Source organism: Aminobacter ciceronei (assembly GCF_014138625.1).
Taxonomy (GTDB): domain Bacteria; phylum Pseudomonadota; class Alphaproteobacteria; order Rhizobiales; family Rhizobiaceae; genus Aminobacter; species Aminobacter ciceronei.
In genome coordinates this window covers 1-91987 of record NZ_JACJHY010000031.1, presented here as the reverse complement: position 1 = coordinate 91987, position 91987 = coordinate 1, and the positions used below count along the sequence as shown (strand labels likewise).

Annotated in this window: 90 protein-coding genes and 2 tRNA genes; 55 read left to right on the top strand and 37 right to left on the bottom strand. The window is 63.8% G+C overall.

Annotation, left to right across the window (positions count from 1 at the left end):
• Positions 1 to 173 (bottom strand): TSUP family transporter (locus tag HNQ95_RS26210; RefSeq protein WP_182575590.1); only part of this gene is annotated, 173 nt, incomplete at its 3' end.
• A 62-nt stretch (positions 174 to 235) separates the two neighbouring features.
• On the bottom strand, positions 236 to 421 hold the full coding sequence (locus tag HNQ95_RS26205) for a hypothetical protein (protein WP_067963113.1): 186 nt from the start codon (positions 419 to 421) through the stop codon (positions 236 to 238).
• A 290-nt stretch (positions 422 to 711) separates the two neighbouring features.
• On the opposite strand from HNQ95_RS26205, the gene recQ reads away from it, so the two are divergent.
• A complete protein-coding gene (gene recQ, locus HNQ95_RS26200; protein WP_182575592.1) occupies positions 712 to 2511 on the top strand; it encodes a DNA helicase RecQ in 1800 nt (599 codons plus the stop codon).
• 60 nt (positions 2512 to 2571) lie between these two features.
• Here recQ and HNQ95_RS26195 read toward each other — a convergent pair whose 3' ends face one another.
• The 4 genes from HNQ95_RS26195 to HNQ95_RS26180 form a co-directional block, all read right to left on the bottom strand.
• The gene (locus HNQ95_RS26195; RefSeq protein WP_182575621.1) at positions 2572 to 3060 is read right to left on the bottom strand and encodes an SRPBCC family protein; all 489 of its coding nucleotides are present in this window, start codon (positions 3058 to 3060) and stop codon (positions 2572 to 2574) included.
• A complete protein-coding gene (locus HNQ95_RS26190) occupies positions 3060 to 3389 on the bottom strand; it encodes an ArsR/SmtB family transcription factor (RefSeq protein WP_067963108.1) in 330 nt (109 codons plus the stop codon). The genes HNQ95_RS26195 and HNQ95_RS26190 overlap by 1 nt, the downstream gene beginning before the upstream one ends.
• A 239-nt stretch (positions 3390 to 3628) precedes the next feature.
• Positions 3629 to 4663: a porin gene (locus tag HNQ95_RS26185; protein ID WP_182575593.1), complete on the bottom strand. Its 1035-nt coding sequence runs from the start codon at positions 4661 to 4663 to the stop codon at positions 3629 to 3631.
• A gap of 282 nt (positions 4664 to 4945) precedes the next feature.
• Positions 4946 to 5782, bottom strand: coding sequence for a helix-turn-helix transcriptional regulator (locus HNQ95_RS26180; RefSeq protein ID WP_182575594.1), 837 nt, complete (start codon positions 5780 to 5782; stop codon positions 4946 to 4948).
• A gap of 156 nt (positions 5783 to 5938) precedes the next feature.
• On the opposite strand from HNQ95_RS26180, the gene HNQ95_RS26175 reads away from it, so the two are divergent.
• The 7 genes from HNQ95_RS26175 to HNQ95_RS26145 all read left to right on the top strand — a co-directional run bounded on the left by HNQ95_RS26175 (position 5939) and on the right by HNQ95_RS26145 (position 13938).
• Positions 5939 to 7153 (top strand): aminomethyl transferase family protein, encoded by a 1215-nt coding sequence (locus tag HNQ95_RS26175; RefSeq protein WP_182575595.1) that lies wholly within the window; start codon positions 5939 to 5941, stop codon positions 7151 to 7153.
• 75 nt (positions 7154 to 7228) lie between these two features.
• The gene (locus tag HNQ95_RS26170) at positions 7229 to 8242 is read left to right on the top strand and encodes a BMP family lipoprotein (protein ID WP_246340978.1); all 1014 of its coding nucleotides are present in this window, start codon (positions 7229 to 7231) and stop codon (positions 8240 to 8242) included.
• A gap of 81 nt (positions 8243 to 8323) precedes the next feature.
• Positions 8324 to 9850: an ABC transporter ATP-binding protein gene (locus HNQ95_RS26165; protein WP_067963094.1), complete on the top strand. Its 1527-nt coding sequence runs from the start codon at positions 8324 to 8326 to the stop codon at positions 9848 to 9850.
• Positions 9840 to 10904: an ABC transporter permease gene (locus HNQ95_RS26160; protein WP_067963092.1), complete on the top strand. Its 1065-nt coding sequence runs from the start codon at positions 9840 to 9842 to the stop codon at positions 10902 to 10904. Before HNQ95_RS26165 ends, HNQ95_RS26160 begins: the two co-directional genes overlap by 11 nt.
• Positions 10901 to 11833: an ABC transporter permease gene (locus tag HNQ95_RS26155; RefSeq protein WP_182575596.1), complete on the top strand. Its 933-nt coding sequence runs from the start codon at positions 10901 to 10903 to the stop codon at positions 11831 to 11833. Before HNQ95_RS26160 ends, HNQ95_RS26155 begins: the two co-directional genes overlap by 4 nt.
• Before the next feature lie 171 nt (positions 11834 to 12004).
• A complete protein-coding gene (locus HNQ95_RS26150) occupies positions 12005 to 12880 on the top strand; it encodes a methylenetetrahydrofolate reductase (protein ID WP_067963089.1) in 876 nt (291 codons plus the stop codon).
• A 35-nt stretch (positions 12881 to 12915) separates the two neighbouring features.
• The gene (locus tag HNQ95_RS26145) at positions 12916 to 13938 is read left to right on the top strand and encodes a GlxA family transcriptional regulator (protein ID WP_067963086.1); all 1023 of its coding nucleotides are present in this window, start codon (positions 12916 to 12918) and stop codon (positions 13936 to 13938) included.
• Between the two features lie 193 nt (positions 13939 to 14131).
• On the opposite strand, the gene HNQ95_RS26140 is transcribed toward HNQ95_RS26145, so the two are convergent.
• Positions 14132 to 15064 carry a helix-turn-helix domain-containing protein gene (locus tag HNQ95_RS26140; protein ID WP_067963084.1) on the bottom strand — a complete coding sequence of 311 codons (933 nt, stop codon included), beginning with the start codon at positions 15062 to 15064 and terminating at the stop codon, positions 14132 to 14134.
• A 211-nt stretch (positions 15065 to 15275) separates the two neighbouring features.
• Between HNQ95_RS26140 and HNQ95_RS26135 the strand changes: the two genes are divergently transcribed.
• From HNQ95_RS26135 to HNQ95_RS26105, 8 genes are all read left to right on the top strand, one after another.
• Positions 15276 to 16331 (top strand): aromatic ring-hydroxylating oxygenase subunit alpha, encoded by a 1056-nt coding sequence (locus HNQ95_RS26135; protein WP_067963080.1) that lies wholly within the window; start codon positions 15276 to 15278, stop codon positions 16329 to 16331.
• 147 nt (positions 16332 to 16478) lie between these two features.
• Positions 16479 to 17471 (top strand): PDR/VanB family oxidoreductase, encoded by a 993-nt coding sequence (locus tag HNQ95_RS26130; RefSeq protein ID WP_067963077.1) that lies wholly within the window; start codon positions 16479 to 16481, stop codon positions 17469 to 17471.
• 97 nt (positions 17472 to 17568) lie between these two features.
• A complete protein-coding gene (gene add, locus HNQ95_RS26125) occupies positions 17569 to 18615 on the top strand; it encodes an adenosine deaminase (protein ID WP_067966723.1) in 1047 nt (348 codons plus the stop codon).
• 92 nt (positions 18616 to 18707) lie between these two features.
• Positions 18708 to 19739, top strand: coding sequence for a BMP family lipoprotein (locus HNQ95_RS26120; protein WP_067963072.1), 1032 nt, complete (start codon positions 18708 to 18710; stop codon positions 19737 to 19739).
• Positions 19740 to 19814: 75 nt separating this feature from the next.
• Positions 19815 to 21350, top strand: a complete 1536-nt coding sequence (locus HNQ95_RS26115) for an ABC transporter ATP-binding protein (RefSeq protein ID WP_067963069.1) — start codon at positions 19815 to 19817, stop codon at positions 21348 to 21350.
• Complete coding sequence (locus HNQ95_RS26110) at positions 21347 to 22237, top strand: ABC transporter permease (RefSeq protein WP_246340979.1); 891 nt, start codon at positions 21347 to 21349, stop codon at positions 22235 to 22237. The genes HNQ95_RS26115 and HNQ95_RS26110 overlap by 4 nt, the downstream gene beginning before the upstream one ends.
• A 53-nt stretch (positions 22238 to 22290) precedes the next feature.
• Positions 22291 to 22416 (top strand): hypothetical protein, encoded by a 126-nt coding sequence (locus tag HNQ95_RS34010; protein ID WP_281381307.1) that lies wholly within the window; start codon positions 22291 to 22293, stop codon positions 22414 to 22416.
• Positions 22413 to 23345: an ABC transporter permease gene (locus tag HNQ95_RS26105; RefSeq protein WP_067963064.1), complete on the top strand. Its 933-nt coding sequence runs from the start codon at positions 22413 to 22415 to the stop codon at positions 23343 to 23345. The genes HNQ95_RS34010 and HNQ95_RS26105 overlap by 4 nt, the downstream gene beginning before the upstream one ends.
• A gap of 76 nt (positions 23346 to 23421) precedes the next feature.
• On the opposite strand, the gene HNQ95_RS26100 is transcribed toward HNQ95_RS26105, so the two are convergent.
• Positions 23422 to 24255 carry a helix-turn-helix domain-containing protein gene (locus HNQ95_RS26100; protein ID WP_067963062.1) on the bottom strand — a complete coding sequence of 278 codons (834 nt, stop codon included), beginning with the start codon at positions 24253 to 24255 and terminating at the stop codon, positions 23422 to 23424.
• 163 nt (positions 24256 to 24418) lie between these two features.
• On the opposite strand from HNQ95_RS26100, the gene HNQ95_RS26095 reads away from it, so the two are divergent.
• Together HNQ95_RS26095 and HNQ95_RS26090 are read left to right on the top strand one after the other, a co-directional pair.
• Positions 24419 to 25657 carry an aminomethyl transferase family protein gene (locus tag HNQ95_RS26095; protein ID WP_182575597.1) on the top strand — a complete coding sequence of 413 codons (1239 nt, stop codon included), beginning with the start codon at positions 24419 to 24421 and terminating at the stop codon, positions 25655 to 25657.
• A 34-nt stretch (positions 25658 to 25691) separates the two neighbouring features.
• Positions 25692 to 26738 carry a GlxA family transcriptional regulator gene (locus HNQ95_RS26090; protein ID WP_154385594.1) on the top strand — a complete coding sequence of 349 codons (1047 nt, stop codon included), beginning with the start codon at positions 25692 to 25694 and terminating at the stop codon, positions 26736 to 26738.
• Between the two features lie 151 nt (positions 26739 to 26889).
• Here HNQ95_RS26090 and HNQ95_RS26085 read toward each other — a convergent pair whose 3' ends face one another.
• From HNQ95_RS26085 to HNQ95_RS26075, 3 genes are all read right to left on the bottom strand, one after another.
• On the bottom strand, positions 26890 to 27507 hold the full coding sequence (locus HNQ95_RS26085; protein ID WP_182585837.1) for a hypothetical protein: 618 nt from the start codon (positions 27505 to 27507) through the stop codon (positions 26890 to 26892).
• A 421-nt stretch (positions 27508 to 27928) separates the two neighbouring features.
• A tRNA-Gln gene (locus tag HNQ95_RS26080) sits at positions 27929 to 28002 on the bottom strand.
• 109 nt (positions 28003 to 28111) lie between these two features.
• Positions 28112 to 29056, bottom strand: a complete 945-nt coding sequence (locus HNQ95_RS26075; RefSeq protein ID WP_067966720.1) for a lysylphosphatidylglycerol synthase transmembrane domain-containing protein — start codon at positions 29054 to 29056, stop codon at positions 28112 to 28114.
• A 293-nt stretch (positions 29057 to 29349) separates the two neighbouring features.
• Here HNQ95_RS26075 and HNQ95_RS26070 point away from each other — a divergent pair, with 293 nt between their 5' ends.
• Both HNQ95_RS26070 and HNQ95_RS26065 read left to right on the top strand, forming a co-directional pair.
• The gene (locus HNQ95_RS26070; RefSeq protein ID WP_067963050.1) at positions 29350 to 30708 is read left to right on the top strand and encodes a Ppx/GppA phosphatase family protein; all 1359 of its coding nucleotides are present in this window, start codon (positions 29350 to 29352) and stop codon (positions 30706 to 30708) included.
• Positions 30705 to 31427 (top strand): RlmE family RNA methyltransferase, encoded by a 723-nt coding sequence (locus HNQ95_RS26065; protein WP_067963048.1) that lies wholly within the window; start codon positions 30705 to 30707, stop codon positions 31425 to 31427. Before HNQ95_RS26070 ends, HNQ95_RS26065 begins: the two co-directional genes overlap by 4 nt.
• Here HNQ95_RS26065 and HNQ95_RS26060 read toward each other — a convergent pair.
• Complete coding sequence (locus tag HNQ95_RS26060) at positions 31422 to 32831, bottom strand: MFS transporter (protein WP_067963046.1); 1410 nt, start codon at positions 32829 to 32831, stop codon at positions 31422 to 31424. The two genes, HNQ95_RS26065 and HNQ95_RS26060, sit on opposite strands and share 6 nt — an antisense overlap.
• 403 nt (positions 32832 to 33234) lie before the next feature.
• Between HNQ95_RS26060 and guaB the strand changes: the two genes are divergently transcribed.
• The 3 genes from guaB (at position 33235) to HNQ95_RS26045 (ending at position 36064) form a co-directional block, all read left to right on the top strand.
• Positions 33235 to 34737 carry an IMP dehydrogenase gene (guaB, locus tag HNQ95_RS26055; protein WP_067963042.1) on the top strand — a complete coding sequence of 501 codons (1503 nt, stop codon included), beginning with the start codon at positions 33235 to 33237 and terminating at the stop codon, positions 34735 to 34737.
• A gap of 4 nt (positions 34738 to 34741) precedes the next feature.
• Complete coding sequence (locus HNQ95_RS26050) at positions 34742 to 35317, top strand: hypothetical protein (protein WP_067966717.1); 576 nt, start codon at positions 34742 to 34744, stop codon at positions 35315 to 35317.
• A gap of 327 nt (positions 35318 to 35644) precedes the next feature.
• The gene (locus tag HNQ95_RS26045) at positions 35645 to 36064 is read left to right on the top strand and encodes an MAPEG family protein (protein ID WP_182575598.1); all 420 of its coding nucleotides are present in this window, start codon (positions 35645 to 35647) and stop codon (positions 36062 to 36064) included.
• Between the two features lie 18 nt (positions 36065 to 36082).
• Here the strand turns inward: HNQ95_RS26045 and rnd are convergent, their stop codons facing one another.
• Complete coding sequence (gene rnd, locus HNQ95_RS26040) at positions 36083 to 37240, bottom strand: ribonuclease D (protein ID WP_182575599.1); 1158 nt, start codon at positions 37238 to 37240, stop codon at positions 36083 to 36085.
• Between the two features lie 84 nt (positions 37241 to 37324).
• On the bottom strand, positions 37325 to 38569 hold the full coding sequence (locus HNQ95_RS26035; RefSeq protein WP_067963033.1) for an MFS transporter: 1245 nt from the start codon (positions 38567 to 38569) through the stop codon (positions 37325 to 37327).
• A gap of 193 nt (positions 38570 to 38762) precedes the next feature.
• Here HNQ95_RS26035 and HNQ95_RS26030 point away from each other — a divergent pair, with 193 nt between their 5' ends.
• Positions 38763 to 39179 (top strand): GNAT family N-acetyltransferase, encoded by a 417-nt coding sequence (locus HNQ95_RS26030; RefSeq protein ID WP_182575600.1) that lies wholly within the window; start codon positions 38763 to 38765, stop codon positions 39177 to 39179.
• Between the two features lie 138 nt (positions 39180 to 39317).
• A complete protein-coding gene (gene aspS / locus HNQ95_RS26025; RefSeq protein WP_067963025.1) occupies positions 39318 to 41108 on the top strand; it encodes an aspartate--tRNA ligase in 1791 nt (596 codons plus the stop codon).
• A gap of 86 nt (positions 41109 to 41194) precedes the next feature.
• Here the strand turns inward: aspS and HNQ95_RS26020 are convergent, their stop codons facing one another.
• Entirely contained in the window at positions 41195 to 42388 is a 1194-nt protein-coding gene (locus HNQ95_RS26020) for an aq_1923 C-terminal domain (protein WP_182575622.1), read from the bottom strand.
• 262 nt (positions 42389 to 42650) lie between these two features.
• On the opposite strand from HNQ95_RS26020, the gene parC reads away from it, so the two are divergent.
• Positions 42651 to 44957, top strand: a complete 2307-nt coding sequence (gene parC, locus HNQ95_RS26015; RefSeq protein ID WP_182575601.1) for a DNA topoisomerase IV subunit A — start codon at positions 42651 to 42653, stop codon at positions 44955 to 44957.
• A gap of 276 nt (positions 44958 to 45233) precedes the next feature.
• Entirely contained in the window at positions 45234 to 46394 is a 1161-nt protein-coding gene (locus tag HNQ95_RS26010; RefSeq protein WP_154385618.1) for an AI-2E family transporter, read from the top strand.
• 44 nt (positions 46395 to 46438) lie between these two features.
• Here the strand turns inward: HNQ95_RS26010 and HNQ95_RS26005 are convergent, their stop codons facing one another.
• The 4 genes from HNQ95_RS26005 to hemB all read right to left on the bottom strand — a co-directional run bounded on the left by HNQ95_RS26005 (position 46439) and on the right by hemB (position 49902).
• Positions 46439 to 47335, bottom strand: coding sequence for a DMT family transporter (locus HNQ95_RS26005; RefSeq protein WP_083948608.1), 897 nt, complete (start codon positions 47333 to 47335; stop codon positions 46439 to 46441).
• A 52-nt stretch (positions 47336 to 47387) separates the two neighbouring features.
• The gene (locus HNQ95_RS26000; RefSeq protein WP_067963014.1) at positions 47388 to 48143 is read right to left on the bottom strand and encodes an arginyltransferase; all 756 of its coding nucleotides are present in this window, start codon (positions 48141 to 48143) and stop codon (positions 47388 to 47390) included.
• A 140-nt stretch (positions 48144 to 48283) separates the two neighbouring features.
• Positions 48284 to 48754 (bottom strand): RDD family protein, encoded by a 471-nt coding sequence (locus tag HNQ95_RS25995; RefSeq protein ID WP_154385584.1) that lies wholly within the window; start codon positions 48752 to 48754, stop codon positions 48284 to 48286.
• A 116-nt stretch (positions 48755 to 48870) separates the two neighbouring features.
• On the bottom strand, positions 48871 to 49902 hold the full coding sequence (gene hemB, locus HNQ95_RS25990) for a porphobilinogen synthase (RefSeq protein WP_154385583.1): 1032 nt from the start codon (positions 49900 to 49902) through the stop codon (positions 48871 to 48873).
• A 143-nt stretch (positions 49903 to 50045) separates the two neighbouring features.
• Here hemB and HNQ95_RS25985 point away from each other — a divergent pair, with 143 nt between their 5' ends.
• The 4 genes from HNQ95_RS25985 (at position 50046) to HNQ95_RS25970 (ending at position 53903) form a co-directional block, all read left to right on the top strand.
• Positions 50046 to 51083, top strand: coding sequence for an enoyl-CoA hydratase/isomerase family protein (locus tag HNQ95_RS25985; protein WP_067963005.1), 1038 nt, complete (start codon positions 50046 to 50048; stop codon positions 51081 to 51083).
• A gap of 26 nt (positions 51084 to 51109) precedes the next feature.
• On the top strand, positions 51110 to 51502 hold the full coding sequence (locus HNQ95_RS25980; RefSeq protein ID WP_154385617.1) for a DUF6163 family protein: 393 nt from the start codon (positions 51110 to 51112) through the stop codon (positions 51500 to 51502).
• A 318-nt stretch (positions 51503 to 51820) separates the two neighbouring features.
• Positions 51821 to 52336, top strand: coding sequence for a transcriptional regulator LdtR (gene ldtR, locus HNQ95_RS25975; protein WP_154385581.1), 516 nt, complete (start codon positions 51821 to 51823; stop codon positions 52334 to 52336).
• 313 nt (positions 52337 to 52649) lie between these two features.
• On the top strand, positions 52650 to 53903 hold the full coding sequence (locus HNQ95_RS25970) for a L,D-transpeptidase family protein (protein ID WP_067962998.1): 1254 nt from the start codon (positions 52650 to 52652) through the stop codon (positions 53901 to 53903).
• Here HNQ95_RS25970 and HNQ95_RS25965 read toward each other — a convergent pair.
• A complete protein-coding gene (locus HNQ95_RS25965; protein ID WP_210289172.1) occupies positions 53887 to 54477 on the bottom strand; it encodes a hypothetical protein in 591 nt (196 codons plus the stop codon). The two genes, HNQ95_RS25970 and HNQ95_RS25965, sit on opposite strands and share 17 nt — an antisense overlap.
• A 247-nt stretch (positions 54478 to 54724) precedes the next feature.
• On the opposite strand from HNQ95_RS25965, the gene glyA reads away from it, so the two are divergent.
• The 11 genes from glyA (at position 54725) to HNQ95_RS25910 (ending at position 64741) form a co-directional block, all read left to right on the top strand.
• Positions 54725 to 56026, top strand: coding sequence for a serine hydroxymethyltransferase (gene glyA / locus HNQ95_RS25960; protein ID WP_067962994.1), 1302 nt, complete (start codon positions 54725 to 54727; stop codon positions 56024 to 56026).
• A gap of 126 nt (positions 56027 to 56152) precedes the next feature.
• Positions 56153 to 56617: a transcriptional regulator NrdR gene (nrdR, locus tag HNQ95_RS25955; protein ID WP_067962991.1), complete on the top strand. Its 465-nt coding sequence runs from the start codon at positions 56153 to 56155 to the stop codon at positions 56615 to 56617.
• Positions 56618 to 56620: 3 nt separating this feature from the next.
• Positions 56621 to 57745 carry a bifunctional diaminohydroxyphosphoribosylaminopyrimidine deaminase/5-amino-6-(5-phosphoribosylamino)uracil reductase RibD gene (ribD, locus tag HNQ95_RS25950; RefSeq protein WP_067962988.1) on the top strand — a complete coding sequence of 375 codons (1125 nt, stop codon included), beginning with the start codon at positions 56621 to 56623 and terminating at the stop codon, positions 57743 to 57745.
• Positions 57745 to 58362, top strand: coding sequence for a riboflavin synthase (locus tag HNQ95_RS25945; RefSeq protein WP_182575623.1), 618 nt, complete (start codon positions 57745 to 57747; stop codon positions 58360 to 58362). The genes ribD and HNQ95_RS25945 overlap by 1 nt, the downstream gene beginning before the upstream one ends.
• Before the next feature lie 127 nt (positions 58363 to 58489).
• A complete protein-coding gene (gene ribH / locus HNQ95_RS25940; RefSeq protein WP_067962980.1) occupies positions 58490 to 58954 on the top strand; it encodes a 6,7-dimethyl-8-ribityllumazine synthase in 465 nt (154 codons plus the stop codon).
• On the top strand, positions 58951 to 59451 hold the full coding sequence (gene nusB, locus HNQ95_RS25935) for a transcription antitermination factor NusB (RefSeq protein WP_067962978.1): 501 nt from the start codon (positions 58951 to 58953) through the stop codon (positions 59449 to 59451). Before ribH ends, nusB begins: the two co-directional genes overlap by 4 nt.
• Positions 59448 to 60650 (top strand): MFS transporter, encoded by a 1203-nt coding sequence (locus HNQ95_RS25930; RefSeq protein WP_067962975.1) that lies wholly within the window; start codon positions 59448 to 59450, stop codon positions 60648 to 60650. The genes nusB and HNQ95_RS25930 overlap by 4 nt, the downstream gene beginning before the upstream one ends.
• 173 nt (positions 60651 to 60823) lie before the next feature.
• Positions 60824 to 61732 (top strand): glycine betaine ABC transporter substrate-binding protein OsmF, encoded by a 909-nt coding sequence (osmF, locus tag HNQ95_RS25925; RefSeq protein WP_154385577.1) that lies wholly within the window; start codon positions 60824 to 60826, stop codon positions 61730 to 61732.
• 116 nt (positions 61733 to 61848) lie between these two features.
• Entirely contained in the window at positions 61849 to 63063 is a 1215-nt protein-coding gene (locus HNQ95_RS25920) for an ABC transporter permease (RefSeq protein WP_182575604.1), read from the top strand.
• A complete protein-coding gene (locus tag HNQ95_RS25915; protein WP_154385575.1) occupies positions 63060 to 63998 on the top strand; it encodes an ABC transporter ATP-binding protein in 939 nt (312 codons plus the stop codon). The genes HNQ95_RS25920 and HNQ95_RS25915 overlap by 4 nt, the downstream gene beginning before the upstream one ends.
• Positions 63995 to 64741: an ABC transporter permease gene (locus HNQ95_RS25910; protein WP_154385574.1), complete on the top strand. Its 747-nt coding sequence runs from the start codon at positions 63995 to 63997 to the stop codon at positions 64739 to 64741. Before HNQ95_RS25915 ends, HNQ95_RS25910 begins: the two co-directional genes overlap by 4 nt.
• 5 nt (positions 64742 to 64746) lie before the next feature.
• Here the strand turns inward: HNQ95_RS25910 and HNQ95_RS25905 are convergent, their stop codons facing one another.
• The gene (locus HNQ95_RS25905; RefSeq protein ID WP_210283861.1) at positions 64747 to 65058 is read right to left on the bottom strand and encodes a hypothetical protein; all 312 of its coding nucleotides are present in this window, start codon (positions 65056 to 65058) and stop codon (positions 64747 to 64749) included.
• Between HNQ95_RS25905 and HNQ95_RS25900 the strand changes: the two genes are divergently transcribed.
• The gene (locus tag HNQ95_RS25900; protein WP_154385572.1) at positions 65057 to 65551 is read left to right on the top strand and encodes a DUF2165 family protein; all 495 of its coding nucleotides are present in this window, start codon (positions 65057 to 65059) and stop codon (positions 65549 to 65551) included. The genes HNQ95_RS25905 and HNQ95_RS25900 overlap by 2 nt on opposite strands.
• 278 nt (positions 65552 to 65829) lie before the next feature.
• The gene (locus HNQ95_RS25895; RefSeq protein WP_067962958.1) at positions 65830 to 67977 is read left to right on the top strand and encodes a sodium-translocating pyrophosphatase; all 2148 of its coding nucleotides are present in this window, start codon (positions 65830 to 65832) and stop codon (positions 67975 to 67977) included.
• 159 nt (positions 67978 to 68136) lie between these two features.
• Here HNQ95_RS25895 and HNQ95_RS25890 read toward each other — a convergent pair whose 3' ends face one another.
• Positions 68137 to 68667 (bottom strand): outer membrane protein assembly factor BamE, encoded by a 531-nt coding sequence (locus tag HNQ95_RS25890; protein ID WP_182575606.1) that lies wholly within the window; start codon positions 68665 to 68667, stop codon positions 68137 to 68139.
• Between the two features lie 113 nt (positions 68668 to 68780).
• Between HNQ95_RS25890 and HNQ95_RS25885 the strand changes: the two genes are divergently transcribed.
• The 7 genes from HNQ95_RS25885 (at position 68781) to HNQ95_RS25855 (ending at position 73343) form a co-directional block, all read left to right on the top strand.
• Positions 68781 to 69323 carry a ubiquinol-cytochrome C chaperone family protein gene (locus tag HNQ95_RS25885; protein WP_067962955.1) on the top strand — a complete coding sequence of 181 codons (543 nt, stop codon included), beginning with the start codon at positions 68781 to 68783 and terminating at the stop codon, positions 69321 to 69323.
• Between the two features lie 13 nt (positions 69324 to 69336).
• The gene (locus HNQ95_RS25880; protein WP_067962952.1) at positions 69337 to 69891 is read left to right on the top strand and encodes a YceD family protein; all 555 of its coding nucleotides are present in this window, start codon (positions 69337 to 69339) and stop codon (positions 69889 to 69891) included.
• 105 nt (positions 69892 to 69996) lie between these two features.
• Positions 69997 to 71064: a phosphate acyltransferase PlsX gene (gene plsX, locus HNQ95_RS25875; protein WP_182575607.1), complete on the top strand. Its 1068-nt coding sequence runs from the start codon at positions 69997 to 69999 to the stop codon at positions 71062 to 71064.
• 12 nt (positions 71065 to 71076) lie between these two features.
• On the top strand, positions 71077 to 72048 hold the full coding sequence (locus tag HNQ95_RS25870; RefSeq protein ID WP_182575608.1) for a beta-ketoacyl-ACP synthase III: 972 nt from the start codon (positions 71077 to 71079) through the stop codon (positions 72046 to 72048).
• 128 nt (positions 72049 to 72176) lie between these two features.
• A complete protein-coding gene (locus HNQ95_RS25865) occupies positions 72177 to 72500 on the top strand; it encodes an integration host factor subunit alpha (protein WP_067962942.1) in 324 nt (107 codons plus the stop codon).
• A 117-nt stretch (positions 72501 to 72617) separates the two neighbouring features.
• Positions 72618 to 73157 carry a MerR family transcriptional regulator gene (locus HNQ95_RS25860; RefSeq protein ID WP_067966704.1) on the top strand — a complete coding sequence of 180 codons (540 nt, stop codon included), beginning with the start codon at positions 72618 to 72620 and terminating at the stop codon, positions 73155 to 73157.
• A gap of 109 nt (positions 73158 to 73266) precedes the next feature.
• Positions 73267 to 73343 (top strand) — tRNA-Pro (locus tag HNQ95_RS25855).
• Between the two features lie 185 nt (positions 73344 to 73528).
• Here HNQ95_RS25855 and HNQ95_RS25850 read toward each other — a convergent pair.
• From HNQ95_RS25850 to HNQ95_RS25810, 9 genes are all read right to left on the bottom strand, one after another.
• Positions 73529 to 73960, bottom strand: a complete 432-nt coding sequence (locus tag HNQ95_RS25850; RefSeq protein ID WP_182575609.1) for an HD domain-containing protein — start codon at positions 73958 to 73960, stop codon at positions 73529 to 73531.
• 274 nt (positions 73961 to 74234) lie between these two features.
• On the bottom strand, positions 74235 to 74486 hold the full coding sequence (locus HNQ95_RS25845) for a hypothetical protein (RefSeq protein ID WP_182575610.1): 252 nt from the start codon (positions 74484 to 74486) through the stop codon (positions 74235 to 74237).
• A gap of 302 nt (positions 74487 to 74788) precedes the next feature.
• Positions 74789 to 75040, bottom strand: a complete 252-nt coding sequence (locus tag HNQ95_RS25840) for a DUF1344 domain-containing protein (protein ID WP_067962934.1) — start codon at positions 75038 to 75040, stop codon at positions 74789 to 74791.
• A gap of 317 nt (positions 75041 to 75357) precedes the next feature.
• A complete protein-coding gene (locus tag HNQ95_RS25835) occupies positions 75358 to 75594 on the bottom strand; it encodes a DUF1344 domain-containing protein (RefSeq protein WP_067962929.1) in 237 nt (78 codons plus the stop codon).
• Between the two features lie 475 nt (positions 75595 to 76069).
• Positions 76070 to 76306, bottom strand: coding sequence for a DUF1344 domain-containing protein (locus HNQ95_RS25830; protein WP_182575611.1), 237 nt, complete (start codon positions 76304 to 76306; stop codon positions 76070 to 76072).
• Between the two features lie 233 nt (positions 76307 to 76539).
• Positions 76540 to 77778, bottom strand: a complete 1239-nt coding sequence (locus HNQ95_RS25825; protein ID WP_067962923.1) for an O-antigen ligase family protein — start codon at positions 77776 to 77778, stop codon at positions 76540 to 76542.
• Positions 77775 to 79310, bottom strand: a complete 1536-nt coding sequence (locus tag HNQ95_RS25820) for an undecaprenyl-phosphate glucose phosphotransferase (RefSeq protein ID WP_067962920.1) — start codon at positions 79308 to 79310, stop codon at positions 77775 to 77777. Before HNQ95_RS25820 ends, HNQ95_RS25825 begins: the two co-directional genes overlap by 4 nt.
• Positions 79311 to 79407: 97 nt before the next feature.
• Entirely contained in the window at positions 79408 to 80559 is a 1152-nt protein-coding gene (locus HNQ95_RS25815; protein WP_182575612.1) for a glycosyltransferase family 4 protein, read from the bottom strand.
• Between the two features lie 6 nt (positions 80560 to 80565).
• Positions 80566 to 81132, bottom strand: a complete 567-nt coding sequence (locus HNQ95_RS25810) for a polysaccharide biosynthesis/export family protein (RefSeq protein WP_067962914.1) — start codon at positions 81130 to 81132, stop codon at positions 80566 to 80568.
• A 202-nt stretch (positions 81133 to 81334) separates the two neighbouring features.
• Between HNQ95_RS25810 and HNQ95_RS25805 the strand changes: the two genes are divergently transcribed.
• The gene (locus tag HNQ95_RS25805) at positions 81335 to 83551 is read left to right on the top strand and encodes a GumC family protein (RefSeq protein ID WP_182575613.1); all 2217 of its coding nucleotides are present in this window, start codon (positions 81335 to 81337) and stop codon (positions 83549 to 83551) included.
• 1 nt (position 83552) lies between these two features.
• Here HNQ95_RS25805 and HNQ95_RS25800 read toward each other — a convergent pair whose 3' ends face one another.
• Entirely contained in the window at positions 83553 to 84764 is a 1212-nt protein-coding gene (locus HNQ95_RS25800) for a GNAT family N-acetyltransferase (RefSeq protein WP_182575614.1), read from the bottom strand.
• A 90-nt stretch (positions 84765 to 84854) separates the two neighbouring features.
• Here HNQ95_RS25800 and HNQ95_RS25795 point away from each other — a divergent pair, with 90 nt between their 5' ends.
• Positions 84855 to 85904, top strand: coding sequence for a polysaccharide deacetylase family protein (locus HNQ95_RS25795; RefSeq protein ID WP_067962904.1), 1050 nt, complete (start codon positions 84855 to 84857; stop codon positions 85902 to 85904).
• 2 nt (positions 85905 to 85906) lie between these two features.
• On the opposite strand, the gene HNQ95_RS25790 is transcribed toward HNQ95_RS25795, so the two are convergent.
• Complete coding sequence (locus HNQ95_RS25790; protein WP_067962901.1) at positions 85907 to 86125, bottom strand: DUF2842 domain-containing protein; 219 nt, start codon at positions 86123 to 86125, stop codon at positions 85907 to 85909.
• A gap of 171 nt (positions 86126 to 86296) precedes the next feature.
• Between HNQ95_RS25790 and HNQ95_RS25785 the strand changes: the two genes are divergently transcribed.
• Entirely contained in the window at positions 86297 to 87391 is a 1095-nt protein-coding gene (locus HNQ95_RS25785) for a COX15/CtaA family protein (protein WP_182575615.1), read from the top strand.
• On the opposite strand, the gene HNQ95_RS25780 is transcribed toward HNQ95_RS25785, so the two are convergent.
• From HNQ95_RS25780 to speB, 3 genes are all read right to left on the bottom strand, one after another.
• On the bottom strand, positions 87381 to 88247 hold the full coding sequence (locus HNQ95_RS25780) for an aminoglycoside phosphotransferase family protein (RefSeq protein WP_182575616.1): 867 nt from the start codon (positions 88245 to 88247) through the stop codon (positions 87381 to 87383). The two genes, HNQ95_RS25785 and HNQ95_RS25780, sit on opposite strands and share 11 nt — an antisense overlap.
• 2 nt (positions 88248 to 88249) lie before the next feature.
• Complete coding sequence (argC, locus tag HNQ95_RS25775) at positions 88250 to 89188, bottom strand: N-acetyl-gamma-glutamyl-phosphate reductase (RefSeq protein ID WP_182575617.1); 939 nt, start codon at positions 89186 to 89188, stop codon at positions 88250 to 88252.
• Positions 89189 to 89273: 85 nt separating this feature from the next.
• Positions 89274 to 90230, bottom strand: a complete 957-nt coding sequence (gene speB, locus HNQ95_RS25770; RefSeq protein ID WP_182575618.1) for an agmatinase — start codon at positions 90228 to 90230, stop codon at positions 89274 to 89276.
• Positions 90231 to 90434: 204 nt separating this feature from the next.
• On the opposite strand from speB, the gene HNQ95_RS25765 reads away from it, so the two are divergent.
• Positions 90435 to 91508: a glycerophosphodiester phosphodiesterase family protein gene (locus HNQ95_RS25765; RefSeq protein WP_182575619.1), complete on the top strand. Its 1074-nt coding sequence runs from the start codon at positions 90435 to 90437 to the stop codon at positions 91506 to 91508.
• A 15-nt stretch (positions 91509 to 91523) separates the two neighbouring features.
• On the opposite strand, the gene HNQ95_RS33460 is transcribed toward HNQ95_RS25765, so the two are convergent.
• Positions 91524 to 91987 (bottom strand): hypothetical protein (locus tag HNQ95_RS33460; protein ID WP_210289171.1); only part of this gene is annotated, 464 nt, incomplete at its 5' end.

Genomic DNA, 91987 nt, shown 5'->3' with positions numbered 1-91987 from the left:
GCGCCGGTGGCGACAGCGATGGCAGGCGGGATGTTGTAGAAGATCAGAAGCGGCGTGATCAGGAAACCGCCGCCGACCCCGAACATACCAGACAGAAAGCCGACCGCCGCACCCATCGCCAGGAGCACGAACACATTGACCGACATCTCAGCAATCGGGAGATAAATGCCCACCCGCGATACTTCTCATGAAATGGCTGCTCGGGGTTCGGCTGGAAGCCCGCTATTTAAGGCTGCTAGGCCTGCTCGGCTTGTCGCGGACCACCTCGAAGCCGCATGTCGGCGGACATCGCCTTGCTCAGCGTGGCGGGGCCGGGGCCGCGCATATAGTGCCGTTCCGGGTGATACCGTTCGCGCATGCACGCGCCGAGCAATTCGGCGAAGATCCTCTTCAGGACGATCAGTTTGTGAAGCGATGGCATCGGACTTTGTCGATCAGTTTGGGTCGATCAGTTGGGTCGATCGGTTGAGAGTGGGGACACGCTATCAGCATCGAGGGTGCATCACGCATAGCGACTGGGACTAACGGTATTCCAGGAAGGAATGGGAACCGGGAGAAAAGGCCGGTGCCTGGGGTGGCGGCTTGCCCTGCGGTACAGATGGACAGGTTGAGGACACCACCAACAGGCAGACCGACAAAAAGGCGCAGCGATGATCGTCAGGGCGGCGAAGCTGCTATGAACGAGGTCAAGATGATTCTCCGTGCTGCCCGATGACCGCCACCGCTCTCGACATCCTCAAGACCGTCTACGGCTATGATGCGTTCAGGGGACCGCAGGCGCGGATCGTCGAGCATGTCATCGCCGGCAACAATGCCTTCGTGCTGATGCCGACCGGCGGCGGCAAGTCGCTCTGCTACCAGATTCCCGCGATCGTCCGTCCCGGCATGGGGCTCGTCGTGTCGCCGCTGCTGGCGCTGATGGCCGACCAGGTGACAGCGCTCAGGCAGGCAGGCGTGCGGGCGGCCGGGCTGAACTCCGACCTGTCGCCCGACGACCGCCGCGCGCTGTGGCGGGATATCCGTTCCGGTGCGCTCGACCTGCTTTATGTCTCGCCTGAAACCTTGCTGCGGCCTGATGTGCTGGAACTGCTGGAGAGCGTGAAGCTGTCGCTGATCGCCATCGACGAGGCGCACTGCCTGTCGCAGTGGGGGCACGACTTCCGTCCCTCTTATCGCCAGCTCGACGCGATTGTCTCGCGCTTAGCCGGCACCCCGCGCATGGCATTGACCGCCACCGCCGACGAGCCGACGCGCGCGGAAATCCTGTCGCATCTCGAAATCGACGCGGCTGACGCCTTCATCGCCGGTTTCGACCGGCCCAACATCCGCTACGCCATCGAGGAAAAGGACAATCCGCGCGCCCAGCTCAAGGAGTTCCTCAAGCGCTACGAGGGCGAGAGCGGCATCGTCTATTGCCTGTCGAAACGCCGGACCGAAGAAACCGCCGCCTGGCTCAAGGGCCTCGGCTATGATGCGCTGGCCTATCACGCCGGCATGGACAAGGCGGCGCGCGAAGCCAACCAGATGCGCTTCCAGCATGGCGAGGCGGTGATCATGGTCGCCACCGTTGCCTTCGGCATGGGCATCGACAAGCCGGATGTGCGCTTCGTCGCCCATATCGACCTGCCCGGCAGCATCGAGGCCTATTATCAGGAGACCGGTCGCGCCGGCCGCGACGGCCTGCCGTCCGACACGCTGATGCTCTATGGCTATGACGATATCGCGCTGCGCAGCCGCTTCATCGAGGAGTCTGATGCACCCGACCAGCGCAAGCGCATGGAGCGGCAGAAGCTCGATGCGCTATTGGGCCTGGCCGAGACGGCAAGCTGCCGGCGGCAGGTTTTGCTGTCCTATTTCGGCGACGAGTGCGAACCGTGCGGCAATTGCGACACCTGTGCCGAGCCGCCGAAATTGTTCGACGGCGCCATTTCGGCGCAAAAGGCGCTGTCATGCATCTACCGCACCGGCGAGCGTTTCGGGCAGGCCTATGTCGTCGACGTGCTTCTGGGCGTCGACAACGAGCGCATCGCCCAGTTCGGCCATGACAGGATTTCCACCTTCGGCATCGGCACCGAACATGACAACCGCACCTGGCGGGCGATCCTGCGCCAGCTGATTGCGCTGCGCCTCGTCGACGTCGACCTTTCCGGCCATAGCGGCCTGTCGATTGCATCAGCCGGCCGCGAATTCCTGCGCGACAAGCCAACGCTGATGCTGCGCGTGCCGGCTCCAGTGCGCGCCAGGCGCGGCAAGGTCGCGCGCGGTGCGGCCCAGGCTGCCGTCAGCGATGCGGACCAGGACCTGTTCCAGGCGCTCAGGCGGAAGCGCACCGAGATCGCGCGGGCCCAGAACGTGCCGCCCTATGTCATCTTCCATGACAAGACGTTGATCGAGCTGGCCGCAGCCAGGCCGGCCTCACGCGCTGAGATGGCCAGCGTGCCGGGTGTCGGCGAAGCCAAGCTCGACCGCTATGGCCCGGCCTTCCTCGAGGTGATCGCAACACACGAATGACGAGGCGGGGCTCATCCCCGCATCCACCGTCGTCGATAGATGCACTGCGCCGCCAAAGGCCTAGCGGTCCAGCCAGGCGGCGAGGCCGTCCAGCGTCTGCAGCCCGTATTCGACCGCGCCGAAGCCGATGACCTCCTGACGCCGCTTGGCGCTGGGGTGGAGCTGGCGCATGGTCAGCACCGTCTTGCCGTCGCCCTGCTCGTCGAAGGTCACGGTGACGCGGAAACGGTCGGGATCCTCTGAAGCGGGCGTGCCATAATCCATCACGATGCGCTCGTTCGGCACGATTTCCAGAAATCGCATCAGGTTGGGGAAGCGTTGCTGCTTGCCCTCGAAGACGCCGACCATGTCGAAGTGCCAGACCCCGCCCTCGCGGATATCGGCTTCGTGGCTCTCGATGGCGAGGCCGGCCGGCCCGTACCATTGCGCCAGCGCCTTGGGGTCCATCCAGGCGGCAAAGACCTTTTCGCGCGGGTGGTTGAGCAGCTTGACCAGCACGATTTCGCGGTCGAGCGACCAGGTCTCAAACAGCTTTTCCATGCTCTTCATCATCCTTCCGTCTTGTCCAGATACGTTTCCAGCCGATCCAGGCGCTCGGCCCAGCGCCGGCGCTCCGCTTCCATCCAGTCCGCCGCCTCGTCGAAGCGCTGTGGCACCAGCCGGCACCAGCGGCTGCGCCCGCGCTTTTCGCTGACGATCAGCCCGCACTCCTCCAGCACCTTGAGATGCTGGGCGAAGGAGGGCAGCGCCATGTCGAAAGGTTCGGCCAGTGCGCTGACCGCCACTTCGCCGGCAGCCAGCCGCGACACCACCGCGCGGCGGGTCGGGTCGCTGAGCGCGTGAAAGGCGAGGTCGAGTGGTGTGGAATGGTAAGGCATCTGCCTTAGTAATCGAACCGAAAACGCCGGTCAAGGAAAATAAGGTAGATGCCTTAGTATTTGCCTGCAGGCCGGCAGCGGACCGGCAGCTTCAAGCTGCGGCGACAGGAGAGACGCAACGTCTTGAGCCTGGCATATCCGTCAGCAAGGCCGGCAGACCGCTCTCCAGGGACTGAACGAAAACGGCGTCCGGTGCAGGAACCGGACGCCGTGACGGACAGCAAGGGAGGATGCTGCCGTCAGAAATCCGCCTGCATGCGGACGAAGCCGCCGATGGCGTCGGCGTCAGTCATGTCGAAATTGTCGTAGTAGCCGATCTCGGGCGAGACGGTCAGGCCGTCGACGACCTTCCAGGCGATGTTGGCCACGGCGGCGAAATTCTCCTGCGCGTCATAGCCGAGCTGCAGGTTGAAGGTCGCCTTGTCGCCGAGCTTGGCAGCGCCGCCGCCCCAGACGGCCCAGCGCCCGCCCCAGACGCCGTAGAACTGGGAGTAGGGGGCGCTGTCGTCGGTCTTGGCGCCGGCCATCGCCCAGAGCGAGATGCTGTCGTTGACTGTCACGTCGAGCCTGAGCTTGCCGGCCCATTCCTCGGCGACGGAATCGTATCCCACAACCGCCGTGACGCCGCCCCAGTCCTTGGCGTAGCCGCCACCGAGCACGACGCGCGGCATGTAGCTGTCGATGACGTCGCCGTTCCAGCCGCCTTCGAGCGCAAGCGCCAGCGACAGCCCGTTGGAGCCGGCCCATTTGTAGCCGAGCATGGTGGTGGTGAACGGGCCGTAGCCGACGATGGCGTCGTTGGATACGCCGCCGGCATAGTAGGTCTGGGTGATGAACAGCGAGTCGTTTACGCCAGCGAAGAAGCCGCCGAGCTCGATCATCGCCATTTCGATTTCAGCGCTCTGCACCGCCTCCGCGGCGTCGCGCTTGTGCTGGAAGTTGATGTAGGAATAGGTGCGGAAAGTGCCGAATTCGGTCTCGGCCCTGGCGTCGGTCTGCAACTGGAAGCGGGCTAGCGTGTAATAGGTGTCACGGTCGCCGTCGCTATCGACATCGACGCCGAACAGCGGGCCGAAGCCGGTTTCGAGTCTGAGATAGCCGCCGACCCTGAGGCAGGTTTCGGTGCCGGGGATGTAGTAGAAGCCGGTGCCGTAGACGTCGCAGACGCGAACATATTCAACGCTTTCGGCCTCAGTGGCCAGCGCGGCAGACGTGCCGCAGGCAGCCAGAAGGGTGGCGCCGGCAAGCGCGGGCGCAAGTCTGTTCAATCGCATTCCAGGTCCCCTCGTTTGGTTGTCGGGCCGGCAATCGCTGCCGGCGCCGCACCTCCTGTCCTCGCCTGATGCAACACGAACGAAGGGTTCGACCCCCGCGACATGGCTGGGGATGTGCAGGGCGGATCCGGGACGCCACTTGTTGTCTGGGCTTGTTAGGCGCGGCTTTTATACACTATGACAGCGTGCATGCCTGTGACATGCCGCGAAGGCATGAAGACATATCCAGATGTAAGATGAGTGAGATCGCCGAACCGCACAGTGGCCGCGCGGCATGATTGACTAGAACGTCGTGCTTTCAAGCTCCTCGGCGTCGATCGAGGACATGCGGAAGCCCTTGCCGCTTCTGAGTTCGCGCGGCGTTTGGCCAAAGGCCTTGCGGATGTGGCGCGAGAAATGGAACGGGTCCTGGTAGCCGCATTCATAGGCGATGCGAGCGATGGGCGTGCCGCTGTTCATCAGCATGGCAGCGCCTTGCGAGGCCCGGACGTGCCAGATGTAGCGGGCAGGGGTCAGGCCCATATGCCTGACGAACAGCAAGGTCAGGTGCTGGCGGCTGACGATGGCCGCTTCGGCGACGTCGGTCACGGTGATCTGGTTCTTGAAATTGGCGTCGACGAAAGCCCTGGCGCGCTGCACGACATCGGGCAGGGCGCCGAGGTTCTCCTTGTCCTGTACGGCCAGGGTGAATGAGCTGCAGAGCGCCTGGCCGATGGCGTTGCGTACCTCGTTGACGCCGCTGCGCGATGATCCCCCAAGTTCCACGCCGAGCAGCATCAGCTGGTGGATGCGGTTGTCGAGCGGCACGATGTCGGGTCCGCTGCGCCAGGATTTCATGATCAGGCTCGAGACCGCCGACGGCGCAGTTTCGCACCAGGCGACGCGTGTGTGCCTGTCGCGTGGATAGAGGAAGGAAATCGGCGTGCGATTGAGGATCAGCGCCGCTTCGCCGGCATTGACCTCGAAGTCGCCTTCATCGCTGCCGACTTTCGCCTGTCCCTCGAACACCGCGAGAATCTGCAGATAGGCAAGTTTCATCGGGCCGAAGAAGCCGCCGTTTTCGTAGGCGGCCTCGCCGAACGAGAAGGTGTGCCCTCCGGCGAAGACGATCGAACTCATGCAAGCCTCCCGGTTTGGGTATCGCTGCCAGTCAGTGCCGCGGGTCGAAGAATATCTGACACGCAGACATGTTTCTAGGTCCCAAAGTCATTCACGCTCCGCCCACCCTTTCATATCGTCCGGCTAATGAACGGACAGCAGAGGGCAGGAGCCACCATGGAATTCAAGGGTACCCCGTTTCACAGCCATTCGAGTGCGAACAATGCGACACGCTGGTGGTACGCATGGGACCGCTACCTCGTGCCCGACATGTTCAGCGACGTCGAAGACGAGATCCGGGCGATCCGCACCACCGGTGCAATGATCGACATGTCGCCGCTGCCCAAGGCCGAGATTGCCGGTCCGGGCGCCGCTGCCTTGCTCGATCGCCTGATCACACGGTCCATCGCCAGCATGGAGATCGGCCATGCCATCTACACGCCGCTATGCGCCGAAAGCGGCCATGTCGTTTCCGACGGGCTGGTGCTGCGCATCGCCGAGAACGTTTACCGCCTGTCGGGCGACTCGGCGGTGGAATGGTGCGAGCGTCACGCCGAGGGCTTCGACGTTACCATCCGCGACGTGACCGACGAGATCGGCATCTTGTCGTTGCAGGGACCAAACTCGACTTTGACGCTTGAGAAGGCGACGAGCGAGAGCTGGGAAAAGTTCCGTTTCTCCAGGATCCGCAAGGCCATCATCGGCGGTGCCGAGGTCGAGGTGGTCAGACAGGGTTTCACCGGCGAACTCGGCTACGAGATCTGGCTGAACCGGCAGGATGGCGCGGCCGTCTGGGCCGCGGTGCGCCGCGCCGGGCAGGATTTTGGCATCGTTCCGGCTGGCGAGTACGCGGCCGACATCGCCCGCGTCGAGGCTGGCATCATCCTGATCCGCGCCGACTACACCGGCGCAGGCCCACAGTTGCAGTTCGCCCATGGCGTTCTCGACGGCGAGAACCTGGTCACGCCAGGCGAGCTTGGGCTTGAACGCCTCGTCGATCTCGGCAAGGCCGACTTCGTCGGCAAGGCAGCGCTTGAAGTGCAGGGGGCCAATGGTCACGCCGCCAACGGCTTTACCGGACTGGTCTTCGACACCGACGAGATCTACGCGCTCTATCGCCGCGCCAACGCCTCGCCGAATCTGTGCCCGCGTGTCCGCTGGCAGGCGATGAAGCTTGTCCACGAGGGACGCGTCGTCGGCCGCGCCACCAGCGTCACCTGGAGCCCGACGGTCGGGGCGATCATCGGCTTCGCCTGCCTGGGCGCCGAGCTGATCGAAGTCGGGCGCACCGACATCCAGGCCGAATGGACCGACGAGACCGGGCGCGTGCTCGGGCTGGTATCGACCCGCCAGGTCGCGACACCGTTCACCGCGCTGAAGCGCTCCGCCTGAGCCTGCAAAAAATGCGGCCGGAGCCCGGAAAGGGCCCGTCCGCGAACGACAAAGGGAGGAACCTTGGAAATGTCGATGCTTCGCAAAGCAACAATTGCGGTAGTCGCGGCCGTCTGCGCTGTCGCTGCCGGCTCGGCCTTCGCCGATGAGCCGACAAAGGTGAAGATTGCGCTGGTGCTCACCGGCGGCGTCGAGTCGTCATGGCAGAGCAGCCTGATTGCCGCGCTGGAGCGGGTGAAGGCGCAGAAGCCGCACGGGCTGGAGGTGGAATGGACCGTCGGCGACCCGGTGTTCGACGACGATGCCGCCGAGGCGATGCGCATATATGCCGAGTCGGGCGACTACCAGATCATCTGGGGCCACGGGCCCTATTCGGACCAGGTCGCCAAGGTCAAGGATGAGTTCCCCGACATGGCCTTTGCCGTCGTCGGCTCGGGCAACCAGCCGCTGGGCGGCAACCAGTACTGGATCTACAAGCGTGTCCACGAGGCATCTTACCTCGGCGGCATGCTGGCCGGCGGCATGAGCAAGTCGGGCTCGCTCGGCGTGGTCGGCACCTTCCCCGGCGACGACATCAATGACGAGATCAACGCCTTCTTCGCTGGCGCCCGGCAGATGCGTGCCGACATCAAGCAGCGCGTTGCCTTCGTCGAGTCCTGGTACGACCCGGGCAAAGCAGCCGAATACACGAATGCTCAGGTCGCAACCGGCGTCGACGGCATCCTCCAGCTCACCGGGAATTTCGAGGCCTGCAAGCTCAACAAGATCTACTGCTTCGGCAGCAAGGCCGACGAGAACTACTTTGCCCCTGACAACGTGGTGACCAGCGCGGTCGCGCTCTGGGACCCCGACATCAACTGGATCATCGACGAGTGGTGGAACCACGCCACCAAGGGCGAGCCGTACCAGGGCAACGCAGAGCCGCGCTGGTTTTCCGTGGCCGAAGGCGGCGTGGCGCTCGCGCCCTACCACGCGCTCGCCGAAAAGGTCCCGGACGAGCTGAAGGCGAAGGTTGCCGAAACCGAGAAATCCATTCGCGACGGCATCTTCAAGGTGCCGCTCGATACCGCCCTGCCGGTTTCGCAATAGGCGGACCTGGGGCGCCCCGCCGGTGAGGAGACCGGCGGGGCGCGACGAACTGCACTGATGCGCCGGAGGAGTTCTAGGCAAATGACTGTTGCGTTGCAGGCCAGCGGATTGAGCAAGAGATATGGCGACGTCGTTGCGCTGGACGACGTGTCGCTCGACATACATGCCGGCGAGATCCATTGCCTGTTCGGCGAGAACGGCGCCGGCAAATCCACGCTGTCCGGTTGCCTTTACGGCTATGTCCAGCCCGATAGCGGCGCGCTCGCCATCGACGGCAGGCCGATGCGGCTGCGTTCGCCGGCCGAAGCGCTGCGCCTCGGCATCGGCATGATCCACCAGCATTTCAAGCTCGTTGGACGGCTGAGCGTCATCGAAAACATTCTGGTTGGTGCCGGCGGCCGGGGGCTGTTCCTGGACACCAGGGCAGCGCGGCGGCGGCTGGCAGCTTTGTGCGCCGACTACGGCGTTGCGCTTTCTCCTGACGCCATCGTCGAGGAACTGCCGGTCGGCCTGCAGCAGTGGGTCGAGATCATCAAGGTTCTGTTCCTGGGCGTGCGGGTCCTGATCCTCGACGAACCGACGGCGGTTCTGACGCCACAGGAATCCGACCGCCTGATGGCGGCACTGGAGCGCATGCGCGACGCCGGCATGGCGATCGTGCTGATCTCCCACAAGCTGCGCGAGGTGATGCGTTCGGACCGTGTCACCGTCCTGCGCGCCGGCAAGCTGGTCGCATCCCTCAAGACCGCCGAGACATCTCCTGAAGAACTTTCGGTGCTGATGGTCGGACGCAAGGTTTCGCCGTCCTACGACCACAACAGGGAGACGCCGGGCGAGATCGTGCTCGATCTGAGCGACGTCTACGTCAATGGCGAGCGCGGCCACCGCGTCCTCGACGGATTGAGCATCCACGTGCGCGCGCACGAGATCGTCGGCCTCGCCGGTGTTGCCGGCAACGGCCAGCGCGAGCTGTTCGAGACCATCATGAGGGTGCGTCCGCTCGAGGCCGGGCGCATCAGCATCGACGGCAAGGACGTAACTGCGGGATCGACAAGGGACGTCATCGATCTCGGTGTCGGCCATATTCCTGACGACCGCTATCTGCAGGGGCTGATCGGCAGCTTCACCATCGCCGACAACATCGTGCTCGGCAGGCACCACGACTGCGCCTTTCGCAAGGGGCCGTTCCTCGACCGCAAGGCGATCAGTTCCTTTGCCGCCGACAGCATGTCCGAGTACCGCGTCGCGGCGAGGGACAGCGGCACTCGTGTCGACCGCCTGTCCGGCGGCAATGCGCAGAAGGTGATCCTGGCGCGCGAGCTGCAGCGCAGCACGTCGCTGCTGCTTGCCAACCAGCCGACGCGCGGCCTCGACATCGGCGTCATCGACTATGTCTACCGCCAGCTTCTGGCCAAGAAGGCCGAGGGGTTCGGCATCCTCCTGGCTTCGGAAGAGCTCGACGACCTGATGACCCTCTGCGACCGCATCGCCGTGATCCACCGCGGCAAGATCGTCGGCGTGGTCGACCCTTCAGGCACCACTCCGCAGCATCTCGGCCTGATGATGGCCGGCCAGGCAGTTTCGGGAGGAGACGCCCATGCACATTAAGCTCGAACAACGCCATGGTTCCAGCCTGCTCTGGCAGGGCGCTTCGTATGGCCTGGCGATACTGGCGGGTTTCGTCGCCACCGCAATGTTGCTGAAACTGTCCTCGGCCGACGTGACGACCGCCTTCGAGGCGCTTTTTCGCGGCGCCCTTGGCAGCCAGCGCGCCATGCTGCGCACGCTCGTCGCCGCCACGCCGCTGATCCTCACCGGGCTCGCCGCTGTCGTCGTCTTCCGCGCCCGGATCTGGAGCATCGGCCAGGAAGGCCAGGTCTATGCCGGCGCGATGGGGGCCTATTGGGTCGCGTCGTCGCTGGCCGATGCGCCGCTTGTTGTCGTCGGGCCGCTGGCGATTGCCGGCGCCATGCTCGGCGGCGCGACGATGTCCGGCATCGCAGCGCTTCTGCGCAACCGCTACGAGGTCAACGAGATTTTCTCGACGGTGATGCTGAACTACATCATCGTCTATCTGCTGTCCTTTCTGCTGTCGGGCGGACCATGGACGGAAGCGGGCACCACGGTCGCCTACCACCAGACGCCGCTGCTGGCGCAGACGGCCTGGCTGCCGCATCTGGCCGGGCCATTGCATGCCGGCATCCTGATTGCGCTTCTGGCTGCGATTGCCGTCCATCTCCTGCTCGAACGCACGTCATCGGGATATGACATGCGGGCGCTCGGCGCCAACCAGACCGCCTTGCGCTTCATGGGCATGGATGTGCCGCGCATCGTGCTGGTCACCATGCTGTTGTCCGGTGCGCTTGCCGGGCTTGCGGGTGGCGTGGAGCTGCTCGGCGTCCAGCATCGGCTGAAGGCCGACTATCTCTTCGGCCTCGGCTATGGCGGCATCATCGTTGCCATGGTCGGCGGCCTGCGGCCGGCCGGAACCGTGGCGGTCGCCATCCTGTTCGGCGGCCTGTCCTCGGGCGCCGTCGACATGCGCATCCAGAGCGGCGTCCCGGATTCCCTGATCCAGGCGATGCAGGGCACCATCCTTCTCTTCGTCCTTTGCGGCACGGCACTGGCCCGCTACCGCCTCACATGGAGCTCGGCCAAATGAGCGGACTGTTTCAGGAAGCCATCTTCGTCAGCCTGCTCGCGGCGACCATCCGCATCGCCACGCCGCTGCTGTTGTCGGCCATGGGCGAGCTGGTCACCCAGCGCGCCGGCATCTGGAACGTCGGCGTCGAGGGCACCATGCTGACCGGTGCCTTCATCGCCTACATCGCCTACGCCGTCAGCGGCGATCACCTCACCGCATTCGCATTGGCGATCTCAGCTGCCATGGTGCTGGGGGCCATCACCGCTTTCCTCAGTGTGACGCTCCGGGTCGATCATTTCATCACCGGGCTGGGCATCAACCTGCTCGCCAGCGGGCTCACCCTGTTCTGGTTCCGCAGCTTCGTGAAGGGCAAGGCGCAGCCGACCTTCGACAGCATCGGCACCGTGCCGTTTCCCTATCTCTCGGATATCCCCGTCATCGGCTCCGTGCTGTTCGACCAGCGACTTCTGACCTACGCCGCCTTCGCGCTGGTGCCCGTCGTCTGGGCATTCCTGTACCGTACCAGGACCGGGCTTGAACTCCGGGCGCTGGGCGAGAACCCGGCGGCACTCGACACGATGGGGCTCAACGTCGTGGCCCGGCAATATGCCGCGACCATCTTCGGCAGTGCCTTGACCGGCCTTGGCGGCGCATTCCTGATGCTCGGCTTTTCTGACCGTTTCGTTCCCGAGCTTTCCGCCGGCCGTGGCTGGCTCGTCGTCGTCGCGCTGATCGCCGGCAACTGGCATCCGCTTCGGGTGACATCAGCCGTGCTTGCCTTCTCCTTCCTGGAGTCCGTGGCGACCCACAGCCAGGCGATCGGTGCGGCGGTTCCCTACCAGCTGCTGCTGGCGCTGCCCTACGTCATCTCCATCGCCATCATCGTCATGGCCAGGGGAAAGAGCCGGCAGCCGGCAGCACTTGGCGAAAGCTACAGCAGGTCATGAGCAACACCTCCGACATGGCCGGCGAGATGTGGACGGGCGTTGCGCCGGCCCGGCCGAAATGCGCCTACGACTTCTCCCCGCCCTGATCCCGGGCTGAACCTCCTGCGCCTTCACAGTCCCCGCCGCGGCCCCCAAGCCGGCGCTTGCTCCCTCTTTGCCCGGAGATCCGAAATGCCCGAACCCAAGCATCGCCTTTCACCCGAGAATTCGCCGAACCTTGTCGCCGAGGGCGTGTCACTCGAGCTGGCGCCGGCGCAGGCCGCGGGATTCCTGCCGCTCGAAACGGCTTTTCCCGAGGGCTCACGTGTCTTCCTGACCCATCTCGAAGGCAAGCCTCTGGCCTTGCAGGTCGAGGCGGCGAGGCAGCTCAGGCAGGCAGGTTTCGTGCCCGTGCCGCATTTCGGGGCGAGGCATTTCGCGTCACCGAAGGAGTTCGTCGACCTCGTCGGCGCCCATAGCCGCAACGGCGTCACCGAGGCCTTGTTTGTCGGCGGCAACCCGCTTGCCGCCAACGGGCCGCTTGAGGATGCTGCCGACCTGCTTGCCCATCCCGTCATCGCCGACAGCACGATCCGGACGGCCTTCATCGGCGGTTACCCTGAGGGCCATCCCGCAATCGGCCGGAGCGCGCTCGCCCATGCGCTGCTGCGCAAGATCGCCATCTGCCATGACCGCGACCTTGCTCCGCGCATCGTCTCGCAATTCGCCTTCGACGGGGCGATGATGGCGGCCTGGACAAACGATCTGCATCGCGCCTACCCGGGCATTCCGGTCCATCTCGGAGTGGCCGGCGTCACGTCGCTGACCAAGCTGATCAAGTTCGCCATGATGTGCGGTGTCGGGCCATCGCTGGCAGCTCTTCGCCGCTCCGGCGTCGGGCTGTTCAACGTCCTTGCCGATAAGGATCCCGGCGACCTGGTCGAAGCCATCGAGACCGGCCTGGCATCAAACTGCGGCGCACAGACCTTCCTGCATATCTTCCCCTTCGGCGGTTGGGAGAAATCGCTGTCGTGGCTTGAGGAGTTTCGACGCCGGCGGGCGAACTGACGAAGCAAGAGAGGGGCAGCCAGGAGGAGCAAGCGATGAACGCGCCCTGCAAGCAAACGGATTTCAGGCCGGCGAGCAGCCCACTCTCCGGTCTCGTGCCTGAGCCAGGCGATGGGGTCGACATGGAAATCCTGCTGTTGGTCGGGTTCTCGCAATTGTCGCTCGCAGCGCTGACCGAACCGCTCAATCTCGCCAACAGCTTGTCCGGCAGGTCGCCGTTCACGTGGCGGCTTACAAGTCTCGATGGCTTGCCGGTGGTGAGTGCCAGCGGCATTTCAATTGGTGTTCAAGGATGCTTCGACGGGGTCGCCGTCCAGTCTGATCGGCCGCCGGCGCTGCTGATTTGCGCCGGGCAGGAGGTGGAGGGGCAGGGCGGTCCACATCTGAGGAGCATGCTGCGCCATGCCGCCAGGCGTCGGGTGCCCGTCTATGCCATGGGCACCGCCAGTTGGCTGCTGGCCGATGCCGGGCTGCTCGGTGACAAGCGCTGTACCATCCACTGGAACAAGATGGCGGCTTTCGCCGAGCGCTTCCACGACATCGAAATCGATGACGCCCTGTTCATACGCGATCGCCAGGTCGTCACCTGTGCCGGCGATTTCGCTGCCTTCGACCTGGCGATCGATCTCATCCAGCAACATTGCGGCATCGAGATTGCCCGAACCATCTGCCAGCACCTGACCGCCGACCGCTGGCGCGACGGCGCAAGCTGTCAGTCGGCCCCGCCGGGCCTCCGCCATGGCGCCACCGGACGCAAGCTGCTCCAGATCATCCAGCTGATGGAGCGCAACATCGAGGATCCACTGCCGCTGATCGACATCGCCCGCTGGGCGTCATTGTCACGCCGCCAGGTCGAGCGCCTGTTCGAGAGACTGCTGTCGACGACGCCGCGCCAATACTACATCAAGCTGCGCCTCGGGCGGGCCCGGCAGCTGTTGGAGCTCACCGAAATGCCGGTGACCGAAATTGCCATTGCCTGTGGCTTTGCCTCGCCGTCCTACTTCTCGAAGAGCTTCAAGGAGCATTTTGGCAGCCTTCCCAGCCAACTCAGAAGCTAGCCGTTCCTATCTCGCGACCAGTCGGGCTGCCGCCAGATCCGGACTGCGGCCGGACATCGCCAGGCAGGCCCGCCTGCGCCGGCCGTGATCCGGGTCCGTCGGTCTTTCCCGCGCTCCAGATGACGTCCACCACGGGAAGTCATCGCCTGGCTGGACCTGTTTGCCCGGTGGCCGGCGCCGGCGCGGCGGTCGGTTAGACCTCCCGTGCACCCGTGGGGTCGCTCGGGTCCTCGATTGGCGTCATCGTCGCTGACGCCTCGGGCTGCAGCACCGTCTTGTCTGAAAGCGCCATGCCATAGGCCGTGTCGCCGGCGCCTTCGGCGACGTCGCTTGCCATGCGGTAGCCCTTGTTTTCGCGCACCTGGCGCGGCGACAGGCCGAACTGTTCGGATATCTGCCTGGAGAAGTGGAACGGGTTCTTGTAGCCGCACTGATAGGCGATGTCGGAGATCGGCAGGCCGGTCTGCAGCAGCAGGAAGTGGCCGCGAGAGGCCCTGACCTGCCAGAGATAGCGCACCGGCGTGACGCCGATATGCTTGCGGAACGACGAAACCAGATGCTGCGGCGTGACGCCGACGAGCGCGGCGAGGCGGTCGACCGTGATCTCCTTCTCGTAGTTCTCGTCGATATAGAAGCGGGCGCGCAGAACCGAACGCGGCGTCTGCCGCTCCTGCTCGGACATCTGCGCTTCATGGAAATAGGCAAGAAAGATCGACTCTCCCAGCGCATTGCGCAACTGGTTGAGGTTGGAGCTCGAGCCGGCACCGAGCTCCACCCCGAGCCGCTGGATGCTCTCGATGCGCTGTGGCAGGGGAATACGGGTCGGCAGCGAACGCAGCCGCGAGGCAAGCGCCTCGCTGACGTCGCCGGCATAGCCCTCGCACCAGCTCACCCTGGTGTGCCGCCCCTCGCTATATTCCATGGACAGGCCGCGTTCGTTGCGGAAGAAGCCGCAGCTTCTTGCACCCAGCACCGTCTCCTCGTCGTCGCAGATGACCTTTGCCTTGCCTTCATGGATGATCAGCAAGGTCACATAACGCTCCTTGAGCGGGCCATAGACGCCGCCTGCCGGATATATAGCCTCACCGAAGGCGAAGCCTCTTCCATTGTCGATGAATGCGCGCATAGCCAAGGCCTCGCTTGCCGTGCCATGCGTTTTCCTAACACGGCTCAATGCGTCGTCAAAGATAAGAAGAATGTGGCCTTAACGTCAGATATGTTTTCGGCCGACGCAGGCATTCCGTGAAAACAGGGGCTGCGGAATACTCCAGACATCAACGGGCGAGCCGGTCACGCCGCCTGGACATGCCAGCAAGACGCATCCTCTGGAGGAAAACGTGTTTCTGCCCGCCGACCATTCCAAGACGAGAGACGAGCTGCCGCGTGGCTGCACATTTGCCGCCAGCGACTGGCATATCCTCGCCTCGTTCTGGCATCCGATCGCCTTCGTTCACGACATCGCCGACAAGCCGGTGCGGGCAAAGCTGCTCGACGTCGACCTTGTGATCTACAAGACATCCGCCGGAATCACTGTGGCGCGCGATCTGTGCCCGCATCGCGGCACCCGCATCAGCGCCGGCTGGATGGCTGACGACCAGATCGTCTGTCCGATGCACGGGCTGCATTTCGGTCATGACGGCGCCTGTTCGAAGATCCCGTCGATCGCCAATTCCGAAGGGCGCATACCTCCCAAGCTGCGCCTCGAAACCTACGCCTCGGTCGAGCGCTACGGCATCGTCTGGACCTGCCTGAAGGGTGAGGCGATCTGGCGGCTGCCGGAGTGGGACGGCATTTCCAACCCGGCCCTGCGCAAGGTTTATGTGCCCGAAGGCACCTGGTATGCGGCAGCAAGCCGGCATGTCGAGAACTTCAACGACGTTGCCCATTTTCCCTGGGTTCACACCCAGAGCTTCGGCGGCAGCACGGCCGATCCGATCCCGCCTTACGACGTCGAGCAGACGGACTATGGCCTGCGCTTCGAGCTGCCTTATCATGAAGGCTTCAACCGCTTCGACGACGGCGTCGAAGGCGACGAGCGCGACGTGGTCTACACCTACGAGCTGACCTATCCGTTCTCCACCCTGATCAAGATCGATCCGCAGGGCTCCGACTACGTCGTCTATTTCGCCGACACCGTCTGCCCGGTCTCGGCGCGCGAGACGCGCATCTTCCAACTGATGACCGACACCTCGGGCAATCCCGACACCGACTACTGGGTCAAGGATGCGCTGCTGATCAACGACGAGGACAAGCCGATGGTCGAGGAGCAGCATCCCGAGGAGCTGCCGCTCGATCTGACCGAGGAGATCCATGTGCCGTCGGATCGCATGTCGCTCGAATATCGCCGCGGGCTGGTCCGCAGATTTGGCCTCGGTGCGCCGATCGCGAGTTGATCTCGGAACAATGTCGCAACCGCAGATATCAGGAATATCGATGCCGATCCGTCTCGCAACCCGCTTCCACCGCTACACCGGGCTTGGCACCCGGGCGGGACAGGATGACGGCCGGACAGCCCGGCAAGAGAGGAGGGCGTCTTGACCATGGCGTTTCCAAGAAACGGGCTTACATCAGCAGCGCCGGCCGACACCAGGCTGAAGCTTAAGATCGCGCGCAAGTGGACTTCTGCCGAGGGCATCGTCGCAATCGATCTCACGGCCTCCGATGGCGCGCCCCTGCCGGCCTTTACGGCAGGGTCTCACATCGATCTGTTCCTGCCCGGTGGCTTCACGCGTCAATATTCGCTTCGCAACGATCCGCGCGAGCGTCACCGCTATGCGATCGGCGTGCTGCGCGAGCCAGGTGGTCGCGGCGGTTCGGCCTATGTCCACGACAGGCTGAACGTCGGCGACCTTATCGACACGAGCAGGCCGCGCAACGCCTTCGAGCTCGATGAAACCGCGCCGTTTTCGCTGCTGCTGGCCGGCGGCATCGGCGTCACGCCGATCCTGGCCATGGCTTATCGGCTATCGTCGCTGGGGCGGGATTTCGAGTTCCATTATTGCGCCCGCAGCGCCGACCGGCTCGCCTTTCGCGATGAGATCGAGGCCTCGGCTTTTGCCGGCAAGGTCAGGTTCCATCTCGACGATGGCCCCGAGGTGCAGCGGCTGAGCCTGGACAGGTTGTTGGCCTATCGGCCTGCGGGTGCGCATCTCTACGCCTGCGGTCCATCGGGGTTTCTCGACGCCGTGGTCTCCAGGGCCAAGCCAGGCTGGCCGGCGGATGCCGTGCATCGCGAGTATTTCGCCAACGCGGCACCAAAGGCGCAATCCGACCAGCCGTTCAGGATCACGCTGGCGAGCACCGGCCGCAGCTTCGACGTCGCCTCTGGGCGCAGCATCGTCGAGGTGCTGGCCGACAACGGCATCGACATTCCGGTGTCGTGTGAACAGGGCATCTGCGGCACCTGCGTGACGCGGGTGGTGTCGGGCGAGCCCGACCATCGCGATCTCGTTCTGACCGACAGGCAGCGTGCCGACCACATGACGCTGTGCTGCTCGCGCGCCCTGAGCGCCGAGCTGATCCTCGATCTCTAGGCCGGAAGGACGTTTTCCATGCGGCACTGAATGTCGACCAGGCAGCGAAGCGCGAGGGCTGTTGGCCCGAAAAGGAAAAGCCACCGAGGAAAAGATGATGCAACTGGAACAATTCGTGCGGACCCTGCCCAAGGCGGAGCTTCATCTGCATCTTGCCGGTGCGGTCAACGCCCGGACCTTCCTCAAGCTGGCGCACAAGAACAATGTTGCGCTGCCTGATTTCGACGAGGTCGAGGACCTCTACCGCTACGACAATCTTGTCGATTTCCTCGACGTCTATGATCTCGTCGCGCGCTCCGTCGTCGACGCAGACGATTTCCACCTGATTGCCTATGAGGCGCTGGAACATGTCGCCAAAGCCGGCGGCCGCTACACCGAATTCTTCTTCAGCCCGCAGGTGCATCAGGATGCCGGCATCAGCTACCAGACCATGTTTTCCGGCATCCTCCAGGCGATGGACGACGCCGAGCGCGACTTCGGCCTGGTGTCGCGGCTCATTCCGGCGATCAATCGCGAGCTGAGCCTCGATCGCAGCCTCGAATTCCTCGAGCTGATTTTGCCGTTCCGCTCCGACAAGGTCATCGGCATCGGCCTCGACTATGACGAGGAGCCGTTTCCGCCGGCGCCGTTCAAACCGGTCTACGACAAGGCGAAGAAGGCGGGCATGCGGCTGACCGCCCATGCCGGCGAGGGCGGCCCTGCGGCCAATGTGCGTGACGCGCTCGACTTGCTCGGCGTCGAGCGCATCGACCATGGCTACCGCGTCATGGAAGATCCCGATCTCGTCGCGCGCTGCATCGCCGAGGACATCGCCTTCACCGTCTGCCCGAGCTCGACAGTCATCCTCACACATTGGCGCGACCTTACCGCCGCCGACCACCCGATCCGCACCATGCTCGATGCCGGTCTCAAGCTGGTGGTCGATACCGACGACCCGCCCATGCTGCAGACCGACCTTGCCAAGGAATACCGGCTGCTTGCCGAAACCATGTCGCTCGACCGGGCGAGCCTTGCCGCGCTGGCGCTGAATTCTCTCGATGCGGCCTGGCTCGACGACAGCACCAGGCGCGCCTGGCGGGCCGAGTGGACCAGGGATATCGACCTGTTGATGGCCGAGCCGGAGGAGGCGCACGTCACCAATTGAGACCAGGCCGGCTCGAGGAGGAGGCGGCCCAACCAACAAGAACAGACGGGATAGAACCCGGACAATAACACCAGAGGGAAAGGTACGATCCTATGTTGAAACATCTCGCGAGAAGGCTGGCGATCTTGGCGATGCTTGCCATATCAGCCATGACAGGCAGTCCCGAGCGCGCAGCGGCAGCCGACCCTGACAAGCTCAACATCGCCGTCATCCTGTCGGCCGGCATCGAGAGTGCCTGGGACGGCACGTTGATCGAGGCGCTAGAACGCGCAAAAGTGGCCAAGCCGCACGGGCTCGACATCACCTGGAAATACACCGACCCGCTGTGGGGCGACGATGCCGGCGATGCCATGCGGCTTTTTGCCGAAAGTGGCGAATATGACGTCATCTGGGCCCACAGCACCTATTCCGACCAGGTCAAGAAGCTGCGGGAAGAGTTTCCCGACATTCTCTTCGTCGTCGTCGGCTCGGGCAATGAAGGGCTCGGCGGCAATCAGTACTGGGTCTACAAGCGTGTCCACGAGCCGGCCTATCTGCTTGGATATGCCGCTGGAAAGCTGACCAAGTCGAACAGGCTGGGCGCCGTCGGAACCTTCCCGGCCGATGACGTCAACGACGAGATCAATGCCTTCTTCGCTGGTGCCAAGGCGGCAAACCCAGCCGTCGAGCGCACCGTCGCCTTCATCGAATCCTGGTACGACCCGGCCAAGGCAGGTGAATACACCAAGGCGCAGATCGCCACGGGCGCCGACCTGATCTTCCAGCTCACCGGCAATTTCAAGCCGTGCGAGGAAGCCAAGATCCTGTGCTTCGGCAATTTCCAGGACCAGAAATCGTTCTCGCCGTCGACCGTGCTGTCCAGCGCCGTGGCGCAGTGGGATCCCGATGTCAGCTGGATCGTCGACGAATGGTGGGCGCACAAGGCGGAAGGAAAGTCTTATCAGGGCAACACAGACAAGCGCTGGTTCGCCATGAAGGACGGCGGCTCGGCCGTCGTGCCCAACGCCGACTTGCAAGCCAACGTGCCCGCCGCGGTCCAGACCGACCTCGACGCGCTCAAGGCCAGGATCATGGCCGGCAGTTTCGAGGTGCCTGTCGACGTCTCCGATCCGAAGGCCAAGTAAGTCCATTGCAAGCCCGGCCGCGACGGGCGCTTCCGCCTGCCGCGGCCCTCGCTCACTCGAAATTGGGTGCCTCCCATGTCCACTGCCTTGCGTGTCGAAGGCCTGACCAAGCGGTTCGCCGGGGTCACCGCCAACGACGATGTCGACTTCGACCTGCGCCGCGGCGAGATCCATTGCCTGTTCGGCGAGAATGGCGCCGGCAAGTCGACGCTTTCGTCCTGCATCTTCGGCTTCTACCGACCTGACAAGGGCGAGATCCTGCTGCGCGATCAGCCTGTGCAGATTGCCTCGCCGATGGACGCCATCCGTCACGGCATCGGCATGGTGCACCAGCATTTCGTGCTCGTTCCCGAATTCACCGTGCTCGAAAACATCATCGTCGGCACGCAGCGCTCGGGCTGGCGGCTGAACGCCGCCGAGGCGCGCCAGAAGCTGAGGGGCATCTGCGACGGCTACGGCATCGATCTCGACCTCGACGCCTATGTCTGGGAGCTGCCTGTCGGGCGCCAGCAATGGGTCGAAATCCTGAAGGCCCTGTATCTCGATGCGCAGATCCTGATCCTCGACGAACCCACGGCGGTGCTGACGCCGGGCGAGTCGAAGGTGCTGTTCGACATCGTCCGCAAGATGTGCGCCCGCGGCATGTCGATCATCCTGATCACCCACAAGCTGGTCGAGGTGATGCAGTCGGACCGGGTCACGGTGCTGCGCAAGGGCAGGGTGGTGGCGACGCTCGACACGCCCGCCACCACGCCCGACGAGCTGGCCAGGCTGATGGTCGGCCGCGACGTCTCCTTCACTGTCACCAAGCCCGAACTGGCTCCCGGCGAAACCATCCTCGCCGTTGAGGGCCTGTCGGCGCGCGGCTTCTGGGGCGATGCGGTGCTGAAGGACGTCTCCTTCTCGGTCGCGCAGCATGAGATTCTCGGCATTGCCGGTGTTGCCGGCAACGGCCAGAAGGAACTGTTCGAGGTGCTTTGCGGCGTGCGCAGGCCCGCCGCCGGTTCGATCCGCTTCAAGGGCGAGGAGGTGGCCGGCATGTCGCCGCGGGCGATGATGGACCGCGGCGTCGGCCACATTCCCGACGACCGTTTCCGCGAAGGACTGGTTCCCGAGTTCAGCGTCGCCGAGAACGTCGTGCTCGGCTGGCAGCGCAGCCCGAAATACTGCAACGGCCCGCTGATGGACCGCGAGGCGATCACCGGCCTGGCGCGGGAGATGATCGGCGAATACCAGATCACCACGCGCGACGAGCATGTGTCGGCCGGAAAACTCTCAGGCGGCAACGCCCAGAAGATCATCATCGCCCGCGAGTTCCTGCATGCCTCGGGCCTGGTGCTCGCCAACCAGCCGACGCGCGGCCTCGACGTCGGCGTCATCGAATATGTGCAGACGCAACTCCTGAAGAAGCGCGCCGAGGGCTTTGCCATCGTGCTGGCCTCGGAGGAGCTCAGCGATCTGTTCAGCCTCGCCGACCGCATCGCGGTGATGTTCAAGGGCGAGATCATGGGCATCGTCGACCCCAGGAAGGTCACGGTCGCCGAGGTCGGCGTGATGATGGCCGGCCGCCGTGGGGACATTGCGGCCAGCAAGGAAAGGGTTTCGGCATGATCGTCTTCGAACGCAGGATGGAGGCGAATGCGCTCTGGACGCTGTCGTCCTTCATCATGGCCATTGTCGCCGGCCTGGCGGCTTCGGCCGTATTGATCGCGTCGACGGGCGCCAATGTGCCTGATGTCTTCGGCGCATTGCTGCAAGGCTCTGTCGGCTCGCCCAAGGCGCTGGCAACGACGCTGGTCAAGGCAACACCGCTGATCCTGACAGGCCTTGCGACTGTCATCGCCTTCCGCGCCCAGATCTGGAGCATTGGCCAGGAAGGGCAGGTCTTTGCCGGGGCGATGGGCGGCTATCTCGGCGCGCAATTGCTTGCCGGCCTGCCGCCGCTGCTGTTTTTCCCCGGCGTGCTCGCACTTGGCATGGCGGCCGGCATGGGGCTCGGCTGGATCGCTGCGGTGCTGCGCAACCGCTTTGCCGTCAACGAGATCATCTCGACGGTCATGCTCAATTATCTCGTCGTCTACCTGCTGTCATGGCTGCTGCAGGGCGGCCCCTGGGGCGAGACGGGCGGCACGATCTCCTACCACCAGTCGCCGATGCTGCCGGATACGGCCTTCCTGCCAGCGCTGTTCGGCAGCAGCCGACTGCATGCCGGGGTGCTTTTGCCCTTCCTCGCTGCCGCCATCTGCGCGCTGGTCATGTCGCGCACGCCTTTGGGTTATGAGATCCGCGGCCTGGGCTACAATCCCGAGGCCTTGCGCCACAAGGGCGTCGACATCGCCCGCACGGTGAGCGTGATCATGATGGCGAGTGCAGCACTTGCCGCCCTAGCCGGCGCCATCGAGCTTTTCGGCGTTTCTCACCGCCTGCGCGCCGACAATCTCATCGGCCTTGGTTATGCCGGCATAATCGTCGGCATGATCGGCGGCCTGAGCCGATAGGAACCGTCTTTGCTGGGCTGTTCTTCGGCGGCCTGGCGAGCGGCGCCGTCTATATGCGGGTGCTCGGCGACGTGCCGGCTTCGCTGGTGCCGGCCATGCAAGGCATCACCTTGTTCTTCTTCCTCTGCGCCGGTGTGCTGGCGCGTTATCGCATCGTCATGGAGGTTGCCGTCCAATGAGCCAGCTGTTCCAGGAAGCGATCATCATCAGCATCCTCGCCTCGACCATCCGTATCATGACGCCTTTGCTGTTCTCGGCGATGGGCGAGCTGATCACCCAGCGTGCCGGAATCTGGAACATGGGCGTCGAGGGCACGATGCTGACCGGCGCCTTTGCCGCCTATCTGGTGGCCACGCTGACCGGTTCGTTGTGGCTGGCGGTACTTGCGGCAATCGTTGCCGGCGCCTTGATGGGCCTCGTCATCGCCTTCATGACCGCGACCCTGCGCGTCGACCATTTCATCGCCGGTCTCGGCCTCAACCTTCTGGCCGGCGGCCTGACGCTCTACTGGTTCCAGAGTTACATCCAGGGCCGCGCCCAGCCGATCTTCTCCGGCTTTCAGGACGTCGACATCCCGCTGCTGTCCGACATTCCCGTCATCGGCCCGGTGCTGTTTTCGCAGCGGGCGCTCACCTATGTCGCCCTGCTGGTCGTACCAGTCGTCTGGTTCCTGCTCTATCGCAGCCGCTACGGCCTCGAACTGCGCTGCCTCGGCGAAAATCCCAAGGCGCTCGACGTCAAGGGCCTAAGCGTTTCGGCCCGGCAATATCTGGCCGTCATGCTGGGAAGTGCGATGACCGGGCTGGGCGGCGGCTTCCTCATGCTCGGCTTTTCCGACCGCTTCCTGGCCGATTTCACCGCCGGTCGCGGCTGGATCGTCATCGTCGCGCTCATCGCCGGCAATTGGCGGCCAAGGGGCGTTCTGATCGCGGTGACGGCTTTCGCTTTCCTGGAGTCGCTCGCCACCCACCTGCAGGTGGTCGGCGCCCAGGTTCCGCACCAGCTGCTGCTCGCGCTGCCCTATCTCGCCTCGATCGGCCTCTTGATGGGCCTGCGCTTCCGCTCGGGCCAGCCGGCGAGGCTCGGCATCCCCTACGCCAGGGAATGACCCGAGGGTTGTCGCTTCCACCGGCATCTTCAACAGGCGACATGCGGCCGGCATGTCGCCTGTTTCGTTATGATGGTCAGAACGCCGTATTGCCCGGGTTCTCCAGCACGTCGCTGGGAGCGCGATAGCCTTTGTTCGCGCGGATTTCGGTCGGCGTCATCGCAAAATTCTGCCTGATATGACGCGAGAAATGAAACGGGTTCTTGTAGCCGCACTGATAGGCGATCTCGGAAACCGACAGGCCGCTTTGCAGCAGCAGGGCCCGGCCGCGATTGGCCCGCATCTGCCAGAGATAGCGCATCGGCGTGACGCCAAGGTGCTTGCGGAACGATGAGATCAGCTGTTGCGGCGACAGGTTGGCGATGGCCGCGAGCGCGCCGCCGGTGATGTCCTTGTCTATGTTTTCATCCATGTGTCGCTTCACCCTGAGGATCTGCCTGGGAACGAAGCGGTCGCGTTCGCTGAGCCGCGCCTCATGGAAGAAGGCGGTGTAGAGCGCGTAGCCAACGGCATTGCGCACGTCGTTGAGGCCGGTGCTCGAGGAAAAGCCGAGCTCGACGCCGATGCGCAGCAAAGCGGCCAGTCTTTCGGTCAGAGCGACGACAGGCGAGGCGCCGGCGAGCGGCGAGGGCCCGCTTGCCCAGATCTTGCCGGGTACGCCTTCGCACCATCCCACCCGGTGCAGGATGTCGCGTTCCATCTCGATCAGGAACAGGCGGTCATTCTTGAAGAAGGCGGCTTGGCCACCCGCAAGGGTCGTTTTCTCGTCGTCGCAGGTGACCCTGATCAACCCCTCATGGACGAAGATCAGGCTGACATACTGCCTCGACAAAGGTCCATAGACGCCGCCGCGGGAATAGGTCGCCTCGCCGAAGGCGAAACCGTGGCCGACGTCGACGATGGAGTCCATGCCAGCACACCCTCTGCTTTGTTCAGGTAAAGCATAGTAAGATCGCTGTTGGATAAATTCCATCCCGGCTTTAATCAGGGATATGCATTGCCGTTGGCGCGGTATTCTCTCCGCGCCCCGCTGGCTGCACAGTCAAGACACTCACGTCAGGAGGAGAAAGACAGTGCAGGACAAGGCTGAACTGGCAGGCAACGGCACACCGTTCCATGCTGCGACGAGCGCCGAGATGCGGACCACCTGGTGGTATCAGTGGGACAAATACATCGTCCCCGACGTCTATACGAGCATGCCGCAGGAACTGGCGGCGATCCGCAACGCGGTAGCCATGATCGACATGTCGCCGCTGCCCAAGATGGAGCTGCGTGGCCCCGACGCGCATCGCCTCGTCGACCGGCTGATGACCCGCGACATGACGCGGCTCGCGGTCGACCACGTGATGTATGCGCCATGGTGCAACCGCGACGGCCTTCTGGTCGGCGACGGCCTGGTTTTCCGCCTCGCGGACGACTGGTTCATCGTCTCGGGTGAAACAAGCCACGCATGGTTTGCCAGTCAGGCCGGCGGCCTGCAGGTTACGATCCGCAACGCCTCCGACGACTATGGCATCCTCTCGCTGCAGGGGCCGCGCGCCTTCGACCTGATGCAGGCGGCGACCGGCCGCGACTGGTCCGGCCTCAAATTTTCGCAGATCGGGCGCGCCGCCATTGCCGGCCATGACATTCTTGTTGCCCGGCAGGGCTTCACCGGCGAACTCGGCTTCGAGCTCTGGGTGCCGAGGGCAGCGGGTGCCGCAGTCTGGCAAGAACTCCAGGCCGTCGGCCAGCCATTCGGCGTTTTGCCGGCGGGCGAATATGCCGTTGACGTCGCCCGCATCGAGGCCGGCCTGATCCTGGTCTCGGCCGATTACAACGGCGCCGGTCCCGATCCCCGCACCGCGCGCGTCGACGTCACAGACGAATTGAACATCACGCCGATCGAGGCCGGCCTTGGGCGGCTGATCGATTTCGGCAGCGATTTTGTCGGCAAGCAGGCGCTTCAGGCCGCCGCGGCCGAGCCGGGGCGGCGCTTCGTCGGGTTGCACTATGACGCCAGCGCGATCGTCACCGCGGCTGCCGAAAACAGCGCTTGCGGCACCGCACTGTCCCGGGTGTATTGGGGCTCGGTGCCCATCTTCCACAAGGGTACCTCCCACGCCGGCAAACCGGTGGGCCGCGCCTCGAGCCTTGCCTTCAGCCCGACGCTGAAGCGCGCCATCAGCTTCGCTTTCCTGCCCGCCGAGCTGTCGTCACCGGGCACGGTTGTCGATGTCGAGCTGAAGGACGACGAGGGTGCGGCCATCGGGCGGGTCCCGGCCACTGTTGTCTCCTTGCCGTTCATCGAAATCCGCCGCTCGAAAGGTTGACGACGGCACATAACGACCTCGGGAGGAGAGGCACGTGAACATCGCTCACAGGCCCGCATCGTTTGATCCTGAAGCCCGGCCACGCGCCGCACGGGCTCTCTCCTCCGGCGCGTCCACGACATCCGAGGTGTCGAGCTTCCAGATCCTGCTCTTGCCCGGTTTCTCGCAGCTCTGCCTGGCATCGATGATCGAGCCGCTCAGGCTCGCCAATTCATTGTCGGGCAGGGAGCTGTTCCGCTGGCAGCTGGCAAGCCTCGACGGCTGTCAGGTGGTCTGCGCCAGCGGCATGGCGCTTGACGTGGCCGGCAATATCTTTGCCGAGGAGGCGGCGGTCACCGCGTGCCGCCACACAGCCGTGCTGGTCTGCGCCGGCGAGGGCGTCGAGCAGCACGCTACCTGCGAACTGCGCAATTTCCTGCGCCGCATCCACCGCGCCGCCGTGCCGATCTATGCCTTGGGCACCGCGACCTGGCTGCTCGCCGACGCCAGGCTGCTCGACGAGGCCCGCTGCACCATCCACTGGGGCAAGATGGCGGCGCTGTACGAGACCTTTTACGGCCTTGCCATCGACGATGCACTGTTTGTCCGCGACGGCTCCATCGTCACCTGCGCCGGCGCGTTTGCCGGCTTCGACCTGGCGATGGATCTGGTGGGGCAGCATGGCGACGTCGAGCTGGTGCGCACCATCTGCCAGCATCTCGCCGCCGACCGCTGGCGCGACGGGGCGAGCGCCCAGTCGCTGCTGCCCGGCTTGCGTTTCGGCAGCGGCGGCAAGAAGCTGTCGCGCATCCTGCAGCTGATGGAGCGGAACATCGAGGACCCGCTGTCGCTTGAGGACATCGCCCGCGAGGTGTCATTGTCCAGGCGCCAGATCGAACGCCTGTTCGAGCGCCATCTGTCGACCACGCCGCGTCAGCATTACCTCAGACTCAAGCTCCGTCGCGCCCGGCAGCTGATCGAAATGACCGACATGTCGGTCACCGACATCGCCATCGCCTGCGGCTTCGATTCGGCGTCCTACTTCTCGAAAAGCTTCAAGGAACATTTCGGCATCCTGCCGAGCGTGCTGCGCGCGCGGTGAGGTGCGGGAGCAGGACGAGGGCGGTGCGCCGGGCGTGGGGCAGGGCCAGCCAGGCGGGCAATCGCCTCTCCAATGCATTGCATCGCCTCGCTTCGGTGCCGACAGACAGCCGATCACAGCAGGGTGCATCATAGGCAACCGGCTGAACTCTTCAGGTCGCGCCTAGCCGTTGCTTGACTCCGTCGAGGAAGTATTTCCGCGTCAGATAGCTCGATATCTGCCCCTGCTCGCTCAGCTTTACACCGACGATCGCACCGGCATCCGCCATGTACTTTGATGCATGTTTCGCGATGATGACGTCGGCATCATCGTCGAAATGGTTTGATCCGTACAGGATCATCATGACCTTCTGTGCGTGGAGCACGCCCAGCTTAAAATCGTCGTCCATCTCCCTCGTCGCCGTCAGGTAATTCTGTACGACCTCCCTGCCGCGAGCTCCTGTCAGCTTCGCCAGCGTGCTCGTGATCACTCTCCCCAAATCTTCGCCGGCGAGTTTACTGTTGGAGCTGAACGCAGCCAGCACCCGGATCATCCCGCCAAAATATCCAAGTACATAGGGGTCACGCCAAAACCCCGGCGGGATGCCGCCATCCATTTCCTTCAGTCGTACCAGTTGCACGCAAGCTTCTGTCGCCACGTTGACGGCATTTGCCTTCCGAATCCAACCGAACATCGCTCCCCCAGCCCGAAACCCGGCAGCGGACGCCAGCTTAGCGTTTGAACCTGCCGACATAATCCCAGATTGCTTGATCAAAATTGTATTTGCCACGGATTGCAACTTACCAAACTTAGGCGTTCTCGGCTCTCTACATCTCCTTTGAAGTAGACATGCTGTCGCGTTCAAGGCGGGTTGGACGATGTCCACGCGGGCATAACCAGATCAGCTCGCTCAGAAGGCAATCTGCGCCACGAAGTACATGGCTGCGAAGTTGCCAGCGGCCGAGACGGCCGCCTGCTGACTATGCGGAAGGAAGGTGCCGCTCCATGGCGTGCAGGGTGAGACAAGCGCCTGGCGGGGCATTCCTCCAGCAAAGCCGTGTAAGCCTCGTGTCGCCGGGCTCAGCGGAGTGCCCCCCAAGATGCTGATGGAGATAAAGGGGGAGGATTGGTATTAGGCTTTGGTGAGCAACCAAAACGGGGGCCGGCAGTACTGGAATGAATTTAGGGATTAAAGGCTTTTAGAGAAAATTTGGCTGGGGAACCTGGATTCGAACCAGGACTAACGGAGTCAGAGTCCGTGGGTCTACCGTTAACCTATTCCCCAGCAAGGCCGATCTGGTGTCGGCCGCGACGCTTGTTCAACGCCGCCGGTGCGCGCCTTTTAGCCGCCGCCGGGAAATAGTCAACCCCACAGGCGGCGGCAATTTTGGTTTTCAGCTCTTGTCCGTGTTGCCGCTGCGTCCGAACTGCGAATGCTCGAACCCAAGCACGGCGACGATGCCGAGAATGAGCGGAATGATGAGATAAAACAGGCGGAAAACCAAAAGCGCGGCAAGCACTGTCGCCGGGTCCATTTCCGGCAGGCCGGTGAGGAAAACCACTTCGAGCACGCCGAGGCCGCCCGGCGCATGTGATGCCTGCGCCACCGCAAACGAGACCAGGAAGATGCCGAGCACGATCAGGTAGCCGGGATTGTTCTCAGTGGGCAGGGCGAAATAGATGATCGCAGCCGCTGCCAGGATTTCCAGAGGGCCGATGATCAGCTGGCGCGCGACGATGGGCAGGGACGGGTAATAGAGGCGGAAGCTGCGGATGGCGAGCGGCTTGAGATGCAGCCAGCTGCCGAAGACGTAAGCCGCGACTGATACGAGCATGGCAATGCCGAGTGCGATCCACCAGCCTTCATGGCTGCCTTCGGTGTAGCGGTCGAGCAGGCCGGGCTCGAGCAGAATCACCACGGCGCCGACAAAGACGCTCGACAGCACGAAGGTGAACCAGCAGATGCCGACAAGGACGCCTACGTCCTGGCCGGTCAAACCCTTGCTGGCATAGGCGCGATAGCGGATGACGGCGCCCGAAAACACCGAGCCGCCGATATTGTGCGACAGCGCATAGGTGGTGAAGGAACAGACGGTGACGAAGAACCACGACACGCGTTTGCGCAGGTGCAGAAGGGCGATGTGGTCATAGCCGGCAAGCGCGGCATAAGCGACGACGGAGCTCAATGCCGACAGGATCCAGCCATGCGGCGGGATGGCGGCGAGCCCGCTCCAGACATCGTCGAGGGAGATTTCGCGCCACTCATTGTAGAGCAGCCAGGCAGAAACGGCGACGGCGCCGAGCCCGATGACGGGCCAGATAAAGTCCTTGATTCTCATGCGGCTGCGCTTGCCCACTCCTTTCGGTCTGGCGTTTCGATACCTCGTATTGTGGCTATGCGTCCGCTCGCACGACCGGGTGGGGTTCCAGCTTTGCCCCATCAAAGCCGGCTATTCAACCCGAGCTGCGGTTTTCTGTGCGCAAGCCCGGCGCGTCCGGCATGCCGGGCGGCAAATTACGACGCGGGCGGCCTTGGTGATCGGCGCGCACGCTGATACTGTGGCCGCAACACAAGATGAGATGCGCGTGCAGCGTCCGAAAGGTTCGCGCGGCGCCAGAAGGAAGTTGCAAGGTGAAGGACCGCGAGCCCGGCGCTGACGCGTCGGATGCGGGTGTCTCCCGGGATGGGTCGTCGCGTCACAGCGCCGGCCGATCTCAAAAGGGCCGTCAGGCCGCCGCACGACCGGTCAACGGTCACGGCCAAGGGGACGCTGCGCAACACAAGACAAAGACCCGGAAAAGGCGCAAGCGCCGGCGCGGGCGCAAGGTTTTTGCGCGCGATGGCGCACAACCCGTTGCCGGCGGCGGACAGGCTGAAACAGCCATCCCGCCGGCCGCACTCAAGCCGAACATGCCGCCGGCAAAACCTGGTCCCGCACCCAGGCCGGATCAGGCCGAGCTGGCACGTCGCGTGCCGACGGCCGAGCTGCCGGTCTTTGCCGCGCTCGACCTCGGCACCAACAATTGCCGCTTGCTGGTCGCCGTACCAGGCAGGCCCGGGCAGTTCCGTGTCATCGATGCCTTCTCGCGCATCGTCAGGCTGGGCGAGGGACTGTCGGCATCGGGGCGGCTGGGCCAGCCGGCGATGGACCGCGCCGTCGAGGCGCTCAAGGTCTGCAGCGACAAGCTGCGCAACCGCAAGATCCGGCAGGCGCGGCTGATCGCCACCGAAGCCTGCCGCACGGCAGCGAACGGGGCCGAGTTCATCGACCGCGTCGAACGCGAAGCGGGCCTCAAGCTCGAGATCATCGACCGCCAGACCGAGGCGCGGCTTGCCGTTTCCGGCTGCGGCTCGCTGGTCGAGCGCGACACCGACGGCGTCGTCCTGTTCGACATTGGCGGCGGCTCGTCCGAGATCGCGCTGATCGACGTCTCGCGCCATCGTTCGCCGCGCCTGGCGAATCATATCGTCTCGTGGACCTCGCTGCCTGTCGGCGTCGTCTCGCTCGCCGAGCGATTCGGCGGCCGCACGGTGACGCGCGAGATCTTTGCCGCCATGGTCGAGGATGTCGCGACGCGGCTGCGCGCCTTCGACGGGCGCGACCGCCTGAGCCACATCGTCTCCAGCCCGAAATTCCACCTCCTGGGAACGTCTGGAACGGTGACCACGCTGGCCGGCGTGCATCTCGAACTCGACCGCTACGACCGTCGCCGCGTCGACGGCCTGTGGATGGACGGCTCAAGCGTCGACCGCATGGTCGAAAAAGTGCTCGGCTGGGATTTCCAGCAGCGCGTCGCCAATCCCTGCATCGGTGCCGACCGGGCCGACCTGGTGCTCGCCGGCTGCGCCATTCTCGAGGCGATCCGCGCGGTGTGGCCGTCGGAAAGGCTGCGTGTCGCCGACAGGGGCTTGCGCGAAGGCATATTGAGCGAATTGATGGCCGATGACGGCGTGTGGCGCCGCAACTGGCGAAACGGACAAATGAGATGACCAAGAAGCCGACTAAGCCGGAGGTGGCGGCAGGCGCGACACGCGTGATGCGCACCAAGATCAAGAAGAAGCGCGGCCTCAAGGAATCGTCGCGCCGCTGGCTCGAGCGCCACATGAACGATCCTTATGTCCAGCGCTCCAAGGCCGACGGCTACCGCTCGCGCGCGGCCTACAAGCTGATCGAGATCGACGACAAGCATCATCTGCTCAAGCCCGGCATGAAGATCATCGATCTCGGTGCCGCGCCCGGCGGCTGGTGCCAGGTGGCGGCGGCCCGCACCGGCTCGACCGCCGAGAACCCGCATGTCGTCGGCATCGACTATCTCGAAATGGATGCCGTGCCCGGTGCGCCCGTGCTGCTGATGGATTTTCTGGATGACGCCGCGCCGCAGCGGCTTTCGGAAACGCTCGGCGGCGCCCCCGACGTCGTGCTCTCCGACATGGCGGCGCCGACGACGGGCCACCGCCGCACCGACCACATCCGCACCATGCATCTGTGCGAGGTCGCCGCCGATTTTGCCATTTCGGTGCTCAAGCCGGGCGGCCACTTCCTGGCCAAGACCTTCCAGGGCGGCACCGAGGCCGAGCTCTTGAACCTGCTCAAGCAGAATTTCCGCAGCGTCCATCACGTCAAGCCGCCGGCCTCGCGCGACGAATCGGCCGAGCTTTATTTGCTCGCCAAGGACTTCAAGGGCAGGGCTGCCGCCGACCCGTCATAGCTGTTGCGGCTCTTCGGCTGTGGGCCTCGGCCCGCCATGACCTGAAATGGCCTTGCCGGCGTCGGGCGCCAGCCGCACAAACAAAAGCATCGGCAGGGCCGTGATGACGGCAATGACCAGGAAGGCGAAGGTGAAGCCTGCGCCGCCGATGGCCTGGCCTGTGAACACGCTCCACAACTCCAGCGCGCCGCCGCCGACGGCAACGCCGAGCGCCACCGTGATCTGCTGGGCGGCCGCCGAAATCGCCGTTGCCTGGCCGCTCTGCGCCGGCTCGATATCGGCGAACACCAGAGCGTTGGTGGAGGTGAAGAACATCGAGCGCAGGAAGCCGGCGAGGAACAGCACCGACAGGATCAGCAGGTAAGGCGTCTCGGCCGTGAAAAAGCCGTTGGCGGCGATCAGGCAGGCCGAGCAGCCCGAGGCGACCAGAAGCACGGTGCGGAAGCCGACAGTGCGCAGGATGCGCGGCGCCACGAATTTCATCGTCAGCGCGCCCGCAGCGGTTGCGAAGGTGATCATGCCGGACTGGAACGGCGTCAGCCCGAAGCCGAGCTGGAACAGCAGCGGCAAGAGGAACGGCGTCGCGCCGACGCCGATGCGGAACAGCGATCCGCCCGCAATGGCCGTCCGGAACACCGGGTTGGAAAACAGCTTGAGCTGCAGCAGCGGGTAATCCCTGCCCCTGGCGTGCCTGACATAGAGCAGGGCGCTGATCACGCCGATGCCGATGGTCACGACGCCAACGACCGGCGGCAATGCCGGCAGGCTGACGACCGACAGGCCGAAGACGATGCCCGAGGCGGCGATGGCCGAGAGGAAGAAGCCTGTGACGTCGAGCGGGCGTGTCGGCTCGGGCGGGATTTCAGGCAGGAAACGCCCGGACAGCCAGATGCCGATCGCGCCGATCGGGATGTTGATCAGGAAGATCCAATGCCAGGCAAAGAAGGTGGTGATGAAGCCGCCGACCGGCGGGCCGATCAGTGGGCCGATGAGGGCAGGGATGGTCAGCGTCGCCATGGCCGACACCAGCCCGCTCTTCTCAGTTGTGCGCACCAGCACCAGGCGCGCCACCGGCGTCATCATCGATCCGCCCATGCCCTGCAGGAAGCGCGCCAGCACGAACTCGCCTAGGGAACCAGAGACGGCGCAGGCGACCGAGCCCAGCATGAACACGCCGATGGCGACGCGGAAGACCAGCTTGGCGCCGAAGCGGTCGGCCATCCAGGCGCTGATCGGGATGAAGATGGCGAGCGAGACGAGATAGGCCGTCAGCGCCAGCTTGAGCGCGATCGGGCTCGTACCGATGTCGGTGGCGATCGCCGGCAAGGACGTTGCGATGACGGTCGAATCCATGTTCTCCATGAACAGGGCGACGGCAAGGATCAGCGGGGTGGTTCTGTTCACGCGGGGCAAGTCCGGGGGGCAGGAAGTCTGACGCAAGGCGGTCGCTGGTTCGACCGCAACCGAGCGTTATCACGGATGCCTTGATATGTCCGTAGCCAGCGCCTTTTGCAATTCAGGGCCAGATACTTCGAGGTGCCGGCCTCGCGGGCATAACGCATCGTCTCGGCGATGCGTTCCGAGGTTGGCGGATGTGTCGACAGGAAGTCGTTGTCGTCCTTGCCGCCATGTTTGTCGTGCCGGGCGCAAGCCGGCCGATCTGCGCGGCGTGCAATTGGCCGTCATCATGCGCTTTTCATCGCTTCGAAGACGTGGTACCAGCCACCGCCAATCCTGAAAGGGAAAAGACGAGTCGACGCTGCATACCAATGGTTCCAGCGTCCCTTCACGCATTCCGAGGTTGGCCATGGCAAAAATCATCGAATCCTCCACCGGCGCTCTGGCGCTGACCTTTGACGACGTGCTGCTGCAGCCCGGCCATTCCGAGGTCATGCCCGGCGAGACCGACATCAGCACCCGCATTGCCGGCGACATCGACCTCAACGTGCCGATCATTTCGGCGGCCATGGACACAGTGACCGAGGCGCGGCTGGCGATTGCCATGGCCCAGGCCGGCGGCATCGGCGTCATCCACCGCAACTTCACCCCGGTCGAACAGGCCGAGCAGGTCCGCCAGGTCAAGAAGTTCGAATCCGGCATGGTGGTCAATCCCGTCACGATCGGCCCGGATGCCACGCTGGCCGACGCGCTCACCTTGATGCGCACGCATGGCATTTCAGGCATTCCGGTCGTCGAGAATGGCGGCACCGGCGGTCACCAGACCGGCCGTCTTGTCGGCATCCTGACCAATCGCGACGTGCGTTTTGCCTCCGACCCGGCGCAGAAGGTCTACGAGCTGATGACCCGCGAGAACCTGATCACCGTCAAGGAGACGGTCGAGCAGGACGAAGCCAAGCGCCTGCTGCACCAGCACCGCATCGAAAAACTGCTCGTCGTCGACAAGCATGGCAATTGCGTCGGCCTCATCACCGTCAAGGATATGGAGAAGTCACAGCTCAACCCGAACGCTTCCAAGGATGCGCAGGGACGCCTCAGGGCGGCAGCGGCCACCAGCGTCGGCGATGACGGCTTCGAGCGCGCCGAACGGCTGATCGATGCCGGCGTCGACCTGCTCGTCATCGACACAGCGCATGGCCATTCGCAGCGCGTGCTCGACGCAGTTGCCCGCGCCAAGAAGATTTCCAACTCGGTCCGCATCATGGCCGGCAACGTCGCCACCGCCGACGGCGCCCAGGCGCTGATCGATGCAGGAGCCGACGCCGTCAAGGTCGGTATCGGACCAGGCTCGATCTGCACCACGCGCATCGTCGCAGGCGTCGGCGTGCCGCAGCTTTCGGCCATCATGTCGGCCGTCGAGGCTGCCCAGAAGTCCGGCGTCACCGTCATTGCCGACGGCGGCATCAAATATTCGGGCGATCTGGCCAAGGCGCTTGCCGCTGGCGCCGGCGCTGCGATGATCGGCTCGCTGCTTGCCGGCACCGAGGAAAGCCCGGGCGAGGTCTATCTGCACCAGGGCCGCTCGTTCAAGGCCTATCGCGGCATGGGCTCGGTGGGCGCCATGGCGCGCGGCTCGGCCGACCGCTACTTCCAGGCCGAGGTGCGCGACACGCTCAAGCTGGTGCCTGAGGGCATCGAGGGTCAGGTGCCCTACAAGGGCCCGGTCGGCGGTGTGCTGCACCAGCTCGCCGGCGGCCTCAAGGCTGCCATGGGTTATGTCGGCGGTCGCACCCTGGCCGATTTCCGCGAGCGCGCCACCTTCGTGCGCATCTCCAACGCCGGCCTGCGCGAGAGCCACGCGCATGACGTGACCATCACCCGCGAAAGCCCGAACTATCCGGGCGGCATGTGATTTGATGGTGCTGCGGCTGCGGCGCCACGCGGCCGCATTATGTGTCGCCACGGCGGCGGTCTTCGCCGCCATGACGATGCTGGAGTTCCTCTATTTCCGCAGCCTGAGCGGCGGCCTGCCGTCGCTCGACCTGCGTTTTCTCGGTTTCTCCGAGGCCGAGGGTTTTGCCTGGATCGCGGCCATGGGGCGGCCGGGTGCCGAGATCATTCTCGTCTGGCACTATCTGACCTTCGATCTGATCTTCCCGGCACTGCTGTCAGCCACTTTGGTCAGCCTGATGCTGAAATCAGGCGAGCGTCTCAAGCGTTTTTCGAGCTTGTCCGAAACCATGCGCTCGGTCACGGCTTTGACCCTGGTGCTGCCCTATATGATATCAGACTATGCCCAGAACATCGTCGTTGCGCGCATCCTGTCCGACCCGGCATCGGCCGGCTCAAGGTCGATGTCGCTGGCCTCGGCGCTTGTCGTGACCAAGTTCGCATTTCTGGCGGTGCCGGTTGTCGTCATCGCTGCCTTTGCCCTGGCGGCGAAGCGCAACCGATCAAATTCGGCCGACGTTGGAAGCCACAGGGCTGGCTGACAGGCTTAGAGCCGTATCGAGCATTTCTGTTTCTTCTCGGATTCGACCGGCTCGGAGACTCGGTAGCGGGCGAGCAAGCCGTGACGTGCCTTCGCCCCCGGGCGGTTCGTGGCCGTCAATCCTCGCGCATCGTGCGTTCGTGGGGCTGGATGACCGAAAGGGCCGGCTGAAAGCGATTGGCGGTTGCGGGAAGCATCATGTTTGGCCGATCATGGGACTGTGCTTTTCGTCCCTAGTCTCGTCCGCGCCAGTGAATTCTCCGTTAATCAAGATGAAGTGTTGTGACGGATATTCTTGTGATTATCTGCTTTTATTCAGGGGATGCTTATGAACCAGGCCACGATTTTCTGGCCCATGCTTGCCCAGGTCCTGCTGGTCTACATCGTCTATGCCGTACTTTCGGCCAGGCGCAGGAATGCTGTCCGGTCCGGCGAAGCGCGGATCAATCAGTTCAAGACGCGGTCCACCGAACCTGAATCCAGCGTCACCGCCGCCAACAACATCATTAACCAGTTCGAACTGCCGGTGCTGCTCTACGCCGCCTGCCTGTCGCTCTATGTGACGTCGGGCGTTTCATATGTGGCGCTGTTGCTGGCCTGGCTGTTCGTGGCGTCGCGCTATACGCATGCCTGGTTCCACCTGACCGCCAACAGGGTCAAGTATCGCAGCAGGGCCTTCATTCTTGGCGCGCTGCTTCTCGCGCTGATCTGGATCTGGTTTGCGCTGCACCTTGCCGGCGCGGTCTGACCGCGCCGAACAGGCCGTTCAGCTGTTGACCTCGAACACCGAAATGCGGCGCTTGTCGAAGCGGATGGCCAGTTCGCCGCGCACCAGCTTCAGTGCTGCCTCGCCGAACACCGAACGGCGCCAGCCCTGCAGGGCAGGGACGTCGGCAGCTTCGCCTTCTGCGGCGATACGGTCGATATCGTCGCCCGAAGCGAGCACCTTGGGGGCAACGCCTTCCTTCTCCGAGACGAGCCGCAGCAGCACCTTGAGCAGCTCGGAGGCGGCACTGGAGCCCTCCGGCGGCTGGAATGTCTTGGGCAGCTTGGGTATCTGGTCGCGCGGAATTTCGAGCGCCGCGTTGACGACGGTGAGCAGCGCCGTCGCCGACGACGAACGTTCCCAGCCCTTGGGCGTGGTGCGCAGTCGGGCAAGTGCGGTTGCATCGCGTGGCGCCTGCTGGGCGACTTCGTAGATCGCGTCGTCCTTGAGCACGCGGCCACGCGGCACGTTGCGCTCGCGCGCCTCGCGCTCACGCCAGGCAGCCACTGCCTGCACGATGGCCAGTTCCTGCGGCTTGCGCAGGCGCATCTTCAGCCGCTTCCAGGCGTCCTCGGGATGCGGGTCGTAGGTCTCGCGTGAGGTCAGGACCTCCATCTCTTCATTGAGCCAGTGGGCGCGATTCTCGCGCTCGAGCTCGGTGACGAGATGCTTGTAGACGTCGATCAGGTGTGTGACGTCGGCCAGCGCATAGTCGAGCTGCTTTTCCGACAGCGGGCGGTGGCGCCAGTCGGTGAAGCGCGATGACTTGTCGATGCGTCCGCCGGTGATCTTCTGCACGATCTGTTCGTAGGAGACGCTGTCGCCGAAGCCACAGACCATGGCGGCGACCTGGGTATCGAACACCGGGTGCGGGATCAGTGCGCCGAGATGGAAGATGATTTCGATGTCCTGGCGGGCGGCATGGAAAACCTTGGTCACCGCCTCATTGGCCATTAGCCGGAAGAATGGCTTGAGGTCGAGGTCGGGCGCCAGGGGATCGACCAGTGCGGAAACGCCGGGCGCTGCCATCTGGATCAGGCAGAGCTCGGGCCAGAAAGTGGTTTCGCGAATGAACTCGGTGTCTACCGTGACGAAGTTGGACTTTTCGAGAGCGGCTATGACGGTTTCGAGTTCGTCCTGGGTCGTTATTACATGCATAATATTGCTTTTATCAGAACGCGTTGTCTTTCCATTTCAGCCGAGCGCCCTTTCGTCAAGCACTTGCACGTCCGATCACGGAGTCTAGCCCTCATCGCTGCCGTTTGCAGCGCTGTTTCGGCCTGCAAGCCGGGCAAAGATCGGGGACGTCCTCAACAGGGCGATGAAGCGTCCGCGGTGGCCGGCCGGCACCGGCGAGCGCGAGCCCATACGGTAGATGATGACGGCGACGAACACGACATAGACGGCCGCACTGAAGCTGAACAGCGAATGCGGGCCGAACTTTTCCATCACCAGTGAGGCGACGAAGGGTCCCGCGATGGCACCGACGGAATAGAACAGCATCAATGCCGCGTTGATCAGCACGAATTCGCCTTTTTCGGCGCGGTCGTTGGCATGTGCTGCCGACAGCGAATAGAGCGGCATGGCGAACGATCCGAAGATGAAGACGAAGACGAAGTTGGCCAGCGGCGAATTGCCGGCGAGGAAGACCAGCATCAGCGCGGAGGCCATGGCGCCGGCAGTGGTGACGAGCAGCACCTTGCGACGGTCCCACAGGTCGGACATGTAGCCGAGCGGGTACTGGACCAGCGCACCGCCGATGATGCCGACACTGACGAAGGTGACGACGTCGGTCACCGACAGGCCGATCTGCTCGGCATAGATCGGGCTCAGCGTGCGGAAGGCGCTGTTGGTGACGCCGACGAAGATGCAGCCGATGCTGCCGAGTGGCGAAATCTGCCAGGCGCGTTTGAGGTCGAGCTTGACGTCTTCGGGCGGTGTCGGATTGGAGCGGTCGCCCAGCGAGACCGGCACCAACGACAGTGTGATCATGATCGACATGATGGCGAAGATGGTGAAGCCGCCGGCGCCGAAGACCGGGATCATGAACTGCGCGCCAGTCACCGAGCCGATGTCGATGATGCGGTAGATCGCCAGGATTCGGGCGCGGTCGTGGTTGGAGACGCCTGAATTGAGCCAGCTCTCCATGACCGTGAACAGTCCGGCGAAGCAGAAGCCGGTGGCAAAGCGGATCACTGACCACATCACCGGGTCGATGACGAGAACCAAAGTCAGCGTTGCCGAGGCGGCGATGGCGGCGAGTGCCGCGAAAGCCCGGACGTGGCCGACGGCCTTCATGATGCGTGAGATGAACAGGCAGCCGAGCAGGAACCCGACGAAATAGCAGGTCCCCATCAGGCCGATGGTCGAGGCAGTAAATCCCTCCTGTGCTCCGCGCAGCGCAATCAAGGTGCTTTGCAGGCCGTTGCCGCCCAACAGGATGCCGGCGGTGATCAGGAGCGGGATGAGGGGGCGTATGGAGGACATCAGGCAACGCAGTACAAAAGCTGAGGTGGCTACAGTTTGCCCGATCGGTCAATGCCGGACAGCCGCTGGTGCGACATATTCCGTCGACTGCGCCAACGTCGCTGCCGCGGCAGCGTCTAGCGTGCGCGCGCGGCCCGGTTCATCCCTGACAAGTGGACCGCTGGCTGGATTGTGAGGGACAGACGAGGCCGCGATGACGACATTGACAGTGAGCACCAGCATCGACGAGGAAACGGCCCGCTTCATCGGCGAGGGGCTGAACGCCTATAATTTCGACACCGCCGGTCCGCACAACGACCAGGATCTCTGGATCGTCGCCCATGGCAAGGATGGCTCGGTCGCCGGCGGCCTCAAAGGGTCGTCCGAATACACCTGGCTGTTCGTCGAATGGCTGTGGATCAGCAGCGCTCATCGCGGCGAGGGCCTTGGCCAGCGGCTGATTGCCCGGGCCGAGGAGGTGGCACGGCAGCGCGGCTGCATCGGCGTTCACCTCGATTCGTATACGTTCCAGGCGCCGGAGTTCTACAAGCGATTGGGATATCAAGAGTTCGGCCGCATCGACGATTACCCGGCCGGACATTCCAGGGTTTGGCTGAAGAAGCGGTTTTGACCCTGCGCCTGAGCGGTCTTAAAACCGCTTTACCTTGACAAAACCGGGCACCCATGCGCTTTTCGCGCCAAATTTTAGGCCCGGGCGCAGCTGTCGCCCCGGCGTGACGTCCAAACAGCCTGAACCGGAAAATTTGCCATGCATCGTTACCGCAGCCACACCTGCGCTCAATTGAGGAAATCCGACGTCGGCGCCGCCGTTCGCCTGTCCGGCTGGGTGCATCGCGTGCGAGATCACGGCGGCCTGCTGTTCATCGACCTGCGCGACCATTACGGCCTGACCCAGATCGTCGCCGATCCCGATTCGCCCGCCTTCAAGGCCGCCGAAACGGTGCGCGGCGAGTGGGTCATCCGCGTCGACGGCGAGGTCAAGGCGCGCATGGCGGAAGCCGTCAACGGCAACCTGCCGACCGGCGAGATCGAAGTCTTTGCCCAGGAAATCGAGGTTCTGTCGGCCTCCAAGGAATTGCCGCTGCCGGTGTTCGGCGAGCCGGACTATCCAGAAGACATTCGCTTGAAGTACCGCTTCCTCGATCTGCGCCGCGAAACGCTGCACAAGAACATCGTCGCCCGTACCAAGATCATCGCCGAAATGCGCAATCGCATGACCGGCGAGGGTTTCACTGAATATTCGACGCCGATCCTGACGGCCTCGTCGCCGGAAGGCGCGCGCGACTTCCTGGTGCCGTCGCGCATCCATCCCGGCAAGTTCTTCGCGCTGCCGCAGGCGCCGCAGCAGTACAAGCAGCTGCTGATGGTCGCCGGCTTCGACCGGTACTTCCAGATCGCGCCTTGCTTCCGCGACGAAGACCCGCGCGCTGACCGCCTGCCGGGCGAATTCTACCAGCTCGACCTCGAAATGAGCTTCGTGACCCAGGAAGACGTCTGGAACACGATGGAGCCGGTGATGCGCGGCGTGTTCGAGAAGTTTGCCGACGGCAAGCCGGTCACTCAACAGTTCCGCCGCATTCCCTATGACACCGCGCTGCGCACCTACGGCACCGATAAGCCCGACCTGCGCAACCCGATCGAGATCCAGGAAGTCACCAGCCATTTCGACGGCTCTGGCTTCAAGGTGTTCGCCGGCATGATCGCCTCGAACCCGAAGGTCGAGGTCTGGGCGATCCCGGCCAGGACAGGCGGCAGCCGCGCCTTCTGCGACCGCATGAACTCGTGGGCGCAGGGCGAGGGCCAGCCGGGTCTCGGCTACATCTTCTGGCGCAAGGAAGGCGACAAGCTCGAAGGCGCCGGCCCGATCGCCAAGAACATCGGCGAGGAGCGCACCGAAGCCATCCGCCAGCAGCTTGGCCTGTCCGACGGCGATGCTGCCTTCTTCGTCGCCGGCGATCCCAAGAAGTTCGTCTCGTTTGCTGGTGCTGCCCGCACCCGCGCCGGCGAGGAGCTGAACCTCGTCGACCGCGACCGCTTCGAGCTGTGCTGGATCATCGACTTCCCGTTCTACGAATGGCTGGAAGAAGAAAAGAAGATCGATTTCGCCCACAACCCGTTCTCGATGCCGCAGGGCGGCCTGGATGCGCTGAACAACCAGGATCCGCTGACCATCAAGGCCTACCAGTACGACATGGTCTGCAACGGCTTCGAAATCGCCTCCGGTTCGATCCGCAACCAGCTGCCCGAGCTGATGGTCAAGGCGTTCGAGCTGACCGGCAAGACGCGCGAGGAGGTCGAGGAGCAGTTCGGCGGCCTCTACCGCGCCTTCCAGTACGGTGCCCCGCCGCATGGCGGCATGGCTGCCGGCGTCGACCGCGTCATCATGCTGCTCGTCGGCGCCAAGAACCTGCGTGAAGTGACTTTGTTCCCGATGAATCAGCAGGCGCAGGACCTGTTGATGAACGCGCCGTCGGAAGCCACCCCGCAGCAGCTGCGCGAGCTGTCGCTGCGTGTCGCGGTGGCCAAGAAAGAGGCTTAGGCGATCCGCGCAAGCGACTCTTTTGACTCAACAAACAAGCCCGGCATCGCTGCCGGGCTTTTGCGTTTCTGATGTCGCGGCCAGGATCAGTCCTGGTTTGCGGTCACCGTCAGGCCGAGCGTCTTGGGCAGGTCCTTGGGGTTCGACATGCCGCTTGCGGCGAGCAGGGCGAACGGGACCGGCGAGGCTGGCTTGGCGGCGATCTCGATCGACTTGGGCGCGTCGAGATAGGCGGTGACGGCCGCCGTCACCTGGGTCGACAGCTCCGGATTGTTCAGTTCCATCATCAGGAACGGCACGATCGCCTTGGCCTGGTTGGCAATGTCCTTGGCCGTCATGTTCTGCTGCTTGGCGACGTATTCGAGAACCTTGTTGGTCACCGAATCGTCGTCGAAGCGCACGGTTGCGCCATTGAAGGTCAGCTGCTGCATCAGGCCGAGCATGGCCATGCCCTGGGCCGAGTTGTCGGCGCCTTCCGGCTGGGCGGCCATCTTCTTCTGCAGTTCCTGCACCGACTTCAGGAATTCCACGGTGTAGCCGCCGAGGTCGAAGGTCATGCCGAGCGTGCCGGCATTGTCGACGGTGATGTCGTAGCTCGACAGTGCCATGCGGCCGTCTGTTGGCTGCCAGGTGCCTTCCATCTGGAAGTCGCCCGAGATGTTCTGGTAGCCGAGCGCCTCGATCGCAGCCTTCGACTGCGGGTCTTCCACCAGGGTCAGGTCGGCGGTGAACTTTTCGGCCGAACCGGTGAACTCCATGGCGTTGCCGTCGGCCGGAGGCGTCACCTCGGCTGCGAAATTGGTCATCTGGAAGGCCTGCTTGTCGCCGACCTTGACGCTGACAGTGTCGAGATTGGCGGTCTCATACATCAGGAACGAGGCCAGGATGTCGGTCGAGTCGGTGGCCGGCAGCGTGACATTGCCGAGCGTCAGCGGGCTGACCTCGACCTTGGTCGGGCCTTCGTTGAGGCTGTAGGGCTCGGTGGTGATCGTCTCGATCTTGAAGCCGCGATTCTCCTCGGTGATGCCGCTGAGCGTGAGCTTGCCGATCGACAGCGGCTTGCCTTCGCCGTCCATGGCGATGGTCGCACCTTCGATGACCGCTTCGGACGCGTCGCCGGAGACGCTGCTCCAGCCAAGCGTCAGGCTCTGGCCGGCCAGCACCGACTTGAGCCGCTCGGCGACAGCGGTGGCATCCTGGGCCATCGCTGCATTGAGCGGAAGCGAGAACAGGAAGGTCGTGAGTGCGAGCTTGCGGAATGCAGAGCGGTGTTGCGTCATCATAGATCCCTGAGACTTTGAAATGATTCAGCCTTACGTCAGCCACGAACTGGACCGGAAGAAGGCGACGTAACGACAATGGCCGCAATTCGATCCAAAAGGCAATCACCGCAGTGCAACACGCGCAAAAATGGTGAATGACCCCCTGATCGCGTGATTGCTACTTTAGCGAGCGGGCAGATTTGTCGCACTCCGACGCCGACGGCTCTTGCATTGGGCGATAAGGCTTGTCGCGAATCGCCCGTTCCGCTAGTCCCAAGCCATGGGAAAAGGGCTTGTGCCGCCCGGAAACGGTGGCGGCGACAATATTGAACCGGTCGATCTGAAGAAGGCGCTCGAAGAGCGCTATCTTGCCTATGCGCTGTCGACCATCATGCACCGGGCACTGCCTGACGTTCGCGACGGACTGAAACCGGTCCATCGCCGCATCATGCACGCCATGCGGCTGCTCAGGCTCAATCCCGACCAGGGATTCGCCAAATGTGCCCGCATCGTCGGCGAGGTCATGGGCAAGTTCCACCCGCATGGCGACCAGTCGATCTATGACGCGCTGGTGCGCCTGGCACAGGATTTTTCGGTCCGCTACCCGCTCATCGACGGCCAGGGCAATTTCGGCAACATCGACGGCGATAGTGCTGCCGCGATGCGCTATACCGAAGCACGCATGACCGATGTGTCGGTGTCGCTGCTCGAAGGCATCACCGAGGATGCCGTCGACTATCGCCTTACCTATAACGAAGAAGACGAAGAACCCGTCGTCCTGCCGGGCGCGTTTCCGAACCTTCTCGCCAACGGCTCGTCCGGCATCGCCGTCGGCATGGCGACGTCGATCCCGCCGCACAACGCAGCCGAGCTGTGCAGTGCCGCCCTTCACCTGATCGACAATCCCGATGCCTCGGTCACCGACCTGATGACCTCGCCGGGCGAGTGGGAGCGTATCAAGGACGATGCGGAGCTGCGTTTCGCCTGCAAGGTGCGTGGGCCCGATTTCCCCACCGGCGGCAGCATCGACGACGACTGGGCGGCGATCGTCAATGCCTATGAGACCGGACGCGGCGGCTTCCGCGTGCGCGCGATGTGGAAGCAGGAAGACCAGGGCAGGGGCACCTGGAACCTTGTCGTCACCGAGATCCCCTACGGCGTCCAGAAGGCGCGTCTGATCGAGAAGATCGCAGAGCTTCTGATCGCCCGCAAATTGCCACTGCTCGAAGACATCCGCGACGAGTCGGCCGAAGACATCCGTGTCGTCCTGGTGCCCAAGAGCCGCACCGTCGATCCGGGCCTGCTGATGGAATCGCTCTACAAGCTCACCGAGCTCGAAAGCCGCTTCCCGCTCAACATGAACGTGCTGTCGCGCGGCAAGGTGCCGAACGTGCTGTCGCTGAAGAGCGTCTTGCGCGAATGGCTCGACCACAGGCGCGAGGTGCTCGTCCGCCGCTCGAAGTTCCGCCTCGGCGAGATCGAAAAGCGCCTCGAGATTCTCGGCGGCTACCTGATCGCCTACCTCAACATCGACGAGGTGATCCGCATCATCCGCGAGGAGGATGAGCCGAAGCGCACGATGATGGCGCGCTGGGACCTGACCGACAATCAGGCCGAAGCCATCCTCAACATGCGCCTCAGGGCGCTGCGCAAGCTCGAGGAATTCGAGATCCGCAAGGAGCATGACGCGCTCAGCACTGAGAAGAAGCAGATCGAGGCACTCTTGGCGTCCGATGCCAAGCAGTGGGCGACGATCAAGTGGGAAGTGAGCGAGGTCCGCAAGCATTACGGTCCCGAGACCGAGCTGGGCAAGCGCCGTACCGTTTTTGCCGAAGCGCCGGACCATGACCTGACCGACATCCACCACGCCATGATCGAGAAGGAGCCGGTAACGGTCGTCGTCTCGGAAAAGGGCTGGCTGCGCGCGATGAAGGGGCATCTGGCCGACTATTCCCAGCTCACCTTCAAGGAGGGCGACAGCCTCAAGCTGGCGTTCCCGGCCCAGACCACCGACAAGATCCTGGTCTTCACCACGGGCGGCAAGTTCTACACCATCGGCGCTGACCGTCTGCCAGGCGGGCGCGGCCATGGCGAGCCGATCCGCATCATCGTCGACATGGACAACGACCAGGACATCGTCACCGCCTTCGTCCACGAGCCCAAGCGCAAGCTCCTGCTGGTCAGCCATGAAGGCAACGGCTTCACCGTGCCCGAGGAAGAGGTCATCGCCAACACCCGCAAGGGCAAGCAGGTGATGAACGTCAAGGCGCCCGACGAAGCCAAGCGCTGCATCCCGCTGACTGGCGATCATCTCGCCATCGTCGGCGAGAACCGCAAGATGCTGGTGTTCCCGCTCGAGCAGATCCCCGAGATGACGCGTGGCAAGGGCGTCAGGCTCCAGAAGTACAAGGACGGCGGCGTGCTCGACGTGAAGACCTTCACGATGGAGGCCGGCCTGAGCTGGCTGGATTCGGCGGAGCGCACCTTCACCCGGTCGCGCGAGGAACTGCTCGAGTGGATTGGCACCCGCGCCACCGCCGGACGCATGGTCCCCAAGGGCTTTCCGCGCACCGGCCGCTTCGGCTAGCGCAAGTCCTGGGAAAACCGAGCCGCGGGTTTCCTGGGAATTGCGCAAGGACAAGAAATCCGGAATGAGGGCCGGAATGAGGGAATGAACGCGTGCGGTGCGGCAAAGTTTTCGTGCGCGGCACCGCATTAGCCTCTATGATCTCCCCACCGGCGCCGAACCGCGCGCCGGGCATCAATCGGGTCCACTTCAGGGCCGAGGAGATCCAGGCTCTTGAACGTGACCAATCCCCGTAAGCCGGAGCGAGAGCAGAGGCTGTTCGGCCCGGCCCAGCCGATGCGTGCCGCTTTGGTGCCGCCGCTTTCGGCGGCGCGCTGGCTGCTCGTGCTGATCGTCGCGGCGGGTATCTATTTCTTCCATGGCTTCCTGGTGCCGGTGCTGGCAGCGCTCGTCATTGCCTTCGCCAGCTGGCCGCTCTACCGCAGGCTGCTCGTCGCCGTCGACGGCAACAGGACCATTGGCGCCACGCTTGCGCTGCTGTTCATCATCGCCTTCCTCGTCGTGCCGATCTCATTTGCTGCGACCTACGCCGTCAACGAAATCCGCGACTGGGTTGGCTGGGCTGTCGAAACCAATCGTCACGGCGCGACGACGCCGCAATGGATCAACAACCTGCCGGTTGTCGGCGAGTGGCTGAACGAGCAATGGACGCGTTATGTCGGCCATCCCGGCGCCATCGGCGAACTGGCCCAACTGCTCAGCGGCGCCAACATCGGCAGCATCTATCGCGGCGTGCTTGCTGCCGGCGGCAGCGCCTTCGGCATCCTCTTGACGCTGCTGTTCATGCTGATCGCTTTGTTCTTCACCTATCGCGACGGTGAAACCTTCGTCGGCCAACTCGACCGGCTCGGCGAGCGCATCCTGCCGATGCGCTGGGAGCGCATTTCGCGCGTCGTGCCCAAGACCATCAGCGCCACCGTCACCGGCATGACGCTGATCGCCATCGGCGAGGGTGTGGTGCTGGGCCTTGCCTATTGGGTGGCCGGCGTGCCGTCGCCGGTGACGCTCGGCGTGCTCACCGGCTTCATGGCGCTGATCCCCGGCGGCGCGCCTTTGTCGTTCACCCTCGTCTCGGTCTATCTGGTTGCCAGCGGCTCGCCGATTGCCGGTGTCGCGCTGTTTGCCTGGGGCTCGATCGAGCTGTTCATCGTCGACAAGACGCTGCGCCCCAAGCTTGTCGGCGGGCCGATCAAGCTGCCGTTCCTGCCCACCTTTTTCGGCCTCATCGGCGGCGTCAAGACGATGGGCTTTCTCGGGCTGTTCATCGGCCCGGTGCTGATGGCGCTGCTTGTCGCGATCTGGCGCGAATGGCTGCGCGAGGTCGAGCTGACCGACGAAGCGGCGATGCTGGCCGCAGCCAACGCCTTGCCTGAGAGCGACACGCCGCGCAGCATCGAGGCGATCCGCAACGACGTGCCGACCAATCAGGCCGGCTAGGGGCGGGCAGTTCCTGCGGTCCCGGCATTGAAAGGGCCGGCTGGCTACGCCAGCTGTCGTGCCAGGCTCGCCCGGCGCCTGCGCCCCTCGGACAATTGCCAGGCCGAGTGGGCGATCAGCGTGATGATCAGGATCGCCCCGCCGATCAGGCTGTTGCGAGTCGGCACCTCGGCGAAGATCATCCACACCCAGATCGGCGCCATGACCGTCTCGAGCAGGTAGAACATCGCAACCTCCGGCCCGGAAATGTATTTCGGGCCGTTGGCGAGGCAGAAGAACGAGATCGGCATGATCACCGCGCCGTTGAAGATGATCCACCACGGTGCATCGACCCTGAAGCCGGTCTTGGACACCATATAGGCCGCCACCAGCCCCGGCAGCAGCACGCCGACAAGCGCGGTAAAACCCATGTCCTTGCCGCTGGAGCGGGAGATGGTGATGGCCGAGGCGATGCAGAAGGCCGAACACACCGCCATCAGGTCGCCGAACAGGTGGCCGGTGCCGATCGAGCTGCCGACGATGATCGACACCCCGCCGACCATCGCCAGCATGGCCAGCAGCGTTGCCGGCCGCGGCCTTTCCCGCAGAAACATCCACGACAGCACGGCGGCAAATACCGTGTTGAAGGCGAGGATGAACACCAGATTGGCGGTCGAGGTGTTGTAGACGGCGGTGATGAAGGTGATCGAGCCGATGCCGTAGAGGCCGGCGACGAGGAGGCCGGCGCGGCCCGGGATGAGCTGCGGCGCCTTCGGGCTCAGCGCGCGCCAGACCAGCCAGATGATGATGGCGGCGATGAAGGTCGTGCCGCTGCGCATCAGCAGGATCGACCAGTTGTTGCCGTCGGCGAGCTTGATCAGCGGGATGTCGACGGTCAGCGCCAGTCCGCCGATGCCGGTCAGCAGCAGTCCCTTGGAGTGGTTCGATTGGGTGTCCGCCACTGTTTTCCCCTGCCAGATGGTCGACGGCAGCGTGGAAACGGGCCGGACGTGCTCAGATGTCGCCTTCGAAGCGCTCCCAGCCCTTCATGCCGAGATGCTCCTGAGGTGTGAAGCGCACCTTATAGTTCATCTTGCGCGAACCGTTGACCCAGTAGCCCAGATAGACGTGGGGCAGGCCCATGGCGCGCGCGCGGGCAATATGATCGAGGATCATGAAGGTGCCAAGCGAGCGTTCGTCCATTTCCGGATTGTAGTAGGAATAGACCATCGACAGGCCGTCCGACATCTGGTCGGTCAATGCCACTGCCATCAGCTCGCCCTGGCCCTGGCCGGTGATGAAGGTATCGGGGCCGCGGCGGCGATATTCGATCACCTTGGTGGTGACATGGGTGTCCTCGACCATCATGGCATAGTCGAGCACCGTCATGTCGGACATGCCGCCCCTGCGGTGGCGGGCATCGAGATAGGAACGGAACAGCGAATATTGCTCGGTCGAGGGTTCGGCGTCGTGCATCGCCCCGACGAGGTCGGAGTTGCGTTCGATCACCCGGCGCATGTTGCGCGTGGCCTTGAATTCCTGAGCCAGGATGCGGACCGAGACGCAGGCGCGGCAGGTCTCGCAGGCCGGGCGATAGGCGATGTTCTGCGAGCGGCGGAAGCCGCCTTGCGTCAGCAGGTCGTTCATCTCGGGCGCCTTGTCACCGACGAGATGGGTAAAGACCTTCCGCTCGAATTGACCCTCGAGATAGGGGCAGGGGGACGGCGCCGTCAGGAAGAACTGAGGGGAATGGGTCGGATGCTGCGTCATCGAGCGTCAGGAAGACTCCCAATCAATGTTCCCTAGCTTGGCGCTGCCGGCGAAAAATTCAACATGAATGTGAAGGCAGGCCCAATCTTTGCCTTCACATTTTGGCGCAAGTGCCGGTTTTGACTCGCCGAATGGCCATTTTAGCTGTCGCTGCGGCTGACCACCGTGCCGAGCAGCAGGTCATGCAGCGTGCGCTTGCGGTCGGAAAACAGCGACACCAGGAGCACCAGCGGCGTCAGAACGACATTGCCGGCCCAGAACAGCACCGAGTGAACCACCGCCAGAAGGCCGTCGATCGGCCTGCCGTCGAGGCGGTCGAGCCGGATGCCCATCATGCGCATGCCTGTGGTAGCCTGGTTCGGGCCGCCGAGCGTCATCCAGATGTAGATGAGGGCCACAGCCGGAAACAGGATGCCGAACAGCGCCCAGCCGAGGCCGAGCGTCAGCACGCCAAGAAAGAAGATGACGATGGCAAAGGGGATCATCAGGAGACCGACGATCAGATAGTCGACCAGGAACGCCAGGATGCGGCGGGTGCGCACGCCGTCATAGGCGCGGCTGTCGTCGAGCCTGCTGTTGATGATTTCACCGTCCAGAACGCGTGCGGTCATGACTTCCTCTATCGGCGGACGAGATTGCCCGCGCCGGAAAACAAATGGGAATTGCCGCGCCGGATTCAAGAATCCCGGCGCGCGAGGGCAGAAATCCTGTCGGGGAAGCTCTCGCCTCAGCCCTTCAGCATCTCGGCCACTTCGGGCGCGAAATAGGTCAGGATGCCGTCGCAGCCGGCGCGCTTGAAGGCGAGCAGGCTTTCGAGCATCGCCTTTTCGCCGTCGATCCAGCCATTGGCGCTGGCTGCCTTGATCATCGAATATTCGCCCGACACCTGATAGGCGAAGGTCGGCACGCGGAACTCGTCCTTCAGCCGGCGGATGATGTCGAGATAAGGCAGGCCGGGCTTGACCATCAGCATGTCGGCGCCCTCGGCGAGGTCCTGCTCGGCCTCGCGCACCGCTTCGTCCGAATTGGCGTGGTCGATGTAGTAGGTCTTCTTGTCGCCCTTGAGCAGGCCCTGCGTGCCGATCGCCTCGCGATAGGGGCCATAGAAGGCTGACGCGAACTTGGTCGCATAGGACATGATCGCGACATCATGGAAACCGTTGTCGTCGAGCGCGTCGCGGATGGCGCCGATGCGGCCGTCCATCATGTCGGAAGGGGCGATGATGTCGGAGCCGGCCGCGGCCTGCAGCACGGCGGCGGCTGCCACCTGGGCGACAGTTTCGTCATTGACGATGATGCCGTCGCGCAGGATGCCGTCATGGCCGTGGCTGGTGAACGGGTCGAGCGCGACGTCGGTGATGATGCCGATCTCCGGCACCGCTGCCTTGATGGCGCGGGTGGCGCGGTTGATGATGTTGTCGGGCTCCAATATGTGCGCGCCGGTCTGGTCGCGCAGCTCCATCTCGACATTGGGGAAGGTGGCGAGTGCCGGAATGCCGAGCTTTGCCGCGCGCTCCGCTTCCTTGACGGCGAGATCGACCGACATGCGATAGACACCGGGCATGGCCGGGATCGTTTCCTTGCGATTCTCACCGTCGATGATGAAGATCGGCCAGATCAGGTCGTCGACCGTCAGGCGGTTTTCCTGGACGAGCCGGCGCGACCAGTCGGCCTTGCGCATGCGGCGCAGGCGGCGGCTGCCGGTGATCTCGTCGACGCTGCGGGCGCCCGCTGGCTTGGCTGGGGTAAACTTGTTCATCGGCACTCTCCGGCAATTGTGCAGTTTTTAGCATGCCGGTTTGCCCAAGACCAAGATGCAGGATGTGACCTGCGGCATTGACGCACCCATGCGCTGCCCATTAGCTCTGCACACTCAGCCTGATGTGAGGGATTCCAGTGGACATGGACTTTGGCGGCGACGACGAAATCCGCTTCGAGCGCTCCGGAGCCGCCGGCATCGTCACCCTGACGCGGCCGCAGGCGCTGAACGCGCTGACCCACAAGATGGTCCTGGCGCTGTCGCGCGCGCTCACCGCCTGGCAAGTCGACCCCAGCGTGGCCATCGTCGTGGTCAAGGCCGAGGGCAGGGCATTTTGCGCCGGGGGGGACATTCTGCACGTCTATCACGCCGGTCTCGCCGGCAATCCGCCGGTCGACTTCTTCGCCGACGAATATCGGCTCAACACCCAGATCCAGAGCTATCCCAAGCCTTACATCTCGCTCATCGACGGCATCGTCATGGGCGGCGGGGTCGGCATCTCCTGTCACGGCTCGCACCGGGTGATGACCGAAAATGCGCAGTTCGCCATGCCCGAAGTCGGAATCGGCTTCTTCCCCGACGTCGGCGGCAGCCATCTTCTGCCCGACCTCGGCGGCCATTTCGGCATGTATCTGGCGCTGACCGGCAACAGGATCCGCTACGGCGACGCGCTGTGGTCGGGGCTGGCGACGCACACGATCTCGGCCGACGGCCAGATCGGGCTCTTGGAGCGGCTGTGCGAGACCGGCGACACGGAGGCGGTGCTGCGCAACTTCTTCCGGCCGGCCAAGCGCGAGACCGAGCGCGAGACGCTGGAAGCGATTGCCCGGCATTTCTCCGCGCCCACGCTGTCCGACGTCATCGCCAGCCTGGAGACGGATTCGAGCGAGTTCGCCAAAAAGACGCTCGCCACCATCCTGCAGCGTTCGCCCACCAGCCTGTCGGTCGCCTTCCGGCAGGTCAGGGCCGGCCTGACCATGTCGATGAAGGACTGCATGCGGATGGAGTTCCGCATCCTCAACCGCATGCTCGCCGGCCGCGACTTCTATGAAGGCATCCGCGCGGTGCTCATCGACAAGGGCTCGACGCCGCAATGGCATCCGGCCCGGCTCGAGGATGTCGACCCGCTCGACATCGACCGTTATTTCGAAACGCTCGGCGACCGGGAACTTGCCCTGTGACCGACAGTGCAAGCCGCCTGCGCGAGATGCATCCGTCGGCGATAGAAAGCGCCTTCGCCCTGTTCCTGCGTGTGGTGGCCGGCTACTGCCTGCTGTTCGGCATCCTCTACTGGGTGCGCCTGATCGGTCTCTATGACGGCCCGCTCTGGCGTTTCGACCTGATGCCGATCCACTGGCAGGTCGCGGCGGTGACGCTGTCGGTGTTTTTCCCCTTTGCCGCCATCGGCCTGTGGATGCTGTCATCCTGGGGGCCGGTCATCTGGTTCATCTGCGCTGCGACCGAAGTCGTGATGTATGCCGGTTTCCCCGAACTGTTCGGCAACAGGCCGCTGATCGTCGTCTCCCACGTCGCGGTGGCATTGATCTACGCGGCCTTCCGCGTTGTCCTGCACCTGAAAAGGCGCCGCGCCGCGCATTAGGGCGTTTCCGCTTTCCTTCGGACCGCGGACGATCTCCGTCATTTTTTGTTTCGCGCAACTCCGGGCGGAATGCCGCCTCACGGCTTTCCTGGAATTGCTCCGGCCAACGCTTTCAGTGCGTTGGCCGACACTCCGTAAAATACAAGGTTAATTATTCTTACTCGAAGTGGGTTTCGTTAACCCTCTTTCGAAACCTGTCCTCGGTAAGCCCTTGTTAAGCCTGACGTTTAAGTCGAATTTTATGGGTATTCGATAAGTTCGCGATCAAGGTGACATCAAACAAAAAAGTCACCAGGCGAAAACAGAGAGGCAAAGACAATGATCAATTCGCGTCAGGCGGCCAAGCCCGCCATGGTTTCCGAGGACCGTAACGAAGCGATCCGTTCGCTTTACATGGAATCCCTGCAGCTTGTTGAAAGACTTCATCGTCGTCTTCTTGACGTTATCAAGGATGAGTTCGATCGCAACGGCCGCAGCGACATCAATGCGATCCAGGCTCTGCTGCTCTTCAACATCGGCAATGCGGAACTGACCGCCGGCGAATTGCGCTCACGCGGCTACTATCTCGGCTCGAACGTCTCCTACAATCTCAAGAAGCTTGTCGAGCTCGGCTTCATCAATCACCAGCGCTCGCGCATCGACCGTCGCTCGGTCCGTGTCAGCCTGACGCCGAAGGGCCAGGACGTGGCCGAGGTCGTTGCCGGCCTCTATGACCGCCATGTCGGTTCGATCGAGCATGTCGGCGGTATCAACACCGACGAGTTCAAGCAGATGAACCGCGCCCTGCAGCGCCTCGACCGCTTCTGGAACGACACCATCGCTTACCGCATGTAAGCGTTTCCACCCAAAAGGAACGACCTCCAGTCGCAGGGCCGGTTGCAGAAATGCACCGGTCCTTCCTTTTTTAGCGCGCCGACATCCAATGGAAGGTGCGCCAGCCATGTTGCCGCCATATTCGAATGACTATCGGAAAAGCTGTGATGTGCCAGATCTGCCTGTTCGGCCGTCAGCAACCCGTGCGATGAAGTCGCGTTTCACGTGTCGGTGATGCCGGGTTATGGTTGGCTAATTGTTAAGTATGGCCGTCATATCGTCGTCGCGGGAGTTTTCCTGCCGGTTGTGTTGCGCGAATATGTCTGGAACGTCCATGAAAACTAGCCGCCGTTTCTTTCTCTCCGGTGCCGGCGCGATCGCCATGGCAGCCTTGTCGGGGGCAGCCAGTGCCCAGGACGTGATCGGCGAAGTTCTCGGCTCGTCGCGCCGCGGCAACTGGGACGACCAGTTCGATGCCCGCGTCAGCCAGGGCGCCAAGGTCGCCAGCACGCTGCCGGTGTTCACCGCGCAGACGGCAGCCTTTACCCAGCAGGCGATTGCCCAGTATCAGAACATCGTCGCCCAGGGCGGCTGGCCGGTCGTTCCGGCGACCAAGAAGCTCCGCCTCGGCGTCGAGGATCCCGATGTCCAGGTGTTGCGCAAGCGCCTGATGATTTCGGGCGACCTGTCGCCGCGCGCCGGCCTTTCCGATTCGTTCGACACCTATGTCGATGCCGCCCTCAAGCGCTTCCAGGCACGCCACGGCCTGCCTGACGATGGCGTCATGGGCCAGTACACCTATGCGGCGATGAACATCAGCGCCCAGATCCGCCTCGGCCAGCTCGAGACCAATCTCGGCCGCATCCAGGCCCAGGCCGGCACGCTCGGCCAGCGCTATGTCAACGTCAACATTCCGGCCGCCCAGGTCGAAGCGGTCGAGAACGACCGCGTCGTGCTGCGCCACACCGCAATCGTCGGCAAGGTCGACCGCCAGTCGCCGATCGTCAATTCGAAGATCAACGAGATCATCGTCAATCCATATTGGAATGCCCCGGTGTCGATCGTCCGCAAGGACATCATCCCGCTGATGCGCAAGAACCCGAACTATCTGACCGACAACAAGATCCGCCTGTTTGCGCCGGACGGCAGCGAGGTCGATCCGATGAATGTCGACTGGTCGACCGAAGAGGCAGCCAAGTACCGCTTCCGCCAGGATCCGGGCGCCAACAACGCCATGGCGTCGGTGAAGATCAACTTCCCGAGCCCGGATGGCGTCTACATGCACGATACGCCGCAGCAGAGCCTGTTCGGCAAGCTGATGCGCTTCGATTCCTCGGGCTGCGTCCGCGTCCAGAACGTGCGCGACCTCGTCACCTGGATCCTGCGCGACACGCCGGGCTGGAGCCGCTCGCATTTCGAGCAGGCCATCAAGTCGGGCGAAAACACCCCGGTCCCCGTCACCAACCCCGTGCCGGTCTATTTCACCTACGTCTCGGCATGGTCGACCGGCGATGGTGTCGTGCAGTTCCGCGACGACATCTATGGCCGCGACGGCGTCGACGAGCTGCAGATCACCTCGGCTCTCTGACCGGGCCGCAGCGACCTTTCGAAAGGCCGTCCCTCGGGGCGGCCTTTTTCGTATCGGTGCCGACATTGGCGAATGGATGCTGCTGCTCGTCCGCCGAGAAGAAGTGCACTTCCATCAGCACCGGCCCATCCGGACCCCGGAAGAACAACAGCCCGGCGTTTGACGCTGTCCTGAACTCTTTGACAATTTCGGATGCGTCGTTGCGATCGAACTCCTGAAACTTGACGCCAAGAGAGTCCAGCAAGGTCCGGGCATCGGCAAGCGCAAGCCCGGGCTGGACGCGGCCCAGCTCCACCTTGATCCCGCGTGCGAGGCGGATGCGTGTCTTCTTGGGTGACGGTTCGCCTTCCGGCGTGTCCCAAAGTTCCACCCAGAACCTAGTCACGACAACCTGGTTGTCGCGTGCCTGAAGATTGATCTCGAAGTCAGCGTAACCAAGCTGGCACGAGAAGAAGCTTTCGTTCGCAAAGTCCCAGCGATCGGGTGTTCCGAGGAAGTACCCGATTTTCCCCAGCGTGCTGTCAGGCCAGAGCGGGCTTTGCTGCTCGCCGCGCAGCATCAATTCGAGCGACATCTTTTGCATGGCGGCATACTGCTTGGCGGGCCTTGCAGGTCAAGCTCATCGCAAGGCGGTGCCGGTGTTATCCCGCGCTATCGCTCCGTGGACCCGCCCCTTTTTCGGTCGCAGTGGCCGTTTGGTCCAAATGCGACCACGAAATTTCGCACCGCACGTGGCGACGCTGGGGCAAGTATGTTAATGGCCGCCGAACTTCCCCGATGCCCCTCCGGACCAGTCCCCGGAACAGCAAGGATCAGAACCGATGGCCGCTTCGAAACACCTCGAAACCTTCTTTGGAACCCCGCTCGAGGAGGCTGATCCCGAGATCTTCGGCTCGATCCGCAACGAGCTCGGTCGCCAGCGCCACGAGATCGAGCTGATCGCCTCGGAAAACATTGTTTCCCGCGCCGTGCTCGAGGCCCAGGGCTCGATCATGACAAACAAATATGCCGAGGGTTATCCCGGCAAGCGCTATTATGGCGGCTGCCAGTTCGTCGACGTCGCCGAAGAGCTCGCCATCGAGCGCGCCAAGAAGCTGTTCGACTGCAAGTTCGCCAACGTCCAGCCGAACTCCGGCAGCCAGATGAACCAGGCGGTGTTCCTGGCGCTGCTGCAGCCGGGCGACACCTTCATGGGCCTCGACCTGAATTCGGGCGGTCACCTGACCCACGGCTCGCCGGTCAACATGTCCGGCAAGTGGTTCAAGGTCGTCTCCTATGGCGTGCGCAAGGACGACAACCTGCTCGACATGGACGAGGTCGCGCGCCTTGCCCGCGAGAACAAGCCGAAGCTGATCCTCGCCGGCGGCACTGCCTATTCCCGCATCTGGGACTGGAAGCGCTTCCGCGAGATCGCCGATGAAGTCGGCGCGTATCTGATGGTCGACATGGCCCACATCGCCGGTCTCGTCGCCGGCGGCGTGCATCCGTCGCCGCTGCCGCACGCCCATGTCGTCACCACCACCACGCACAAGTCGCTGCGCGGTCCGCGCGGCGGCATGATCCTGACCAATGACGAGGACATCGCCAAGAAGATGAACTCGGCCGTGTTCCCCGGCCTGCAGGGCGGCCCGCTGATGCATGTCATCGCCGCCAAGGCCGTTGCCTTCGGCGAAGCGCTGAAGCCCGAGTTCAAGACCTATGCCGCCAATGTCGTTGCCAACGCCAAGGCGCTGGCCGCAAGCCTCAAGGACACCGGCCTCGACATCGTTTCGGGCGGCACCGACAACCATCTGATGCTGGTCGACCTGCGCCCCAAGAATGCCACCGGCAAGCGCGCCGAGGCAGCTTTGGGCCGCGCCAACATCACCTGCAACAAGAACGGCATTCCATTCGACCCGGAAAAGCCCTTCGTCACCTCGGGAGTGCGTCTCGGCACCCCGGCAGGCACCACGCGTGGCTTCGGCGAAGCCGAGTTCCGCGAGATCGGCCAGCTGATCACCGAAGTGCTGGACGGCCTCAAGGTCGCCAATTCGGACGAGGGCAACGCTGCCGTCGAAGCGGCGGTCAAGCAGAAGGTCGTCAGCCTGACCGAGCGCTTCCCGCTCTATCCCTATCTCGGCTGATCCGGGGCCATAAGGGCCTTCCACATTTCGAAGCCCCGTGCCGGTCATCCCGGCATGGGGCTTCTGCTTTTCCGGAGGATGCATTAAGCCTTTTCCGGTCGGGGATTCGAATGACAAGGCTGAACGATGCGCTGCCCATATTGCCAGTCTGAAGACACGCAGGTGAAGGACTCGCGTCCGGCCGAGGATGGTGCCGCGATCCGTCGCCGGCGCATCTGCCCGGTCTGCGGCGGCCGCTTCACCACCTTCGAGCGGGTCCAGCTGCGCGACCTCGTCGTGCTCAAGAAGACCGGCCGCAAGGTGCCTTTCGACCGCGACAAGCTGGCTCGCTCGGTCGAGATCGCGGTGCGCAAGCGCAATGTCGATCCCGAGCGCATCGAGCGCGCCGTGACCGGCATCGTCCGCCAGCTCGAAAGCTCCGGCGAAACCGAGATTCCGTCGGGCGAGATTGGTCGCCTGGTGATGGAGGCGCTGAAGACGCTCGACGACGTCGCCTATGTCAGGTTTGCATCCGTCTACCGCAATTTCCGCGAGGCCAAGGACTTCCATGAGGTGCTGGGCGAACTGAAGGGCGACGAGGAAGCCAGCTGAACGATGGTCGATATCAGTGCATCCGGGCAAGACAGGACAGACCGCCGTTTCATGGCAGCCGCAATCAGGCTGTCGCGCAAGCATCTCGGACTGACATCGACAAATCCGGCGGTCGGCACGCTCATCGTCCGTGATGACGGCAATGGGCCCGTCATCGTCGGCCGCGGCGTCACCGCCATTGGCGGGCGGCCGCATGCGGAAGCCGAAGCACTCGCCGAGGCGGGTCAGCTGGCGCGCGGCGCCACCGCCTATGTCACGCTCGAGCCCTGTGCCCATCACGGTCGCACCCCGCCTTGCGCCAACGCGCTTGTCAACGCGGGCATTACCCGTGTCGTCGGCGCCGCCAGCGATCCCGACCCGCGTGTTTCCGGCAAGGGCTACGCGATCCTTCGCTCAGCCGGCATCGAGGTCAAAGAGGGCGTTCTGGCCCGCGAGGCCGCCGACCAGCTCGCCGGTTACATGAATCGTTCGATGAGAAAGCGCCCGGAAGTGATTCTGAAGCTTGCGCTTTCCGCCGATGGCATGATCGGCCGCCGCGGCGAGGGGCAGATCGGCATCACTGGCGAGATCGCCCGCCGCCAGGTCCATGTCATGCGCGCCGAATGCGAAGCCATCCTGATCGGCATCGGCACCGCCATCGCAGACGACCCCGAGCTCACCGTGCGCCTGCCCGGGCTGCGCGGCCGTTCGCCGGCCCGCATCGTGCTCGACCGGCTCATCCGGCTGCCCGCGACTTCGAAACTGGCGCGCTCGGCCTCCGACGTTCCGGTCATCGTCGCCGCCTGTTCCGAGAGCCACGCCGCCAACAGGGCGGAGCTGGAACGCGCCGGGGTGAAGTTCCTGGCCACCGAGACCTATGATGGCCGCGTCGCCCTTCCGGAGCTGCTCGAGGATCTCGGCAACCAGGGCATGTCGCGCATCATCGTCGAAGGCGGCGCCGACACCGCGCGCGCCTTCCTCGACGAGGGGCTGGTCGACCGTATCGCACTGTTCTACGGCCCCGAGGCCATCGGCGCCGACGGTATTGCGGCCCCCATTGGCCGCGACCATATACCGGCAGAGTTCACGCTCGTGCGCGAGGCGCGCTACGGCGAGGACAGCTTCGCCGAATGGATAAGGGAAATCTGATGTTTACCGGGATCGTCACCGACGTGGCCACAGTCGCGTCCGCAGCCCAGCTCGACCAGGGCGTGCGCCTGCGTATCGACACCGCCTATGATCCGAAGACCATCGACATCGGCGCCTCGATCGCCTGCTCCGGCGTCTGCCTGACCGTGGTCGCGCTGCCCGAGGCAACCTCAAACGCCCGCTGGTTCGAGGTCGAGGCCTGGGAAGAGGCGCTGCGACTGACCACGGCGAGCGACTGGAAGGCCGGCAGCAGGATCAATCTCGAGCGGGCGCTGAAGATCGGCGACGAGCTCGGCGGCCACATCGTCTCGGGCCATGTCGACGGCATGGCCGAGATCATCGCCCGCGAGGACGAGGGCGAAGCGGTGCGCTTCCGCCTCGAGGCGCCGCGCGAGCTGGCCAGGTTCATCGCACCCAAGGGCTCGGTTGCGCTCGACGGAACGTCGCTGACCGTCAACAAGGTCGAGGCCACCCGCTTCGACGTGCTGCTGATAAATCATTCGTTGCAGGTGACGACCTGGGGCGAGCGCAAGGTCGGCGACCGGGTCAATCTCGAGATCGACACCATGGCGCGTTATGCCGCGCGCCTGGCCGAGGCGGCAAGGGAAGGGCTCTGACGCCGGGCGCTGACGCCGGACACTGGCGCCGCTCGCTGGACAGCGGTTTCCTGCCACAGGCCTTAACACTTCGCTTGCGAACTCATCCGGTTCGGCCTAAGTCAGCCGCTCCTGCCGGAGATTTTGCATGGCCAACGACAAGAAACTGAAGCTCCTCATCGTCGAGGCGCGCTTCTACGACGACCTTTCGGACGCGCTGCTGGACGGCGCCAAGGCCGCACTCGATGCCGCCGGCGCGGGCTATGACGTGATCACGGTTCCCGGCGCGCTTGAAATCCCGGCCGTGATCTCGTTCGCGCTCGATGCGGCCGACGACGAAGGCACCCATTATGACGGTTACGTCGCCCTCGGCACCGTCATCCGCGGCGAGACCTATCATTTCGACATCGTCGCCAACGAATCCTGCCGCGCCATCATGGATCTGTCGGTCGGCGAGTCGATTGCCATCGGCAATGGCATTCTGACGGTCGAAAACGACGACCAGGCCTGGGCGCGTGCCCGCCGCACCGAAGGCGACAAGGGTGGCTTTGCCGCGCGCGCGGCCCTGACTATGATCGCCGTGCGCGAAAAACTCGGAGCAGCCCGCTCGTGACGTCTTCCGAAGATAACGGCCAGCCGCCAGTCCGCCACGCCAACAAGCGCGGCGCTGCCCGTCTGGCCGCCGTCCAGGCGCTCTACCAGATGGACGTGGCCGGCAGCGGCCTGCTCGAAATTACCGCCGAATACGAGGCGTTCCGCCTCGGCAAGGAAGTCGACGGCGCGCTCTACCGCGAGGCCGACGCCCAGTGGTTCCGCGCCATCCTTGCCGGCGTCGTCGAAAATCAGAAGGTCGTCGATCCTGTCATCCGCCAGTCGCTGACCGAGGACTGGCCGCTGTCGCGTCTCGACTCGACACTACGCGCCATCCTGCGCGCCGGCGTCTATGAATTGATGAAGCGCCAGGACGTGCCGGTGGCGGTGATCGTGTCGGAATATGTCGACATCGCCAAGGCATTCTACATCGAAGACGAGCCCAAGCTCGTCAACGCCGTACTGGATCGTGTCTCGCGCAAGCTGCGCGGCGAAGGCAAGGGCAAGGACGCATTATGACCGGTGGCGAACGCGAAGCGCGGCGAACTGCCTATATTCTCGCCGCATCGCAAGCCATCATCGGTTCCGCCGCCCCGATCTCCTTCGCCATCGGCGGTCTCGCCGGCTACTATCTGCTCGACGCCGACAAGTCGCTGGCGACCCTTCCCATCACCGGCTTCAGCCTGGGTCTGGCGATCGGCGCCTTGCCAGCGGCGGCCATCATCCGCAGGATCGGCCAGCGCAGCGGCTTCATGTTCGGCACCGCCGTCACCGCCATCGGCGGCGCGGTCGCCACGCTCGCGCTGTTCCGTGCCGAGTTCTGGCTCTTCGTCTTCGGCCTCGTGCTGCTTGGCGCCGGCGGTGCCTTCGTCCAGCAATTCCGCTTCGCCGCCGCCGACAATGCGCCGCCCCAGTTCAAGGCCAATGCGATCTCCTTCGTGCTCGCTGGCGGCATCATCACCGCCATTATCGGGCCGCAGATCGTCATCTTCACGCGCGAGCTGTTCGCGCCTGTGATGTTTGCCGGCTCCTTCGCCTCGATCATCGGCCTGGCCGCCGTCGGCGCCATCATCCTGTCCTTCCTCAGGGTCAAGGAACCGGTTCACGATCACCAGGCGGCTTCGGAGGCCGGCGCGCGGCCGCTGAAGGAGATCGTCACCGAACCACGTTTCGCCGCTGCACTCACCTGCGCCGTCGGCAGCTACACGCTGATGAGCTTCGTCATGACCGGCGCGCCCTTGGCCATGGTCGGCTGCGGTTTCTCGCCTGACGAGGCGACGCTGGGCATTTCCTGGCACGTCATGGCGATGTTCGGTCCCAGCTTCTTCACCGGCCGCGTCATCCAGCGTTTCGGCGCCGAGCGTGTCGTTGCCTTTGGCCTTCTGCTGCTGATCGCCTGCGCCATCGTCGCCCTGTCGGGCATCGCACTGTGGCAGTTCTGGACGGCTCTGATCCTGCTCGGTCTCGGCTGGAATTTCGGTTTCATCGGTGCAACGGCCATCGTCTCGACGGCCTATCGCCCGTCCGAGAAGAGCAAGGTCCAGGGTTTCCACGACTTCGTCCTGTTCGGCGCCGTTGCCTTCGCCTCGCTGATGTCGGGCGCGGTCTACAACGCCTATGGCTGGGACACGCTCAACTGGATCGTCTTCCCGGTCAGCGCCATCTGTCTCGCGGCGCTGGCCACGCTGTCCCTGGCGCAGCGCCGGCAGCCCACCTGACAGGCTGCTCCTGACAAGACGTTGTCGGGAGGAGGTCCTCCCGATTTTCTTTGATATTCAGAAAAATATTGCGCTGCCCCTGCGCATTGTGAAACCGTATGCCCCGACGGACGCTGGGTCGCCATGCTCATATGCGGCCACCGGAATCCTGAAGTGAGAAGGGGCTTTTCATTATGTACAAGAAATCCATCGCGGCTGCGGCGATCGCGCTCGGCCTCGCCACGGGTGCCGCGAGCGCCCAGGTGGTGGTGTCTTCCAAGATCGACACCGAAGGCGGCGTGCTCGGCAACATCATCAAGGCAGTGCTCGACGCCAACAACATCGCCACCACCGACCGCATCCAGCTCGGGGCGACGCCCGTTGTGCGCAAGGCGATCACCGCAGGCGAGATCGACATCTATCCCGAATACACCGGCAATGCGGGCTTCTTCTTCGAAAAGGCCGACGATCCGCTGTGGAAGGATGCCGCCAAGGGTTTCGAGACCGCCAAGAAGCTCGACTATGACGCCAACAAAATCGTCTGGCTGTCGCCGTCGCCCGCCAACAACACCTGGGCGATCGCCCTGCGCAAGGACGTGGCCGAGGCCAACAAGCTCGCCACGCTCAGCGACTTCGGCAAATATGTCGCCGGCGGCGGCACCGTCGTGCTGGCCGCGTCGTCCGAATTCGTCAACTCGGCCGCAGCCCTTCCGGCCTTCCAGACCACCTATGGCTTCACCCTCAAGCCCGAACAGCTGATCACGCTCTCCGGCGGTGATACTGCTGCCACGATCGGTGCGGCCGCCAACCAGACCAACGGCGCCAATGCTGCCATGGTCTATGGCACCGACGGCGGCATCGCGCCGTCCGGCCTCGTCGTGCTCGACGACGACAAGGGGGTGCAGCCGGTCTACCAGCCGGCGCCGATCATCCGAGAGGCCGTGCTGAAGGAGCATCCGGAGATCGAAACGCTGCTCAAGCCGGTGTTCGAGAAGCTCGATCTGGTCACGCTGCAGGAGCTCAACGGCCGCGTCCAGGTCGGCGGTGAGCCAGCCAAGGCCGTCGCCGAAGATTTCCTGAAGAAGAACGGCTTTCTGAAGTAAGCTCTTCCGGCGCGTGCTCTCTTACGGCGCCGAGCGTCCTTTCCGGACGCACGGCACTGCAAGACAGGAACTCGGTGAATGATCCCGTGCGACAATCGCCATCGATTGTCGGGGTCATGCATCGGGGTGCGCGCCAGGGGAGCCGGGGACGCATCGCAGTCGTGAGCATCAGGTTCGACAAGCTTGGCGTGGTGATCGCCCTGATCGCCTGTTATGGCGCCTTCTCGGCGCCATTTGCCATTTTCCGCGCCAACCGCATCGTCGCTGGCGAGCCGCGTTCGATCATCGAGGCCCTGCCGCAGCCGCTCGGCGCGGTTCTGCTTGCCGTTCTGGTTGCAGCCGGCCTCATTGCCCTGTTCAGGACGCCCCTGGTGGCACGGCTTGGCGCCGCCGCTGTGACGCTTGCGTCGCTCGCATTGCTCATCGGCGTCGCCGGCAGCCACCTGACCCCTGAAGGCAACACCTTTGCCCGGATATCGCCGGCCTCCGGCTTCTGGCTGCTGATCTTTGCCTTCACGCTTCTGCTCGCCGATGTCCTGACCCGACTACAACTGTCGCCGGTCGGGCGCGTTGTCGTGCTCGGCATCGGCGCCGCGGCAATCTGGCTTCTGCTCGCCTCGGGCCAATGGGACAGTCTGTCGATCCTCAAGGAATACGCCAATCGCGCTGACAGTTTCTGGAACGAGGCGCGGCGTCATGTCGAACTGGCCCTCGGCTCGCTTTTTGCCGCCACCCTTGTCGGCCTGCCGCTCGGCATCCTGTGTCACCGTGTCCAGGCGCTGCGGGACGGCGTGCTCAACGTGCTCAACATCATACAGACCATTCCGTCGATTGCGCTGTTCGGCATCCTGATCGCGCCGCTCGGCTGGGTCGCCGCCAATGTTCCCGGCGCCTCAGTGCTCGGCATTCGCGGCATAGGTGCTGCACCGGCCTTCGTCGCGCTGTTTCTCTATTCGCTGCTGCCGGTGGTCGCCAACACCGTCGTCGGTCTTGCCGGCGTGCCGCGTGCAGCCAATGACGCGGCGCGCGGCATGGGCATGACGGGCTGGCAGCGGCTGAGCGGCGTCGAGTTCCCGCTCGCCTTTCCCGTCATCCTGACCGGCATCCGAATCGTGTTGGTCCAGAACATCGGCCTTGCCACCATCGCCGCGCTGATCGGCGGCGGCGGTTTCGGGGTCTTCGTTTTCCAGGGCGTCGGCCAGACGGCGATGGATCTCGTCCTGCTCGGCGCCGTGCCGACGGTGGCGCTTGCCTTTGCCGCCGCCATCATTCTCGACGCAGTGGTCGAAACAGTCGCGACCCGCAAATCCACCGAAGTGGCTGCCGCATGATCGAAATCGACCACATCACCAAGCGCTACGGCGAGACCACTGTCGTCGACGACGTCTCGATGGTCATCGAGCCGCGCACGGTCACCGTGATCGTCGGCACCTCCGGTTCGGGCAAGACGACGCTGTTGCGCATGATCAACCGTCTGGTCGAGCCGAGCTCCGGCACGATCAGGCTCGACGGCATAGACAACCGCTCGGTGCCGGGCCATGAGCTTCGCCGCTCCATCGGCTACGCCATCCAGGGCAATGGTCTGTTTCCGCACCGTACCGTGGCGCAGAACATCGCCACCGTTCCCGCGCTGCTCGGCTGGGACGCCGCGCGCATCAAGGCGCGGGTCGACGAGTTGCTGGCCTTGCTGCAGCTCGATCCCGCAGCCTTTGGCCCGCGTTATCCGCATGAGTTGTCGGGTGGCCAGCAGCAGCGTGTCGGCGTCGCCCGCGCGCTCGCCGCCGAGCCCAACGTGCTTCTGATGGACGAACCTTTCGGCGCGCTCGACCCGATCATCCGCACCAAGGCGCAGGAAGACCTGCTCGCGATCCAGAAGCGCTTCGGCACCACCATCATCCTCGTCACCCACGACATGGAGGAGGCGGTTCACCTCGGCGACCGCATCGCCGTCATGGATGCCGGCAAGCTCGTCCAGTATGCGACACCGGCCGATATCCTGGCCAATCCCGCCAGCGATTTCGTCGAGACGCTGATTGGCGCCTCCGACCGTCCGTTCAAGCTTCTGTCGCTCGGCACCGTCGGTGATGCCGTCGAGCCGGGACCGGCGGCAGGCGAGGGCATCCGTGCCGGGGCAAGCCAGCGCGACGCGCTCGCCGAGCTGTTGTGGTCGGGACGCCCCGCCATGCCGGTGACGGGCGAAAATGGTGCTGCCCTTGGCCGCGTGACGGTCGAAGGCCTTGTGAAACGTGCCGCGAGGCCGCAATGAGGGCCTGGCTTCCGCTGCTGCTGCGCCTGTGCCTGCTGGCGCTGCTGGTGGCGTTCCTGAGCAATCCGCTGTGGTTCGAGCCGCTGCTCAGGCCGCTGACCCAGAATGGCGCGCCGGCGGTCTACAACCAGGGCAGCCTGCTGTCTCTGGCGCTGCTGCACCTGCGCACCGTCGCCATCGCCACCGCTGCGGCGATCGTCGTTGCGGTTGCACTCGCCATCCTTGTCACCCGGCCAATCGGCGCCGAATTCCTGCCCCTGTCGCGCAGCCTGGTGAATATCGGCCAGACATTTCCGCCGGTCGCGGTGCTGGCGCTTGCCGTTCCCGCCGTCGGCTTCGGCGAGAAGCCGACGCTGATTGCGCTGTTCCTCTACGGCCTGCTGCCGATCTTCGAAAACACGCTGACCGGCCTCACCACCACGCCGCCCAGCATCGTCGAGGCGGCCCGCGGCGCCGGCATGACCGGCTGGCAGCGCCTCACCAAGGTCGAGCTGCCGCTTTGCCTGCCGGTCATGCTCGCCGGCATCCGGCTGTCGGTCGTCATCAGTCTCGCCACTGCCACCATCGGCTCGACCGTTGCCGCAAAGACCCTCGGCGAGGTCATCATCGCCGGGCTGCAATCCAACAATCTGGCCTTCGTCCTGCAGGGCGGGCTGATCGTCGCGGCCCTTGCCGTTCTGATCTATGACGCGCTGTCGGCGCTGGAGCGCATGGCGGCGCGGCGCATGGGGCAGGTGGCCTGAGCGGCCTACCGGCCACGCGCCGGATAGTCGAGCGTGATCTCGAGCCGGTTGCCCGCTGCACCAACGATCCAGCGGCGGCGCAGCACGGCAAAGTCGTGACTGGCGCCGTTTGCCGACACCGTCACCACGTCGCCCGTCTGGCACTGTGGCGAAAGCGCAAGCGTGCCGAGCACACCCTCCAACCCCGCCTTGCCGGCATGGATCCGCGCCGAGCCGGTCAACGTCACGTCGATCGTCTCGGCAGTTGCGCCGCCGCCGAGACTCGGTGATTGATCTGGCTGATGCCCCGGTCTGCCATTTGAAGGAGTTTTTGCCATGGTTTGGCGTCTCTCTAAGATCGTGATGTGTCTTTGTCTTGCAGCTTTCGCCTTTCTGGTGGCGTTCGGCAATATCACCGACTACGGCTCCAACTTCGCCTTCGTCCAGCACGTCCTGAGCATGGACACCACTTTCCCGGGCAACGCGCTGATGTATCGCTCGATCACCAGTCCGACATTGTGGACCGTCGGCTACTGGTTGATCATCTTCGGCGAGGCGCTGACCTGCGTGCTGTTCCTGATCGCCGCGCTGCAACTCTGGCAGGCACGCAAAGGTTCGGGCCGGCAGTTCGATGACGCCAAGGGCTTCGTCGTCATCGGCGCCACCATGGGGTTCCTGGTCTGGTTCCTGGGCTTCATGGTCATTGGCGGCGAATGGTTCGCCATGTGGCAGTCGAGCACATGGAACGGCCAGGACGCCGCCTTCAAATTCTACATGACCATGCTGGCGGTGCTGATCTTCGTCAATCAGCCGGATCGTGATCTGGCCTGATGCTCCGAAAATCGGAATCGATGTTCGGAAAGCATGATGCGCAGAGTTGATGAGTTGGCGCGTTGTTTGTGCGTCTATCCGGACGCACGGCGCTCCAAAGCTCTGTTGTCGGCAATAACGGGGCGGCGAAAGCCGAGAAACACCTTTTCGATATCTTGACGTGCGCTGCCCTGTTTCGGATTGTTCGCCAGGGGCCGGAAACCAATGAGAGGCTGCCGGTCTCGTTCACTAGCCCGGGGAGGGGAATTCCGGGCACAATCAGGGAAGAGAAATTGGCAATGACAATGCTTTACGTCGTCATCGCCTGCGGCCTGCTATCTGTCCTGTACGCCATCTGGGCGACTCAGTCGGTGCTTGCATCCGACCAGGGCAATGCGCGCATGCAGGAAATCTCCGCCGCCATCCGAGAAGGTGCGCAGGCATATCTGGCGCGCCAATACACCACCATCGCCATCGTCGGCGTCGTCGTGTTCCTGCTCGCATGGTGGCTGCTTTCCGCGACCGCGGCGATCGGCTTTTTGATTGGTGCAGTGCTTTCAGGTGCTGCCGGCTTCATCGGCATGCATGTTTCGGTCCGGGCCAATGTGCGCACTGCGCAGGCCGCCTCCAACAGCCTCGCCGCCGGCCTCGACATCGCCTTCAAGTCGGGCGCCATCACCGGCATGCTGGTGGCCGGCCTCGCTCTGCTTGGCGTCTCCGTCTACTACCTCGTTCTGACCGGCCCGATGGGCCATGCGCCTGCCGACCGCGTCGTCATCGATTCGCTGGTGGCGCTCGGTTTCGGCGCTTCCCTGATCTCGATCTTTGCCCGTCTCGGCGGCGGCATCTTCACCAAGGGTGCCGATGTCGGCGGCGATCTCGTCGGCAAGGTGGAAGCCGGCATCCCCGAGGATGATCCGCGCAACCCCGCAACCATCGCCGACAATGTCGGCGACAATGTCGGCGACTGCGCCGGCATGGCCGCCGATCTGTTTGAAACCTATGCCGTGACCGTCGTCGCCACCATGGTGCTCGGCGCCATCTTCTTCGGCGGAACCGAGGTTCTCTCCAACGTGATGCTTTACCCGCTCGCCATCTGCGGCGCCTGCATCATCACCTCGATCGTCGGCACGTTCTTCGTCAAGCTCGGCTCCAACGGCTCGATCATGGGCGCGCTCTACAAGGGGCTGATCGTCACTGGCCTTCTCTCGATCGTCGGCCTGGGGGCGGCGACCTCGCTGACTGTCGGCTGGGGTGAAATCGGCACCGGCGGTGGTGTCGTGATCACGGGTCAGAACCTGTTCATCTGCGGCCTGATCGGCCTGGTGGTAACAGGGCTGATCGTCGTCATCACCGAATACTACACCGGTACCAACAAGCGCCCGGTCAATTCGATCGCCCAGGCGTCGGTCACGGGTCACGGCACCAACGTGATCCAGGGCCTGGCCGTATCGCTCGAATCGACGGCGCTGCCGGCCATCGTCATCGTCGGCGGCATCATCGCCACCTTCCAGCTTGCCGGCCTGTTCGGCACGGCCATTGCCGTCACCACCATGCTCGGCCTTGCCGGCATGATCGTGGCGCTCGATGCCTTCGGCCCGGTCACCGACAATGCCGGCGGCATTGCCGAAATGGCCGGCCTGCCCAAGGAAGTGCGTCATTCGACCGACGCGCTTGATGCGGTCGGCAACACCACCAAGGCCGTCACCAAGGGCTACGCCATCGGCTCGGCCGGTCTCGGCGCTCTGGTGCTGTTTGCCGCCTACAGCTACGACCTGCAGTACTTTGCCGCCAACAGCGCGCAGTTCCCGTATTTCGCCGACATCGGCACGGTGTCGTTCGATCTGTCCAACCCTTACGTCGTCGCCGGCCTGATCTTCGGCGGCCTCATTCCTTATCTGTTCGGCGGCATCGCAATGACCGCCGTCGGCCGTGCCGCAGGCTCGATCGTCGAGGAGGTGCGCAAGCAGTTCCGCGAGGATCCGGGCATCATGAAGGGCACCTCGAAGCCCAATTACGCCCGCGCCGTCGACCTTCTGACCAAGGCGGCGATCAAGGAAATGATCATTCCGTCGCTGCTGCCGGTGCTGGCGCCGCTCGTCGTCTATTTCGGCGTGCTGCTGATCTCGGGCTCCAAGGCCTCGGCCTTTGCCGCCCTCGGTGCCTCGCTGCTCGGCGTCATCGTCAACGGCCTGTTCGTTGCGATTTCGATGACTTCAGGCGGCGGTGCCTGGGACAACGCCAAAAAGTCGTTCGAGGACGGCTTCACCGACAAGGACGGCGTCAAGCACCTGAAGGGCTCCGAGGCCCACAAGGCCTCGGTGACAGGCGATACCGTCGGCGATCCCTACAAGGACACTGCCGGCCCGGCAGTGAACCCGGCGATCAAGATCACCAACATCGTCGCCCTTCTGCTGCTTGCCGTGCTCGCGCACAGCGGCGGCTGATCCTGCCGAACTGCCTGCCTCTCTGAGGCAGATCCAGGGACCCCGTCCGCAGCCTCTGCGGGCGGGGTTTTTCGTAGGCCTTGTCCAGCCCAAAGAAAAACCCGCGGAATTGCTTCCGCGGGTCCTGTTGCCTGAGATTTCTGAACCTCAGTGGGCGGATCAGCTGCCGAAGATGCTGCTGGCAGCACTCGACCCCATCTTGCCGGCGCCCGAAAGCAGCTGGCCGAGGAAGTTCTGGTCCTTGCCGCCGGTCGGCGTCGTGCGCGAGATGAAGTCGAACACCTTGCCTTCCTGCAGGCCGTAATTGGCGATGTTCGAGACGCGGCCGTCGGCGCCGAAATAGACGGCCAGCACGCGCTGTTCGATCAGCTTCGGCTTGGCGAAGGCGACGGCGCGCCGGCGCGTCTGGGAGATGTAGTAGAACACCTCATTGTCGAAGGTCGCCGTCGTCGACGGCGTGCCGAGAGCGAGCAGCACCTGCTCGCGGCTCGAACCCACCGGCACGGAGTCGATCGACTGCTGGTCGATGACATAGCCCTGGGTCAGCGTCTCGCTGGGGGTCAGGTCACCGAACGTCTTCGAGGTGTTGCATGCCGACAGCGCGGCAGCGGCCACGATCAGCGACACGGCGCCAGCCGGACGCAACGAAAATGGCATCTTGAATTTCAGCGAGTGCAACAACAACTCCATCCTGTCGTGCCAGAGCCCCTGCTTGCGCGAAGCCGCAAAACCGGTAAACCAGCTTGCGCGCCGATGCAACAAGGCCACTAAGCGAAACGGGTCCCCGGGAGACCGCCCTCAAAATGTTTAAGCGTCTGTTTGGCCGTGAACGCCAGGCCAATCGCGCCATCACCGAGGCGCTCTATACACGAATCGTGGCAGCCGCGCGGCAGGAACCTTTTTATTCCGCATGGAATGTTCCCGACACGCCGCTTGGCCGTTTCGAGATGCTTTCGCTGCACATGTTCCTGTTTCAGCATCGTTTGCGCGGCGAGCCGGGGGCTGCGGCCGACATCGCCCAGCGCCTGATCGACGAGTTCTTCCTCGATGTCGACCATTCGCTGCGCGAGCTCGGCATCAGCGACGTCGGCGTGCCCAAGCGCATGAAGAAGCTGGCCAAGATGTTTTACGGCCGCACAGAATCCTACAAGAACGCGCTCGAAGGCGACGATCATCCGGCGCTTGCCGCAGCACTTTTGCGCAATGTCCGCCCCGAGGTGCAGGACTGGCCGGAAGCCGCAGCACTCGCCGAATATGTCTTTGCGGCGAATCGCGCTCTTGCCGAGCAGCCATCGGAAGACATATGTGCCGGCAAATTGTCATATCCGGCGCCACAGGCAGCCTGAAGGAGGCCACCCCATGATGCCTGACGAGACCCAGAGTCCGGTTTCCTTCAAGGTCAATGTCGCCAGGCTGCCGCAGAAGGGCATGGCTGTAACAGTCGATGCCGATGCCGCCCAGCGTGCCGCATTGGCTGAGGTGCATGGCCTGACGTCGGTCGAACGCTACAAGGCGGACCTGCTTGTCACCAAGTGGAAGCGCAATGGCGTCAAGGTCCGCGGTCGGGTCCAGGCAGCGATCACCCAGGCCTGCGTCGTCACGCTTGAGCCTGTCGAGGCGGTGATCGACGAGGATGTCGAGGGCGTTTTCCTGCCCGAGGACTCCAAGCTTGCCAGGCAGGGCTTCAACGCGGCCGGCGAAATCCTGCTCGACGCCGAGGGCCCCGACGCGCCCGAAACCTTCACCGGCGACACCATCGATGCGGGCGCGCTGGCCGAGGAGTTCTTCGGCCTCGCCATCGACCCTTATCCGCGCAAGACCGGCGTCGCGGTCGCCAGTACTGACGATGACGATGTCGAGCCAGTCGAGAGCGAATTCCAGAAAAAGCTCCGCCTAATATCCAAGAAGCTTTGAAAACGCCTGCCGTTTCGCGTAATCCCGGTTGTGCGGTTGCCCAAAACCGTTACTTTCGCCGGACTTTTGCGTGCCCAGCTACGCCAACAGTGAGATGACCGACGCGTGATCAAGATTTCCATTGATGCCATGGGTGGCGATCACGGCCCTTCCGTGATCATTCCTGCCCTGGCCAAGGTCGCCATCAGGCGCACCGATATTCGCTTCATCATCTATGGCCGCGAAGAAGTGGTCCGTCCCGAGCTGGCCAAGTATCCCAAGCTTGCTGCCGTCAGCGAGTTCGTGCACTGCGAGGTCGCCGTGCGCATGGACGACAAGCCGAGCCAGGCGCTGCGCCAGGGGCGCTGGAAGTCGTCGATGTGGAAGGCGATCGAAGCGGTCAAGTCGGGCACGTCGGACGCCTGCGTCTCCGCCGGCAACACCGGCGCACTGATGGCGATGTCGAAATTCTGCTTGCGCACCATGGCGACGATCGACCGCCCGGCAATCGCCGCCCTGTGGCCGACGGCGCGCGGCGAGAGCGTCGTGCTCGACGTCGGCGCCACCATTGGCGCGGATGCGCACCAGCTCACCGATTTCGCCATTCTGGGCACCGGCATGGCGCGCGCCCTGTTCGGCATCGATCGGCCGACTGTCGGCTTGCTCAATGTCGGCGTCGAAGAGATCAAGGGCCAGGAAGAGGTCAAGGAAGCCGGGCGCATGCTGCGCGAGGCCAACATGGCCTCGATGAACTACCAGGGTTTCGTCGAAGGCGACGACATCGGCAAGGGCACCACCGACGTGGTCGTCACCGAGGGCTTTTCCGGCAACATCGCGCTCAAGACCGCCGAAGGCACGGCACGCCAGATCGCCGGCTATCTACGCGAAGCGATGAGCCGCACGCTGATGGCCAAGATCGGCTATCTCTTTGCCAAGGGCGCTTTCGACCGGCTGCGCGAGAAGATGGACGTGCGCCGCGCCAATGGCGGCGTCTTCCTCGGCCTCAACGGTATCGTGGTGAAAAGCCATGGCGGCGCTGACGCCGACGGCTTCGCCGCTGCCATCGAAATGGCCTATGATATGGTCCGGAACCGGCTGCTCGACCGTATCGAAGCCGACCTCGACCTGTTTCATGCACGCAACCCGCATGCTGCAATGGGTCGCCCCGCGGCCGCGGTCGAAGATCAGGAATAGGATTTTTTCAACGTGATCAGATCAGTTGTGCGCGGCATTGGTTCGGCGCTGCCCCGCCGCATCATGAAGAACGCCGATTTCGAAGGCATGGTCGAGACCTCGGACGAGTGGATCGCCCAGCGCACCGGCATCCGCCAGCGCCACATCGCCGCCGACGACGAGACGACGGCCTCGCTCGGTGAGGCTGCGGCCCGCGCAGCGCTCGACAATGCCGGCCTGACGCCTGACGACATCGACCTGATCGTGCTCGCCACCTCGACGCCGAACAACACCTTTCCCGCCACAGCCGTCGAGATCCAGAACCGGCTCGGCATGCGCCATGGCTTCGCCTTCGACATGCAGGCCGTGTGCAGTGGATTCGTCTACGCCGTCACCACCGCCGACCTCTATATCAAGGGCGGCCTTGCCAGGCGCGTGCTGGTGATCGGCTCCGAGACGTTTTCGCGCATTCTCGACTGGACCGACCGCTCGACCTGCGTGCTTTTTGGCGACGGCGCCGGAGCGCTGGTGCTGGAAGCTGAAGAAAGTGCGGGCACCATCGCCGACCGCGGCGTGCTGGCCGCCAGCCTGCGCTCCGACGGAACGCACAAGGACAAGCTTTATGTCGATGGCGGTCCGTCCACCACCGGCACCGTCGGCCATCTCAAGATGGAAGGCCGCGAGGTCTTCAAGCATGCGGTGGGCATGATCACCGACGTGATCGAGGACGTCTTCGCCCAGACCGGTGTATCAGCCGACACACTTGACTGGTTCGTGCCGCACCAGGCCAACAAGCGCATCATCGATGCCTCGGCCAAGAAGCTCGGCATTGCCGAGGAAAAGGCCGTCGTGACGGTGCATCTGCACGGCAACACGTCGGCCGCCTCGGTGCCGCTGGCGCTTTCGGCTGCCGTTGCCGACGGACGCATCAAGAAGGGCGACCTTGTCATGCTCGAGGCGATGGGCGGCGGTTTCACCTGGGGCGCCGTGCTCGTGAGGTGGTGAGCGCGCAGGCTCAGGCCTCCGCGCGGTGTCTTGAAAAGGTCATCGGATCGGTCCTTGACCTTGACGGATCAATTACTTAACCTCCGGCGCGTTGCTGGATTTCAGATATTGAGGATGGGGCCCGTCGCATGGGGGGAAAGACACTGACACGTGCCGACCTCGCTGAATCCGTCTATCGGAAAGTCGGCCTGTCGCGCACGGAATCGGCGCAGCTGGTCGAAACCGTTCTCGACGAAATCTGCGAAGCAATCGTGCGTGGCGAGACGGTGAAATTGTCGTCTTTCGCCACCTTCCACGTTCGCGACAAGAACGAACGTGTCGGCCGCAACCCCAAGACGGGTGAAGAAGTGCCGATCCTGCCGCGCCGGGTGATGACCTTCAAGGCATCCAACGTGCTCAAGAGCCGCATCCTGCGGGCTCACCAGAACGGCAAGTCCAAGGCCTCGAAGTAGGCAGCCAGCTCCCGATAATCCGGTTGATAGCCTGGTGCGTGATTCGCACCGGGCTTGAATGTTGTTGCCCAAAGCGCTGAAATGGATCACGAATCGTTTTTTGCGAAAGTGGCGACCATGGACAAGAGCCCCGACGCCTTCCGCACCATCAGCGAAGTTGCCGAAGACCTTGATCTGCCGCAGCATGTGCTGCGCTTCTGGGAAACCCGTTTCACCCAGATCAAGCCGATGAAGCGCGGCGGCGGCCGGCGCTATTACCGGCCGCAGGATGTCGAGTTGATCAAGGGCATCCGCCACATGCTCTACGAACAGGGCTACACCATCAAGGGCGTGCAGAAGCTGTTGCGCGACAATGGCAACCAGTTCCTGGTCGCCATCGGCAGCGGCGACATGAAGGCCGTCGAGGCAATCGCCCAGCGCAAGCAGGCCGAGGCGCCGCTGACGCCGGCAGCGCAGCCGCGCGGCCCCGATGAGGAGATGCTGGTCGGTGAGGCTCGCGCCAAGCCGAGCCGCCGCTTCTTCGGCCTGGGCAAGGGCGACGACGAGGGGCCGGTGGCAGCCGATTCCGGCAAGCTGTCGCGCGACAACCGCGCCTTGCTGCAGGAGGCGCTGTTTGACCTGCTCGAATGCAAGCGCCTGCTCGACCAGGTTCGCTGAGGCCGGTCAGGCCGACTAGAATATTCTGCTCGCGAATGAAGAAGTTGGCGGGAAAGCCGACGAATTGGGTTGACCGAAGCGGTCATATCAAGATACATCGCGACCGGTCCGGAGTGTAGCGCAGCCCGGTAGCGCACTTGACTGGGGGTCAAGGGGTCGTCGGTTCGAATCCGGCCACTCCGACCATTAGAACAAAGACTTAACCGCCATCCCCCAGGTTGCGGTTTGCCGATTTCCCCAAGGTTTAAATTTATCATCTCGCTTCGATCTTTTCGGCGTCGAGAATGGTTTGTCCGAGCCGTGCTGTCAGGCGCAGGGCCGTTGCAGCGGACGGTGTTGCCGTCGACTGCGGTGGTGCAGGTGGTCGGCGATCAGGATTGGCTCTCGGCGTCTGTCAGCATTTGAAGTGCTTCGCGGTAGCGATCGAGATGTTGCTCCCCAAGCCCGGCGGCCCGCACGCGGTCGGGGTTGGTGTTGTCAAGGATGTCGGCGATCTTGACGCGTCGCGCGATCTCGTTGGCGCGCGCCCGCTTGATGAAGTCGACATAGGGCTCATCATCCCGGCGTGTGAGCGCGTCGACCGCTTGGACAACCACAACACCGAACCCCTTGCTCCGCAGTTCGTCCAAAGTGACATCAGTGTCTTCGACGACATCATGCAGGACGGCGGCTATCCGTTCTTCGTCGCTGTTGACCGCAATCATCACCCGGAGCGGATGCAGGATATAGGGCTGCCTCGCCTTGTCGACCTGGCCATGATGCGCGTTTGCCGCAACAAGGATCGCAGTAGTCAGGTCGCTCATGGCTTCTCCTGCCGGCGGGAATGGCGGTACCTTTGACCGTATCAGAGGGCGTGTGGGATTGCAGCAGGCCCCGGACTGGGCGGCTCGAATCCAGACACCGTGCCCATTTTTCGCTGCCCTAGATGGCACCTGAGGTTCGAATTGCCGACCGCGGCAAGGGCGGTGGCCCTTGATTCGTGGTCCGCACCTCTTGTCGAAAGGAAGAACGCCACGGACGCTGGCTGGCGTCCATGGCGTTGTCTGCTACCTGCGGGGTGGGAGGATGGGCCGGACGCTAGCTTGCCGCGCCCACCATCACGGATTCGATCTTGGCGCCGTTGTCATGCTGGTCGATGGCCACCCGCTTGCCGGGAGCCAGCTGCGGCGGGATCGCGACGTCGCGCGGGATGGTGAAGCTCTCGCCATTGGTGAGCGTGATGACGCGGACCGCCGGGTTGAACTTGGCAACGGTGCCATCGACCTCGGTGGCAAGGGCTGCGCCCGACATGAGGGCGAGGGCGGAGGCGGCAAGGATGAGCTTTCTCATTGTACTTCTCCTGTTGCTTGATGACCAAAGCATGGATCCGGGAGGGAGACGCCAATTGCTTTGTGCAGAGAAGAAACGGCCTGCCGTTGGTTTGGTTCGGTAAACAACTAACACGAATAGCTCACGCGCTTTTGTCGCTGTCACGGTGTCGCACCGGCTTGAAGTTCCGATCGCCCGAGAACTTTCGGGCAGAGAGAGGTCGGCCGCGGCCGGGCCGGGCGCAACAGGCGTGACCGGGTGCAACAAAAAGCCATGGGCGTGGAGTGCGCCCATGGCTTCACTGTCGTCTTGCCGTGGCGGGCTTACATCATGTCAGGGCCGGCCAGCACGTTGCGGATCTGGTCGCCTTCGTCGTTGAAGAGGATCGAGATCTTGTCGCCGACCTTGACCGAGGGCAGGGCGACATCGCGCGGGATGGTGTAGCTGTCGCCGCCCTGGAGCGTGATGACGCGGGTGTCGGCGTTGAAGCGGGTGACGACGCCGCTGGCGTCAGAGGCGAGAGCCGAGCCGGAGAAGAGTGCGAATGCGGCGGCAGCCAAGATGAGCTTGTTCATGATCGTTCTCCTGATGGGGTTGTGCGAGGTGCTGCTTTTGCTGCGGGGCACCTTGCTGATACCGTCAACTACGATCGGCTGGCCGTGCTTGTTACACGCTGACAGGTAAACTCGAGACACGTTTCGATCACGCGAACGTGCCGCGGGATCGTTGAAACTCCGATGGCGAACGGCCGTTCGCGCGATTGTTTTCGCCTACGGACCCCGTGTCAGGCATGTCTTGAAGCGCAAAAAAAAGCCATGGGTGGGAGGACCCATGGCTTTTTGCTGAAGTGGCCAGCTTGTGAGGCAAGTCAGGCCGTCAAGGCTGTTCCGCCTTAGCGGAGAACGGCATTGACCTTGTCGCCTTCGTCGTTGAGCTGGATCGATACCTTTTCGCCAGCCTGGATCGCCGGGATGGCGACGTCGCGCGGGACGGTGTAGCTCTGGCCGCTCTCGAGCGTAATGACGCGCGCCTGCTCGTTGAACTGAGAAACAACGCCGTTCGCGGAGGAAGCAAATGCAGCACCTGACATCATTGCGACAGCCGAAGCGGCGAGGATGATCTTCTTCATTGTTTTAGTCCTTTCAATGTTCGGTAGCGGATCGACGGTTCGTTGTTTTGTCGTTTCGCTTACCACTGATAGATAGGCACCTAACTTTTAGATTTCCATAGCTGGAGCGGTCACTCTCGGTCACAAAGCAGTCACGCCGAGTTGAGCCGGCAAACCGGTGCCGGACCGTTCACAAATCGGCGCAGTTGTGCGCAACGACCCTGGCGCAACATCGAGTCTGGTTGCGCCGTTGTGCGGATGGCTGTGGTCGCAGCCAGGCCCTGCGTGTCCGGATTGTCGTGCGTGTGTGGATTGTGGAGGCTTGTGGAGCGAAACTGTGCGTCCGTGTATGCTGTGTGAGGCAAGGTAGCGGTCGATGGGGCGGATCTGCGCTTCGTGCCGCGAGCCAGGCGTCGCAAACGAAAAAAAGCCACGGGTGGGAGGGCCCGTGGCTTTTTCGGTGGTATCGGCAGTTCAGGGATATCGCGGTTTCCGCTTAGCGGAGCACGCCCTGTACCTTGTCGCCTTCGTCGTTGAGCTGGATCGAAACCTTCTCGCCGGTCTGGATCGACGGGATAGCAACGTCACGCGGAACCGAGTAGCTATGGCCGCTTTCGAGCGTAATGACGCGAACGGCCGGGTCGAACTTGGCAACAACACCTTCTGCGGACGAAGCAAATGCCGCACCAGACATCAGAGTGATTGCCGAAGCGGCGAGGATGATCTTCTTCATGTGGGTATTCCTTTCTTTTTCGGTAGCAAAGCGGCGGTTGTTGTTTTTGCCATCTCGCTGACAACTGTGAGATAGGCGCCTACCTTTCCGATTGCCATAGGCTGATCGGTCACTCTGATTCACAAAGCGGTCACGCTGAGTTGAGCCGGCAAAACGGTGCCGGACCGTTCACAAAACGCGAATCTTGTGTGCAACGGGGCCCGTCGCCGGCGAGTCAGAAACCGGGCGAGGCGTCAGTAGGCGGGCGAGGTCTGGGCACGCTGGTGGCGGGCTTCGAGCGCGATCGAGCCCCAGATCAGGCCGAGCAGCAGGTAGAAGTGGCGCCAATGGTCGGTGTCGATGACGGTGCCGAGCGCGATATGGCCGAGGAAGACGACATAGGCCGACAGCAGATAGGGCTGCCACGGCCGGTTGCGCAGCAGGATGCGGAACCCAGCGGCGACGGTCCAGACGATCAGCAGGAGGTAACTGGCAAAACCGAGCCAGCCATAGTCCATCAGCGTCTTGAGCCAGATGTTGTGAGTGTCCTCGCCATAGATCTGGCCGAACACCAGCGGTCCGATGCCGAAGGGTTTCTCCGTCGCCAGGAGGAAGCCGATGGCATAGCGGGCGAAGCGGCCGAGCCGCGCGCCGTCGTAATCCTGGACGAGCTGGGCGCGTGTGGTGAACAGTTCTGCGATGCTGGGGATCTGCAGCACGATCAGCAGTGCGACGGTCAGCAGCGCGATGGCGGCAATGCTCATCACCACGATCCGCAGCCGGAACCTGCCGCTGTCGCTTTGCAGGAACAGGAAGCCGGTGAGCAGGATGGCCGAGGCGCCGAACAGCCCCCAGGCGCCGCGCGAGAACGACAGGAAGATGCCGCCGGTGACGATGAGCAGCGGCACCGCATAGATCGCCATCTTGAGCGGATTGCCGGTCAGCACGCGGTAGAGCAGGTAGATGCCGGGCAAGGTGAGGAAGGGCCCGAAGACGTTCGGGTCCTGGAAGGCGCCGGCGGCGCGGCCATATTTGGTGAACATCTCCGCCCCGGGCACGGCGCCGAAATAGCCGAGCATGCCGAGCACCGAGGTAACCACTGCCGACGCCACCCAGGACAGGAAGATCACCCTGAACAGCCTCGGATCGGCTTCGGTGACCGCGGCGAAGAAGATGGCGGTGAAGCCGAGGAACAGCGACACGGCGAGATAGAGCGGCGTGTTCATCAGCTCCGCCATCTGCGTCATCGCAATCATGCCGCCGATGTTGAAGGTCACGATTAGCACCAGCAACGGGGTGATGGCACGCGAAATGCGCAGGCCAAACAGCGACCACACCGCGATCAGCCCGGCCATGTAGAGTTCGTAAGGCGCCGGCTCGCGGATGACGAAACCCGACAGCAATACGCCCAGCGCAATGGCGCCGGTGGAGATGAGCCCGATCAGCTTGGCGTTGATCGCGGCCCGCGGCAGATCATAGCTGATCGCACTCAATAGGCGTTTTCCGTGTCGAGCAGGCGGATCGGCGTCAGGAACAGGATCTTGATGTCGAACCAGAGCGACCAGTTCTCGATGTAGTAGAGGTCGAACTCGGTGCGCTTGCGGATCTTCTCGTCGGTGTCCATCTCGCCGCGCCAGCCATTGATCTGGGCCCAGCCGGTGACGCCGGGCTTGACCTTGTGGCGGGCGAAGTAGCCGTCGACCACTTCATTGTAGAGCAGGTTGTGCGACTGCGCCGCAATCGCATGCGGGCGCGGGCCGACCAGGGACAGGCTGCCGAACAGCGAATTGAAGAACTGTGGCAGCTCATCGATCGAGGTCTTGCGGATGATGCGGCCGACGCGGGTGACGCGCGGGTCGTTCTTGGTCACCGTCTTTTTCGCCGAGGGGTCGGACAGCTCGGTGAACATCGAGCGGAACTTGTAGACCTCGATCACCTCGTTGTTGAAGCCGTGGCGCTTCTGCTTGAACAGCACCGGGCCCTTGCTGTCGAGCTTGATGGCGATCGCGGTTGCCAGCATGACGGGCGAAAAGACGACGATGCCGAACAGGCTGAAGATGATGTCGAAGGCGCGCTTGGCGACCGAATCCCAGTCGTTGATCGGCTTGTCGAAAATGTCGAGCATCGGCACCGCGCCGATATAGGAATAGGAGCGCGGCCGGAACTGCAACTGGTTGGAGTGCGCCGACAGGCGGATGTCGACGGGCAGCACCCAGAGCTTCTTGAGCAGCTGCAGAACCCGGGTTTCGGCCGTCAGCGGCAGCGACACGATCAGCATGTCGATGCGCGCGATGCGGGCGAATTCCAACAGTTCCGAGACGGTGCCGAGCTTGGGATAGCCGGCGACGATCGGCGGCGAGCGCCGGTCGTCGCGGTCGTCGAAGATGCCGCAAATGCGGATGTCGTTGTAGGGGTGCTGCTCGATCGAGCGGATCAGCACTTCGGCTGCCTTGCCGCCGCCGACGATGACTGCCCGCCGCTCCATGCGGCCGTTGCGGGCCCAGCGCCGGATGACCCGTGCCATGATCAGGCGCTGGACGACGAGCAGCGCCAGCCCGATGACGAACCAGCTGCCGAACAGCAGGCGCGAAAACTCCGCCGAAACCTTCATGAAGAAGGCGGTGACCGCCATCAGGGCGAAGGTGGTGGCCCAGCACAGCGCCATCCGTCCCAGCGAGACGCCCGGCCGCATCAGCGACTGCAGCTGGTAGCAGTCCATGATCTCGAAAAGGACGATCGCGGCCAGCGAGGCGGCGAGGATGACCAGCGGATATTGCCAGCTCAGATGGCCGAGGAATCCGACGTGATAGGCATAGAGTGCCAAGCCCGTGACGAAAAGCATGCCGAATTCGGTCAGGCGCAGGATGCCGCTGAGCATGACCGGGGACATGGTGTCGCGACGGTACTGCGCTGCCACCTCTTGCGCGACATTGCTCAGCTTGGCCTTGTCGGTCGATTTGCCGTCGCCGTCAGCCGCCTTCACGGCTTCCGGGGTGAAGCGGCGCTTTGGGTCGAAGTTGTTCATCGTCGTCGATCTGTTGGCCGGTCGCCCGTTTGCCAGATTGACATATCAAAGATGAGCTAAGAAACCCTTGAGCAACAAAATTGTCTTGTAGCGTATTTCAGGCGCGTTTTTTCGGCAGCGCGGAGAAGTAGGCTTTCTCGACTTCGCGGGCCATCACGTCGACGCCGAAACGGGCCTTGAGCTCGGCGGTGTCGGGCATCGCGGCGGCATAGGCAGCAGGCGACCGGAAGGCCTCGATCATCTTCAGGCTGATTTCGCCAGCGTCCGGATTGACCAGCGCCGGCGACCGGGCTCCGAGAATCTCCGGAATGCCGCCCACGGCGGTCGCCACGATCGGCTTTGCGGCGGCAAGTGTCTCGAGCACGATGTAAGGCATCGCCTCGGCGCGCGACGGCACGACGACGAAGCGGGCAAGCGCAAATGCCTGGCGCGCCGGCATCGGCGCAAGGAATCGGATCTTGCCGTCGAGCTCGAGGCTTTCGACCTGCGCGTGGTAGCGCGGCAGATCCTCGCCGTCGCCGACCATGACAGCGGTGACGTCCTTGTCGAGTTCCTGCCTTGCCGCCTTCACCGCGTCGATGAACATGTCGGGACCCTTCAGGTCGCGCATCATGCCGATGTAGAGAAAGTCGGCGGCATCGGGCTGAGCCGCTACCGGTTCGAATTCCGCGTCGCGCAGGCCGTTATAGACCAGGCTGTTGGGCACGCGCGGCTCACCGACCTTGCGGATGAAGGTGCGGCGTTCGTAGTCGGAGACGAACAGCAGATGATCGGTGAAACGCTCCATCAGGCGTTCGAGCCCGAAGAACAGCTTTCCGGTCATCGTCCTTTCGTCATAGTGCAGAGTGCCGCCATGCGGCGAATAGAGGCGGGCCACGCAATACCTTGAAACCCGCAACAGTGAGCCGAACGCACGCGCATAGGCACCACCTTTGGCGCCATGCCCGTGCAGCACGTCCGGCCGCAATTCCTTGATGATCTTGTAGGTGCGCCAGCCCGCCGCGATGTCGCCTGGCCCGATATGACGCTGCATCGACGTGCGCCTGATGCCGAGCGCCAGCATCGGCCGGATCGCCTCGAACAGGCGCTCCTCATGCTCGCCGCCGGTGGTCGAGTCGCAGATGATGCCGACCTGATGGCCGGCGGCCACCTGCGCTTCGGTCAGATCACGCACATGCCTGAAGATGCCGCCGACCGGCGACCTGAAGCAATGGACGATCCTGAGCTGGCGGGGCGGGGTCTGCTGCACGGCGGCTTAGAACAGCCGCTCGCGCACGTAGATCGTGTCGCCGGGCAGAAGCGGGTCCGTGGTCAGCACGCGGCCGGTCATCACCTTGCCGTTGATGTCGCGGGTGATGTCGACATTGCCCTGGTTGGCGCGGGCGCTGTAGCCGCCGGCCATGGCCACGGCCTTCTGGACGGTCAGGCCGGGAACATAGGAGTACTGGCCGGCCGCACCCACTTCGCCCATGACGAAGATCGGCCGGTAGCGATCGACCTCGACGGAAACGTCGGGATCGCGCAGATAGCCCTGGCGCAGCTTGGCGGCCAGCGCCTTTTCGACCTCCTGCGCAGTATAGCCGCGCGCCGGGACGCCGCCGACGAGCGGGAAGGAGATGTAGCCCGACTGGTCGACGCTGTAGGTGTTGGTCAGGCTTTCCTGCTCGAAGACGGTGACGCGGATGCGGTCGCCGGCGCCGAGACGGTAAGGCTGGTCGAGCACTTCATGAAAGGCAGCAGGCGCGGGGCGGTAGCTCGAGCAGCCGCTGACGACCAGCATGGCTGCGAGAAGCGCATGGCAAATGGGAAGGGAGCTTTTCATTTCTGCAGACACACCTTCGACGGCTTGCCGCCGTGCAGCGGAGTATTGGTTCGCGCCAGTTATCGACTTGTTAGGGTTAATGCCCGGTAAAGGACGTGGCCCATCTTGCATGGCCTGGGTTGTATACGAGGTTGCGCCGTTAACGCATGGGTTACCATGTTTGTTTACCGTGCAGTCTGCTCAGCCTCGGAGTAGGAACTGCATGTCTGGCGTCCAATCCACTGCCGGTGATGTCGATGTCGATCTGCGTCAGCTCTTCGCCAGTCTTGCGAGGAACTGGCTGCGCCTGCTGCTGTTTTCGGTTGCCGTCACTGCTCTTGCCTTCGTGCTGACTTCGCTGGCGACGCCGAAATACCGCGCCGAGACCCGACTTCTGATCGAAACGCGCGAGTCCGTCTTCACCCGGCCCGACGGCAGCGGCGACAACGAACGTCCGATCCTCGACGAGGAGGGGGTGACGAGCCAGGTCGAGGTCATCGGTTCGACCGACATCCTCAAGCAGGTTGCCAGGAAGCTCGACCTCGCCAGCCTGCCGGAGTTCGACGCCGCTTCGGAGATGTCGACGATATCGCGCCTGCTGGTGATTGCCGGGCTGAAGAGCGATCCCAGCGAGCTGCCGCCCGAAGAGCGCGTGCTCAAGGCATTCCGCGAACAGCTGACCGTCTATCGCGTCGAAAAATCGCGCGTCATCGTCATCCAGTTCTCTTCGGCCGATCCCAAGCTTGCGGCAGCGGTGCCCAATGCGATCGCAGAGGCCTATCTCGAATTCCAGCGCGGCTCGAAGCTCGAGTCGAGCACCGAGGCGACCGATTGGCTGAAGCCGGAGATCGCCGACCTCAACAAGCGCGTCAAGGATGCCGAGGCCAAGGTCGCCAGCTTCCGCTCGCAATCCGACCTGCTCGTCGGGCAGAACAATTCCGCACTTGCCACCCAGCAGCTGTCCGAACTTTCGAGCGAACTGTCGCGTGTCCGTGCCGGCCGTTCGGCCGCCGAGGCCACGGCGCAGAGCGTGCGCCAGGCCTTGAAGGGCGGCGGGTCGATCGACGCCATCCCGGAGGTGCTGTCATCTGGCCTGATCCAGCGCCTGCGCGAGCGCCAGATTCAGCTGCGCGCCGATATCGCCGATCTTTCGACATCGCTTTTGCCCAATCATCCGCGCATCCGGGCGCTGAATTCCCAGCTTTCGGACCTCGACGCGCAGATCCGCTCGCAGGCTGAAAAGGTGCTTGTCGGACTGGTCAACGAGGCCAGCAGCGCCGACCTGCGCGAAAAGCAGCTTGTCGCCGACCTCAACCGGCTGAAGGTCGAGTCGGCCCGCGTCTCCGAGGAGGAGGTCGAACTGCGCGCCTTGGAGCGCGAGGCCGCGGCCCAGCGCGCGCTGCTCGAATCCTATCTCACCCGCTATCGCGAGGCCGCATCGCGTCAGGACCGCAACTATCTGCCGGTCGACGCGCGCGTGTTTTCAACAGCGATCGTTCCGTCCGAATCCTACTTTCCCAAGGTCGTCCCGATCGTCGGCGCCGCCTTCGTCGGTTCGCTGCTGCTGATGGCGATCTTCACCCTGCTGCAGGAGTTGTTCTCCGGTCGCGCCATGCGCCCCGCCGCCGGCGCCCGCGTTACACCTGTGACGGTGGCGATGCCGGCGCGCCACGCCGCCGAGCTGCCGGAAGATGACGCGCCCAGGGCCTGGGTTGAAGCAGAAGAGCCGGCGGTTGCAGCTCCGCTTGCCGACGTCGACGGCGAGCCGCAGGAGATGGTCGATACGCAGGACGATCTTGCCGTCGCCGATGAGCCTGCTGCAGAACCCATGCAAGCGCCGACCCATGGCGGCATCAGCATCGAGATGGCGGCGGAAAGGCTGATTGCCGGGGGTGCCGCGCGTGCCATCTTCGTTTCACCCGAGGGCGACGATGCGGCAGCAACGGCGGTACTGGTTGCCCGCGAAGTGGCAGATTCCGGCCTGCGCGTGCTGCTGCTCGATTTGACCGCTTCGGGTGCCGCGGCAGGGCCGATGCTCGATGGTGGCCGTTATCCCGGTATCACCAACCTGCTCGCCTCCGAAGCCCAGTTCACCGATGTCATCCGCGCCGACCATTATTCCGATTGCGATGTCATGCCGGTCGGCACAGCCGATCCGGCGCGCGCCATGCGTGCCGCCGACCGTCTGCCGATCATCATGGACTCGCTGACGACCGCCTATGACCTCGTCGTCGTCGAATGCGGCCCGGCCGACGCCGGCGAAATCACGCGGCTGGTCGGCGACGGCACCGAGGTGCTGGTCAGCTTCCTCCGCCATGACGATGAGATTGCCTATGTCGCCGACGGCCTGCGCGCCGGCGGCTACGAGGACGTCATCCTGGTGACCCCGGTCGGCCATCACTTGCCGACGACGCCGCAGCCGACGCGGACGGCTGCCTGAGCTAATCTTCTTCGGGGGGCGCCGCCGCGGCCGGCTTGCCGCGCACGCCTGAACGCAAGCGTTTGATCAGCGCCCACATCCTGTCGTTGTTCTTGACGACGCTTTTGGCGCGCGACAGCGACCTCAGGCCAAGGGCATAGACGCGGCCCTTGGCCGTCAGCGGCGCCAGCACATCGGCATGCTGGATCTCGAGGTCGCACCACTGCCGCTTGTAAGGCTCGTCGCCGACGCTGAAATCGTAGACACCGAAGCCCTGGCCGCAGGCTTCTGATATGTTGTCGAAGAACAGGTATTCGCCTGGGCTGGCATGGGCCAGTTCGTCGTCTGATATGGCGCCGAACTCGCAGATCAGTCGATTTCCGGCACGGCTCGAGCCGGTCACCGCGCGATACTTGCCGCCGACCTCGAGCCCGTGCAGGACGAAGGATGGATGTTCGCTTGCCAGCGCGTCGACGAACAGCTTGCGGAAGAATGTGCGTACGTTGGTCTCGGCAAACACGTCGGTGATGCCCATCGCGCCAAAGCGCTGCTCTTTCATGGCGAAGAACGCGTCGAGCATGGCATTGGCCTCGACGGTCGTCGTTGCCATTGTGCGCCGTGCGCCGCCGAGAGCTTCGTATTTTCGCTCCTGGCTGCGATGCCGCTTGCGCTTCTTCTTGCCGCTGGTTCGCGTCAGCACGCGCTCGAAGCCGCCGTCGAGATCGACGGCAAGTGCGAGATTCGGGCTCGGCGCCGACGGCAGCCTCAGCAATGGATTGGGCAGGCCATCGAGGTCGCTGAACAGGCGGTCGAAGGCAACGAGGTCGATATCCGGCCGGGCCGTGCCGATTGCGCGGACGAGGAGGCTGATGTCATCGGCACTGGCCGCCGCAAGCCAGTTCCTGTCGGCAGCCGGAAAGTTGCCGTTGGCATGTTTGCCGCCCAGGAACCTGGCAATGCGAAACGGCCCTTCGCGGACGACTTCAAGGGCAAGCGACATGACCGGCCGGCCATTGGCGCTCAAAGTGGCCAGGATGGCGTCGGGTTTGCTGGTCTCGATCCAGGCGGCAACCCATTCCGGGCTCTGGGCCGGCGCATGGATGGTGGTGAACTTGCCGTAGGCGCTCAACGCATCGCACGAAGCCGCCAGCACAACTGCCGTCGTCGCGTTGCCGGTGGCGGCAGCATGACGGAGCAAGGCATTGTTTTCGCTGGGGGCAGTAGCGTCAACCATACTTCAATCCTTGCCGGCTATTGGTCGGCATATATGGAGCATTCCTCGGTATGCTCGACGCCACCGAGCCTAGGCGCCAAAGGTGAAGGAATGATCGACATAGCCAGAAAGCTGGCTTTCCTGCTGATCGGATATGGTGGGCTTGGCGCTCTGGCCAAGCCGCTGGTGGGCGGCGTCGGCGTTATCCTCATGCTGCACCGGGTCAGTGCGCTGCTCGACCGGCCCGACGGCCCCAATCGTCATCTGACCATAACGCCCGGCTTTCTCGACGTGCTCATCGGCGAGATGAAGCGGCTCGGTTATGCCTTCGTCTCCATGGATGAGGTTGTCGGCCGCCTGAGCTCCGGCCGCACGACGGGGCCCTTCGCAGCGCTCACTGCCGACGACGCCTATCGCGACAATCTCATCGAGGCCTTGCCGGTTCTCGAGAGCCATGGCGCGCCCATCACCATCTATGTCGCGCCGGGGCTCACCTCGGGTGCTGCCGACCTGTGGTGGGAGGTTCTCGACGACATCGTCGAAGCCGGCAAGCCGGTGACGGCCACGGTCATGGGCGAACAACGCACATTCGAATGCACCACGCCGCGTGACCGCAAAGGCGCTTTCCTTGAACTGTCCGACTGGCTGACGTCGGAAGTGTCGGAAGAAGATCAGCGGCAGGTGCTGCGCGGCCTGGCCGAGCAGGTTGGCGTCGACGCCTCGGCGCCGAACCGCGACCTGTTGATGGATTGGACCGAGATCAGGCGAGCCGCCAGCCACAAGCTGGTCACGATCGGGGCCCACACGGTCCATCACTGCAATCTCAAGCGCCTCGAAGCCGGCAAGGCGCTGCGCGAGATGCACCGCTCGCGCAGTCTGATCGAGGCCGAATTGGGCGAGGCACCGCAGCATTTCGCCTATCCTTACGGCTATGCGGCGGCGGCTGGCATGCGCGAGACCCATCTGGCGCGCCAGGCCGGCTTCGTGTCGGCGGTCACGACCCGGCACGGCGTTCTTGTGCCCGGCCATGCCGCGCATATGCATGCTTTGCCGCGGATTTCGGTCAACGGCCGCTACCAGGATCTCGCATCGATGCGCGCCATGCTGTCGGGCGCGACGACATTGATCACCAATGGCGGTCGCAAGCTCGTGACTGTGTAGGTTCAGTGACCGGCGGTCTTGGATGGCTTGACCATCCATTTGATGATCAGCATCGCAGGCAGGATCCAGAGCAGGCCGCTGAGGAAGAAGAACAGCAGGTGGGTGACAGGGCCTGATTGCGACAGCTGGGCAACAGCCACCATGGTCGCGATCAGCGCGTAGACGACGACCAGCAGCACCAGCAGCACGGTTCCGATCAGCTTCTTGACGCGCACGGGCATTTCTTCATCCTTTGTCCAGGCTTCGCATAGTCGCTCTGGCCAGCCGGTGCAACCGGGTAGGGTGGCCGGCGCGACTGCGTGTCGCGTGGGCCGAACTTGCCAGCGGGGCCATCATGGTCCACCAGTCCCGCGGTTTCGATGAGCCGGGAACGATTGCCGGGAAAGATTGTAATGTCAGCCATGACCAACACTGCCGCACCGCTTGCCGAGCGCAACAGGGAGCTGCGCAACCGCACGCTGGTTCGCGGCTGGCTTTATCTCGTGCTGCTGGTGCTGTTTGCGCTTGTCATGGTCGGCGGCGCCACCCGCATGACCGGCTCCGGTCTCTCCATCACCGAATGGAAGCCGATCCACGGCGTCATTCCGCCGCTCAACCAGGCCGAATGGCAGGAGGAGTTCGAGAAGTATCAGCAGATCCCGCAATATGAGCAGATCAACAAGGGCATGACCGTTGACGAGTTCAAGGGCATTTTCTGGTGGGAATGGGCTCATCGCCTGCTCGCCCGCGGCGTCGGCTTCCTCGTTGCCATTCCGCTCGCCTTCTTCTGGATCTCGGGCCGCCTCGAGCGGCGGCTGAAACCGCGCCTCGTCGGCCTGCTGGCGCTCGGCGGGTTCCAGGGGTTCATCGGCTGGTGGATGGTCGCCTCGGGGTTGTCGGAGCGTGTCTCGGTCAGCCAGTACCGGCTGGCGATCCATCTCACCTTCGCCTGCATCATCGTTACCGCTGTCGCCTACATCGCGCGGGGCCTTGCGACCTATTCGGAGGCGCCGGCGGACCGGCGCATTCAGCGCTTCGCGGGCATCATGGTGCTGCTGGTGATGTTGCAGATCTATCTCGGCGCCCTGGTTGCCGGCCTGCATGCCGGCCTTTCCTACAACACCTGGCCGCTGATGGACGGCGCCATCATCCCCGGCGACCTTTTGGTCATCGAGCCCGTCTGGCGCAACTTCTTCGAAAGCCCGAAGACCGTGCAGTTCGTCCACCGCATGTTCGCCTATACGGTGCTGGTCGTGGCGTTCTGGCATGCGTTCACGACAATGACGCAGGCGTCGCGCACGACCCATTCCCGCCGGGCCTGGGTGCTGGCTTTGCTGATCGTTGCGCAGGCGGCAATCGGCGTCGGCACCTTGCTGATGCAGGCGCATATGCACTGGGCGCTGCTGCATCAGGGTTTTGCGCTGATCGTGCTGATCTTTGCCACGGCGCATTGGCGCGCGACCAAGGGGGCATATCCCCTTGAAAACGACGTCGCGGTCAGAAGCTAGCGCGAACAGCTCTGACGGCTGCGACGACGGCGAGTTCGCTCGCCTCGTCCTCGTCGTTCTTGTCCTCGGCGTGCCAGGACGACGACAGGCAGCCCCAGGCGATGGCGTGATCCAGGATCGTGTCAGGGCGCTGCCCCAGCGTCCTGGCGAAGACCTCGGCCATGTAGGCGATGCGCTGAGGATCGACGCAGAGGTCGTCGTGCCGGTCAAGCGGGTTGTAGAAGAAGTTCGCCGCGTCGAAACCGGGATCGCCAAGGATGCCCTTGGGGTCGATGACCAGCCAGCCGCGCTCGCCGAAAAGGATGTTGTCGTGATGCAGATCGCCATGCAGCACGCGCAGCTCGTGCGGATCGGACAGCAGCCGCTCGGCAATGACTGATGCGTCCTGGTAGGGGCTTGCAAGCCCGGCGTCGCGATCGAGTTCGGCCTTCTTGAACAGGCTGTCGAAGCGCTGCCGCAGCGGCTGCAGATCGGCAGGAGGCGGGACGTCGGATGGCGAAAACAGCTGCGCCATCACCTCGTTGGCGATGTCGGTGGCGTGGCGGTCGCCGTGTTCGTTCAGTTCATCGACGAGCAGTCGCTCGCCGGCATATTCGAGCAGCATGTCGTGCCCCTCGAAGCCGAGCAGGCGCACGGCGCCGACGCCGTCGCGCCAGCTGAGATAATGTGCGCCGCGCAATTCGTCGGCGACATCGTCGAACGGCTTGAGCGCCTTGACCACGGCCGGTTTGCCGTCGGCCAGCCGCACCTTCCAGATGCGGCTGGAAAACGTCTCGGCAATCAGCTGGGGATCGCTGACATTCCAGTTCTTTGGCCACCGTTCCGGCCCGCGATCGGAAATGCCAGCCTGATCCATTCCTAGTGCTTGAGCCCGAGCATCAGGTCCATGTTCTGGACAGCGGCACCCGAGGCACCCTTGCCGAGATTGTCGAGCAGCGCCACGAGGTTGACCTGGCCCTGGCCTTCGGTGCCGAAGACATAGAGCTTCATGCGGTCGGTGTCGGCAAGCTCGGTCGGGTCAAGCCGGTCGAGCTTGGCGCTGACCTCAAGCGGCACGACCTCGACGATTTCCTGTCCGGCATAGTGCGCGGCAAGCGTTGCGTGGATGTCGGCGATCGAGGCCGAGCCATTGAGGTCGGCGAGATGCAGCGGCACCTGGACGATCATGCCCTGGGCAAAGCGGCCGACCGAGGGCGCAAAGATCGGGCGGCGCTCGAGCAGGCCATGCTGCTTCATCTCGGCAACGTGTTTGTGCATCAGCGGCAGGCCGTAGAGGAAGTGCGGCGCAGCTATGTGGTCGGGGCGCGAGGCGTCCTCCATCTGGCCGATCATCTGCTTGCCGCCGCCGGTGTAGCCGGAAACGGCGTTGACGCTGACTGGGTAGTCGGCCGGCAAGGTGCCGGCCGCGACCAGCGGACGGATCAGCGAGATCGCGCCGGTCGGATAGCAGCCCGGGTTGGCGACGAGCCGTGCATCGGCGATGCGCTTGCGCTGGGCAGCGTCCATCTCGGCAAAGCCATAGGCCCAGTCGGGGTGGACGCGATGCGCCGTCGACGTATCGATGATGCGGGTCGAGTTGTTGCCTTCGAGAATGCGGACGGCTTCCTTCGAGGCATCGTCGGGCAGGCACAGGATGGCGACATCCGCCTCGTGCAGGCGCTCGGCCCTGAGGTCGACGTTGCGGCGTTCGGCTTCCGGGATCGACAGCACGGCGAGGTCGTCGCGGGCGGCGAGGCGCGTGCGGATCTGGAGGCCCGTGGTACCGTGTTCGCCGTCGATGAAGATTTTCGGTTTCATTGTCTGCCGTCCGTCGAAAAATTCGTTATTTCAGGTGGTTATGGCCAAATTCGGACTCTCGTCCGCAAGCCGTTGATTCAATGCCTCAGGCCTTGTCGCGCGCCTTCTTCTCGGCCAACAGGCCGAGATAATGCATGGCGACCGTCGAGCCGGCGATAGCCGTAATATCGGCATGGTCATAGGCCGGTGCAACCTCGACGATGTCGGCGCCGACGATGTCGATCTGGGTCATCTGGCGCAGCACCGACAGGATCTTGGCCGAGGACGGGCCGCCGGCCACCGGCGTGCCGGTTCCGGGCGCAAAGGCCGGGTCGAGGCAGTCGATGTCGAAGGTGACATAGGTCTTCTTGCCGCCGGTGCGTTCGGCGATCGCATAGGCGATGTCGGCAGCGCGCATCTCCTCGACCTCGTGGCCGTAGAGGATCTTGATGCCGCAATCGTCGGGCGCGTGCGTACGGATGCCGATCTGTATCGAGCGATCGGGGTCGATGATGCCGTCCTTGACGGCGCGCGCCACGAACGATCCGTGATCGATGCGCTTGCCGTCGTCAGGCCAGGTGTCCTGGTGGGCATCGAACTGCACCAGCGCCATCGGGCCGTGGATCGCCGCATGCGCCTTCAGCACGGGCCAGGTGACGAAATGGTCGCCGCCGAGCGTCAAAAGGAAGGCGCCCGATTTCAGGATCTTGGCTGCTTCGCGCTCGATTGCAACAGGGGTCTTCTGGTGGTTGCCGCTGTCGAGCAGGCAGTCGCCATAGTCGATGACGGCGAGGTCGTCGAACAGGTCGCGGTTGAACGGGTATTGCGGGTCGCAATCGAAGATCGCCGAGGCGCGACGGATGGCCTGCGGGCCGAAGCGTGCGCCCGGCCGGTTGGTGACGGCGGCGTCGAAGGGGATGCCCCAGACCACCGCCTCGGCCCCGGCGACATTCTTCGAATACTTGCGGCGCATGAAGGACAATGCCCCTGCATAGGTCGGATCACCCGAGCGACCCTTGGGGCCGCGTGCGGTAAAGGCGTGATCGATCGACGAAGAGGGCATGGGCAGTTTCCTTATTCGGTCTTTCGGAATTCGGTCGTTCAGAATTGCGAGGCGCAAGAACTACAGAAGCCTGAACCAACATGCCAGCCCCATGGCGAATTGCGTGTGACAGCTGCATTCATCGCCCTGTCATCTGTCTTTCACGCCCATGTCATCGCCGCCTTTTAGGTCGCTCCAGGCATATCAAGCCATGGAGCGATTCCCATGCGGACAGTTCTGGCAGGCGCAGTCTCGGTCTTGCTGACCCTCGCTCTGGCGACGTCTGGCCATGCCGGTTCTCGTTCCGAAGATATCCTCGCGCGCTTCGAAAATGCCAATCAGTGGCGTGACCATGTGATGGTCGTGGCGCACAGGGCAGGCGGCCTGCAGGACGGCAAGCGGCGCTTTGCCGAAAACTCCATCGCCGCCCTGCGCGATGCGATCTCTCTCGGCGCCGAAATGGTCGAGATCGACATCCGCCGCTCCGCCGACGGCGAACTGATCGTCATGCATGACAGCTGGCTCGACCGCACCACCGACTGCACGGGCGAGGTCGTAACCCGCGCCATGGACGAGCTCAGGACATGCCGACTCGTCGTCGAGGGCACCGGCACTGTCACCGCCGAAACAGTGCCGACGCTGCGGGAATATCTGTCGGTCGCCAAGGGCAGGATCCTGGTCAATCTCGACAACAAGCTCGACACCGCCGACCTCATCGACATGGTTGCGCTGGCGCGCGCCATGGAGATGGAAGAGCAGGTGGTGGTCAAGGCGAACCTGTGGAATGCCGAGCGTGTCGCCACCGTGAAGGCGGTGATGGCGCGGGTGGGGCAAGGCTTCCAGTTCATGCCGATCATGGCTGACGACGCCGTGCGCGACCCCGCTTTCGTCGAGGCATCGGGCAAGGCTTTCGCCGCAAATGCCGTGGAGATGATTGCCTGGCGCGGCGACACCGAAACAATGACCGTATCTGGCGGGCCGTTGTTTTCGGCCAGGGTCAAGGCAGCGGCCATTCGCGGCAACTGGCACATCTGGGTTGACACTCATGCCATCGTCAACAAGCCGGGTGGCTATCTCGCCGGCGGCCGCGGCGACGAACTGGCGGTGGCCGCCGGGTTTCCCAACGAAGTGTTCGGCTTCTGGGCCGAACGCGGCGCGACGATGATCCAGACCGACGAGCCGCGTGCAGCCATCAACTGGCTGGCCGCCAACGGCTATCGTGTGCCTTACGCCGAGGTCGAGAAACCCGTGGCCTCTGTCGCAGGCCAGGCGGGCGCGTCCCAGCCGCCGACCAACTGATGCCGCGGGAAGGGGCTAATACGCTCTCGAGCCCCGAAGCGCCTTGCGCCGGTCCTTGAGCGAATATTTCGAGCCGCCCTCCTTGAGAAGTCTCTTGCCCTTTTTCTTGCAGTGGCTGTCGGCTTTGCCGGCGGCCTTTCGCGCGTCGGCACCCTTTTCGATCGCCTTGTCATAGGCGCGCATCCAGCAACTGTCGAACGAGGTTGCCCGCTTGAGAAACTTGTTCGACGCGGCCTCTGCTGGGCCAGCGGCAAAGACTATGGCGACTGCCAGTGCGAGCATGCGGACCATGGTGATTTCCACCGGGCGGCTTGAAGTTGCGCTTCCAAGCATAAGCCAGGCCGGCCGGAACAGCATGCGGAAAAGAAAAAGGCCGCCCGAAGGCGGCCTCAGACTGCTGACAAACCCCTGGCGAGAGTTGGGGGTTTGTGATTCAGTGGGTGATGTTGAAGCGAGCCGGCCCTGAACAAACCGCACTT

What these genes read in the sequence shown, in the direction of transcription:
- HNQ95_RS26205 (WP_067963113.1), bottom strand. Translation starts at nt 421, where the DNA reads ATGCCATCGCTTCACAAACTGATCGTCCTGAAGAGGATCTTCGCCGAA.
- recQ (WP_182575592.1), top strand. Translation starts at nt 712, where the DNA reads ATGACCGCCACCGCTCTCGACATCCTCAAGACCGTCTACGGCTATGAT.
- HNQ95_RS26195 (WP_182575621.1), bottom strand. Translation starts at nt 3,060, where the DNA reads ATGAAGAGCATGGAAAAGCTGTTTGAGACCTGGTCGCTCGACCGCGAA.
- HNQ95_RS26190 (WP_067963108.1), bottom strand. Translation starts at nt 3,389, where the DNA reads ATGCCTTACCATTCCACACCACTCGACCTCGCCTTTCACGCGCTCAGC.
- HNQ95_RS26185 (WP_182575593.1), bottom strand. Translation starts at nt 4,663, where the DNA reads ATGCGATTGAACAGACTTGCGCCCGCGCTTGCCGGCGCCACCCTTCTG.
- HNQ95_RS26180 (WP_182575594.1), bottom strand. Translation starts at nt 5,782, where the DNA reads ATGAGTTCGATCGTCTTCGCCGGAGGGCACACCTTCTCGTTCGGCGAG.
- HNQ95_RS26175 (WP_182575595.1), top strand. Translation starts at nt 5,939, where the DNA reads ATGGAATTCAAGGGTACCCCGTTTCACAGCCATTCGAGTGCGAACAAT.
- HNQ95_RS26170 (WP_246340978.1), top strand. Translation starts at nt 7,229, where the DNA reads ATGCTTCGCAAAGCAACAATTGCGGTAGTCGCGGCCGTCTGCGCTGTC.
- HNQ95_RS26165 (WP_067963094.1), top strand. Translation starts at nt 8,324, where the DNA reads ATGACTGTTGCGTTGCAGGCCAGCGGATTGAGCAAGAGATATGGCGAC.
- HNQ95_RS26160 (WP_067963092.1), top strand. Translation starts at nt 9,840, where the DNA reads ATGCACATTAAGCTCGAACAACGCCATGGTTCCAGCCTGCTCTGGCAG.
- HNQ95_RS26155 (WP_182575596.1), top strand. Translation starts at nt 10,901, where the DNA reads ATGAGCGGACTGTTTCAGGAAGCCATCTTCGTCAGCCTGCTCGCGGCG.
- HNQ95_RS26150 (WP_067963089.1), top strand. Translation starts at nt 12,005, where the DNA reads ATGCCCGAACCCAAGCATCGCCTTTCACCCGAGAATTCGCCGAACCTT.
- HNQ95_RS26145 (WP_067963086.1), top strand. Translation starts at nt 12,916, where the DNA reads ATGAACGCGCCCTGCAAGCAAACGGATTTCAGGCCGGCGAGCAGCCCA.
- HNQ95_RS26140 (WP_067963084.1), bottom strand. Translation starts at nt 15,064, where the DNA reads ATGCGCGCATTCATCGACAATGGAAGAGGCTTCGCCTTCGGTGAGGCT.
- HNQ95_RS26130 (WP_067963077.1), top strand. Translation starts at nt 16,479, where the DNA reads ATGGCGTTTCCAAGAAACGGGCTTACATCAGCAGCGCCGGCCGACACC.
- add (WP_067966723.1), top strand. Translation starts at nt 17,569, where the DNA reads ATGCAACTGGAACAATTCGTGCGGACCCTGCCCAAGGCGGAGCTTCAT.
- HNQ95_RS26120 (WP_067963072.1), top strand. Translation starts at nt 18,708, where the DNA reads ATGTTGAAACATCTCGCGAGAAGGCTGGCGATCTTGGCGATGCTTGCC.
- HNQ95_RS26115 (WP_067963069.1), top strand. Translation starts at nt 19,815, where the DNA reads ATGTCCACTGCCTTGCGTGTCGAAGGCCTGACCAAGCGGTTCGCCGGG.
- HNQ95_RS26110 (WP_246340979.1), top strand. Translation starts at nt 21,347, where the DNA reads ATGATCGTCTTCGAACGCAGGATGGAGGCGAATGCGCTCTGGACGCTG.
- HNQ95_RS34010 (WP_281381307.1), top strand. Translation starts at nt 22,291, where the DNA reads ATGCGGGTGCTCGGCGACGTGCCGGCTTCGCTGGTGCCGGCCATGCAA.
- HNQ95_RS26105 (WP_067963064.1), top strand. Translation starts at nt 22,413, where the DNA reads ATGAGCCAGCTGTTCCAGGAAGCGATCATCATCAGCATCCTCGCCTCG.
- HNQ95_RS26100 (WP_067963062.1), bottom strand. Translation starts at nt 24,255, where the DNA reads ATGGACTCCATCGTCGACGTCGGCCACGGTTTCGCCTTCGGCGAGGCG.
- HNQ95_RS26075 (WP_067966720.1), bottom strand. Translation starts at nt 29,056, where the DNA reads ATGAGAATCAAGGACTTTATCTGGCCCGTCATCGGGCTCGGCGCCGTC.
- HNQ95_RS26065 (WP_067963048.1), top strand. Translation starts at nt 30,705, where the DNA reads ATGACCAAGAAGCCGACTAAGCCGGAGGTGGCGGCAGGCGCGACACGC.
- guaB (WP_067963042.1), top strand. Translation starts at nt 33,235, where the DNA reads ATGGCAAAAATCATCGAATCCTCCACCGGCGCTCTGGCGCTGACCTTT.
- HNQ95_RS26050 (WP_067966717.1), top strand. Translation starts at nt 34,742, where the DNA reads ATGGTGCTGCGGCTGCGGCGCCACGCGGCCGCATTATGTGTCGCCACG.
- HNQ95_RS26045 (WP_182575598.1), top strand. Translation starts at nt 35,645, where the DNA reads ATGAACCAGGCCACGATTTTCTGGCCCATGCTTGCCCAGGTCCTGCTG.
- rnd (WP_182575599.1), bottom strand. Translation starts at nt 37,240, where the DNA reads ATGCATGTAATAACGACCCAGGACGAACTCGAAACCGTCATAGCCGCT.
- HNQ95_RS26035 (WP_067963033.1), bottom strand. Translation starts at nt 38,569, where the DNA reads ATGTCCTCCATACGCCCCCTCATCCCGCTCCTGATCACCGCCGGCATC.
- HNQ95_RS26030 (WP_182575600.1), top strand. Translation starts at nt 38,763, where the DNA reads ATGACGACATTGACAGTGAGCACCAGCATCGACGAGGAAACGGCCCGC.
- aspS (WP_067963025.1), top strand. Translation starts at nt 39,318, where the DNA reads ATGCATCGTTACCGCAGCCACACCTGCGCTCAATTGAGGAAATCCGAC.
- HNQ95_RS26020 (WP_182575622.1), bottom strand. Translation starts at nt 42,388, where the DNA reads ATGACGCAACACCGCTCTGCATTCCGCAAGCTCGCACTCACGACCTTC.
- parC (WP_182575601.1), top strand. Translation starts at nt 42,651, where the DNA reads ATGGGAAAAGGGCTTGTGCCGCCCGGAAACGGTGGCGGCGACAATATT.
- HNQ95_RS26010 (WP_154385618.1), top strand. Translation starts at nt 45,234, where the DNA reads ATGCGTGCCGCTTTGGTGCCGCCGCTTTCGGCGGCGCGCTGGCTGCTC.
- HNQ95_RS26000 (WP_067963014.1), bottom strand. Translation starts at nt 48,143, where the DNA reads ATGACGCAGCATCCGACCCATTCCCCTCAGTTCTTCCTGACGGCGCCG.
- HNQ95_RS25995 (WP_154385584.1), bottom strand. Translation starts at nt 48,754, where the DNA reads ATGACCGCACGCGTTCTGGACGGTGAAATCATCAACAGCAGGCTCGAC.
- hemB (WP_154385583.1), bottom strand. Translation starts at nt 49,902, where the DNA reads ATGAACAAGTTTACCCCAGCCAAGCCAGCGGGCGCCCGCAGCGTCGAC.
- HNQ95_RS25985 (WP_067963005.1), top strand. Translation starts at nt 50,046, where the DNA reads ATGGACTTTGGCGGCGACGACGAAATCCGCTTCGAGCGCTCCGGAGCC.
- HNQ95_RS25980 (WP_154385617.1), top strand. Translation starts at nt 51,110, where the DNA reads ATGCATCCGTCGGCGATAGAAAGCGCCTTCGCCCTGTTCCTGCGTGTG.
- ldtR (WP_154385581.1), top strand. Translation starts at nt 51,821, where the DNA reads ATGATCAATTCGCGTCAGGCGGCCAAGCCCGCCATGGTTTCCGAGGAC.
- HNQ95_RS25970 (WP_067962998.1), top strand. Translation starts at nt 52,650, where the DNA reads ATGAAAACTAGCCGCCGTTTCTTTCTCTCCGGTGCCGGCGCGATCGCC.
- HNQ95_RS25965 (WP_210289172.1), bottom strand. Translation starts at nt 54,477, where the DNA reads ATGTCGCTCGAATTGATGCTGCGCGGCGAGCAGCAAAGCCCGCTCTGG.
- glyA (WP_067962994.1), top strand. Translation starts at nt 54,725, where the DNA reads ATGGCCGCTTCGAAACACCTCGAAACCTTCTTTGGAACCCCGCTCGAG.
- nrdR (WP_067962991.1), top strand. Translation starts at nt 56,153, where the DNA reads ATGCGCTGCCCATATTGCCAGTCTGAAGACACGCAGGTGAAGGACTCG.
- ribD (WP_067962988.1), top strand. Translation starts at nt 56,621, where the DNA reads ATGGTCGATATCAGTGCATCCGGGCAAGACAGGACAGACCGCCGTTTC.
- HNQ95_RS25945 (WP_182575623.1), top strand. Translation starts at nt 57,745, where the DNA reads ATGTTTACCGGGATCGTCACCGACGTGGCCACAGTCGCGTCCGCAGCC.
- ribH (WP_067962980.1), top strand. Translation starts at nt 58,490, where the DNA reads ATGGCCAACGACAAGAAACTGAAGCTCCTCATCGTCGAGGCGCGCTTC.
- HNQ95_RS25930 (WP_067962975.1), top strand. Translation starts at nt 59,448, where the DNA reads ATGACCGGTGGCGAACGCGAAGCGCGGCGAACTGCCTATATTCTCGCC.
- osmF (WP_154385577.1), top strand. Translation starts at nt 60,824, where the DNA reads ATGTACAAGAAATCCATCGCGGCTGCGGCGATCGCGCTCGGCCTCGCC.
- HNQ95_RS25920 (WP_182575604.1), top strand. Translation starts at nt 61,849, where the DNA reads ATGCATCGGGGTGCGCGCCAGGGGAGCCGGGGACGCATCGCAGTCGTG.
- HNQ95_RS25915 (WP_154385575.1), top strand. Translation starts at nt 63,060, where the DNA reads ATGATCGAAATCGACCACATCACCAAGCGCTACGGCGAGACCACTGTC.
- HNQ95_RS25910 (WP_154385574.1), top strand. Translation starts at nt 63,995, where the DNA reads ATGAGGGCCTGGCTTCCGCTGCTGCTGCGCCTGTGCCTGCTGGCGCTG.
- HNQ95_RS25900 (WP_154385572.1), top strand. Translation starts at nt 65,057, where the DNA reads ATGGTTTGGCGTCTCTCTAAGATCGTGATGTGTCTTTGTCTTGCAGCT.
- HNQ95_RS25905 (WP_210283861.1), bottom strand. Translation starts at nt 65,058, where the DNA reads ATGGCAAAAACTCCTTCAAATGGCAGACCGGGGCATCAGCCAGATCAA.
- HNQ95_RS25895 (WP_067962958.1), top strand. Translation starts at nt 65,830, where the DNA reads ATGACAATGCTTTACGTCGTCATCGCCTGCGGCCTGCTATCTGTCCTG.
- HNQ95_RS25890 (WP_182575606.1), bottom strand. Translation starts at nt 68,667, where the DNA reads ATGGAGTTGTTGTTGCACTCGCTGAAATTCAAGATGCCATTTTCGTTG.
- HNQ95_RS25885 (WP_067962955.1), top strand. Translation starts at nt 68,781, where the DNA reads ATGTTTAAGCGTCTGTTTGGCCGTGAACGCCAGGCCAATCGCGCCATC.
- HNQ95_RS25880 (WP_067962952.1), top strand. Translation starts at nt 69,337, where the DNA reads ATGATGCCTGACGAGACCCAGAGTCCGGTTTCCTTCAAGGTCAATGTC.
- HNQ95_RS25865 (WP_067962942.1), top strand. Translation starts at nt 72,177, where the DNA reads ATGGGGGGAAAGACACTGACACGTGCCGACCTCGCTGAATCCGTCTAT.
- HNQ95_RS25860 (WP_067966704.1), top strand. Translation starts at nt 72,618, where the DNA reads ATGGACAAGAGCCCCGACGCCTTCCGCACCATCAGCGAAGTTGCCGAA.
- HNQ95_RS25850 (WP_182575609.1), bottom strand. Translation starts at nt 73,960, where the DNA reads ATGAGCGACCTGACTACTGCGATCCTTGTTGCGGCAAACGCGCATCAT.
- HNQ95_RS25845 (WP_182575610.1), bottom strand. Translation starts at nt 74,486, where the DNA reads ATGAGAAAGCTCATCCTTGCCGCCTCCGCCCTCGCCCTCATGTCGGGC.
- HNQ95_RS25840 (WP_067962934.1), bottom strand. Translation starts at nt 75,040, where the DNA reads ATGAACAAGCTCATCTTGGCTGCCGCCGCATTCGCACTCTTCTCCGGC.
- HNQ95_RS25835 (WP_067962929.1), bottom strand. Translation starts at nt 75,594, where the DNA reads ATGAAGAAGATCATCCTCGCCGCTTCGGCTGTCGCAATGATGTCAGGT.
- HNQ95_RS25830 (WP_182575611.1), bottom strand. Translation starts at nt 76,306, where the DNA reads ATGAAGAAGATCATCCTCGCCGCTTCGGCAATCACTCTGATGTCTGGT.
- HNQ95_RS25820 (WP_067962920.1), bottom strand. Translation starts at nt 79,310, where the DNA reads ATGAACAACTTCGACCCAAAGCGCCGCTTCACCCCGGAAGCCGTGAAG.
- HNQ95_RS25810 (WP_067962914.1), bottom strand. Translation starts at nt 81,132, where the DNA reads ATGAAAAGCTCCCTTCCCATTTGCCATGCGCTTCTCGCAGCCATGCTG.
- HNQ95_RS25805 (WP_182575613.1), top strand. Translation starts at nt 81,335, where the DNA reads ATGTCTGGCGTCCAATCCACTGCCGGTGATGTCGATGTCGATCTGCGT.
- HNQ95_RS25800 (WP_182575614.1), bottom strand. Translation starts at nt 84,764, where the DNA reads ATGGTTGACGCTACTGCCCCCAGCGAAAACAATGCCTTGCTCCGTCAT.
- HNQ95_RS25795 (WP_067962904.1), top strand. Translation starts at nt 84,855, where the DNA reads ATGATCGACATAGCCAGAAAGCTGGCTTTCCTGCTGATCGGATATGGT.
- HNQ95_RS25790 (WP_067962901.1), bottom strand. Translation starts at nt 86,125, where the DNA reads ATGCCCGTGCGCGTCAAGAAGCTGATCGGAACCGTGCTGCTGGTGCTG.
- HNQ95_RS25785 (WP_182575615.1), top strand. Translation starts at nt 86,297, where the DNA reads ATGTCAGCCATGACCAACACTGCCGCACCGCTTGCCGAGCGCAACAGG.
- HNQ95_RS25780 (WP_182575616.1), bottom strand. Translation starts at nt 88,247, where the DNA reads ATGGATCAGGCTGGCATTTCCGATCGCGGGCCGGAACGGTGGCCAAAG.
- argC (WP_182575617.1), bottom strand. Translation starts at nt 89,188, where the DNA reads ATGAAACCGAAAATCTTCATCGACGGCGAACACGGTACCACGGGCCTC.
- speB (WP_182575618.1), bottom strand. Translation starts at nt 90,230, where the DNA reads ATGCCCTCTTCGTCGATCGATCACGCCTTTACCGCACGCGGCCCCAAG.
- HNQ95_RS25765 (WP_182575619.1), top strand. Translation starts at nt 90,435, where the DNA reads ATGCGGACAGTTCTGGCAGGCGCAGTCTCGGTCTTGCTGACCCTCGCT.